We start from the raw sequence: 112,937 nt of genomic DNA, 5'->3' as shown, positions 1-112,937 counted from the left end.
AGTCAGCAGGCCTATAAAGTTGATGATGGCCGGGAAGCACTCGCCTTATATAATGAGGAAGTTAAGGTTCTTGATCGAGAATATGGGCCAGCGACAATCAAAGAAGAGTTCATTGCAGAAAAAGGGAAATTCTATCAAAGTCTTTCCGCCTGCATTGCAAAACAGCAGGAGTGGTATAATAAAAGATTAGATCTGAATAAAATAAAAAACTGTTCAACCTGGCAACGTACTTATAAAAAAGGTCGGGTAACCGTTTTGCTATACATCGAACCGAGACAAGTTTCCAAACATTATATTTATAAATAAATTAAAGGACTTAACGGTGAGAATATATAAGATTTTTTTTAGAAGTATTGCCATGGTCATTAAGGTTATGATCCTTTCTGATTGTCGTCAGTCGTATTATATTGCCAGAAATACGGGGCGCAATATAATGACCTTATCGGACCATCAGCGCGCTAAATCGGCGTTAAACGCTAACGATTTAAATGCAGCTCAGGGCTACCTGACGGGAGAAAAATACAATAATCGCTACAGGCCTGTTAGCGGTGAGGAATCCTGGGGAAGTTTACAATATCGGGCGGCGAAAATCGTCGCCAACGCCGCGGCGAACGGTCAAAAAGTGCGTGATGATGCGCTCTATCTCGCTTATATCTCTTTGTTTGAAGCAGAAGAGGGAGTGCCCGAACATCCCGATATTATGTTGGGTTACATGCATAAAGCCATGGCGCTACTGTTAGCGAATCCGCAATTACTCGATAAAATCGATTCTAAAAATGTCAATACTTTACCCAGCCAGTTTACCCTTGAACGCTATGCTGTATGGCAATATTTATACGATGGCGGCGAGATTGACTGGACCAAAAAAGCGCCTGAAGGTGAAGGTTATACAATTGCTGGTGAAAGCTATCAGACCTGGAATATCAAGTTAAAAAAAGCCATCTGGAATCGGGGAGACGCTTTTTTAACAAATATAGGTAAACAACAATTTATTCATGACGCTATAGATTATTCGCAATTTCCGGTTATTGCCTGTACCGCCAGGCGAAAAGGCTGGCACTTAACATTACCTGCTGACTACCGGGAACAAAATTTCCGCGGCGGTGGACGTTTTGATTGGGCTTCATGTCGCGCTGTTGAATAAGGCTGGCGGGTGAGATGACGCATATTAAGCGCCAGGTTTACGTATCGGGCGATAAGTAAACCTGGGCGCGGATTTTAGACTGCGACTTCCATTTCCATCATCACCGGGTGGAAACGGCGTTTAAAGTAAATCAGGCCGTGCCCTTGCGGGCTCAGGGTAATATTGCGGATCTCCACCAGATACACCAGGTGGGTACCAATGGTTTGCACCTGGCTAATCTCGCCTTCGAGACTGGCCAGCGAACCTTTCAGCACCGGCTGCCCGAGCGCGCCCTGCTGCCAGCCGCTGAGGGCAAACCGCTCTTCCATCGTCACCCCGGTCATCCCGGCGAAATGACGGGCCATGATTTCCTGTTCGTGGTTCAGCACGTTGATGCACAACTTGCCGTTACCCTGAAACACCGGGTTCATCGCGCTGTTGGCGTTGATACAAACCATCACCGATGGCGGCGTATCCGTCACCGAGCATACCGCCGTGGCGGTAATGCCGCAGCGGCCGGCTTCGCCTGCGGTGGTGACAACGTTAACCGCAGCCGACAGGCTGGCCATGGCATCGCGAAAACGCAGGCGTTGTTCATCTAATTGCATTATGACCTCCCGCTGCGAATTACTTCAGCAGCTTATCCAACATGTTGATATCAGCGTTATTGTGCAGATGCGGCACCGTCCAGCCGTTCTGGTCGTACTCGGACAGGCAGCGGTCGACCATCGCCATCATCTTGTCCATATTGCCGGAGCTCTGCGCCTGGCGCAGACACTGCAGGCGAATCTCATCCTGGCTACCGGAGTAGTTGATCTCATACAGTTCATGGCGGCCGCCGAATTCGCTGCCGATGGCGTCCCACATCAGTTTGAGGATCTTGATACGTTCAACGTGATCCATACCGTTGGAGCCGCGCACGTACTTCGCCAGATACTGGTCGATCTGCGGGTTGTTCAGATCGCGGGCGCTGGACGGCAGATAAATCAGGCCGCTGGTGACGTTACGCTCGATGATGTTCTTGATCTTGGCGTAGGCCATCGGCGCCATTACGCGATAGGTCTGCAGCGCGGCGTGATCCGGCAGCCATGCGCCGTTGACCCACGGCGTCGCTTCCGAGCACATGGAATCGCTCAGCGCCCAGAACATGTTGCGCCACGCCACCACTTCGCCAAGGTCGGCCTGCACGCCGCGGAATTCGAGGGTGCCGGTACATTCCAGAGAACGTTTCAGCAGGGCGGTGATAAAGTCCAGTTTTACCGCCAGGCGCACGCAGGCCTGCAGCGGGTACATGCGGGCGAAACCACCTTCCATGGTCCAGCGACGGCAGCGGTCAAAGTCGCGGTAAATCAGCACGTTCTCCCAGGGGATCAGCACCTTATCCATTACCAGAATCGCGTCGTTCTCGTCGAAACGGCTGGAAAGCGGATAGTCGTACGGCGATCCGGTCGCGCCGGCGACCATCTCATAGGAGGCGCGGGAGATAAGCTTGACGCCTTCGGCATCCATCGGCGCGACGAACATCAGCGCGAAGTCCGGGTTCTCGCCCATCACCTGTGCGGAGCCGAAGCCGATCATGTTGTAGTGGGTCAGCGCCGAGTTGGTGGCGACCACTTTCGCGCCGCTGACGATGATCCCGGCATCGGTCTCTTTTTCCAGCTTGATGTAGACATCCTTCACTTCATCAGCTGGCTTGTGGCGGTCAATCGGCGGGTTGACGATAGCGTGGTTAAAGTACAGGCCGGTTTCCTGAATGCGGGTGTACCAGTTGCGGGCGTTCTGCTCGAACTGGCCGTAAAACGCCGGGTTGGCGCCCAGCGCGCAGCCGAAGGCGGCTTTGTAGTCTGGGGTGCGGCCCATCCAGCCGTAGCTTAAGCGCGACCATTCGGCGATGGCGTCGCGCTGCTGGCGCAGATCGTCGGCGCTTTTCGCCACGCGGAAGAATTTATGGGTGTAGCCGCCGCTGCCGGTATCGGTGCCCCAGCACAGGGAATCCTGCATCTCCGGTTTGTGCAGCGCATCGTACAGCTGAGCGACGGAGGCCGCGGCATTACGGAAGGCCGGATGCGTGGTGACGTCTTTCACGCGCTCGCCGTAGATATAAATTTCGCGGCCATCCTGCAGGCTTTTTAAATACTCTTCGCCAGTTAACGGGCGTTTCGCGTCGGCGCGGAAATCTTCAGGTTTCATAGGTGACCTCTTCAGTATTAATCGGAATGCGATGTTAAATTTATGTTTTGTTTTTGTTGTTCAATTGAAGCGGTTATTGCGCTTGCCGTGAAGGGACGTTTGCGACAACGACGGGTACTTTTCAGGCGGGAGTGAATTTTGTGATCTCGGCAGCGTTTGGCGGGCAACGCGGCGCTGAGCCGCCCTGTGAACCGCAGCCCCGTAAGCGCCGCGCCAGCGGCGAATTACGACACCGGTACTTTTTGCGCCCGGTAGCTGCTGGGCGAGCAGCCGACCTGGCGGCTAAAAAAGCGCGCGAAATAGGCGGGATCTTTAAACCCCAGTTGCCAGGCTATCTCATTGACCGCGCTATCGGAAAACAGCAGTAGCCGCTTTGCCTCGCGCAGCTGGCGGTCGAATATCAGCCGCTTCGGCGAACGGTTGGCAAAGCGGCGACAGATATCGGTCAACCGCGATTCGGTCAGATGCAGCTCCCTGGCGTAATCCGGTACCGTCCAGTGCTGATGGTAGTGGCTGTCGATCATCTGGTTAAAGCGCTGGAATAGCTTCAGCTCGCCGCGCATCCCACTGGCGGCGTGATCGTCGAGCTTTGCGTTACGCAGCAGCAGGGTAAAGACCGCCTGCGCCAGTAGCGCCAGGGTATGCTCCCGCCCCGGCAACTGGGCGGTAGATTCCCGGCGAATCAGCTGCCAGTAGTGGGCCAGCGCCGCCAGCTCGTCGGGTTTATCCGCCAGCGACAGGCAGATCCCCGGCAGGCCGAAGGTCTCCCGCGTGCCGGGATAAAGCACCTCCAGCAGCGGCCAGATCAGCTCCTCATGGACCGTCAACACATGGCCATCGCTATCGGACTCGGTAATAAAGGCGTGCGGTACCGAGGGCGGCGTTATCACAAACAGCGGCGCCTGCACCGAATAGCGATGGTCATCAAGCTGCAGCTCAATCTGTCCGGTATCAAGGTAGTGCATCTGGAAATAGCGGTCGTGGCGATGCGCCTGCATGTCGCGGCCAAAAAAGGCCGCCATGCGGGAGAACGACTGGTAGTGCACCTCTTCGGTGCCCAGACTCTCGTCGTAATCTTTATTGATGTCGATGTTGGCGATTGAATGCTGGCACATACCCGCTCCTTAGTGGCCTTTTTGCGCCGCTAATCCCGGCGCGGCGGCGGCGTCCTCACGCTGGCTCATTGGAATGCGGGTAAGCACCAGCGCGCCGACGATCAGTAATCCGGCGACAAACCACAGCCCGGAGCTAAAGCTGCCGGTGGTATCGCGCAAAATGCCGATCAACAGCGGGCTGACGGCAGAGCCGACGTTGCCGATAGCGTTGATCACCGCCAACGCCACCGCGCGCGACTGCAGGCTGATCACCCGATCCGGGGTGGTCCAGAAAATGGCCATCGCGGTAAAGGATCCCACCGAAGCCATAATAATGCCGATCAGTTGGATCAGGCTGTGGTGCGTTGCCGAAGCCAGCAGCCAACCCGCCGCGGCGAACAGGTAGGGCAGGATGGTATGCATCTTGCGCTCTTTGCGGCGGTCGGATCGGCGGCTCCACCAGATCATGCCGAAAATAGTGCAGAACTGCGGGATCGCCGCCAGCAGGCCAATCATGATGTTGCTGCTACCGGTGTTGAAGCTCTGCAGGATCTGCGGCGTCCAGATATTAATGGCGCTGAGGGTATTGGTCAGGCAGAAGTAGGCGAGGGTATACATCAGCACCGCTGGCGTCAGTACTTCGCGCAGCGTGGAACGCGGCGAAGCCGGGACGATCGCCGCATGTTCCCGTTCGCGATCGATCATCGCCATCAGCGCCTGTTTCTCTTCGTTATCCAGCCAGTTGGCTTTATCCGGCGTGTCGTTGAGGAAGAACCAGGTGACGACGCCGAGCACCACCGACGGCAGGCCTTCCAGCAGAAATAGCCATTGCCAGCCTTTCAGGTTCCACAGGCCGTCGAGCGCCAGAATATAGCCGGAAAGTATCGAGCCGAGCATCATGGTCACCGGCATGGCGATCATAAACAGGGCGTTGGCGCGGGCGCGATGGTAGGCCGGGAACCACCAGGTCAGATAGACGAGGATCCCCGGCAGAAAACCAGCCTCGGCGATGCCGACCAGCATGCGCAGGATGTACAGCGTATGCGGGCTGGTGGCGAACATGGTGCAGGTCGAGGCGATCCCCCAGACCACCATGATCCCGGCGATCCAGCGGCGCGCGCCAACTTTCGCCAGCATGATATTGCTGGGGATCCCGCACAGCACGTAGGTGACGTAGAACAGCGTCGCCGCCAGGCCGAACATGGTGGAGGTCAGGCCGAGATCTTTACCCATCGTCAGACCGGCAAAGCCGATATTAATTCGATCCAAAAATGAGAAAACAAAGAGAACAAACAGGAAGGTAATCAGGCGGCGGAACAGCTTTTTGATCACTCGGTGTTCTACTTCAACGGCTTTATTATCATTGTGTTGCAGGGTAGAGGTAGTCATGTTGCGCTCCACATTATCCGTTCAATAGACGGATTTATTGTTATCGGTTGTGGTGGTTGCGTTGTGGGTAAACCGGGCCGCCAGCGCTTCTGCGCCGCGGGCCAGCAGGGTGGTATCGACGCCGACGGCGACGAACAGCGCGCCCAGTTCGAGATAGCGTTTCGCCAGCTGTTCATTAGCCATCAGGATCCCCGGCGCTTTACCGGCCTGACGGATTTGCTGGATGGCATCTTCAATGGCGGCCTGCACTTCCGGGTGCTGCGGATTGCCGCCGTGGCCCATATCAGCGCTGAGATCCGCCGGGCCGATAAACACACCATCTACCCCGTCGACATCGAGGATCTGCGGCAGATTTTTCAGCGCTTCGCGAGTCTCAATCTGTACCAGCACGCACATGGCGTCATTGGCCTGGTGGATATAATCCGGGACACGATTCCAGCGTGAGGCGCGGGCCAGCGCGCTGCCGACGCCGCGAATGCCGGCTGGCGGATAGCGGGTGGCTCTGACCGCCAGCCGCGCCTCTTCGGCATTCTGCACCATCGGCACCAGCAGGCTTTGCGCGCCGACATCCAGCAGCTGTTTGATCTGCACCGGATCGTTCCACGACGGACGCACCACCGGCTGGCTGGGGTAGGGCGCAATGGCCTGCAGCTGGGTCAGCACCGTTGGTACATTGTTGGGCGCGTGTTCGCCGTCGATCAGCAGCCAGTCGAAGCCCGCGCCGGCCAGCAGTTCGGCGCTGTAGCTGCTGCACAGTCCAAGCCACAGGCCGATTTGCGGACGCCCGGCCTTGAGCGCCTCTTTAAATGCGTTGTTCATGTTGCTCTCCTCAAACAAACCGGCAGCTGATGGCGCCCATGTTGCCGTAGTCGACGTGGAAGGTATCGCCCTTGCGCGCCGGGACCGGGCGGGTGAAGGAGCCGCCGAGGATAATCTGCCCGGCTTCGAGCTGGACATCGTACGGCGCCAGCTTGTTGGCCAGCCAGGCCACGCCGTTGGCCGGATGATTGAGTACGCCCGCGGCGACGCCGGTCTCTTCAATTACGCCGTTGCGATACAGCAGGGCGGAGATCCAGCGCAGGTCGAGCTCGTCCGGTTTAATCGGCCGGCCGCCGAGGATCACCCCGGCGTTGGCGGCGTTGTCGGAGATAGTGTCGAACACTTTGCGCGGACGCTGGGTTTCCGGGTCGATGTTGTGGCAGCGCGCGTCGATAAGCTCCAGCGCCGGGATAACGTAGTCGGTGGCGTTGTAGACATCAAACAGCGTGCAGTTCGGGCCGCGCAGCGGTTTGGCCAGCACGAAGGCCAGCTCGACTTCAATACGCGGCACGATAAAGCGGTCGGTGGGAATATCGCTGCCGTCGTGAAAGAACATATCGTCGAGCAGCGCGCCGTAGTCCGGCTCGCTGATCTGCGAGCTGGCCTGCATCGCTTTAGAGGTCAGGCCGATCTTGTGGCCTTTGAGCACGCGGCCTTCGGCGATCTTCATCTCGACCCACTCGCGCTGGACGGCGTAGGCGTCCTCAATGGTGATCGACGGATAATCCAGCGAGATCGCGCGGATCTGTTCACGCTGCTTTTCGGCCTGGTTCAGCCGCTGGGCAATCAGGGTACGGGTCTGTTTATCGAGCATAGAGATTCCTGTGGCATTGCATTGCCGGATGGCGCTTCGCTTATCCGGCCTACAAATTCATGGCCGTTGTAGGCCCGGTAAGCGCAGCGCCACCGGGCAATTTGCACATTATTTAAATAACGCGTGCACGTTGTTTTGTTTGTAGTTCAGCGTCGGGTCGAGCTCTTCCATGGCGAACGACAGCGCCAGATAGCGGCTCTCCATTAGCGTCGCGAAGTGGGATTTGATCAGCGCGAACAGCATATCTCCCACGTCCTGACGGCTCTCCAGGCTGCGCCCGGCGCCGATCTTCAGGGTCATATGCACGAAGGCGTAATCCTGCCTGCCGTCGGCCATCTGCCAGGTATCCAGCCAGTGGGCGCGGCTGCGGATCCCGCCGATCGGAAAGATGCCGGTGGCGGCCAGCGCCTCGTTGACTTTGGCGAACAGCCCAGGCAGATCGGCCTGCTCGCGGATGTTGTCGGTACATTCGGCGATAAAATGCGGCATGGGGCCCCCTTACGCCTGCGCTGGCAACGGGAACACGGCGTTAACCTGGCCGGTACCGGAGCTGGCGAATAGCTCGGTGATAAACTCCACTTTGCCGTCGTATTTATCCCAACCCAGCAGACCGAGCAGCATCACCGTGTCGTGCATGTTGCCTTCGCCGTAGCAGTAGTCGGCATACTCCGGCAGCATGGTGCAGAACTCTTTGAATTTGCCCTCGCGCCACAGCTTCACCACCCGCTCATCCATTTGATGGTCAAATTCGCGGGTGTAGCTGTTCATCCCCTCTTCGGCGCGCTGGTCGTCGATAAAGCGGTGCGACAGCGAACCGCTGGCCAGCACCGCCACGGTGCCGTCGTATTTCTCAATGGCTTTGAGGATCGCTTCGCCCAGCCTGCGGCTATCGGCAAAGTCGTGAACGGTACAGAAAGCAGAGATAGATACCACCTTGAAGTGCTTATCGCTGTTCATGTAGCGCATCGGCACCAGGGTGCCGTACTCCAGCTTCAGGCTGGGAATATTGTGCGCTTTGGCACGCACCCCGAGCTTCACCGCCTCGTCGGCGATAAGCTGGCCCAGCTCCGGGTTGCCGTCGTAGTCGTAGGTCATGTCGCGAATGAAATGCGGCAGTTCGTTACTGGTGTAGACGCCCTGAAAATGGTCGGCGCAGTTGATGTGGTAGGCGCTGTTGACCAGCCAGTGGGTATCGAACACGATGATGGTATCGACGCCCATTTCACGGCAGCGCTTGCCAATTTCTTTATGCCCGTCGATCGCGCCCTGACGGCAGCCGTGGTTTTTCCCCGGCAGCTCAGACAGATACATCGACGGCACGTGAGTGATTTTTGCTGCTAACGCTAACTTACCCATATCAGACTCCCCATTTCGGGATCGGATGGTCGCCCATCGAGATGCAGACGTTTTTCATTTCGGCGAACACTTCAAAGCTGTACTCGCCGCCTTCGCGGCCGGTGCCGGAGGCCTTCACGCCGCCGAACGGCTGACGCAGGTCGCGCACGTTCTGGGTGTTGACGAACACCATCCCGGCTTCAATACCGCGCGCCAGACGCAGCACTTTGCTGACGTCCTGGGTCCAGATATACGACGCCAGGCCGTATTCCACATCGTTCGCCAGGCGCAGCCCTTCCGCTTCGTCTTTGAACGGCAGCAGGCAGGCGACCGGGCCAAAAATCTCTTCCTGGGCGACGCGCATACGGTTGTCGACATCCGCCAGCACCGTCGGGCGCAGGAAGTTGCCGGCTTTCAGATGCGCCGGCAGGTCGGACGGTTTATCCGCGCCGCCGGCCAGCAGGGTGGCGCCCTCTTCAATGCCGAGGCGAATGTAGCCGGACACTTTCTCCCAGTGCTGCTTGCTAATCAGCGCGCCGACCTGGGTATTCGGATTGGTCGGATCGCCCACGCGCAGGCGGTTGGCGCGCTCGGCGAAGCGTTTGACGAACTCCGGATAAATACTCTGCTGAATGAAAATGCGCGAACCGGCGGTGCAGCGTTCGCCGTTGATCGAGAAAATGGTGAACAGCGCGGCGTCGAGCGCGCGCTCGATATCGGCGTCTTCAAAAATCAGCACCGGCGATTTTCCGCCAAGCTCCATGGAGTACTTTTTCAGGCCGGCGTTTTTCATAATGTTGCGGCCGGTGGCGGTGCCGCCGGTGAAGGAGACGGCGCGCACATCATGATGGCGTACCAGCGCGTCGCCAGCGGTGGCGCCATAGCCCTGCACCACGTTGAGCACGCCAGCCGGGATCCCGGCCTCCAGCGCCAGCTCGCCCAGACGATCGGCGGTCAGCGGCGACAGCTCGGACATTTTCAGCACCGCGGTATTGCCCAGCGCCAGGCACGGCGCCACCTTCCAGGTGGCGGTCATAAACGGCACGTTCCACGGCGACACCAGCGCGCAGACGCCAACCGGTTGCACGAGGGTGTAGTTGAGCATCTTGTCATCGACCGGATAGGTCTTGCCGTTCATCTGCTGGCACACTTCGGCGAAAAATTCGAAGTTATGCGACGCCCGCGGGATCAGCACGTTTTTGGTCTGGTGGATAGGCAGGCCGGTATCGGCGGTTTCCATCGCCGCGATCTCCGGGACGTTCTGATCGATAAGATCCCCCAGGCGGCGCATCAGCCGCGCGCGCTCTTTCATCGGCAGGTTAGCCCACTTCGGGAAGGCCTCTTTCGCCGCCGCTACCGCCTGGTTGATTTCGGCTTCGCCGCCGGAGGCGACTTCAGCCAGTACCTCGCCGGTGGCCGGGTTGGTGGTATGAAAATAGTCTGCGCCGGCAACGTTTTTACCGTTGATCCAATGGTTAATCTTTTTCATGACAGTGTCTCCTCATACGCTTGCTGGCTGATGATATGGTTGACCAGGCGGCCCACGCCCTCGACTTCAACGATTACCTCGTCGCCCGGCACCACATCGGATAGCCCTTTCGGCGTGCCGGTGGCGATCATGTCGCCCGGTTGCAGGGTCATAAATTCGCTTAAATAAGCGATGAGGAACGGGATGCTGAAGATCAGATCGGCGGTGGTGCCCTGCTGGCGCAGTTCGCCGTTGACCCAGGTGCGCAGGGCCAGATTATGCGGATCCGGGATCGCCTCTTTGGCGACGATCCACGGGCCAATCGGCGTCAGGGTATCGCGGCTTTTCACCCGCAGGTTCGGGCGGTAGTAGTTTTCCAGATAGTCGCGGATCGCGTAGTCGTTGCACACGGTATAGCCAGCGACATAATCCATGGCCTCGGCTTCGCTGACGCGGCGCGCGGTTTTCCCGATCACTACCACCAGTTCGGCTTCGTAGTGCATGTATTCGACGTTATCCGGGCGTACCGACTGCTGCTGGTGGCCAATAAAAGTGTTCGGCGCTTTGATGAATACCAAAGGCTCGGTTGGCGGTTTAAACTCCAGCTCGCTGGCGTGGTCGGCGTAATTCAGCCCCAGCGCGAACAGCGTGCCGTCGGCGGGCGGCAGCCAGCGGAATTCGCCTTCTTTCAATACCGTGCCATCGTGCAGGCGCACCTGATCGCGTTCATCGACCAGCACGTCGCGTACCTGTCCCTGCCATTCAATACGTGCCTGTTTCATGCCAGCTCTCCTTCTGCGACAACCGGGTTTTCGAGCGCCGGGAAACCGTCGGCGAGAATACGTACGCGGTCGCCGGGGCGCAGCGTGACGCGAGAGTGGGGCGTGCCGATAAGGATCGCGTCGCCGGGATTGAGGGTGGCGAACTCGCTTAAGGCGCTAAGCAGCTGCGCGGCATTTCGCTGCAGATCGCCGGTATTCCAGCTATCCGCCTCGCGGCCGTTAATTTCGGTGATGATGGTTAGATCGTCGACGTTGCGTACCGCCGATAGCGCGCCGATGGGGCAGAAGCCATCGCGGCATTTGGCTTTGATCGCCGGGCGATAAAAACTCTCTTCCGGCAGGCTAACGTCGTTAGCCAGCGCGTAGCCGGCGATATAGTGCGCTGCCTCTTCCGCCGCCACTTTACGCGCGGTTTTGCCGACAATCAGCGCCACCGTCGCGCCGCTTTGTACGGTCTCGCCCTGCGGATGGGGAATGGCTTCGCCATCGCCAATCACGGTATTGCGGGGTTTGATGAACCAGACCGCGGTTTTCGGCGGCGTCTTGTAGGGGGCCTGTTGAAACGCTTCGCGCCAGGCGTCGAGCTGGCTGCGATGATTGAGCGCAACGGCGAAGATGGTACCTTTCATTCACCACTCCTCTGGTACTGATTATCGATTCGAAGGAATTTCATTAATATGTTAATGATCATCTTTTATTCTTTGCGCGCCGGTTTGGCAAATAGAAGTGAATGTTTTGTGATCGGATTAACACAATATTTACATAACAATTACTTATTTGTTATAAATCAATAGATTGAATATTTTTCAGGAAAAGACTGGTACTTTTCAGGTGCAGAAACCGGTTGTACATGGCAGGATGAACGCTAATTATTAAGTTATTAATAAGTTTTTGGTGAGGCTGTTGAGGGGATACTATGCATGATTCATTAACCATTGCCTTGTTGCAGGCGCGTGAAGCGGCGATGGCCTACTTTCGACCGATCGTCAAACGGCACAATCTCACCGAACAGCAGTGGCGGATCGTGCGAATTCTCGCCGAACGTCCGTCGATGGACTTTCACGATCTGGCCTTTCGCGCCTGTATCCTGCGCCCCAGTCTGACCGGTATTTTGACGCGTATGGAGCGGGATGGGCTGGTGCTGCGCTTAAAGCCAGTTAACGATCAGCGCAAGCTGTACGTCTCGCTGACGCCTGCCGGAACTGCGCTGTACGAAAGCGCCCAGGCGGAGGTGGAAGAAACCTATCGCCTGCTGGAGGCCCAGTTCACCACGGAAAAGCTGCAGCAACTGACCTCCCTGCTGGAGGAGTTTATTGCGCTTGGCGTCCCTGCCGGGCGCGGCGATGAAGAAGAGTAGCGGTTACGGCTCGGCGCTCAGCCTGGCGAGGGCAATAAGCGTTTCCGCGCGGGCGGGGGACAGCGGCTCTCTCGGCTGCGGCAGCGGCCAGCCATACAGCCAGCGGGCGCTGGGTCAGTTTGGCCTGCAGCCAGTCGTCGGCGGCAGCCACGTCGCCGCAGCGCACATCTTCGCAACGGCACAGCAGGCTCTCCGGCGTCGCCGCGTTTTTCAACGACTCCGCCAGCCGGAAGGTGCGGTTGATGGCCGCGGCGAAGCGCTGCCAGCGCTGCAGCAGAGGATCAGTTTCTGCCAGTAAACCACGCCGCCGCCGTCGGCGGTTTCAAACAGCGCGTTGTGCACGGAGGGGCGGGCAATCAGCCGCGCGCCCTTCACCTTCCGGATGGCGGCGATGTCGTTGGGGATTTACTACTGGGGCGCGCGCAGCTGCCTGCCGCAGGCTAACTTTAGCGGAGACGAAGAAGAGTAAAGGAGAACAGTATGGAGTCGGTAACTCTATCGTTACCTGAAGCTTATGACCTGGCGCTGGAGGTACTCAGCGCCAATGGATTTAGCGCCGACCACGCGGCGGCGATTGCCCGCAATGTGACCGCCGGGGAGCGCGACGGCTGCGCTTCCCACGGCCTGTGGCGGCTGTTGGGCATTGTCGATACCCTGCGCAAAGGTAAGGTATCGCCCGATGCCGAGCCGCAGATCCATGACCATGCGCCGGGGATTGCGCGGGCGGACGCCGGGGGCGCTTTTTCACTGCTGGCCTACGAGCGCGCGCTGCCGCTGATGCTGGAGAAGGCGCGCCACAATGGCATTGCGGCGCTGGCAATTAATCGCTGCGTTCATTTTTCCGCGCTGTTTGCCGATATTGAGCCGTTGACCGAGGCAGGGCTGGTAGGGCTGGCCTGTACGCCAAGCCACGCCTGGGTCGCCCCGGCGGGCGGCACACGTCCGCTGTTCGGCACCAACCCCATCGCCTTCGGCTGGCCGCGGCAGGATAAGCCGCCGTTTATTGTTGATATGGCGACCAGCGCCGCGGCGCGCGGCGAGATCCAGCTGCATCAGCGCGCCGGCAAAGCGCTACCGGAAGGCTGGGGAATCGACAGTCAGGGACAGCCAACGACCGATGCCGCAGAGGTGCTGAACGGCGCGATGTTGACTTTCGGCGGCCATAAGGGCTCGGCGCTGGCGGCAATGGTTGAGCTGTTGGCCGGGCCGCTTATTGGCGATATGACCAGCGCCGAATCGCTGGCGTGGGATAACGGCGCGGGCGGTCTCCCCTACGGCGGCGAGCTGATTCTGGCGCTGGATCCGCAGCGCTTTCTCGGCGCGCAGGCACCAGAGCAGCTGGAGCGCGCCGAAACGCTGTTCATGGGTATGCAGGAACAAGGGGCGCGGCTGCCGGGCGAGCGGCGTTTTGCCTGCCGCCAGCAGAGTGAACGGCAGGGAGTCATTGTCAGTCGTTCATTGCATGATGAGATTTGCGCCTTGCGCCAGGGCGGGTAAGGCGCGAAGCGCCGCTACCCGATACATCCCCCGGCTCGTGCTACGCTTAGCCGGGCTACCGAACGTCGCGGGTTGTGTAGCCCGGGTAAGGCGCGAAGCGCCGCTATCCGGATGCCTGTCAAAACAGCGTGTCGAGCTCGTCCAGCACGTTGTAGTCGTCATCGACCAGCAGCAACGTCTTCCACTTATCAAAGGTCAGACACGGGTGCGAGGTGCCGAACAGCAGAATATCGCCGACCTGCACATCGCTGCCCGGCGCCAGGCGCAGCATACAATGCTGATCCATGATGCCGGTGCTGACGATCGACTCCGCGCGCAGCGCTAACTGCTGGCCATTACGATAATGGGCGATCGGCTGCGGCAGCCCGGCGTCGAAAGCGCAGTCGCGCTTGCCGAAATTCACTACCGCGCGATCCGCCTCCGGCACCGATTGCACCATCGCCATCAGCTCCAGCGCTGAAGTGAGATCGCCGGCGAGATCGCAGGCAATCGGATCGCGGGCGATCAGCGCTTGTTGGGCGAGATCGTAGATCCCGCGATCGTGGGTGATATAACAGCCAGGGCGGATGACGATACGGCAGCGGCGCGGTTTTGCCGCCGCCAGCCAGATGTTGCACACCACGTCATACCAGACGGTGCCCGCGCCGGTGAGAATAAATTCGCCGTCAACCAGCGGCTCCATGCGGCAGGCAAGCGCCGCGGCCTGCTGTAACAGCGCTTCCACCTGCGGCTGCGGATCGTCGCCGTGCAGCACCCCTTCATACAATTCCAGTCCGCGTAGCCGTAACCCCGGCAGGTCGCTTACCCGCTGCGCCAGCGCCAGCGCGTCATCAACGCTACGACAGCCGCAGCGCCCGCCAGGCACGCCAAGTTCAATCAGCACATCCAGCGTTTGTCCCTGGTCTGCGAAGAATGTGGAGAGGGCGCGCACGTTGACCTCGCTATCGACGCAGCAGATAAAATCCACCGCCCGATAGTGGGCTTTTAGCTGCGCGACCACCTGCATATTGGCTTTGCCGACCAGCTGATTAACCATCAGGACGCGTTGGATGCCGCTGGCCATTGCCGCGCTAGCCTGCCAGGCGCTGCCTACGCCGATCCCCCACGCCCCCGCTCGCTGCTGCGCCTGAAATATCCATGGCGTCATTGTCGTTTTACCATGCGGCGCCAGCGATACGCCGCGGGCGTCGGCGTAGCGCTGCATCCATGAAATATTATTTTCCAGCGCCGACTTTTTTAGCAGCGCGGCGGGTAGACAGACCTCTTCCGCCAGCAGATTAGCCGGCGCGGACATGAGGGCGGATTTGTGCGGGATGAGCGGTGCTGAATGGTATTTCATAACACTATCCTTTCAGGGTTTATAATCGGTTAGTCGCTGGGTATCATTTATAACTATTTGATAAATATATTTTTAATATAAAAATGTTATTCTTTTTGAATAAAAGTATCATAAAACGATCTGAGTTTTGCGTAGTTTTCCACTGTTTTTTGCGCTTGTAAATGGTTAACTTATCGGCATGTCGAAAGGGAGTAATTGCTATGAAAGTTGACTGGCTTTTCAAAAACGTCACGGTGATCGACGGGAGCGGCGGGCCGCAATACCGTGCTGATGTGGCGGTGAAGGGCGATCGAATTATGGCTATCGCCCCGGCGCTGGACGTTGCGGCGGAGCAGGTGATTGATGGCCAGGGGCGGGTACTGGCGCCGGGCTTTATTGATGTGCATACCCATGATGATATCAACGTGATCCGCATGCCGGAGTACTTGCCGAAGCTCAGCCAGGGGGTGACGACGGTGATCGTCGGCAACTGCGGGATCAGTGCGGCGACCGCCACCATGCGGGGGGAAGTGCCGGACCCGATGAATCTCCTCGGCGAGCAGCAACACTTTATCTATCCCACCGTGGAGGCTTATGCCCATGCGGTGGAGGCGGCGCGACCGTCGCTGAATGTCGGCACGTTAATCGGTCACACCGCGCTGCGTAATAACCATATGGACGATCTGTTTCGTCCGGCGAACGAGACGGAAATCGCCGGCATGCGCGTACAGCTACGCGATGCGCTGCGCCAGGGAGCATTAGGGCTCAGTACCGGGCTGGCCTACGCCAGCGCCTTCCAGTCGACCACCGAGGAGGTGATGGCGCTGGCGGAAGAGCTGGCGGCCGGGAAGGGCGTCTATACCACCCATTTACGTTCAGAGTTTGAGCCGATTCTCGAGGCGCTGGACGAAGCCTTCCGTATTGGTCGCCACGGCAACGTGCCGGTGGTGGTTTCGCACCACAAGTGCGCCGGGGCGAAAAACTGGGGGCGTACCAAAGAGACGCTGGCCTTTTTCGATGAGATGCGCCAGCAGCAGGATATCGCCTGCGACTGTTATCCCTACTCCGCCAGCTCGTCGACGCTGGATATGAAGCAGGTGACCGACGAGTTTGATATCGTGATCACCTGGTCCGAAGCGCAGCCGGAGCAGGCGGGGAAAACGCTGCAGCAGATCGCCGATGAGTGGCAGGTGAGCCTGCACGACGCCGCGGCGCGGCTGATGCCGGCGGGCGCTATTTATCACAACATGGATGAGCAGGACGTACGGCGGGTGATGCGCTATCCGGTCACCATGATTGGCTCTGACGGGCTGCCGAACGATCCGATGCCGCATCCGCGCCTGTGGGGCGCCTTCCCGCGGGTGCTCGGCCACTATAGCCGCGACGAGCAGCTATTCCCGCTGACTACCGCGGTACACAAGATGACCGGGCTGTCGGCGGCGCGCTTCCAGCTGGCGGATCGCGGGCTGGTGAAAATTGGCTACTTTGCCGACCTGGTGCTGTTTGACCCGCAGACGGTGCGCGATGTCGCCAGTTTCTCCGACCCGAAACGACCGGCGGACGGCATTGAGGCGGTGATGGTCAACGGCGTGATGAGCTACGGCAGTGATAAGAAAATTACCGGACGGGCAGGGCGTTTCCTGCGTCGTCGGATGGACTAAGGAGTTGAGTATGAGTATCAAGCGTTATGGCGTAGAAGGCGGTACCGGTACCGGCGGGCAGCACCTGCCGTTCGCGCGGGCGGTGGAAGCGGGAGGCTGGCTGTACGTTTCCGGCCAGACGCCGATGAAGGACGGGGAAGTGGTGGAAGGCGGGATTGTCGACCAGTCGCGTCTGGCGATTCAGAACTGCGTAGATATCATGACCGAAGCGGGCTACACCCTGGCCGACGTGGTGCATGTTAAAGTGATCCTCACCGATGCGCGCTATTTTCAGTCGTTCAATAAGGTATTTCGCGAGTTCTTTGGCGACAACCCGCCTGCCCGCATCTGCTGCGTAGCGGACCTGGTGGTGGATTGTAAAGTCGAAGTGGATGTGACCTGTTTTAACGCTGCGCGACAATAACGCTCGAAACCTAAAATAAATCCCTCCCTTTGCGGGAGGGAGCATCAAAAAAGTGTGATATCGGCACCAGAGTGAATAAATAAATCGGTGCCACTGGGTTCGCTATGCCTTTTTTCAGGCATGGTTCCTGTTAACTCATAATATTCAGCGGCACGAATATTATTTATTACGTCTGGATGTGAGCCATGAATAATATGTCATTTATGATTTGGTTTTCCGTTTATGCCTGCGCGATGATTACCTTAGGCTGGTACGTTTCGCGCAAACAGAAAACCGGCGAAGACTTTTTACTTGGCGGTCGTTCGCTGCCGATGATCCTCACTCTCGGTTCGACGGTCGGCACCATGGTGGGGACCGGCTCCAGCGTCGGCGCCGTCGGCTTTGGCTACAGCAACGGCTGGGCCGGGATGCTTTACGGCCTCGGCGGCGCGGTGGGGATCCTGCTGGTGGCATGGTTATTCGCACCGGTACGTAAACTTCGCTTCATGACCATGAGTGAAGAAATGTCGTATTACACCGGCGGCAGTAAAATTATTAAAAACCTCGTCGCGATACTTATTTTTATTGCCTCTATCGGCTGGCTGGGGGCGCATATATTAGGCGGCGGATTATATCTGGCGTGGGCCAGCGGCATTGATATTAATGTCGCGAAAATTATTATCGCGCTGGCTTTTGTGGTTTATGTCGGTATCGGCGGCTATTCCGCGGTGGTGTGGATCGATACCATTCAATCGATCGTGCTGTTCGTGGGCTTTATTTTAATGGCGATACTGGCGGTTCATCACGTTGGCGGCTGGAGCCATATTCAGCAGGCCGTCGATCCGGCGGCGCAAAGCCTGTTCGCGGTCGATAAATTAGGCGTGCTGCCGGCGCTATCATTGGCGATGGTGATCGGCGTCGGCGTGCTGGCGACGCCTTCTTATCGCCAGCGTATTTACTCAGCGAAGACCGTCTCTTCGGTACGCCACTCTTTCACGATTACCGGCCTGCTGTATCTGGGATTCTCCTTCCTGCCGGCGATCATCGGTATGGCGGTATGGACCATGAACCCGCAGTTGGAGAACAGCGGCTTCGCCTTCTTGTTTGCCACCCAGGTGCTGCCGCCGGTGCTGGCGATGGCGATCCTGATTGCCGGCATGTCGGCCAATATGTCTTCCGGCAGCTCTGATGCCATCGCCGCGGTGTCCATTATGCTGCGCGACCTCTACACCCTGGTGACCGGCCATATGCCCGCGCCGGAGAAAGCGATTCGCCTGTCGCGGATCTTCCTGGTTCTGGTGATTGCGCTGGCGCTGCTGTTTGCCCTGACCTCCAACGACATCATCAGCTACATCACCAAAATGATCTCGATGATTATGTCCGGGATGTTTATCTGCACCATGCTTGGCCGTTTCTGGACACGCTTTAACTGGCAGGGCGCGGTCGCCGCGCTGGCCGGCGGCGCCGGGGCATCGGTTGCGGTGCTGGTGGATAGCGACTGGCTGGCGTTCTGGGGCAACCCGTGTATTCCGGCGGTGCTGACGAGCCTGGTGGCCTCGGTTGTGGTGACGTTACTGACCCCGGCCAGCAGCATGAGCCGCGAGCAGGCGCTGGAGATGATTACCCGCGAGCGTGAAAGCCGCCCAACGCCGCCGCCGCTGCCGATTGGCAAACGTCATACCTCACGCGGGTAAGGGGCAATCATGAACGAGTATATTGCCGTCGATTGGGGCTCCACCCAGCTGCGGGCATGGCGGATGCGTGATGGCGAATGCATCGACAAGCTGAAACTGCCCTGCGGCGTCACGCGTCTGAACGGGCAGCGCGCCGAAGCGGTATTTCAGCAGCAGCTGGCGCCGTGGCGCGGCGACCCCGCGCTGCCGGTGGTGATGGCGGGCATGATCGGCAGCGATGCCGGTTGGCAACCGGTGCCTTATCTGGCCTGCCCGCTGGCGCTGGAGGCACTCAACGGTCAGTTATATGAGGTGGCGGAAAAAGTGTGGATCGTGCCGGGGCTGAAAGTGGCGCAGGCTGCAGATTACGACGTAATGCGCGGTGAAGAAACGCAGCTGCTGGGCGCCTGGCAACTGATGCCCGCGGAGTGTTACGTGATGCCCGGCACCCACTGCAAATGGGTGCAGGTGCAAAACGGCGTGGTGCGCCAGTTCGCCACGGCGATGACCGGCGAACTGCATCACCTGCTGCTTAACCATTCGCTGCTCGGCCAGCAACTGCCTGCGCAGTTGCCGGATGAAGCCTCTTTCGCCCTCGGTATAGAAAAAGGGTTAAATCAGCCGGCGTTATTGTCCGGGCTTTTTAGCGCCCGCGCCGCGCGGGTGTTAGGCGCGCTGGCGGCGACTTCGGTGAGCGATTATCTCTCCGGGCTGTTGATTGGCGCGGAGGTGGCGACATTCAGCGAACGCTATCGCGCCAGCCGCGTGGTGCTGGTTGGTGAGCACTCGCTCAACGCCCGTTATCAGCAGGCGATGGCGGCGCGTGGGTTAGCCGTTTCCTGTTGCTCCGGCGAGGCGGCGTTTCTTTCGGGTATAGCGAGGATGATTGATGGACAAGATTAAGCTGGTGGCGATTTTACGCGGCATTCAACCCGCTGAGGCGGCAGATCATATTGAGACGCTAATAAATGCAGGCTTTCGCTATATCGAAATCCCGCTCAACTCGCCGGACTGGCAGCAAAGTATTCCGGCGATGGTGCGTCAGTTTGGCGAGCGGGCGATGATTGGCGCGGGAACGGTGCTGAAGGTTGAACAGGTTGATTTTCTCGCTGAAGCCGGGGCGAAACTTATCGTGACGCCCAATACGGCCCCGGCGGTGATCCGCCGCGCGGTAGATAAGGGGATGCTGGTGTGCGCCGGCTGCGCGACGGCCTCCGAGGCGTTTAGCGCGCTGGATGCCGGGGCGCAATGGCTGAAAATCTTTCCGTCATCAGCATTCGGCGCGGACTATATTCGCGCGCTGAAAGCGGTGTTGCCGCCGGAGGTTCCGGTGCTGGCGGTCGGCGGCGTGACGCCGGAAAGTCTGGCGACCTGGATACAGGCGGGGTGCGCCGGTGCCGGTCTGGGCAGCGATCTTTATCGCGCCGGACAGGCCGTGGAACGTACCCGCGAGCAGGCGGAGAGGTTTATCTCCGCCAGTAAAAGTTAGTCCTCCAGCGGCTGCCGATCGACGCCGCCGCGGTGGCTGTCGAGCGCCAGCTTAATACGGCGTAATTTGCCTTTTGCCTGGGTTTTGTTGGCCATCGCCAGTTCGGTGGCCAGCACATCGACCATCGCCAGCATCGCGTAACGGGAAGTGCTGGGCTTAAAGATATAGTCGTTTTCCCGTACCAGCAGCGGTAGCACCAGATCCGCCTGTTCAGCCAGCGGCGTTCCGGCGGGGGTAATCGCAATAACCTTCGCGCCGTACTGGCTGGCAATCGCCGCGCTCTCGATGATTTCCCGGGTATAGCCGCCCAGAGACAGCACGATCACCACATCCTGCGGCGTCACCGCCGAGCTCATCATGCGTACCAGCAGACCATCGCTCTGGCTGACTACCGGCAGACCGAGGCGAAACAGGCGATACTGAATTTCCTGAGCGCAGATGGTCGAACCGCCGCCCATCCCCAGGGCGAGGATCTGCCGCGCATCGCTCAGCCAGCTCACCGCGCGCTTCAGCGCCTCGATATCCAGCGCCCGCCGGTTGGTCTCCAGTACGCTGATGATTGACTCATAGATCCCCTGGACGCCTTCGAGATCCGGAACATCGAGGATAAACCGCTGGCCGACCGCAAGAGATTGCGCAAGCTTCATCTTCAGCTCGCGGACGTCTTTACAGCCGAGCGCCCGGGCAAAACGGGTGACCGAAGCCTGGCTGGTTTGCGTCAGACGCGCTATCTCGGCGATGGGCAGCTCCGCCGCCGCCGCGACATCATCGAGAATAAACTGCGCGATGCGTTTTTCGGTCGCCGTGAGTTCCACAAAGCGATCGGTTATGCAGGAAATAATATCGATTGACCAGGACATACGGTAACAACGGGTAAGTTTTGAATGGTACTTTGTACCATATTGCGCCGCTGAAATCAGTGCTGAAGTCTACAACGCCAGGCGCATGGCGCAGCGCGACTCGGGCGGCAGGCCGTGCCGGGTCTCCTGTTCCCTTTTTGCCGCCAGCCCGGCGGGCAGGGTCAGCTCATCGAGCATGGCGAATCCCAGACGGGTATAAAACGGCGCATTCCACGGCACCTCGCGGAAGGTGGTGAGGGTTACCGCCGGGTAGCCCATCTGCCGTGCGCTCTCAATAACCCGCTCCAGCAGCATCCGGCCGATGCCCTGTTGCTGCCAGGCCTGGTGGACGGCGACTTCGACGATAAATAACGCATCGTCGAGCGGTTCGGTCAGAATAAAGCCAACGGGTTGCCCGGCGGCTACCGCCAGCAGGCTATGCTCCGTTTCCAGATAATCATGATGGCGCGCAACGCTAATCACCTCGCTGTCCGCCAGCCAGGCGAGAGAAGGGATCTGGCGAAATGCCTGGGCGGCAGAACGTTCAATGGCGGGCAGAAGGGCGATATCGCTCTCCTGAGTCAGGCGTAATACGGCACCGGCAGTTATAGTGTTAGTTTTCATCACCTCAGCATAGCAGCCTTCGGGAGAAAAGTATGGAGCTGACCGCCGTTCCCGCCACGCAGTTCAGCAGCGTGCAGTTAACGGATATTCTCAACGCCTGTTTTGAAGCCTACCTGGTGCCTGTTACCCAGTCGGTAGAGGGATTTGTTCAGCGTTTTAGCGCCGAGGGGATGAGCCTGGTCGATTCCCGCGTCTGGCTGGCCGGAGATGAACCGGCGGCGATCGCGATCGTCGCGCGCCGGGGGAGTGCCGCTCGCCTGGCGGCCTTTGCCCTGCGCCCGGCCTGGCGCGGCAAAGGCCTGGGCCGGAAACTGATGCAGGAGCTGCTGATGCTTTTGCAACAGCAGGGGATCGAGACGGTATTCCTGGAGGTGATCCGCGATAACCATGCGGCCGTCGCGCTGTATCAGTCGCTGGGCTTTACGCGACGCTATGGGCTCTGCGGCTACCTGAGTACAGAACTTCTGCCCCCGGTGCCGGGCGTATTGCAGCTTTATCCCACCCTGTCCCTGCTTCGGCGCGCCATTGAGGAGAGTAACAGCCAGCTTCCCTGGCTGCTGGATCCGCTTACCTTCGCCACTCTGCCATGTCAGGTCGTGACGCTGGAACATCGCGCCTTCGCGGTTCTAACGACGGCGGGCTCGCGCCCTGTACTGTCGTTTTTGTGGGTGGAGCCCGCCGCCCGCCGCCAGGGGCTGGCGCGTGAGCTGCTGATGGCGCTGGCGCAGCAGTTCCCGGGCATTGGTACTTCGGTGACGGTCCCGGAAACTTTTACGCCGCTGTTTGCCGCGGCCGGATATACGCCGCTCTCGCTGCAGCAGTATGAAATGACGATGGATCTGGCCGACGCGTAGTCGGCTTAGCCAGGAGTGTGCGCTGGACCGCAAAAAACAGCATGGGCCGTCGATAAGCCTCTCTTTTCCCGCATCATATCCCTTCGTAATGGCGAAGAGGGGGATGCGATGCGTAAAACGGAACTGTTGGCTTTTTTGCAAAATCAGACCGATTTTTTCGATCCGGATAACCTGAGCGAGGTCTTTACCGCCAGCTGGCTGGCCCGGCGTTTCGCGATGCAAAGAAATACCGCCAGCCATTATCTCAATCAGCTGGTCGCTCAGGACGTGCTGGTGAAAATCAACACCCGGCCGGTCTATTTTCTGCATAAAAAAGCCTTTTGCCAGCAGTTCTACCCGCTTTCCCGCAGTGAGTATGCCAGCATGGCGGAGTTACTCGCGGAGAGCGACCGCCAGCCGGAGCAGGCGGACCATTTTTCGTTGCTGACCGGGCATGACGGCAGCCTGCGTAAACCGATTGAGCAGATGAAAACCGCGCTGTTTTATCCTAACGGCGGGCTACCGCTGCTGATCACCGGCGACAGCGGGACCGGCAAAAGCTATATGGCTGAGCTGATGCATGAGTTTGCCATCGCCCAGGGGCTGCTGGCGCCCGATGCTCCCTTTGTGAGCTTTAACTGCGCGCAGTATGCGAGTAATCCGGAGCTGCTGGCCGCCAACCTGTTTGGCTACGTCAAAGGCGCGTTTACCGGTGCGCAGAGCGATAAAGCGGGGGCGTTTGAGGCGGCAAACGGCGGGATGCTGTTTCTCGATGAGGTCCATCGCCTGGATGCTCAGGGACAGGAGAAGCTGTTCACCTGGCTGGATCGTAAGGAGATCTACCGGGTGGGGGAGACCGCGCAAGGCTTGCCGATTTCGCTGCGGTTGGTGTTTGCCACCACCGAAGATATTCACAGCACTTTTCTCACCACCTTCCTGCGCCGAATTCCGATCCTGGTTAGCTTGCCCGATCTTCAACACCGTAGCCGCGAGGAGAAGGAGGCGCTAACGCTACAGTTTTTCTGGCAGGAGGCGCGCACGCTTGCCGCCCGGCTGCAACTAACGCCGCGATTGTTGCAGGTCCTGACGCAGTATGTTTATCGGGGCAACGTCGGCGAGCTGAAGAATGTGGTGAAGTACGCCGTGGCGTCAGCGTGGGCCAGGTCTCCGGGCCGCGAAATGTTGACCGTGACGCTGCACGATCTGCCGGAAAATGTCATGGCCGCGACGCCAGCGCTCAGCGAAGCGATGGGCCAGCAGGAGCCGCTGCTGATCGAGCCGCAGACCAGCCTGGTCTGGCTGCTGCGCGCGCGCGACCCGGTACAGGGGCTGATCTATGACGTTCAGTGTCGGGTTCTGGCGCAGTATGAAGCGGTGCTGAATAAAAAAACGGTCTGGGAAGAGGCGCAAAGGAGCATGGGGGAAGAGATTGAAACCCTCTTCGATCGGTTGATCTTTGATAATCATGACTCCAGTAGCTCGCAGATGCTGCTGCTGATCGCTCATCAGGTTCGGGAGGAGTATTATCGCCTGGAAAAGCGCTTCAATATCCAGTTTAACGGCAACTGCCTCTACGCGCTGAGCCACTACCTGATCCACCGATCCCGACAGGCGCAGTCCACGATAAACAATGAAAAAGCCCGCCAGCTGGAGGACTTCCTGGTACAGAAGTTTCCGCTGCTGTATCGCTTTTGCGAAGCGATCCTCGGTGCGTTGACGCTGAAGCTGGATATTGAACCCCAGCGTATCGACCTGCTGCTGTTAGTGCTGTGGTTCCACAAGAATGGCGCCATCAGCCAGCAGCAGGTGACCCGGGCGATAATTCTCGCTCACGGTTACGCTACCGCCAGCAGCATCGCCAACGTGGCGAACCGCTTGCTGAAAAGCCAGCTCTTTGAGTCATTCGATATGCCGCTGGACGTGACGCCGGAGGCTATCGCTAACCAGGTGATGGCCTACATAGAGAGCCATGCCCTGGCATCAGGATTGATAATCCTGGTCGACATGGGATCGCTGAACGCCATTCACCGCCATTTTAATCGTCGCCTGAGTACGCCGATGGCGATCATCAACAATGTCTCCACCGGTATGGCGATGTACGTCGGGGAGCGCATTTTGCAGGGCGTTATGCTGGAAGATATCGTCCGCGAGATCGGCGATGACCTTGCGGTTGAGCACCAGCTCTATTACCCGCAAACCGATAAGCCGCGGGCGATTTTAACCACCTGCGCGACCGGTCTGGGCGCGGCGGCGAATCTGTCGGCGCTGTTAAAAGCCAGCATTCCTGAAGCGCTTGGCATTGATATTGTGGCCTGCGATGTGGAGACCCTTGCCGATCCCGCGCGACGGGAGCCGATGCTAAGCCGCTATGAGGTGTTGGCGATCGTCGGCACCCTGGATCCGCATCTTGCCGATCTACCCTGGATCTCGCTGGATTCGCTGATCTCTGGCGAAGGGAGTCGTCCGCTGATGCGCATTTTTGGCGAACTGGCGACGGCGGAGCAGGTCAGCGAGATCAACAACCTGATCCTGAAAAACTTTTCGCTGCGCCGGGTGATCGAGTCGGTGACGATCCTCGATACGGCTAAGGTGATCAACCAGGTTGAGCAGTTTTTGCTGCGCTATGAGCATCTGGCCGGGCGCGATGTACCTAACGATCGTAAGGTCGCGCTGTATGTGCATATAAGCTGTTTGATAGAGCGATTAATTCGTCACGCTTCCCCAGCCCAATACACTGGAGGGCAGTGTCCGGATCGCGAGCTGGCTACGCTACGCGAGGCCTTTAGTGTCATAGAGAGCGGGTATAGTGTCAAAATTCCCGTTGTAGAGCTCTGCTACATTCACGATATCCTGACGCGGGAAACGGAATTTATTCAGGAAGATCAAGACTTTTAACACATCTCTTCTTTTTTATCCTTACGTTAGCCGACGCGCCACTGTTTCTGGCACGTCGGTTGCAATTAAGAAAGCAGTGGAATGCGCTTTCGAGGTAAGGATGAAACGACACTATATTTTTGCCAGCCATGGCAGCTTTGCTAACGGTTTGTTGAACTCCGTGGAACTGATCCTCGGTAAACAACCCGATATACATACCTTGTGTGCCTACGTGGAAGAAGAGGCCGATCTGACGCAGCAGGTGGAAGCGCTAATGGCGCGTTTCCCGGCGCAGGATGAGCTGATCGTAATTACGGATATTTTTGCCGGTAGCGTGAATAACGAGTTTGTTCGTTTTTTATCTCGCCCACATTTCCATTTATTATCCGGTTTAAATCTGCCGTTAATTATTGACTTGCTGATTTCCGCAGCGGAAGACAATACCGAAAAATTAATTACCGAGGCATTAACAAACGCCAAAGAGAGCATTCAGTACTGCAATCAAACGATTGCCAGCGCGATGACTATGGATAAAGACTTCTGAAATGAGGAAGCATGATGATTACATTATTAAGGGTAGACCATCGATTACTTCACGGCCAGGTGGCCTTTTCCTGGACCCAATATGTCGGCGCCGATTGTATTTTAATCGCCAACGATAGCGTCCCTGGCGATGAGCTGCGGAAAACCACCATTAAGCTTGCCAAACCGCCCTCGGTGAAGCTGGTGATTAAAAATATAAATGATTCTATTGAGGCAATAAAAAGCGGGGTTACCGATAAATATAATTTATTTATTGTTGTGGAGTCGGTTAATGACGCCTGGCGTATTGCCAGCGCCATCGACGAAATAAAAAGCATAAATCTTGGCGGAATAAAGGCTAAAGAGGGCAGTAAAAATATCTCTAAGGCGATTAATTTACTGCCGACAGAAATAGAACAGCTACAACAACTGGTGGGCAAGGGCGTCGAAGTGGAGATTCGCCAGGTCCCGAACGATCGCAAACAGCTTTTTGCGGAATGCGTGTAATTCCGGAGGACAGATTATGGTAGAGGCTCTCTTACTGGGTCTGGTGGCGTTTATCGCGCAATCGGAATATGCCTTAGGGACGTCGCTAATTTCACGGCCTATCGTCACCGGGCTGCTGACCGGGCTGGTGCTGGGGGATGTACAGACCGGCGTCATTATGGGCGCGACGCTGGAGCTGGCGTTTATCGGCTCTTTCTCCGTTGGCGCCTCGATCCCGCCCGACGTCGTGACCGGCGGTATTCTCGGCGTGGCGTTCGCCATTACCTCTGGCGCAGGCACAGAAACGGCGTTGCTGCTTGGCCTGCCTATCGCCACGCTGACTTTGATCCTGAAAAACATCTATCTGGGGATGTTCATTCCAATGCTTAGCCAGAAGGCGGACGGGTATGCGGAACGGGCGGATCTCCGCGGCATTGAGCGGATGCATTTGATTGCCGGATTCGGCCTGTCGCTGATGCTTGCCGCGGTGGTCACCGTCTCATTCCTGGTGGGCAGCAACGCGGTGAAATCCCTGCTCGATACGATCCCGGAATTTATCAAACATGGGCTCAGCGTCGCCACCGGCATCATCCCGGCCCTCGGCTTCGCGATGCTCGCCAGGCTGCTGATTAACAAGAAAGTGGCGCCGTATTTTTTCCTCGGTTTTGTGCTGATGGCCTATTTGAAAATCCCGGTGACCGGTATCGCCATTCTCGGCGCCATCGTGGCGGTGGTCATGGTTAACGTCACCGCATTGAATTCACCTCGTATCACGACAGAACAAGGAGTCAGCGATGACGACGAAGATGATTTCTGAAGAGACCCTGCAGCCGCAGGCGCAGGAAGAAACCCGGATTACGCCGCGCGATTTACGCCGGGTGTTCTGGCGCTCTTTCCAGATGGAGTTCTCGTGGAACTATGAGCGGCAGATGAATCTCGCCTTTGTTTACGCGTTGATCCCGGTGCTGAAGAAGCTCTATCCGCGCAGAGAGGAGCTGGCCGCAGCGCTGAAGCGGCATCTGGTTTTTTTCAATACCACGCCGCATATCGTCACCCTGCTGCTGGGGATCACCACGGCGATGGAAGAGAAAAACAGTCAGCAGAAAAACATGGATGCCACTGCGATTGATAACGTCAAAGCCTCACTGATGGGACCGTTAGCCGGGCTGGGTGACTCTTTCTTCTGGGGGACGCTGCGCCTCATCGCCACCGGGATCGGCACCAGCCTGGCGCTGAAGGGCAACATCCTCGGGCCGATCCTGTTTCTGCTGGTGTTTAACGTGCCGCACATTCTGGTGCGCTGGTGTTTTACCCGCTGGGGCTACGTACTGGGCACCGGGGTCCTGCAGCGGATCCAGAAGAGCGGAATGATGGAGAGCCTGACCTACGGGGCGTCGATTATCGGTCTGATGGTAGTCGGGGCGATGACCGCTTCAATGATCGATATCACCATTCCTCTCTCCTTCGGCGCCGGGGAGGCCAAAACCCAGGTACAGGACATTATCAACGACATTCTGCCCTGCATGCTGCCGTTGGTGAGTTTTGGCATCGTCTACTGGCTACTGGGACGGAAAGTTAAACCGCTCTCAATTATTGGCGGCATGGCGCTGGTGGGCATTCTGGGTTCGTGGATCGGATTGTTTTAACGGGAGTGAGCTATGCGACCAACAATGATGACATATATCAGTGAAGAGCCGGCCTGCCTGGCGCAGATCCTGCGCGACTACCGGCAAAAGCTGGCGCCGATTGAAACCTTCGTCCGCCAGCACCCGGTACGGCGGATATTATTGCTCGCGACCGGATCGTCGCTGAATGCCGCGCTGTGCGCGCGCTATTTCTTTGAGCAACGCTTCGGTGTGCTGCTTGACATTAAAGAGCCGTACAACTTCACCCATTACGACGCGATCGACCCGCATGCCGATCTGGTGGTGGCGATTTCACAGAGTGGAAAAAGCGCGTCGACGCTGGAGGCGATGCGTAAGGTACAGGCTTCCGGCAAGTCGGTTTTCGCCCTGACCTCAGATCCGCAAAGCCCGATAGGATGCGCCAGCGATGGCGTTCTGGATATTAATACCGGGATCGAGAGCGTAGGGTTTGTGACCCGCGGCTTTAGCGCGACGGTGCTCAACCTGTTGCTGATAGCGCTGATCATTGCTCGTAAGCAGGAGAAAGCCAGCGAGGTTGAGGAGCAGCACTATCTCGCTGAATTGCAGCGGCTGGTAGCGGCGATCCCGGAGGTTATCGTCCGTACCTCGCGCTTTATTGACCGCCATAGCGAAACGCTGCGCAGCGGCGAGCGCTTTGTCGCCACCGGCTACGGCGCGCTGGTTGGCGTGGCGAAGGAGTTCGAAACCAAATTTACCGAGACGGTGCGCGTGCCTTCCAGCGGCTTTGAGCTGGAAGCCTATATGCATGGCCCCTATCTGGAAGCCAATGCCCGCCATGTGATGCTGTTTATTGAAGATACGCCGGACGCGCGAACCCGGGCGCTGCGCGACTATCTGGCGCCGTCCATTGGCCGGGCCTTTACCCTGACGCTGGGTGACGATGAGGATGCTCAAACGCTGGCGCTAAACTGTCCGTGCGAGCATCACCTGGCGCCTCTGCTGCTGATTGTCCCAGTGCAGATGCTCGCCTGGCATACCGCAGGACTGAAAGGCATCGATCTGGCTAAACGTATTTTCGACGATTTTGACCGCGTCTTAAAAAGTAAAATCTGAATATTCAGGAGAAAACTATGTTGGGTTTTAATCAGGACGAGTACCTGACCAGTGCTCGCGAGATCATCGCTGCGCGTAAACAGGCTGAAACCGTAGCCGACGATATTTATGACAGCGGCTGTAGCGCATTATTTTTTGCTTCGGTAGGTGGTTCCCTGGCGCCGATGATGGCAATTAATGAATTTGCCAAAGAATTAACCAGCGTGCCGGTATATCTTGAACAGGCCGCGGAGTTAATCCATCGCGGACATAAAAAATTAAATAAAGATGCGGTTGTCGTTACGTTATCTAAATCCGGCGATACCAAAGAGTCGGTCGCCATTGCCGAATGGTGCAAGGCACAGGGGATCCGCGTGGTGGCTATTACTCGTCACGCCGACTCGCCATTGGCTGCCGCCGCCAGCTGGCATATTCCAATGTGCCACAAAAATGGCGTGGAATATGAATATATGCTGCTGTACTGTTTATTCTTCCGCGTCATTTTTCGTCACGGCGAGTTTGCTGATTATGCGCGATTTGCCAGCCAGCTCGAGTTACTGCCGGAAAATCTCCTGCAGGCGAAACGCCAGTTCGATCCCCGAGCGGATAGCATTGCCGCGCAATACCATGACTGCGACTATATGATGTGGATTGGTGGCGCGGAAATGTGGGGTGAGGTCTATCTGTTCTCAATGTGTATTCTCGAAGAGATGCAGTGGAAGCGGACGAAGTCGGTGAGCTCCGCTGAATTTTTCCACGGCACCCTGGAGCTGCTGGAAAAAGAGGTTCCGCTGTTTCTGGTGAAAGGCGAGGGGAGATGCCGGGCGCTGGACGAACGCGTCGAGCGTTTTGCCGAAAAAATAACTGACCATCTGGTGGTTATCGACCCGCGCGACTATCCGCTGAACGGCATTGATGACGCGTTCCGCTGGATTATGGCGCCGTGCGTGGTGTCCACCCTGCTGGTGGACCGGCTGGCGGCCCACTTTGAACACCATACCGGCCACGACCTCAATATCCGCCGTTACTACCGGCAGTTTGATTACTAAGCCGTGTTGATGGCGGCCAGCCGGGCTGGCCGCCATGCTATTCTCCGAGGCGCTTCCCAGAAAATTGTCGTCAAACCCAACCGGGTAAAAACCGGTGATAGAGTCCGGCTTACCTTCTCTTTCAGGCAAGCGGATGGCCATGAAAAAACGGATGACCTCGACGCCGCACGATGCGGTCTTTAAGCGATTTCTTCGTCACCCGGAGACAGCGACTGATTTCCTCACCCTCTACCTTCCCGAAGCGATCCGTCAGCGGTGCGATTTCTCTACCCTGAGGCTGCAATCGGCGAGCTTTATCGATGAGGATCTGCGCGCCTGGTATTCAGATGTCCTCTGGTCGGTGCAGACCACCTGCGGCACGGGGTATGTTTACGTGGTGATAGAGCACCAGAGCTCATCGGATAGCCATATGGCCTTTCGCCTGATGCGCTATGCGATTGCCGCAATGCAGCGCCACCTGGATGCCGGGTACAAAACGCTGCCGCTGGTGGTGCCGATGCTTTTTTATCACGGTGCAACCAGTCCGTATCCTTTTTCCCTCAACTGGCTGGATGAATTTGCCGACCCGCAGCTGGCGAAGACGCTGTATGGCTGTCCGTTTCCATTGATCGACGTGACGGTGATGCCGGACGATGACATCGTGCAACATCGGCGAGTCGCCTTGCTGGAGCTGATGCAAAAACATATTCGCCAGCGCGATCTCAGCGGCATAACGGAGTCGTTGGCGGCCGTTGTGATGCTGGGATACACTAACCGTCGGCAGTTGAGAATGCTGTTTCACTATATGCTGCAGTACGGTAATACGGCCGAGCCGGGCGTGTTTCTCCGCCGGCTGGCCCGCCGTCTGCCACAGTATGAGGAGACATTGATGTCTATCGCGCAAAAGCTTAAGCAGGAAGGTCGGCAACAAGGCCGACTGGAAGGCCGGGAAGAAGGGCACCTGGAGGGCTTGCAGGAAGGCAGCCGACGCGAGGCGCTGCGCATTGCCGGCAGTATGTTACAGAATGGCCTCGACAAAGAGATGGTACAGAAGATCACCGGACTGTCGGCTGATGAACTACAGCCGCTGTGTGGTTAACGTCCTGCCACGACAACCGCTGCCCGGCGCGAAAATTCGCCGGGCAGGATTGCGTTAGCCTTCGCTTTTCACCACTTTGATCTCCACCATGCCGATCCCCAACTGACGCGGGGAGTGGCCGAGGATATTGCCCTCGTTAGTGGTTTGCGGGTCCGGCGGGGTGATGATCAGCGTGTTGCTGCGCGTTGGGTTGTCAAAATGCAGCGTCGTGGTAGTCACGTCATTATCCAGAGTGAGCACTTGCTCACTTTCTCCAACTCGCACCGGAATCGGCTTATTGGCGTTTGGGCCATAAGCTTTGGCGGTAATCACCAGATCAAATTTCTCCGGCAGCGGCTCTTTATATTCAATCTTCACGTCGCTGCCCAACTGAGCATTGGACCACCGCCCCCACGACTCGGGACGCGAAATACCGCTGAACTGTTTAACCTCTTCCGGGGCGCCAGCGACGTTAAACACGAAGCTGTCGGCCTTATAGCGAATATCGTTGTCGACAATTTTCAGCGTATCGACGTTGCCCTTATAGCGCTCCATATCGATAAGGGTGTCCCTGAAGGCGGTCTTGCCGTGCCACTGCGGCTTATCAACGTGCTGGACCTTCTGCTCACCCCCCAGCTGTCCCTGCGAGACGCACCAGTCGGTGGAGAGCGCCAGCTCAGGCGACCACAGCTGGCCCATTTTATAACAGCGATCGACCCACACGAAATTATCCCGTGGCGCGAAATCGGCCAGCTGGAAGCGCAGCGGCGCAGAGTATTCACTCTCCGGCAGCGGTTCTACGCGCTGGTCAGATACCCGCAGCAGCAGCGGCAGACGGAAATGGCTGCCGGAGAAAGCGATCATATTTTTCTGCGAGTCGATGGTGAAATTCTTCATTTCTTTGGGGAAATTCCACAGGCGGATCACGTCAGGCTTCCATGCCAGTACTTTCTCTTTCATATTCATGAAAATACCGGAGAGCGACTGGCCGGAGAGGCTGCTACGCCCGAGGCCGATATAGTTATCGCCGCCGAGAATATCCAGCACCGTCGCGCCGTTATCCATGGTGTTGCGTTTCACCGCCAGGGTCTCCTGCTGCGGTTTATCGCCGCGCAGGACGAAGAACAGATTGCTGCGATCGTGCTTGTTGAGATAATCCCAGGCGCTGTTCTTCATGGCCAGGTGATCGGAAGAGACCACGATGACCGTGTTTTTGAAATAGGGTGAGGCTTTAATCTTTTCTATCAGCGCGGCGATATGTTCCTGACTGCAGCTAACGGCGCTGAAAGAGAGGTTTTTCTTGCCGTCCACATCATAGCGTTTACGCTCGCAGGTGCGTGAGATAAAACCGTCGGGATGGTGGGTATCCACCGTCAGGGCGAAGAGCGAGAAGCGTTTCCCGGACTGCGACAGCTCTTCGAATTTTTTCCAGGTCTCGTCGAGCACAGTGTCGTCATAGAAGCCCCAGTCGTTGCGGTAGGTAGGATCCGCCACCGTAGTTTTTAGCTCTTCCGCCCCGTACAGGTGATCGAAGCCGTGGGATTTAAGAAACACGTCTTTGCCGGCAAAGCGCAGGTTAGCCCCCTGCACAAAGTAATTCTCGTAACCGGAGTTCTTCAGAATATCGCCAAGGCAAATATTCTGTGGAAAGAAGCTGGAGACTGAGGCTGAGGCATTACCTTCGAACGGCGCGAACAGCGGAATGCCGCACTGTGAGGCGACCATGCCGGCGATAGTGTAATCGGTCCCCGGCAGCTGCATGGTATTGCTGAAATCAATGGCCTCATCTTTAATTCTGCCAAGCTCAGGGGTGAGGTTGGGGAAGGCGTCGTTATCAAAATAGGTGCGCTCGAGACTTTCGCCATAGATATAGACCAGGTTCAGCTGCGGATTGTCGATTTGCTTCGACGGCTCTTTATAGTACGCGGCAAAGTCTGGATCGCCCTCGCGTGACTGGGATTTCACCAGCTCGCTGATCTGATGGAAGGCCGGGCTGGCATCAACGGAGGCCAGCGCCAGCAGTAGCGCCGCCAGGCTGTAACCGACGTGATGAGGATGATGCCGACGGCGGCGCAGCACCCAGCCGAGGGCGCCAAAGACGGCGACCAGTGCGACGGCCACGCCGACCCCCGGCAGTATATATTTGCCGATCCCGGCGCCGGTCAGGCTGTTGGTCAGAGTGTAGAGTACCGCGTCGTTGATGCCGTCGCCGGTGAAGTAGTCACTGGCGTAGAGGGTGATATTCAGCACCACGAACAGGCCTAACACCGTGAGCGTGGCGGCAAACCACCAGGTGTTACGACCCGCTTTCCAGGCATACAGCACCACCGAAGCTAAAAATAAGGCGATGGATAACAACTCTGACACAGCTCATCCTCATTAATGCCAGTTATCGGCTGGCAGAACAGATTACTTTTCAAGCCCCACTGTAATTGCAGCGCCATCTTGCTGCAATTCTAGCGTCATGAAAGTGTGCAGTTATTCAGAATTGGTTTAGAAGTTGCCTTTTTTGATCGGCATCGCATCGGGCGAAATGGGAAAACGGAACAGGAAAACTGCAAAAAAAGCGTTTCAGGCCGCGGCGGCGCCGCGAAGGCAACAAATGCGGCCTTGTCAGTCAGGATCAGGAGAGGAAATTAACACCCTGTTTTAAGACCAGATCGCAGGCTTTGGTTTTTACCTGTTTCGCCAGCGAGCTATTGCCGAGCGTATTCAGGTCCAACTGCTGGCCGTTTTTGCTGTTGAGCAGCCCCTGCAGGCCATCCAGATAGCTGGTGTCCTGTTTTTGTTTTTCCGGCGTGCTAAGCCCCAGTTTATCCAGCACCTGATTTTTGACGTTATCGGCGCTGGTCACGGAGGCCAGCTTCTGTTTCGCGCAATATGACAGGATCCCGGCCGCATTATTCATGCTGCTGGCGGTCAGGGATTGGCTGCTGCCGTTGAGCAGGCTGGTTAGCGAGGAGACGGACATGCCGCCGCTGGCCTGGGCGTTACTGCCGCTGAGCTGGCTGGCAGCGCTGTTAAGGGAATCCTGCCAGGAGGCGGCGTGGGCGCCAGAGAGGGTAAACGCGCTAACGGCAAGCGCGGCAACAACGCTATTTTTAAACGATTTCATAGACGGACTCATAAGCGTGACTGAATAATCGCTTTAGTATAACGCCGTCGTCGCCCGGAAATCTCTTAATACTCCTTGCCTGTAACGCGGTGCCGGTAACTTTCCCAATTGAAGATAACCCACAGGCTGTTGCCGAGCCGCATACGGTCCATCACCCGCTCGCCGAGCAGTTTGTTCATCTCTTCCATATTGCTGTTGGTGAGCATCCCGGTAGGTCGTTTGGAGGATGAGCGCCGGTCAACTATCTGATTGATAATGACCTTTTCATAGCGAGACTCCGTCTGCATACCAATTTCATCGATCACCAGCAGGTCGACCATGCTGAGGTCGTTAAGCAACTGTTCTTCGCTCGTTTCCCGGTTGCCGAAGGTATCTTTCATCGCCGACATAATATCGGCCACGGTGATGATTAAGACCGACTTCCCGCGCAGCAGCAGCTCGTTGCAAATGGCTGCCGCCAGGTGGTTTTTGCCAGTGCCCGGTTTACCGGAGAAGATAAAGCTGGCGATATTGCCATCGAACTCTTCCACGTACTGGCGCGCCCGGGCGAGCGCATTCATCTGCCCCTCGCACTCGACGCGATAGTTATCAAAGGAGCAGTTCTGATGCAGCGGGCGGATCCCCGAGCGGTTGAAGGTGCGCTGCATTTTCATCGCGCGATTCTCTCGCTCCAGCGCTTCGGAACGCAGCCGGCCTTGCTCTTTTTGCCAGGCCAGCAGCTCTTCGCCGGTTTTAAACGCCGGTTCAATATGTGCCGGCATCATTTTCTGCAGGCGTTTCATCAGGTCGCCAACGTTTTTCATGCTCATCCTCGGAAACCTCGCGGAATATGGCTGTCGGGTTCGCTAACGCTGTTCACATCGCGCTTCGGCTGTCCGCCGTTGCTGGCGCGGCTGATTTGCACGCTACGCGCCAGCTTCTGCTGCCACTGCACGTGGTGAAAGACTTTACCTTCCGCCTGCCAGTAAGCGACGAAAGCGGCCAGCTCTTCAGGGGTAACCGGCTGGCTCAGGGCAATGCCCCACAGCGCGGCCAGGCGCTGAAAATCGGCGTCAGGCTGCCATCCGGCGTACATAGCAAATTTGCCCATCGGCACCGCAACCGGCGCCGCGGCGGGCTCCTCGAAAAACTGCGGGTCAAGCGCGATGTCGCTGCCGGGGCGCGCCAGCCTGGCTTCCAGCTCCAGCAGTTGCGCCAGCCGCGCTGGCGTCAGCGCATAGAATGCCGGCGCGTTATTGGCAAAAACGGCAACGGTGCCGTCAGTCGATTTTGCCAGCAGCGCCGCGTGCTGCTGGAGGAACTCTTCCAGGCCGCTAAAATGGGAGGTTAAAATTCGCGAAGACATAACTCTATCTCAACTCTGAACTGCAAAGAGTGGGGTGATCTGTACATAGTAGCACAGAGGCCATCGCGGAAGGAGCGTCGCGGATTAACCGCGACGTCGGGGTTAGACGCGAGGACGCTTACGATACAGCCACAGGCCGGGTATCGACAGGCCAATCGAAAGGGCGCCCACAATCGAAGAGGCCTTTAAAAAATTGCTCAGCAGCAAAATCATCATCTCTTCCGAATAGCCAAAATGACTGATTTTTACCGCGGAAATCATCGCCGTGTAGGCTGAGATGCCAGGAAACATCGGGATCACGGCGGCGACGGTAAAAATCTTCGGATGCGCCAGATACCAGCGCGACCATTGAATGCCAATGCTGCCCACCAGCAGAGCGGCGAGAAAGGTGGCCCATTCAATGTTAAAACCGGCGCTCATCATGATCATACGCGAGCCATGGCCAATCGCCCCCAGCAGCGCGCACCAGCGCAGAGCGCGCTGAGGGACATTAAAGACCATCGCAAACCCGACGGCGGGGATCGCCGCCAGCAGCATGTCTTCCGCCAGCGCAAAAATAAATGAGATTATGCCCATCCGCGCAGCCCCCATACGGTCATGGCCATCACCACGCCAATGCAGGTGGCGAGGGTTAGCAGGCTGGCGATCGCCCAGCGGGCGAGTCCGGTATTGATATGCCCTTTAAACATATCGGCGACGGCATTGATTAATGGAAAACCCGGGACCAGCAGCAGAACGCTGGCGGCCATGGCAATGGTCGGCGTGCTGGCAAACGCTGGGAGGCGCAGCAGCAGCCCGGAGATGGTGGTGGCGACAAAGGCGGTGATGCAGAAGTTGATCTGCGGATGCATGGAGCGATGGGTCAGCACCTGGCGAATGTACATGGCTACCGTGCTGGCGCAGAAGCTGACCAGCGCTCCATCCCAACCGCCGTTATTCAGTTTGCAGAAACAGGCGCAGGAAAGACCCACCATCAGCACCAGCAGCCAGCGCGGATAGCGCAGGGGAACGATCTGCGCAAAACGCTTCTCGACGTCGCGATAGTCCAGCAGCTTATGCTCGGCGAGGATCACAATGTGCTGCACTTCCGTCACCACATGCATATTAATGCCGCGATCGACATTTTTGCGCGTAGAGGTAAGACATTCGCCATTTTTAATGGTGGTCAGGACGATGGCATTCGAAGAGATGGCGCTTTCAACGCTGTCCATCCCCAACGCCAGCCCGAGACGTGTTGACAGTTCCTCCACCAGCGCACTCTCGGCGCCGTGCTGTAACAGAAAAAGACCACACTGGATGCATAAACGTGTGATTGCCCGCTGCTGTGTCCGATCAACCTGCATACTTCCTCTATTGTCCACGACGCCTGGTATCTGCCGATACTTTAACCTGAAGCGCAGTGGCGGCTGAGGGGGGTGGGATCAAATAATGTGCAAAAATTCCCGGTCTGCGGGGCGGCAGAATTTGAAGCATCCCACACTTTTGCCAGTTTGGTGAAAAGTGCAATTTTTGTCGCCATTCATCCCTTCTTTTTCCCCACTGACTTATCAAAAATGCAGAAAAGCACTTTTATTAAACAAAAATTATACAAATAATTAACCCTGCAAGAGTGAGACATCCCTATGAAGACACAGGTCGCGATTATTGGCGCGGGCCCCTCCGGGCTGCTGCTGGGGCAGTTGCTGCACAACGCCGGGATCCATACCGTGATCCTTGAGCGTCAAACGCCGCAGTATGTGCTGGGGCGCATCCGCGCGGGAATTCTGGAAAGCGGTACCGTTGATCTGCTGCGCGAAGCGGGCGTGGCGCAGCGGATGGATGCCGAAGGCCTGGTGCATCATGGGGTGGAGTTTCTGTTTGACGGCCAGCGGGTGCCCGTCGCACTGAGCGAGCTAACCGACGGTAAGAGCGTAATGGTTTATGGCCAGACCGAAGTCACCCGCGATCTGATGGCTGCCCGGGCCGCCAGCGGCGCGCCGATCGTCTATGGCGTGAGCGAGGTGGCTATCCATGACGCCAAAAGCGACCGGCCGACGATCACCTACCTCAGCGAAGGGGAAACCTGCCGTCTGGAGTGCGATTTTATTGCCGGTTGCGACGGTTTCCTCGGCGTATCGCGGCAAAGTATTCCAGCTGGCATTTTGCAGACCTACGAGAGCGTGTGGCCGTTTGGCTGGCTAGGCCTGCTGGCGGATACGCCGCCGGTCAATCCGGAGCTTATTTATGCGCACCATCAGCGGGGGTTTGTATTGTGCAGTCAACGCTCACTGACTCGCAGCCGCTATTATCTGCAGGTTCCGCTGAGCGATAAGGTTGAAGCATGGTCGGACGAGCGCTTCTGGCAGGAGCTGAAAAGCCGCTTGCCGGAGGAGCTGGCATCCAGGTTAGTGACTGGTCACTCACTTGAGAAGAGCATTGCCCCCCTGCGTAGCTTCGTCGTGGAGCCGATGCAATATGGGCGGTTGTTCCTGGTGGGGGATGCGGCGCATATCGTTCCGCCAACCGGGGCGAAAGGATTAAATCTGGCGGCATCGGACGTGAACTATCTGTGGCGGATTCTGCGCGAATACTACCATCGTGGCCGCAGCGATCTGCTGGCGGCCTACTCGCAACTGGCGCTGGATCGGGTCTGGAAAGGGGAACGCTTTAGCTGGTTTATGACCCGCCTGCTGCATGATTTTCCGGATCAGAACGCGTTCGACGCTAAAATGCAGGCCGCCGACCGCCGCTACTATCTGGGCTCGCGCGCCGGGCTGACCACCATCGCGGAAAACTACGTGGGCTTGCCCATGGAGCGTGTCGCCTGAATTAAGAGGAGTCATCATGCCGTTCGTTCAAAACGTGCCCGTATTTAAGCTGTATGGCGAAGAGTGCGGCTGGCCGACGCCGGACCTGCTGCACTGTGAGTCGATTTTACAGCGCAGCAGCCTGTATCAGTGGCATATTCGCGTCCATCAGCATGCGGAAATGGTCCAGCTTCTCTATCTGCATCAGGGGCGGGCGGAGATCGAAATTGAAGGCGCCACCGCGGTGATGACGGAGTCCTGCATCCAGGTGGTTCCCGCCCTCTGTATTCACGGGTTTAATTTTTCACCCGGGACGCAAGGGTTTGTGCTCTCTCTGGCGCTGCCGCTGCTGAGCCGGTTTGAAAATCAGTTCGGTCGCCCTCTGGATGTGCTTAGCGTGCCGCAGTGTGTGCCGGTGGGCCGTTCTCGCGGGCGCATGCATACGCTGTTTTCAGCGCTTCGCGAGGAGTACTGCGAAGAGCACGATGCGCGAGAAATGATGCTCTATTCGCTGCTGGGGACGCTGTTGGTCTGGCTGAACCGACAGTGCCATCCCGCGTCCCCCGCGGAAGATAAAGCGGAGCGGAAGCGCAGCATGATGCGCCACTTCGCCCGCCTTATCGAGAGCCACTACCGACAGCATCTCCCGTTGGCGGAGTATGCGAAGCTGATTGGACTGTCGGTTACGCACTTAAATTATTTATGTCGTGAGTTTTATGGCTGTAGCGCTCTTGGAGTATTGCACCAGCGGTTGATGCTTGAAGCGCGACGCAATCTGCAGTACACCCGCATGACGATTACACAACTGTCTGATTATTTAGGGTTTAGCGATGCAGCCTATTTTTCGCGTTTTTTCCGTCGCTATAGCGGTATGTCACCCAAAGCATTTAGAGAAACAATTAAAGATAATGCTTCATAATGTTCAGTACTGAAATTATTTTTGCTAAATAATGTTTTTATCTTTTCTAATTTATTAGCGCAGGAACGTCTGTGTTAATATTAATCGCAAGTATACACGGCAATAATATTTTACACGGTATGACCACGGTTCGGTCGTTACGTATATCGTGTGCGCAGGCCATGAATATGATTTTAATATTCATCCAGGAAATGATATGGCGATAAAGTCGCTCGCCGATCGTTTGCAGGCAAGCGAAGGAACTTCGACAGGAAGCGGAGGTGTTATGTTACCAGGACAAGGTAAGTTTGGCGTCGTTATTAGTAAAATTCCCGTCATGCAATCAGGGTTAAAGGTGATCTTCAATGAGAACCTCCCTGATTACGAACTGAGTTTTTGTCGTTCTCATGATGAGCTCACCCTTTTACAACTGCGGCGGGCGGTGCTGGTTGTCGCGGATATCTCCGGCGAGATTGCGCACCCCCGAGCCGTCTGCGAGCGTTATTACTCCCTCATGACCCAGTACCGTGATATTCACTGGGTTTTTATGGTCAGCGACAGCCTCTATCCGTTGGCCGTTGAGCTATTAATTCGTCCTGAAAGCTCGTTGATCTCCGAGAGCGAGCCGGTTAACCGGCTGATTGAGGTGATTTGCGCCGGTAGCCGTGCGGCTGAACAGATTAGCCGTACGCTGTTTGCCGGGGATGAGGACAGCGATTTCGCAAGCTACCACTCTGCGGCGATGCTCACTCTTTCAGAGCGTAAAGTTCTGCGCCTTCTGGCGAAGGGGTGGGGAATAAACCAGATCGCCGCGCTGTTGAAAAAGAGTAATAAGACGATCAGCGCGCAGAAAAACAGCGCAATGCGTCGCTTATCTCTACGCAGCAACGCTGAAATGTATGCCTGGATCAACAGCGCGCAGGGAATGCAAGAGCTGAATATCAATTCAGCTTACGGGGAGCAAATGGAATGGAAAAAAATAGTACAACCCGCCATGTCGCCATCGTAGAAAAATGCGTGATGACGGAAATGGCATGGCGCTATATCTTTAGTCGTGAAGATAATCGCCGTTATCATATTCATCTGTTTAAAAATGTCAGTATGCTCAGGGCGGCGGAAATACCGTTTCCCTGGTCAACCATTATTTTTTCTCTTTCGGGAAGTCGTTCTTCACGAGCTGAGAGTCTGCTCTTTGTTCATGAAATGGCGCGGTGCCGGCCGGAAGTCCAAACGATTATTCTGGCTAATAATGAAAGTGAAATGCACCTGATCGGCCATCTTATGCCGGCCTGTTTGCACGGCATACTGAATAAATCCGCGCCGCGACGCGGGCTACAGGAGCGTTTGCTGCAGCTACTGGACAATCATCATCTCAGCGGCAGCGAACAATTTTGCGACAGAGAGGCGTGCAACGATCCGCTAAGCCCGACGGAGCACGCCATCCTTCGGTATATGTCGTGGGGATATTCGCTTTCTGATATTGCGATACAGCTCAACCGGAATATTAAAACGATCCGCGCGCATAAGTTTAACGCCATGACCAAGCTCGGAGTTCGCTCAGACATTGGTTTATTAAACGCGGCGGATATCCTGTTGCATTTACCGCTCAATAGTACGACCAGCGCCGTTAAACAGGTAGCGTAATGCGGCTATAAACACACATCTACCCATGTTGCATCGGTGAGCTGCGCCATGCGTTCTGGTTCAATGCGAACCGCGCTATGGATGGCTCCCGCTGCGGGTAGTACTTCCTGATAATGTCTGAGAGAGACGTCGCAGTAGACTGCCAGCGGATTTTCCAGACCAAACGGGCAAACGCCGCCGACCGGATGACCGGTCCAGGTAACCACTTCATCGCTGCTTAGCATGCGTGCTTTCGCGCCAAAGGTCTCTTTCAGCTTTTTATTATCCAGGCGCGCATCGCCCCTGGCGACGATCAGTACAATCTTATCTTTGATCTTGAGCGACAGCGTTTTGGCAATTTGCCCCGGCTCAACGTTGTGTGCGGCAGCGGCAAGTGCGACGGTGGCGGTACTCTGATTTAACTCAATAATTTCGATATCGGGGGCGTGTTCGGCAAAAAACTGCCGTACAGACTGCAGACTCATTGGATTCTCCTGATTTAAGCCTGGTTAAATCTGTCACAAGCCTGGCGGAGTGTAAATATCAGCGCGGACAATCCAGATTCTTTCTATTTTGTCGATCTCCTTCACAATCGCCGTAACCGGTTACTGTAACCGGTTGCGGTTATCTGCATTGAGATGAATACTGGAACAGTCACTTCTCCTTTTATTTATAACAAAAGAGCCGTGTATGAATCGTTGCCTCATGAGCAGTATAGCCGGTTGCACATCCGCCAGCGGCCTGCTGCGTCAAAAAGCGGTCATCGTAACGGCAGGGTAATCGTTGTTGGGCCAGTATCAATAGCCTGTCAGGAGGGCTACTATGTCTGCTAACCATGCTGCGTTTAATTTGATATTTCGCTTTGTAGAAAATTACATAAGCCCCATAGCAGGGCGGATCTCGTCGCAGCGCCACGTCATGGCTATCCGTGACGGATTTATCTCAGCGATGCCGTTTATGATCGTCGGATCGTTCCTGTTAGTGTTTGCTTATCCACCGTTCTCACCGGATACCACCTGGGGTTTTGCCCGCGCCTGGCTGGATCTGGCGAAAGAGTTTGAGGGGCGTATTCTGACCCCCTTTGATATGACGATGGGGATCATGTCGATCTACATCTGCGCGGCAATCTCCTATAACCTCGGTAAGCATTACGAGAAATCCAATCAGCTCGATCCCTTTATGTGCGCAATGCTGTCGATCATGGCCTTTTTGCTGATTGCCGCGCCGAAGACCAATGGCACGCTGCCGGTGGATAGCCTCGGGGGGACCGGGATCTTTACCGCCATCCTGGTGGCGATCTACTGCGTGGAGATGATGCGTTTCTTGAAAGCGCACAACATTGGGATCCGCTTGCCGGACCAGGTTCCGCCGATGATCAAAAACTCGTTTGATCTGTTGATCCCGGTGCTGGTGGTCGTGCTGACGCTCTATCCGCTGAGCCTGTTTATCCAGCACCATTTTGACATGCTGATCCCGCAGGCCATTATGGCCATTTTCAAGCCGCTGGTTTCGGCAGCCGACTCTCTGCCGGCAATTCTGTTGGCGGTGCTGATCGGCCACCTGCTGTGGTTTGCTGGGATCCACGGTGCGGCGATCGTGTCCGGGATGCTGCAGATGTTCTGGCTGACTAACCTCGGTATGAACCAGCAGGCGCTGGCCCAGGGCGCGCCTCTGCCGCATATCTTTATGGAGGCGTTCTGGACCTTCTTTATCGTGGTCGGAGGTTCCGGGGCGACCATGGGACTGGTGTTCTGTTATCTGCGCAGCCGTTCAGCGCATTTGCGCTCCATTGGTCGTTTGAGCGTGGTGCCAAGCCTGTTCAATATCAACGAGCCGGTGATCTTTGGGACGCCTATCGTCATGAACCCAGTGTTCTTTATTCCGTTCCTGCTGGCGCCGATGGTGAACGCGGTGCTGGCCTGGGCGGCAATGAAGCTGGATCTGATTGGCCGCGTTATCTCCGTCGTACCATGGACGGCGCCAGCGCCAATTGGCGGCGCCTGGGCGCTGGGCTGGGATTTCCGGGCGGCGATTCTGGTCATTGTTCTGGCCTGCGTGTCGGCAATCATCTACTTCCCATTCTTTAAGGTATATGAGAAACAGCTGCTTGCTCAGGAAGCGGAAGAGGCCGAGCGGGCGGAGCATGAGAGTCAACAGACCGCATAAATAGCAACGGGCGGTAAAGGCCGCCCGTTACTTTTCAGGTAAGTGGTAATTATTTAAGCGTACAGTCGCCGCACTGTTGGACATCCGGCAGGCGATAGCGCTGACAGCAGGTGCGTCGGACTAACTGCCCTTCACGCAGCATCACCGTTCGCCACAGCGGGTTATCCTGGCCATCGGCGAGTTGTTTTTCAAAAAAACAGTGCTGACGTAGCGCGGCAAGCCGCTCATCACCCAGCAGCGCGCGCATTTCCCCAAGATACCAGTTAATCAGATAGCCGGTATTGCTCCAGATAAGTTTGCTATTGATTTCGCCCGTCGCTGCCAGCGCCTCAACAACCGGCTGCAGGGTGCGCGTTACCAGGGCATCCATTCGCGCCTGCGGTGAAAGCCTCTCGATGTCGGCATCGCTATGCACATCAATCCAGAAGCAGGCCGCCCGGCCGCTTTCATGAAATCCGACATGGAAATGTTCTGGCGCCAGGCTGAGGCCTTGCGGTTCATTGAGCAGCGCCAGCATCAGCGGCGGCACCAGCAGACCGATATACCATTGTGCCCAGAGCGAGAGCAGAGGCTTCTGTTCCCGAGGCAGCGTCGGCTGATGACGATAGATATGATCGGACCAGGTGGCCAGCAGGGAGTGCAAGGCGATGGGTTGCGACCATTCGGCAAGCGTTAACGCGTGCCGTGGGGCGGGTTCGTCAAGTCGCAGGAAATCAAGCAGGTGTGGGCGCAGGGTGGCGATTTTTTCCCGAATACTCTCCGCCAGGGCATGCTCAGCCGTCGGCAAAGGAGCCCGCCAGATAAGTTCATCGCTGAGAGGAAGGGAACGCCAGGCCATTCGATTTCCAGATACAAATCTAAATGATAATGATTACTGATATTAGTTGCTTGCAGGCGGCATGGCAAGGCTTTTATCGGCGCCGCGATGTCGCAGCGCGCGCAGGTCAACTGGCAAGAATAATGTTGCGGCCTTTATTTTTGGCCTCATAGAGTGCGCCGTCGGCGCGCGCCAGCGCTTGTTCAATGTTGTCATTAATGAGCGGCGTCAGGCCAATACTGATGGTGACGTTGGTGGCGACGCTTTCATTAAACATATGCGGGATCTTCAGGTCATAGACCCGCTGACGTATACGTTCGGCTGTCTTCCAGGCCGTTTCTTCGCTGCTATTGGTCAGCAGCACCATAAACTCCTCTCCACCAAAGCGGGCGACAATATCGCGTGAGCGTACAGCGTTGCGAATGGCAGCTGAGACGCGAATAAGCGCCTGGTCACCCATCATATGACCATAGTGATCGTTATAGGCCTTGAAGTGATCGATATCGAGGAGCAGCACGTAGTGGTTGTCGCCGTCCAGCGCCAGCAGGGTATCGAGGCGGTTCTGCAGTCCGCGGCGATTATACAAACCGGTCAGGGGATCGAGCATACTGAGATCGTTGAGCGTATTGCGTTCATGCATCAGTTTATCCATTAAACCCTGCGTAAAGGCATCGCTGCGCTTCTGGATAATATTTTGCAGGGTAATACCGGCTATAGGCAGCATAAAGCAGTAAGTCATACGCAACCATTGTTCCCCCTCCGCCATTATCAGGCAGGCAAGGAAAGTTGGTAAAGAGTGGAGGGTAAAGGCAGTGATATTATTGGAAAAAGCGATGGTGCCGATAAACAGAATGCTTAATAGGGCGATCACCAGATAGTTAAAATGCGGCGGTGTCAATAGCATCGCTTTTGTCACTACGTGCCATGCCCATAGCATGCCAAATAACAACGAGATAGTGGGAATATTTATTTTCGATTGCGGCCATTTCCAGTGCCAGAGCAGCAGCAGCCCGCTGCAGACGACGATCAGGGCGCAGGGCAGCGTAAAACGAACTACCGTAAATAGGGGGGAGACCAGCGACAGCGAGGAAGAAATGAAATTAAGCAGTAAAAAAAGCCGTAAGGAATATTGATATTTTTGTGCGTAGTGTGCTCGCCAGGTTTGTGCAGTCATATCGGAAGAATCATTATTAGTCGTTAAATTTCAAAATGATGAAAGCCAAAAATGAAGAGTCTGATAACAATGTGCAAAAAAAGGTTATTTGCAAAATAAGCAAAATATTTAATATATATCGATAATCCGCTTAATTTATCACCTTCATGAATGTATGTCATTACCGCGAACGTAAAGAAAAAGGGGCAGAGCACGTCGCAAATGACAAATGATAAAGATTATCATATGATATTGGTTATCATTATCGTTGTGAGAGGTGAAACCATGCTGCAGCGAGCATTAGGAAGCGGCTGGGGAGTGATGATTCCCGGCGCGCTAATTGTCGCTCTCGGGTATGCCGGAGTGTCGGCTGACGTATGGCGGGTACTGGTCGCGGTGGGCATGCTGATGTCCGCGGCGATGATCTGGCATCGTCAATTGCGCCATTTTATCCTGCTGCCATCGTGTGTCGCGTTGATCGGCGGAATAATGCTGATGATTGTGGATATTAAACTGAGAGGATAATGCCGGGAGAGGGAAGAATATTGGTGCGAGGGGGGGGACTTGAACCCCCACGTCCGTAAGGACACTAACACCTGAAGCTAGCGCGTCTACCAATTCCGCCACCTTCGCACAGTATTCTTTCTTTGAGATATTGCCTCGTTGGTGCGAGGGGGGGGACTTGAACCCCCACGTCCGTAAGGACACTAACACCTGAAGCTAGCGCGTCTACCAATTCCGCCACCTTCGCCCAGTGCGAGCAATATCTTCGTGGATTATGGTGCGAGGGGGGGGACTTGAACCCCCACGTCCGTAAGGACACTAACACCTGAAGCTAGCGCGTCTACCAATTCCGCCACCTTCGCATACCATCGATACTCTGAAAGTATCGTTACCACGGAGGCGCATTCTAGTGGTTTTCGGCGACACGTCAATAGTTAATTATGCAGGTTGTATCGATTGCTGCAAAAATGGGCGGATTTGCCCGCGGGAAGCGCCAGCGGTACCAGGAGCGGGCCGCCGGCGTGAAAAGACGATTATTTTTTCGCCTGACGGGTCATGATGGTGCGATAGACCTTAAAGCGCCCGGTCTGGGCGATCACCTCATGGAAGCCGAACGTCTCATCCAGCACCTGCGGATACGGCAGGAAGGCGTTGGCGACAATGCGCAGCTCGCCGCCGCTGTTCAGATGGCGAACCGCGCCGCGGATCAGCGCCTGGGCGGCTTCGAGACTGGTCTGCAGGCCGTCATGGAATGGCGGGTTGGAGATGATCATGTCGAAGCGACCATTGACCTCGGAGAAGACGTTGCTGGCAAACACATCGCCAGCCAGGCCGTTGGCGGCAAGCGTCGCGCGGCTGGCTTCGACCGCCGGGGCGCTGACGTCGCACAGGGTGAGGCGCACTTTCGGTGAATGGCTGGCCAGCGCGGCGGCCAGCACGCCCGCGCCGCAGCCGACGTCCAGCACTTTCCCTTTGGTATGCGGCTCGAGGGTGGAGAGCAGCAGCTGGCTGCCGACGTCCAGACCGTCGCGGCTGAAGACGCCCGGCAGGGTTTTTATCGTCAGATTATCCAGTGTGTATTCGCCCCAGAATGCGTCGGCGTCGAAGGTCGGCTGCTTTTCCAGACGTCCATGATAGAGGCCACAGCGGCGGGCGCTATCCACTTTGTTTAATGGCGCGTATTCAGCCAGCATCTGCTCCGCGCTGCGGACGCCGCTGCGGTTTTCACCGACGACGAAAATGTCGCTTCCCACCGGCAGCAGAGAGAGCAGGTTCATCAGCTGGAACTGCGCCTCTGGTTTGTTCTTTGGCCAGTAGTAGATCAGGGTGTCGCATTCGGCGACGTCAGCGGCCTCAGCCACTAAGCTAAAACGGACGGTGTCACCCATCTGGCGGTTGAGGACCTGCCAGTGGTGGAACTGTTGGGTGTGGGCGCGGCTGGCCGCGGTATCCAGACGCGCAGGCAGGTCATCCTGCAGGTCACCGGCAAACAGAACGCGGGCGGACTCGAAATCATCACTGTGGCGCAGCAAGACTTCACTTGCCGGGGTAAAAGCGGACATGAAACACTCCTTCATTAAGACTGGCGCCGATTATAGTAGTTTGTTGGCGCAGATACGACGGATTTGCTATATTGCGCGCTTGTTTAACAGGAGTGTTTCGCTATGACATCCCGACGAGACTGGCAATTACAGCAGCTGGGCATTACCCAGTGGTCGCTGCGCCGACCGGGGGCGTTGCAGGGCGAAATCGCTATCTCGCTTCCTGAACATATTCGTCTGGTGATGGTGGCGGAAACCCCGCCGTCGCTGACAGAGCCGCTGATTAGCGACATATTACGCGCGCTGGCCGTGACGCCAGATCAGGTCCTGCAGCTGACTCCGGAGCGGGTGGCGATGCTGCCGCAGGACAGCCGCTGCAACAGCTGGCGGTTGGGCACAGAGGCGTCGCTGCCGCTGGCGGGCGCCCAGGTGTCCACCCCCGCTTTTGATGAACTCCAGACCAGCGCGCCGGCTCGCAGGGCGCTCTGGCAACAAATCTGCGCACATGAACACGATTTCTACCCTCAGCACGGCTGATTTAACCAAAGCCTGGCACATCGAAAAACGCGCCCACGCTTTCCCGTGGAGCGAACAGACTCTGGCCAGTAACCAGGGGGAGCGCTATCGCAACTATCAGCTGTCGGTAGATGGCGAAATGGCGGCTTTCGCCATTACGCAAGTGGTACTGGATGAGGCGACGCTGTTCAATATCGCCGTCGATCCCGCCTACCAGCGCCGCGGCCTGGGGCGAGCGCTGCTGGAGCATGTCATTGATGAAGTCGAAAAACTCGGCGTCGTCACGCTGTGGCTGGAGGTGCGAGCATCCAACGTTGCCGCCATCGCGCTGTATGAGAGCGTAGGTTTCAATGAGGCAACCATCCGCCGCAACTACTATCCTACGGCCGACGGACGCGAAGACGCCATTATTATGGCTCTGCCAATCAGTATGTAACACAAGGTGATACGATGAAATGGGACTGGATTTTCTTTGATGCCGATGAAACGCTGTTTACGTTTGATTCTTTCAGCGGCTTGCAGCGGATGTTTCTCGACTACAGCGTGACCTTTACCGCCGAAGATTTTCAGGACTATCAGGCCGTGAACAAGCCGCTATGGGTGGATTACCAAAACGGCGCCATCACCTCGCTGCAGCTGCAGCACCAGCGTTTTGACAGCTGGGCGGAACGTTTGAATGTGCCGCCCGGGGAACTCAACGACGCGTTTATGAATGCGATGGCGGAAATCTGTGCCCCGTTGCCGGGCGCGGTCTCGCTGCTCAACGCGCTGCAGGGCAAGGTCAGAATGGGCATCATCACCAACGGCTTTACCTCGCTGCAGCAGACTCGTCTGGAGCGGACAGGTTTACGCGATCACTTTGATTTGCTGATTATTTCTGAACAGGTGGGTGTCGCCAAGCCGGACGCGCGTATTTTCGATTATGCGCTGGCGCAGGCGGGTAACCCACCGCGCTCGCGGGTGCTGATGGTCGGCGATACCGCCGAGTCGGATATTCGCGGCGGCGTGAACGCCGGACTGGCGACCTGCTGGCTCAATGCGCATCAGCGCGAGCTGCCGGCGGACCTCGAGCCGGACTGGACGGTGACCTCGTTAAGCGAACTGGAGCAGCTCCTGTGTAAACACTGATTGCCTCCCCCCCGTTGATGGGTAAAATAGCCGCAATTTTTCGTATTCCACATGCGTGGCCCATGGCCGCGTTTACTTAGAAGATTAATTATGACGTTGTCTCCTTATCTGCAAGAGGTGGCCAAACGCCGCACTTTTGCCATTATTTCTCACCCGGATGCCGGTAAGACCACCATCACCGAAAAGGTGCTGCTGTTCGGACAGGCGATTCAGACCGCCGGTACAGTAAAAGGTCGTGGTTCCAGCCAGCACGCGAAATCCGACTGGATGGAGATGGAAAAGCAGCGTGGTATCTCGATCACCACCTCGGTAATGCAGTTCCCGTATCATGACTGCCTGGTGAACCTGCTGGATACCCCGGGGCACGAAGACTTCTCCGAAGATACCTACCGTACCCTGACGGCGGTGGACTGCTGCCTGATGGTGATTGACGCGGCAAAAGGCGTCGAAGATCGGACCCGTAAGCTGATGGAAGTCACCCGTCTGCGCGATACGCCGATCCTCACCTTTATGAACAAACTCGACCGTGATATCCGCGATCCGATGGAGCTGCTGGATGAAGTCGAGAACGAGCTGAAAATCGGCTGCGCGCCGATTACCTGGCCTATCGGCTGCGGCAAGCTGTTCAAAGGCGTTTATCATCTCTACAAAGACGAAACCTACCTGTATCAGACCGGTAAAGGCCACACCATCCAGGAAGTGCGTATCGTGAAGGGGCTCAACAACCCGGATCTCGACGCGGCGGTGGGGGAAGACCTGGCGCAGCAGCTGCGTGACGAGCTGGAGCTGGTGCAGGGGGCGTCGAATGAGTTCGACAAAGATCTGTTCCTGGCCGGGGAAATCACCCCGGTCTTCTTCGGAACCGCGTTAGGTAACTTCGGCGTTGACCATATGCTGGATGGCCTGGTGGAGTGGGCCCCGGCGCCGATGCCGCGCAACACCGACACGCGTGAAGTCACCGCCACGGAAGAGAAATTCACCGGCTTCGTGTTTAAAATTCAGGCCAACATGGATCCGAAACACCGCGACCGCGTGGCTTTCATGCGGGTGGTGTCCGGCAAATATGAAAAAGGCATGAAGCTGCGTCAGGTGCGTATCGGCAAGGACGTAGTGATTTCCGACGCGCTGACCTTTATGGCGGGCGATCGCTCGCACGTTGAAGAAGCGTACCCAGGCGATATCATCGGCCTGCATAACCACGGCACCATTCAGATTGGCGATACCTTTACCCAGGGCGAGATGATGAAGTTCACCGGTATTCCGAACTTCGCGCCGGAACTGTTCCGTCGTATTCGCCTGAAGGATCCGCTGAAGCAGAAACAGCTGCTGAAAGGGCTGGTTCAGCTCTCTGAAGAGGGCGCGGTCCAGGTCTTCCGCCCGATCGCTAATAACGATCTGATCGTTGGCGCCGTCGGCGTGCTGCAGTTTGACGTGGTGGTAGCGCGTCTGAAAAGCGAATACAACGTGGAAGCGATTTACGAATCGGTCAACGTGGCCACCGCGCGCTGGGTTGAATCTACTGACGTGAAGAAGTTCGAAGAGTTCAAGCGGAAAAATGAAGTTCAGCTGGCGCTGGATGGCGGCGATAACCTGACCTACATCGCCCCGACAATGGTCAACCTGAACCTGACGCAGGAGCGTTACCCTGACGTGGTGTTCCGCAAAACGCGCGAGCACTAATCCCTGACGAAGCGCGGCGCAGGCCGCGCTTTTTTCTGGTTACGCTCCCGTTCCCTTCCTTCTGGAAAGTTCTTAAAACACCGCTAATTCGTCTGTTTTTTATCCATATCCTCCGCAACCCCTTCGTCTGTCTACTATATTTAATTCGTGTTTTTAAAAATGCTGGCGTAATTCACTGCGATAAGACGCCAGCGCTGGTGAAAAAACGAGGACATAACGATGACCAGACTAAAGAATGCCAATATGTTGCTGGCGCTCTTCTTAGGCTTAGCCGCGTTGAACGCCTCGGCAGAGACGGAAAAAACAACGGTAGACAGTGCGAAGTCGGCTGCCAGCAATGCGGGAGAGGCGGTAGATAATTCGATTAACAAAGTCGGCGATTTTATGGATGACAGTACCATTACCGCACGGGTAAAAGCGGCGCTGATCGACCATAAAGATATTAACTCCGGCGATATTTCGGTGAAAACGGAGAATAAAGTGGTCACCCTCAGCGGCGACGTCACCAGTGCTGAACAGAAAAGTCAGGCACTGAGCGTAGCGAAAGAGGTCAAAGGCGTCTCACACGTTAACGACAAGCTGACGGTCCATCATAAATCATCGAGCGAGACGGCGACGCTGAAAGGCTATGCCGGGGATACCGCCATTACCAGCGAAGTGAAAGCCAAGCTGCTGGCGGATGACATTGTCCCTTCGCGCAATGTGAAAGTCGAAACCAACGCCGGCGCGGTACATCTGACCGGTACGGTGGCTTCCGCGGCGCAGGCGGAGCGTGCCGCAGAGATTGCGAAAGCGGTCTCCGGTGTGAAAAGCGTGCGCAACGATCTTAGCGTTAAGTAAACCGAGTTATTAACAAAAGTGTTGTCTGGCCAAGGTTGCCGAACGAATAGCAGCATCCACTGAGCGATGAGCTATACAGAAAGGGTGCGCAAACCGCTGTTCACCGTCCATTATGGTAAGGAGAAAAGTATGTTTCGATGGGGAATTATTTTTCTGGTCATTGCATTAATTGCTGCGGCTCTGGGCTTTGGTGGTCTGGCGGGTACGGCCGCTGGCGCTGCGAAAATCGTCTTTGTCGTCGGGATTATCCTGTTCCTGGTGAGCCTGTTTACAGGACGCAGACGTCCTTAGGCGGCCCGCGATGCGGGCGATACTGAAGCCTAAGCATTTTTACTGACACGTCATCTTACACAAAGCCAGTCCTGAGGACTGGCTTTCGCGGTTTAAGCGGCGGGCAAATTGCGTTACCTTGTCAGGAGAAGATCAATCGAACAGGAAAGCAGGGTGGGGCAACGCATTCCCGTCACGCTGGGCAATATCGCCCCGCTGGCGGTTAAACCCTTCCGACCAGGCAAGCTGGCGCTGGTATGCGAAGGCGGAGGACAGCGAGGGATTTTTACTGCCGGGGTGCTGGACGAATTTATGCGCGCCGGATTTAACCCCTTTGACCTGATGCTGGGTACTTCCGCCGGCGCGCAAAACCTCTCCGCCTACATGTGTAATCAGCAAGGCTATGCCCGCAAAGTTATCACCCGCTACACCACTTCACGCCAGTTTTTCGATCCGATGCGCTTTGTGCGCGGCGGCAACCTTATCGATCTCGACTGGCTGGTTGAGGCCACTTCGCAGCAAATGCCGCTTGCCATGAACTATGCCGAAGCGCAGTTCGCGTTGGGGAAAGAGCTGTGGCTATGCGCTTGCCGCGGTGACGATTACTCCGCCAGCTATTTTTCGCCGACGCCGCAAACGTGGCTGGATCTGATCCGCGCCTCCAGCGCCATCCCCGGCTTTTATCGCAGCGGCGTGTTGCTCGACGGCGTTAGCTACCTGGACGGCGGCGTCAGCGATGCGATCCCGGTGCAGGAGGCGGCCCGCCGCGGCGCCCAGACCATCGTGGTGATCCGTACCGTCCCTTCGCAGATGTTTTATACCCCGCAGTGGTTCAAGCGGATGGAGCGCTGGCTGGGAGAGAGTAGTCTGCAACCGCTGGTCAATTTGGTGCATCATCACGAAACCACCTACCGCGCCATCCAGCAGTTCATCGAGAAACCGCCGGGTAAGTTGCGGATCTTCGAAATCTATCCGCAGCGGCCGCTGCGCAGCATGGCGCTTGGCAGCCGACTACCGGCGCTGCTGGAGGACTACAAAACCGGGCGCCAGTGCGGCCGTTATTTCCTGGCAACGGTGGGTAAACTACTGGCCGACCAGCCGCCGCTGCTGCGCCACGCGCCGCGTATTGCCCGGCCCGCGCCGGTGGTGGTGCCGCCGGTGCCGGTGGCCAATGAAGCGCCCCAGGCGACCATCATTCCTGCGCCCCAGGCGAATGACCCCAGTTTTGATCATGAGGATCTGGCGTGACGCACCGTTTTATCGATACCCACTGTCACTTTGATTTTCCCCCCTTCGCGGCAGATGAGGTCGCCAGCCTGGCGCGTGCGGCGCAGGCCGGCGTCGGGCGAATTATCGTTCCAGCCATCTCTGCTGAGCGTTTTAGCCGCGTGCTGGCGCTGGCAGCTCAGCACGAAGCGCTGTACGCCGCGCTGGGTATGCATCCGATCGTCATCGAAGAGCATACTGATGAGGGACTGGCGCAGCTGGAAGCCTTGATGGCGCAGCGGCCGCCTAAACTGGTGGCGGTGGGAGAGATTGGCCTCGATCTTTATCGCGACGATCCGCAGTTTGATCGTCAGCAGGCGCTGCTGGAAGCGCAGCTGAGGCTGGCGAAGCGTTACGATCTGCCGGTGATCCTCCACTCCAGACGCACCCACGATAAGCTGGCGATGCTGCTGAAAAAACATGCCCTGCCGCGTACCGGAGTCATCCATGGCTTTGCCGGCAGCCTGCAGCAGGCCGAGCGCTTCGTGCAGCTTGGCTATAAGATCGGCGTTGGCGGCACCATTACCTATCCCCGCGCCAGTAAAACCCGTGAAGTGATGGCGCGTCTGCCGCTTTCCGCTCTGCTGCTGGAGACCGATGCGCCGGATATGCCGCTAAATGGCTTTCAGGGACAGCCCAATCGACCGGAACAAGCTGCACGGGTATTTGAGGCGCTGTGTGAACTGCGTCCGGAGTCGCCGGCAGCCATAGAAGAAGGGATCATGCACAATACGCTCGCCTTGTTTTCCCTTCCCCCGGTCTCTGTATGGTGATCGATTTCTCATAATTGTCCATCCATATCATTGATTTGCTTAAAATGTGTGAAGCCAGACGGGCAGGATAGTTTCAGGCCGATATAATCACGCGGTTAGTACTGGACTATCAAAAACACAGGGAATCTGTATGCAAATCCTCATGGGACTTATCGGCATGGTGGCGCTATTGGCCATTGCTGTGCTGCTCTCCAATAACCGAAAAGCCATTAACCTGCGCACCGTGCTCGGCGCCTGGATAATCCAGGTGGGTATCGGCGCGTTAATATTGTATGTACCGGCCGGGCGCGCGGCGCTATTAGCGATGTCGAATGGCGTCGCCAGCGTTATTGCCTACGGCAATGAAGGGATTAGTTTCATCTTCGGCGGGCTGGTCTCCGATAAAATGTTCGAGGTGTTTGGCGGCGGCGGCTTCGTCTTTGCCCTGCGCGTGCTGCCGGTGATCGTCTTCTTCTCGTCGCTGATTGCCGTGCTTTACTACCTGGGCATTATGCAGCGGGTCATTCGCATTCTCGGCGGCGCGCTGCGGGCAGTGCTGAAGACCTCACGTACCGAATCGCTGTCGGCCACGGCAAACATCTTTGTTGGCCAGACCGAAGCGCCGCTGGTGGTGCGTCCTTATATCGCCACCATGACTCGCTCGGAGCTGTTTGCGGTCATGTGCGGCGGCCTGGCCTCGGTGGCGGGCTCGGTACTGGCGGGCTATGCGCAGATGGGCGTTCCGCTGGAGTACCTTATTGCCGCGTCGTTTATGGCGGCGCCGGGAGGCCTGCTGTTTGCCAAAATTATCGTACCGGAAACGGAAAAACCGGACGATAACCCGGCTCATGACAGCCAAAGCGCTGACGCGGATAAACCGGCCAACGTGCTGGATGCCGCCGCCTCCGGCGCCGCGTCTGGTATGCAACTGGCGCTCAACGTCGGCGCGATGCTGCTGGCGTTTATTGCGCTGATCGCCTTGCTGAACGGCATACTCTCCGGCGTCGGCGGCTGGTTTAACCATCCTGAGCTGTCGCTGCAGATGATCCTCGGCTGGATCTTCTCACCGCTGGCGTGGGTGATTGGCGTGCCGTGGCACGAAGCGACGGTGGCGGGGTCGTTTATCGGCCAGAAGCTGATCATTAACGAGTTCGTGGCCTACATGAACTTTGGCGAATATTTAAAGGCGGATGCCGAAGTGGCGGCGGCCGGGCTGCAGGTCATTTCAGATCACACCAAAGCCATTATCTCTTTCGCGCTGTGCGGCTTTGCCAACCTGTCATCGATCGCCATTCTGATTGGCGGACTCGGGGGAATGGCGCCCAACCGGCGGCAGGATATCGCTCAGCTTGGGCTACGTGCGGTAGCGGCGGGGACGCTGTCCAACCTGATGAGCGCCACCATCGCCGGGGTTTTTCTCGCCCTGTAAGCCTGTCTCCTGAACCAGCGGCCACCGTGCCGCTGGTGTTGCTGTAAATGTGATAATTGCATCACCACTCTCTTTTTTGAAAAAAGGTTTATATTTCAATTTGTAGCGTTTTTATTGCCCGTAAGTTGGGCAAAATGTGCGCCACGCTATCGAGTGTACCTGTTATTGTGTGTTAGAATTATCACATTCTCATCGGCGGTATAGTATCGATTATGCTTAAGAGGGGACTAACGATAATTGCTGCGGTATTGAGTGGTAATTTGTGATCTTAATCACGTTACAGTAATGCAAATTAGTAAGTAGTTTTCATTAACTGTGATGAATGTCGAAGTGTAACGACGAGCGAATGTTACAATAGTAACAGACTCGCAAGGTGAACAAACTATTGATCCGGCATGACGCCGGCGGAGTATGAAATGACTGATTTAAAAGCAAGCAGCCTGCGCGCGTTAAAACTGATGGACCTGACCACTCTGAATGACGACGACACCAATGAGAAAGTCATTGCCCTGTGTCATCAGGCGAAAACGCCGGTGGGTAACACCGCGGCGGTCTGCATCTACCCGCGCTTCATCCCGATCGCCCGTAAAACGCTGAATGAGCAGGGTACGCCGGATATTCGCATCGCCACGGTCACCAACTTCCCGCACGGGAATGACGATATCGACATTGCGCTGGCGGAAACCCGCGCGGCGATCGCTTACGGCGCTGACGAAGTGGACGTGGTCTTCCCGTACCGCGCGCTGATCGCCGGCAACGAGCAGGTCGGTTTCGAGCTGGTGAAAGCCTGTAAGGAAGCCTGTGCGGCGGCTAACGTGCTGCTGAAAGTGATCATCGAAACCGGTGAGCTGAAAGAAGAAGCGCTGATCCGTAAAGCGTCTGAAATCTCTATCAAAGCCGGGGCCGATTTCATCAAAACCTCGACCGGTAAAGTGCCGGTGAATGCCACGCCGGAAAGCGCGCGCATCATGATGGAAGTGATCCGCGATATGGGCGTTGAGAAAACCGTTGGCTTCAAACCGGCGGGCGGCGTGCGCAGCGCGGAAGACGCGCAGCAGTTCCTGGCGATCGCTGATGAACTGTTCGGCGCCGACTGGGCCGATTCTCGTCACTATCGTTTTGGCGCATCCAGCCTGCTGGCTAGCCTGTTGAAAGCCCTGGGTCACGGCGACGGCAAGAGCGCCAGCAGCTACTAATCCCTTGATTTGCCGGATGGCGCTGCGCTTATCCGGCCTACGAATTGATGCCTGTAGGCCGGATAAGGCGCTCGCGCCGTCATCCGGCAATTTATTCTCTTTGGGAGGTTACCGTGTTTCTCGCACAAGAAATTATTCGTAAAAAACGTGATGGTCAGGCATTAAGCGATGAAGAGATCCGCTTTTTCATCAACGGCATCCGCGACAATACTATCTCTGAAGGGCAGATCGCCGCGCTGGCGATGACCATCTTCTTCCACGATATGTCTATGCCGGAGCGCGTTTCGCTGACCATGGCGATGCGGGATTCCGGTACCGTTCTTGACTGGAAAAGCCTCAACCTTAACGGTCCGATCGTCGATAAACACTCTACCGGCGGCGTCGGGGATGTCACTTCGCTGATGCTGGGGCCGATGGTGGCCGCCTGCGGTGGTTACGTACCGATGATCTCCGGCCGCGGCCTCGGCCATACCGGCGGTACGCTGGACAAACTGGAAGCGATCCCGGGCTTCGATATCTTCCCGGACGACAACCGCTTCCGCGAGATTATTAAAGATGTTGGCGTGGCAATTATCGGGCAGACCAGCTCCCTTGCCCCGGCCGACAAACGTTTCTATGCCACCCGCGATATTACCGCGACGGTGGACTCCATCCCGCTGATTACCGCCTCGATTCTGGCGAAGAAGCTGGCGGAAGGGCTGGATGCGCTGGTGATGGACGTCAAAGTCGGCAGCGGCGCGTTTATGCCGACTTATGAACTCTCTGCCGCGCTGGCCGAAGCGATCGTGGGTGTCGCCAACGGCGCCGGCGTGCGCACCACCGCGCTGCTGACCGATATGAATCAGGTACTGGCCTCCAGCGCCGGCAACGCCGTTGAAGTTCGCGAAGCGGTGCAGTTCCTGACCGGCGAATACCGCAACCCGCGCCTGTTCGACGTGACAATGGCGCTGTGTGTGGAAATGCTGATCTCCGGCAAGCTGGCGGCGGACGATGCCGAGGCGCGCGCGAAGCTGCAGGCGGTGCTGGATAACGGTAAAGCGGCGGAAGTGTTTGGCCGTATGGTCGCGGCGCAGAAAGGGCCGAGCGACTTTGTCGAGAATTATGCTAATTATCTGCCGACGGCGATGCTGAGCAAAGCAGTCTATGCTGATACCGAAGGTTTTATCAGCGCGATGGATACTCGCGCGCTGGGCATGGCAGTGGTTTCTATGGGCGGCGGCCGCCGTCAGGCATCGGACACCATTGACTATAGCGTTGGCTTTACCGAGATGGCGCGTCTGGGTGACCGCGTCGACGGACAGCGTCCGCTGGCGGTGATCCATGCCAAAGACGAGAACAGCTGGCAGGAGGCCGCGAAAGCGGTCAAAGCGGCCATTAAACTGGACGATAAAGCCCCGGAAATTACACCGACAGTCTATCGCCGTATCACTGAATAGCGATATACTGATCTGATCGCTTTTTTGCAGCGCAAGATGTATGGAGAACAAGATGAAACGTGCATTTATCATGGTGCTGGACTCCTTTGGGATTGGCGCAACGGAAGACGCAGACCGCTTTGGCGACGTCGGCGCCGATACGCTGGGCCACATTGCAGAAGCCTGCGCCAAAGGCGAGGCTGACCACGGCCGCAAAGGCCCGCTGAATTTACCGAACCTGACCCGTCTGGGTCTGGTGAAAGCGCATGAAGGCTCCACCGGTAAAATTGCCGCGGGTATGGATGGCAATGCCGAAGTGATTGGCGCCTATGCCTGGGCGCATGAACTTTCTTCCGGTAAAGATACCCCGTCCGGCCACTGGGAAATCGCCGGCGTGCCGGTGCTGTTTGACTGGGGCTACTTCAGCGACCAGGAAAACAGTTTCCCGCAGGAGCTGCTGGATAAGCTGGTGAAACGCGCCAACCTGCCGGGCTATCTCGGCAACTGCCACTCCTCCGGGACGGTGATCCTCGATCAGCTCGGCGAAGAGCATATGAAAACCGGGAAACCGATCTTCTATACCTCCGCTGACTCGGTGTTCCAGATCGCCTGTCACGAAGAGACCTTTGGCCTCGACAAGCTGTATGAGCTGTGCGAAATCGCGCGTGAAGAGCTGACCGAAGGCGGCTATAACATTGGTCGCGTGATTGCTCGTCCTTTCGTGGGCGACAAAGCCGGTAACTTCCAGCGTACCGGTAACCGTCACGACCTGGCGGTAGAGCCGCCGGCGCCGACCGTGCTGCAGAAGCTGGTCGATGAGAAAAACGGCCACGTGGTGTCCGTGGGTAAAATCGCCGATATCTACGCCAACTGCGGTATCACTAAGAAAGTGAAAGCCACCGGGCTGGACGCGCTGTTCGACGCGACCATCAAAGAGATGAAGGAAGCGGGCGACGAGACTATCGTCTTCACTAACTTCGTCGATTTTGACTCCTCCTGGGGCCACCGTCGTGACGTCGCTGGCTACGCGGCGGGTCTGGAGCTGTTCGACCGCCGTCTGCCGGAGCTGATGGAGCTGGTTGGTGAGGACGACATCCTGATCCTCACCGCCGACCACGGCTGCGACCCGACCTGGACTGGTACTGACCACACCCGCGAGCATATCCCGGTGCTGGTGTACGGCCCGAAAGTGAAACCAGGTTCGCTCGGTCACCGTGAAACCTTCGCGGACATCGGCCAGACTATTGCGAAATACTTTGGTACGTCTGACATGGAATATGGCAAAGCCATGTTCTGAGGTCATTGCCCGGTGGCGCACAGCGATCCGGGCCTACGATTTGTAGGCCGGGTAAGGCGTAGCCGCCACCCGGCAAAAACAACAATGTAAAAGGAACTGAAGATGGCAACTCCTCACATTAACGCAGAAATGGGCGATTTCGCTGACGTCGTTTTGATGCCGGGCGACCCGCTGCGCGCGAAGCACATTGCAGAAACCTTCCTCGAAGACGTGCGTGAAGTGAACAACGTGCGCGGCATGCTGGGCTTCACCGGTACCTATAAAGGCCGCAAAATCTCCGTGATGGGCCACGGGATGGGTATCCCGTCCTGCTCTATCTACACCAAAGAGCTGATCACCGATTTCGGCGTGAAGAAAATCATCCGCGTGGGCTCCTGCGGCGCGGTGCGTGAAGATGTCAAACTGCGTGACGTGGTGATCGGCATGGGCGCGTGCACCGACTCTAAAGTGAACCGTCTGCGTTTCAAAGACCATGATTTTGCGGCGATTGCCGATTTCGGCATGGTGCGTAATGCGGTAGACGCGGCGAAAGCGCTGGGCGTTGACGCGCGCGTCGGCAACATCTTCTCCGCAGACCTGTTCTATACGCCGGACCCGTCCATGTTCGACGTGATGGAAAAATACGGCATTCTGGGCGTGGAAATGGAAGCGGCGGGTATCTACGGCGTGGCGGCGGAGTTCGGCGCGAAAGCGCTGACCATCTGCACCGTCTCCGACCACATCCGTACCCACGAGCAGACCACTGCCGCTGAACGTCAGACGACCTTCAACGACATGATCAAAATCGCGCTGGAATCCGTGCTGCTGGGCGATAAAGAGTAAGAGCTGTTGTGCCGGGTGGCGGCTTCGTCTGACCCGGCCTACGGTTTTCCAGGCCCGCTAAGCGCAGCGGGCTTTTTTTATCAGCGCACCGCGCCGGCAATCCACGCCGACAGTTCTTTCAGTTCCGCTTCCTGCTCCGGGAAATCGCCGACCAGCGCCTCGCACTGCTGCTGTAATACTTCCGCCCGATACTGACAGCCGACTAAGCGTGCCGCCAGGGCCTCCAGCGGCGCCGGGTTCAGGCTATCGGTAAAGGCCTGCGCGCGGGTGATATGCCCTTTTTCGACGTCAAAATGCAGCTCAACGCCGCCCCAGCGAAAGCGCTCGTCAAGAAGATGAGAGAAGGCCGGCGCCTGGCCGAAGTTCCACTCCCAGCTGCTCTGACGGGCGAAGGTCTCAGCAAAATTTGGTAGATCCGGCGTGTTGTCCGGGGAGATCACCTCGGCGTCCACCCGTTCGCCGTAATGGCTGAAGAATGCTTCCTGGATCGCCTCGCAAACTTGCTGATGGGTAATGCCCGGCAGCAGCTCAACCAGGTTCGCCACCCGTCCGCGCACCGAGGTAATGCCTTTAGCCTGCAGCTTTTTCTGGTCCGGGTTGAGGTAGTTGGCGAGACGGCTTAAATCGGCGTTGAGCAGCAGGGTGCCGTGATGAAAACCGCGGTCCATGGTTTCACGATAGGCGGAGCCGGAGACTTTGCGGTCGCCGCTGTCGGTTTTGACCACCAGATCGTTGCGCCCGGAGGCTTCGGCGGTTACGCCGAGTGAATTAAGCGCCGTCAGCACAATAGCGGTGGAGACGGTTTTGTCGTACTCCGGTTTGCCTGCCATAAAGGTAAAGCAGGTATTGCCGAGGTCGTGGAACACCGCGCCGCCGCCGCTGCTGCGACGGGCCAGCCGCACATGGTCTTCCTCCATGCGGCGGGTATTACACTCCTTCCACGGGTTCTGCGCGCGGCCGATGACCACGGTATCGGCATTGCGCCACAGGAACAGCACCCGCTGGGTGGCGGGCATCTGGCGGAAAATGCACTCCTCGACCGCCAGGTTGAACCACGGGTCGTAAGAGTCAGAGAGCAGGAGGCGCAATGTGGACATTATAGATTTCCTTTCTTTTCATCGTCTTCATCCTCAACCGGCTTGTTGGCGGTGAGCAGGAAGGGCGATTGCTGCCAGCGGGTGCGTTTGCCCTGCAGCAGCGTGCGGGTCAGCACCACGCCGATAGCCAGGGACAGCAACAGCATCAGGCGTAAGATATTGGTGGTATTATCCACCTGCTTCGCCTCGGTCGCCAGGGTATGAGTATCGAGGGTCAGACGCAGGTAGCCCAGCGGGCCGTTTTTTCCTGGCACCGGTTCGACAATCTGCTGGTTGAAGTAGCCGCCGGCTTTTTTACCATCCAGCGCCAGCCGGTCGCGAACCTCGACGCTTTCGCCAGAGCGCGCCACCAGGTCGCCCTGTTCGTCATATACCCCGGCGTCCAGGACGCGGCTGTTATGGGTTAGCTGGGTCAACAGCTGATTGATGCGCTTCTCGTCAGGCGTCTCGCTGCGCATCAGCGGCGCGAGATTCAGCACCACCTGCTGCGCCAGCGTGCGGGCCAGCTCTTCCAGCTGCGGATTGCGTTGTTTCTGACTGTTCTGACTGAACCACGAAGCGCCCTGCATCAGCGCGACGAGCAGGGCGAGACAGATAAGAACAATGACCGCACGATGCAGCCGGAATTTCAGTTTTGCGCGAACCATATTCCACCTTTGAAAATTTGCAGCTTAATGTTGCCAGAAGCGCTGGTTACAAGGTAGCCTCATGCGTTATTTTCCTCGCCTGAATGAAGAGATGTGGAGCCGTAATGCCTAACAGTTTGACCTGGTGCGACCTGCCTGAAGACGTTTCCCTGTGGCCTGGGTTGCCGCTTTCCCTGAGCGGCGACGAGGTCATGCCGCTGGATTATCACGCCGGGCGCAGCGGCTGGCTGCTGTATGGTCGCGGTCTGGATAAACGTCGGCTGACGGCGTGGCAGCGTGAGCTGGGCGCCGCGTTAGTGATCGTTGCCTCCTGGGTGGTCGAGGATTACCAGGTGATCCGCCTGGCCGGTTCGCTGACTCCCCGTGCGACGCGACTGGCGCATGAGGCGGGGCTGGACGTCGCGCCATTGGGTAAAATCCCCCATTTGCGCACCCCGGGCCTGCTGGTGATGGACATGGACTCCACGGCGATTCAGATCGAATGCATCGATGAGATTGCGAAACTGGCCGGCACCGGCGAGCTGGTCTCGGAAGTGACCGAGCGGGCGATGCGTGGCGAGCTGGACTTCACCGCCAGCCTGCGCCAGCGCGTGGCGACGCTGAAAGACGCCGATGCCAGTATTTTGCTGCAGGTTCGCGACGCGCTGCCGCTGATGCCGGGCCTGGCGCAGCTGGTGCTCAAGCTGGAAACGCTGGGCTGGAAAGTGGCGATCGCCTCCGGCGGTTTCACCTTCTTTGCCGAGTATCTGCGCGACAAACTGCATCTCGACGCGGTATTCGCCAATGAGCTGGAGATCCGCGACGGCAAGCTCACCGGCAACGTGCTCGGCGATATCGTCGATGCGAAATATAAAGCCAATACGTTGCGCAAGCTGGCGGAAAAGTATGAGATCCCAACGGCGCAAACCGTGGCTATCGGCGATGGCGCCAACGACCTGCCGATGATTAAGGCAGCAGGGCTTGGCATCGCCTATCACGCGAAGCCCAAAGTGAATGAACAGGCGGAAGTGACTATCCGCCACGCTGACCTGATGGGGGTATTCTGTATCCTCTCGGGCAGCATGAACCAAAAGTAAGAGGTAAACGTGGCGAAAGCTCCAAAACGCGCATTTGTCTGTAATGAATGTGGTGCGGATTATCCGCGCTGGCAGGGGCAGTGCAGCGCCTGCCATGCCTGGAACACCATCACCGAGATGCGCATCGCCGCGTCGCCGCAGGTGGCGAGAAACGAGCGTCTTTCAGGCTATGCCGGTAACGCCGGCGTGTCGAAGGTGCAGAAGCTGTCAGATATCAGCCTGGAGGCGCTGCCGCGTTTCTCCACCGGCTTTAAAGAATTTGACCGCGTGCTGGGCGGCGGCGTGGTGCCGGGCAGCGCGATCCTGATTGGCGGCAACCCCGGCGCGGGCAAATCGACGCTGCTGCTGCAAACCCTCTGCAAACTGGCGGAAGGGATGAAAACTCTGTACGTCACCGGGGAGGAGTCCCTGCAGCAGGTGGCGATGCGCGCCCATCGTCTCGGGTTGCCAACGGCCAACCTGAACATGCTCTCGGAAACCAGCATTGAGCAGATCTGTCAGATCGCCGATGAAGAAAAGCCGCAGCTGATGGTGATCGACTCCATCCAGGTGATGCATATGGCCGACGTACAGTCGTCGCCGGGCAGCGTCGCCCAGGTACGGGAAACCGCGGCCTATTTGACGCGCTTTGCTAAAACTCGCGGCGTGGCGATTGTGATGGTCGGCCACGTCACCAAAGACGGCTCGCTGGCCGGTCCGAAGGTGCTGGAGCACTGTATCGACTGCTCGGTGCTGCTGGACGGGGATGCCGACTCCCGCTTCCGCACGTTGCGCAGCCATAAAAACCGCTTTGGCGCGGTGAACGAGCTGGGCGTCTTCGCCATGACCGAGCAGGGCCTGCGCGAAGTGAGCAACCCGTCCGCTATCTTCCTCAGCCGGGGAGATGAAATCACCTCCGGTAGCTCGGTGATGGTGGTCTGGGAAGGGACCCGCCCGCTGCTGGTGGAGATCCAGGCGCTGGTCGATCACTCAATGATGTCCAACCCGCGCCGCGTGGCGGTGGGGCTGGAACAGAACCGTCTGGCGATCCTGCTGGCGGTGCTGCACCGTCACGGCGGCCTACAGATGGCCGATCAGGACGTCTTCGTCAATGTGGTCGGCGGGGTGAAGGTCACGGAAACCAGCGCCGACCTGGCGCTGCTGCTGGCGATGGTCTCCAGCCTGCGCGACCGTCCTCTGCCGCAGGATCTGGTGGTCTTTGGCGAAGTGGGGCTGGCCGGGGAAATTCGCCCGGTACCGAGCGGTCAGGAGCGTATCTCCGAAGCGGCGAAGCACGGCTTCCGCCGCGCCATCGTCCCGGCGGCCAATGTGCCGAAAAAAGTGCCGGAAGGCATGCAAATCTTTGGCGTGAAAAAGCTTTCAGACGCGCTAAGCGTTTTTGACGACTTATAATAAGTTAAAAGGAGATTAGCGATGTCGTCATTTGACTATTTAAAAAGCGCCATTAAGCAGAAAGGCTGTACCCTGCAGCAGGTGGCGGAAGCCAGCGGAATGACCAAGGGGTATCTTAGCCAGCTGCTGAATGCCAAAATCAAAAGCCCGAGCGCGCAGAAGCTTGAAGCGCTGCATCGTTTCCTCGGGCTGGAGTTTCCCCGCCGACAGAAAAGCGTCGGCGTGGTGTTTGGTAAGTTTTACCCGCTGCATACCGGGCATATCTACCTGATACAGCGCGCCTGTAGCCAGGTCGATGAGCTGCATATCATTATGGGCTATGACGATACCCGCGACCGCGAGCTGTTTGAAGAGAGCGCCATGTCGCAACAGCCGACGGTGCCTGACCGCCTGCGCTGGCTGCTGCAAACCTTTAAATATCAGAAGAATATTCGCATCCACGCCTTCAATGAAGAGGGGATGGAGCCCTATCCGCACGGCTGGGACGTGTGGAGCCATGGGATCCGCGCTTTTATGAGCGAAAAAGGGATCGAGCCGAACCGGATCTATACCTCGGAAGAGGCCGATGCGCCGCAGTACCTTGAGCATCTGGGGATCGAGACGGTGCTTATCGATCCTAAGCGGACCTTTATGAATATTAGCGGCGGGCAGATCCGCGAGAACCCGTTCCGCTACTGGGAATATATTCCGACGGAAGTGAAACCGTTCTTTGTGCGGACGGTGGCGATCCTCGGCGGCGAGTCGAGCGGTAAATCGACGCTGGTCAATAAACTCGCCAATATCTTCAATACCACCAGCGCCTGGGAATATGGCCGGGATTATGTTTTTTCGCATCTCGGCGGCGATGAGATGGCGCTCCAGTATTCGGATTACGATAAAATTGCCCTTGGGCATGCGCAGTATATTGATTTTGCGGTGAAATATGCCAACAAGGTGGCGTTCATCGATACCGACTTCGTCAGCACTCAGGCCTTCTGTATGAAGTACGAGGGACGTGAGCACCCGTTTGTGCAGGCGCTGATTGATGAATACCGCTTCGACCTGGTGATCCTGCTGGAGAACAATACCCCGTGGGTGGCCGATGGACTGCGCAGTCTTGGGAGCTCGGTGGATCGTAAAGAGTTTCAGTCGTTGCTGGTATCGCTGCTGAAAGAGAACGAGATCGAATTCGTTCATGTGAAGGAGTCGGACTACGATGCCCGGTTCCTGCGCTGCGTCGAGCTGGTGAAACAGCTGATGGGCGAGCAGGGGTAGGTGCTCTGCGGGCTGTAGCCCTCACCCCAACCCTCTCCCAATGGGAGAGGGAGCAAACATTAAAAAAGGCAACTTGCGTTGCCTTTTTGCGTTTTATTTCGCGATACGTTTGTACTTGATTCGCTTCGGCTCCAGCGCGTCGGCGCCGAGAGTGCGTTTCTTGTACTCTTCGTACTCGGTAAAGTTACCTTCGAAGAACTCAACCTTACCTTCATCCTGGTAATCCAGAATGTGGGTGGCAATACGGTCAAGGAACCAGCGGTCGTGCGAGATAACCATCGCGCAGCCCGGGAACTCCAGCAGGGCGTTTTCCAGCGCGCGCAGGGTTTCGATATCCAGGTCGTTGGTTGGTTCATCGAGCAGCAGGACGTTACCGCCGACCTGCAGCAGTTTCGCCAGGTGCAGACGACCACGTTCACCGCCGGACAGCTCGCCAACGCGTTTACCCTGGTCGACGCCTTTGAAGTTAAAGCGGCCCACGTAGGCGCGGCTCGGCATCTCGGTGTTGCCGATCTTCATGATATCCAGGCCGCCAGACACTTCTTCCCACACGGTCTTACTGTTGTCCATCGCGTCGCGGAACTGATCGACGGAAGCCAGCTTAACGGTTTCACCCAGGGTGATGGTGCCGGAATCAGGCTGTTCCTGGCCGGACATCATGCGGAAGAGGGTGGATTTACCCGCGCCGTTCGGACCGATGATGCCGACGATAGCGCCTTTCGGTACCGAGAAGCTCAGATCGTCAATCAGAACGCGGTCGCCGTAGGATTTGCGCAGATGGCTGACTTCCAGAACTTTATCGCCCAGACGCGGGCCTGGCGGAATGAACAGTTCGTTAGTCTCGTTACGTTTCTGATATTCAACGTTGTTAAGCTCTTCAAAGCGCGCCAGGCGGGCTTTGCCCTTAGACTGACGGCCTTTCGCGCCCTGGCGAACCCACTCGAGTTCTTTCTCGATAGATTTGCGGCGTGCGGCTTCCTGAGAAGCTTCCTGCGCCAGACGCTGGTCTTTCTGCTCCAGCCAGGAGGAGTAGTTGCCTTCCCACGGAATACCTTCGCCGCGGTCAAGCTCGAGGATCCAGCCGGCGACGTTATCAAGGAAGTAACGGTCGTGGGTAATCGCCACCACGGTGCCTTCGAAGTCGTGCAGGAAGCGTTCCAGCCAGGCGACGGACTCGGCGTCGAGGTGGTTGGTCGGTTCGTCGAGCAGCAGCATATCCGGTTTTTCCAGCAGCAGACGGCACAGCGCGACGCGGCGGCGTTCACCACCGGAAAGATTAGCGATTTTCGCATCCCAGTCCGGCAGGCGCAGGGCGTCGGCCGCGCGCTCCAGCTGGACGTTCAGGTTGTGGCCGTCGTGCGCCTGGATAATCTCTTCGAACTTGCCTTGCTGTGCGGCAAGCTTATCGAAGTCCGCATCCGGCTCGGCGTATTTGGCATAGACTTCGTCCAGACCCTTCAGCGCGTTAACCACTTCGGCGACCGCTTCTTCCACGGACTCGCGCACGGTGTGCTCCGGGTTGAGCTGCGGCTCCTGCGGCAGGTAGCCGATTTTGATGCCGGGCTGCGGACGCGCTTCACCTTCGATCTCGGTGTCGATACCGGCCATGATGCGCAGCAGGGTAGATTTACCGGCGCCGTTCAGACCGAGCACACCGATTTTCGCGCCAGGGAAAAAGCTGAGGGAGATATTTTTCAAAATATGACGTTTCGGCGGTACCACTTTGCCGACACGATGCATGGTATAAACGAATTGAGCCACGTTGGACTTCGCCTCTTTCTATTTTGATAGATAGTTCAAAGCCGAAGTGTAGCCTTTTTCGCGCGCTAATCCCAGCGAGGCGACAGGATTCACAGAAGCGTAAAAAAATGTCCAGGACATGGCGCGTTTAGCGTTGTCTGATTAGCATAAGTAAAGCCGCCTGCCGAACCGGCAGGGGTTTTTAAGCGGCACGATGCTGCGAAAATGCACCGGAAAGAGGAAGAGCTTGTGGAAAAAGCCAAAAAAATGGCGTGGCATCTTTTGGCTGCTAGCGTTGGTTTGTTGACGTTGAGTCAGCTGGCGCATGCGGATTCACTGGATGAACAGCGCAGCCGCTACGCACAAATTAAGCAGGCGTGGGATAACCGGCAGATGGATGTAGTCGACCAGCTGATGCCCACGTTAAGCACCTATCCCCTGTATCCCTATTTGCAGTACCGACAGATCACCGACGATCTGATGAACCAGCCGGCGCTGGTGGTGAAAAACTTTATTGACGCCAATCCGACGCTGCCCCCTGCGCGTTCATTACGTTCGCGCTTCGTGAATGAACTGGCCCGGCGCAGCGACTGGCGCGGCTTGCTGGCGTTTAGCCCGGATAAGCCGACCAGCACCGAGGCGCAGTGCAACTATTACTACGCCAAGCTGAGCGTGGGGCAGTCGCAGGAGGCCTGGAGCGGGGCGAAAGAGCTGTGGCTGACGGGCAAGAATCAGCCCGGCGCCTGTGAACCGCTGTTCAGCGCCTGGCGCGACTCCGGTCAGCAGGATCCGCTGGCCTATCTCGAACGGATCCGCCTGGCGATGAAGGCCGGCAATATCGGGCTGGTGAAATCGCTGGCCCAGCAAATGCCCGCCAACTACCAGAGCATCGCCAGCGCCGTGGTCGCCCTGGCTAACGATCCAAACAGCGTCCTCACCTTCGCCCGCACCACCGGGGCGACGGACTTTACCCGTCAGATGGCCGCCGTCGCCTTCGCCAGCGTCGCCCGCCAGGACGTGGAAAATGCCCGCCTGATGATCCCTTCGCTGGTACAGGCTCAGCAGCTCAATGAGGATCAGACCCAGGAACTGCGCGATATTGTCGCCTGGCGCCTGATGGGTAGTGATGTAACCGAAGAGCAAGCCATCTGGCGCGATGACGCAATCATGCGTTCGCAGTCCACGCCGCTGGTGGAGCGGCGGGTACGGATGGCGTTGGGGACGGGCGATCGCCATGGCCTCAACACCTGGCTGGCGCGCCTGCCGATGGAGGCGAAAGAGAAAGACGAATGGCGCTACTGGCAGGCGGATCTGCTGCTGGAGCGCGGCAGGGATGAGGAGGCGCAGGCGATCCTTCGCTCGTTGATGCAACAGCGAGGCTTCTACCCGATGGTCGCCGCTCAGCGTCTTGGCGAGGAGTATACCTTCCGCATCGATAAAGCCTCGGGCACCATCGATCCGGCGCTGGCCTCCGGGCCGGAGATGGCGCGGGTACGTGAGCTGATGTACTGGAATATGGATAACACCGCGCGCACCGAATGGGCCAACCTGGTCACTAGTCGCACCAAATCCCAGCAGGCGCAGCTGGCGCGCTATGCCTTCGATCAGCACTGGTGGGATCTGAGCGTGCAGGCGACGATCGCCGGTAAGCTGTGGGATCAGCTGGAAGAACGTTTCCCGCTGGCCTATAACGACCTGTTTGCCCGCTATGTTAGCGGCAAAGATATTCCGCAGAGCTACGCGATGGCGATTGCCCGTCAGGAGAGCGCCTGGAACCCGAAAGTGCGCTCGCCGGTCGGCGCCAGCGGACTGATGCAGATTATGCCGGGCACCGCGACGCATACCGTCAGTATGTTCAGCATTCCCGGCTACAGCGGCCCGTCGCAGCTGTTGGATCCGGAAACCAACATCAACATCGGCACCAGCTATCTGCAGTACGTTTATCAGCAGTTCGGCAATAACCGTATCTACGCCTCAGCGGCCTATAACGCCGGGCCGGGCCGGGTACGCAGCTGGCAGGGGAACAGCGCCGGACGGATCGACGCCGTGGCGTTTGTCGAGAGTATTCCGTTTTCGGAAACCCGCGGCTACGTGAAGAATGTCCTCTCCTATGACGCCTACTACCGCTACTTTATGGGGCAGCAGGATAAGATCCTCAGCGATGCGGAGTGGCGCCAGCGTTACTGATCGCCGGGAAGTATGTTATGCTTTGTACTCGTTGAAGAGTACATTCGACGGGCAGCGTAAGCTGCCCGTCTCAATATGGTGGCGCGATATGACCCAACAATCTCCCTATTCCGCGGCCGTTGCCGAACAACGTCATCAGGAGTGGCTGCGCTTTGTTGCCCTGCTTCAGCAGGCCTATGCTGAGGATCTGCATCTGCCGTTGCTGCAGCTGATGCTGACGCCCGACGAGCGCGAAGCCCTGGGTACCCGGGTGCGCATTATCGAAGAGTTGCTGCGCGGCGAGATGAGCCAGCGTGAGCTGAAAAATGAGCTCGGCGCCGGAATTGCGACCATTACCCGCGGGTCGAACAGCCTGAAATCGGCGCCGGTAGAGCTGCGCCAGTGGCTGGAGCAGACGCTGCTGGCTAGCGATAAATAGCGTTATGGAACGGGCTTAGCGCCAGCACGACCGCCTGGTGGTAAACGCTGCTGCGGGTTAATCTGCCGCCGGTGAAAACCCCAATCGCCCCCTCTTTACGACCGATCTGATCGATGCCGGTATACTGCGACATGACCGGGCCGAGGGCTTCGCCAGCGCGAACCTGCTCAAGAATAACGTCAGGCAACGGCAGCGTGGCTGAGCGCGCTTCTCCGCGCTGGCTGGCGCTTTCGATGACCACCCAGCTAAAGGTGCTGTCATCGTCGATACCGGCTTCGATAGCTACCCAGAAATCGGCATTTGGCCGGGCAAGGCGCGCATTGGCGACGCGATTTCGTGCGCCAGCGCGCGTTTCCTCGCTGCCGAAGGGCTGTTCCGGCACGCCGCTCTCGACGGCGACGGACTCAATGTGGCAGGATCCTTCGCCGAAAATCTCGTCAAAAGCCTGCAGAATTGCCTGAATTTTGGCGGGATTAGTGGTCGCTGAGACAACATGGTGCATAATCAAAACAACTCAGAATAAACTAACGTCATCGCAGTATACTCTAAATCACCCCGAGGGCAGGCGGTAATGCCCGAAAGCGGTTGATAACGAGTCCAGAACGGAAAAAAAGCATGTTACAAGTATACCTTGTTCGCCACGGTGAAACGCAGTGGAACGCCGAGCGACGTATTCAGGGTCAGTCCGACAGCCCGCTGACCGCCCATGGTGAGCGCCAGGCCTGGCAGGTGGGCGAGCGCGCCAGAACGCTGGGGATCACCCATATCATTACCAGCGATCTGGGGCGAACCCGCCGCACAGCAGAAATTATCGCCGAAGCCTGCGGCTGCAGCGTGATCGCCGATGCGCGCCTGCGCGAACTGGATATGGGGGTGCTGGAGAAGCGCCATATCGACTCGCTCAGTGAAGAAGAAGAAGGCTGGCGTCGCCAGCTGGTCAACGGCACACCGGACGGTCGTATTCCGCAGGGCGAATCGATGCAGGAGCTCAGCGAGCGTATGCATGCGGCGCTGGCATCCTGTCTGGAATTACCCGCCGGTAGCCGGCCGCTGCTGGTGAGTCATGGGATCGCGCTGGGCTGCCTGGTGAGCACGATATTAGGGCTGCCGGCGTACGCTGAGCGTCGTCTGCGGCTGCGCAACTGCTCTATTTCGCGCGTCGACTATCAGCAAAGCCCGTGGCTGGCTTCCGGCTGGGTGGTGGAAACGGCGGGCGACGTCTCGCATCTTGACGCCCCCGCAATGGACGAGCTGCAGCGTTAACGGCGGATCGGGATCAGATACTCGCAGCGCAACTGAATCGGCGTGGCCTGATCCCGGCTTTCATCTTCAGGGTAGAAGCGTTCAATATCCAGCCCCTTGCGACGCGTCAGGTTCAGCATCGGCATGCAGGTGCCGTAGACGGTCAGGATGAATTCCTGCAGACCGGTACCCAGCCCTTCATACGTAAACATGACATACTCGCCGCCCTCCAGGGTCACTGGATGGGCATGCTGCAGGTGGCCGTTAGCCATCTCCGGCGTCAGCGCGGTGGTATAGAATACTTCCTGCTCATCGTCTTTTTCCAGGCTCGGACGCGGCTCATGCAGCCCGTAGAGCACCGGGGGGATTGACGGTGAGTTGCCGAGGAAGTCTCGCCAGAACTGGACCCGCATCTGGTTACGAAAATCGGAGATTTCCTCGAGCTTACAGGTATAGCTCTGGGTCACGCCAAGCAGCTGAGTAGGGGGCAGAGTGATAAACTCATGTTTCGGCAGGGTAAATTCGCCAAGACGCAGCGGCGGGCGCATACCGAACGAGCTCCAGTCCGGCGAGCGGCGGTAGAGCGCCGGCGTCAGCGAGAATTGTTTCTTAAACGCTCGGGTGAAGGTCTGCTGGGAGTCGAAACGGTACTGCAGCGCAATATCAAGGATTGGACGGGCGGTCAGGCGTAATGCGACAGCAGATTTCGACAAGCGGCGCGCGCGAATATAGGCACCGATGGCATGGCCGGTGACATCCTTAAACATTCGCTGCAAATGCCACTTGGAATAACCTGCCTTCGCCGCCACATTATCCAGAGAAAGCGGCTGATCCAGGTGACCTTCCAGCCAGCTAAGGAGATCGCGAATAATCCCTGCTTGATCCATAAAATGTCCCCATCCTTAAACACAGGTGCCTGATATTAAAGTAGCGGATAATAGCATTTTTTGATGTTTTAGCATTCAGTGTTTTTTTTGCTTTTAAATGCGGTAGGTCAGGGGATTTGAACGATAATTTTGTAAAGCTGTGATCTATAAACCTTTTCTGCTAAGTGCGTGATAATCACTCAGCTATATTTTTTAATAATGGTAACAATATGAAATACAAGAAGTTTGCGATGGGGCTGCTCCTGCTGGCCGGTAGCCAGCTGGCTCAGGCGGAGCAGATTGGTTCCGTGGATACGGTCTTCAAATGGTTAGGGCCGGATCACAAAATCGTCGTCGAAGCCTTTGACGATCCGGATGTACAGAACGTGACCTGCTATATCAGCCGGGCGAAAACCGGTGGCATCAAAGGCGGGCTGGGGCTGGCGGAAGATACCTCTGACGCGGCGATTTCCTGCCAGCAGGTCGGGCCGATTGAGCTAACGGACAAAATCAAAAACGGTAAAAGCCAGGGCGACGTGGTGTTCCAGAAGCGCACCTCGCTGGTGTTTAAAAAGCTACAGGTCGTTCGCTTCTATGATGCGAAACGCAATGCGCTGGTCTACCTGACCTATTCGGATAAAGTAGTTGATGGTTCGCCGAAGAACGCCATCAGCGCCGTGCCGATTATGCCCTGGAATAAATAAACGGGAGCGCGCATGCAGCAGCCATGGATTTGGTTAGTTGAGGATGAACAGAGTATCGCCGATACCCTGGTTTATATGCTCCAGCAGGAGGGCTTCCAGGTCACCGTCTTTGGCCGCGGTTTGCCCGCGCTGGAGGCGGCGGCGCATCAGGCGCCAGATGTCGCCATCCTCGACGTCGGCTTGCCGGATATCAGCGGCTTCGAGCTCTGTCGGCGTCTGCTGACGCGTTATCCGGCGCTGCCGGTGCTGTTTTTGACGGCGCGTAGCGACGAGGTCGATAAGCTGCTGGGGCTGGAAATCGGCGCTGACGATTATATCGCCAAGCCGTTTTCACCACGCGAAGTCTGCGCGCGGGTGCGAACCGTGCTGCGGCGGCTGCAGAAGTTTGCCGCGCCATCGCCGGTGGTACGCGTCGGCGAGTTTGTGCTCGATGAGCAGGCGGCGGCGATCAGCTGGTTCGGCCAGCCGCTGAATCTGACGCGCTACGAATTTCTGCTGCTGAAAACCCTGCTTCACGCGCCCGGTCGCGTCTTCTCCCGTCAGCAGCTGATGGAGCTGGTGTGGAGCGATGCCTGGGAAAGCCTCGACCGTACCGTCGATACCCATATCAAAACCCTGCGCGCTAAGCTGCGGGCTGTGAATCCTGAAAAGGCGCCAATCAATACCCATCGCGGTATGGGCTACAGCCTGGGGCGCGGCTGATGCGCATCGGCATGCGCCTGCTGCTGGGCTATTTTCTTATCGTCGCGATCGCCGCGTGGTTTGTGCTGTCGATCTTTGTCCAGGAAGTGAAGCCGGGCGTGCGCCGGGCGACAGAGGGGACCCTCAATGATACCGCTACCCTGTTGGCGGCGCTGGCGCGTGAGGATCTGCTGGCGGCAAACCCGCAGCAGGGCAGGCTGGCGCAGGCCTTTCACCAGCTCAACCAGCAGCCGCTCAACGCCAATATTGGCGGAATTAAAAAGGTACGTAATGAGTACCGCGTCTATCTGACCGATGCCCGGGGCAAGGTGGTGTTTGACTCCAGCGGGCAGGCGACAGGGCAGGACTATTCGCGCTGGAACGATGTCTGGCTCACCCTGCGCGGCCAGTACGGCGCGCGCAGTACGCGCAGCGATCCGCATGATGAAGCCAGCTCGGTGATGTATATCGCCGCGCCGGTGATGGATAAGGGGCGGATTATCGGCGTGCTGAGCGTCGGTAAACCCAACCTGGCGATGACGCCGGTCATTAAGCGCAGCGAGCGGCGGATCCTCTGGGCCGGCGGCGCCCTGCTGGGCATTGCGCTGTTGATTGGCGGCGGCGTCGTCTGGTGGATCAATTTCTCTATCGGCAAGCTGGTGCGCTATGCGGACTCGGTGACCGCTGAGCGCCCGCTGCCGCTGCCGGAGGTTGGCAGCAGCGAATTGCGCAAGCTGGCCCAGGCTCTGGAGAGCATGCGGGTAAAGCTCGAAGGTAAGAATGCCATCGAAAACTATGTCTATGACCTGACCCATGAACTGAAAAGCCCGCTGGCGGCCATCCGCGGCGCGGCGGAGATCCTGCGCGAAGGGCCGCCGCCTGAGGTGGCGGCGCGGTTTACTGATAATATCCTCGCGCAAAACACCCGGATGCAACTGCTGGTGGAGCGGCTGCTCCAGCAGGCGCGACTGGAAAGCCGGCTGGAGATAAAGCAGCAGCCGGTGTCGATAGATGCGCTATACCAACGGCTGACGGAGGAGCGCAACATCGCTCTGGCGGCGAAAGCTATCACCCTGCGCTGGCGGGAGAGTGGGATGCTGGTCAATGGCGATGGCGAGCTGCTGGCCCAGGCGCTGGGTAATCTGCTCGACAACGCGATTGACTTTACCCCCCAGGGCGGTGAGATCGCCCTGGCTGCGGAGAAGCGAAATGAAGAGGTGCAATTGAGCGTTATCGACAACGGGTGCGGTATTCCGGACTATGCCCTGGAACGAATCTTTGAGCGATTCTATTCGCTGCCGCGCGAAGACGGCCATAAGAGCAGCGGCCTTGGGCTGGCGTTCGTTCGTGAAGTCGCGCGCCTGCATCACGGCGATATCAATCTGCACAATCGGCCCGAAGGCGGCGTGGTCGCCACGCTGCGACTTCACCGTCCCTTCACATAGCTTCAAATTCTCCCCACACAGCCGTCCTATTGTGAGGCCATCACGATAGGGAGAAAGGCTATGTTGAAATCACCGTTATTCTGGAAAATCACCACGTTAATAGGCTGTATTGTGCTGCTATCTTTGCCGTTAATGATGGTCAGGGAGCTTATTAATGAGCGAGCGGATTATCGTAGCGAAGTGGTGGACGCCATTGAGCAAAGCACCAGCGGCTCGCAAAAACTCGCCGGACCGCTGATCGCTATTCCGATAACCGAGACCCTGACCCGCATGGAGAACCAAAAAGAGGTCAACTATCAGCGGAGCTGGGTGTATTACTGGCTGCCGGAGTCGCTGGCGGTCGCCGGCAAACAGACCGTGGAGTCGAGGAGGGTGGGCATCTACAGCGGCCAGGTCTGGCATAACACCTTGCAGATTAAGGCCTCGTTTGATCCGCTGCGTCTGGCGGCGCTGAGAAAAACGAATATCGTCTTAGGCCAGCCGCGGCTGGTGGTGAGCGTCGGCGATGCCCGCGGCATTGGCGCCATCCATGCCCCGGAGGTCAACGGTAACGTATTAAGCGTGGAGCCGGGGCTGGGGATAAGCGGCGATGGCGCAGGTATTCATATGCCAATGCCTGCGCTGGCGGAGGACAACAAGCCGCTTGAGATTGCCTTTTCACTCGATCTGAACGGGACGGGAGAGTTTTCACTGGTGCCGCTCGGGCGTAACAGCGAGCTGCAGCTGACCAGTAACTGGCCGCATCCCGGTTTTCTCGGCAGCTTCCTGCCAACGCAACGGGAAGTGAGTGCTGCCGGCTATCGCGCCCACTGGCAAAGCAGCTGGTTCGCCAACGATATGGGGAGCTATTTCAAGGATGATATGGAGATCCCGTGGTCGCGACTGCCGGCGTTCAGTGCCGATGTGATGTCCCTTGCCGACCAGTACCAGCTAACCGATCGGGCGACAAAATATGCCATCCTGTTAATCGGGCTGACCTTTATGGCTTTTTTCGTGTTCGAGAGCCTGACCCGTCGTCCCCTGCATCCGATGCAATATCTGCTGGTGGGCTTATCGCTGGTGCTGTTTTACCTGGTGCTGCTGGCGCTCTCAGAGCACGTTGGTTTTACCGCCGCCTGGCTGGCTGCCAGCCTGTCTGGCGCGGTGATGAATGGGATCTACCTTCAGGCGGTGCTCAGAGGATGGCGTAACAGCCTGCTGTTTGTCGCCGCGCTACTGCTGCTGGATGGCGTGATGTGGTTTCTGTTGCATTCTGAGGATAGCGCGCTGCTGCTGGGTACCGGGGTGCTGGCGCTGGCGCTGAGCGTCCTGATGTTTTTGACCCGTCGCGTGGACTGGTATGCGTTATCGCTGCCGAAAGGCACAGTGCCTCCGACACCGGCTGCCGATGACGATAAGCTGCGTCTCTGGAAAGAGTGACGGTATAAAAAACGGCGCCCCAGGGGCGCCGTTTTCGCATCATGGCTGCGGAATAAATCGTATTATTCCTGCAGATCGCCACAGAAACGGTAGCCTTCACCGTGAATGGTAGCGATGATTTCCGGGGTATCCGGAGTGGATTCGAAGTGTTTACGAATCCGACGAATGGTCACGTCAACGGTACGGTCATGCGGCTTCAGCTCGCGACCGGTCATTTTCTTCAGCAGCTCGGCACGAGACTGAATTTTGCCCGGGTTTTCGCAGAAGTGCAGCATCGCGCGGAATTCACTGCGCGGCAGCTTGTACTGTTCGCCGTTCGGGCTAACCAGGGAACGGCTGTTGATATCGAGTTCCCAGCCGTTGAACTTGTAGCTTTCCACGCTGCGACGCTCTTCGCTCACGGTACCGAGGTTCATGGTACGGGAGAGCAGGTTGCGCGCGCGAATAGTCAGTTCACGCGGGTTAAACGGTTTAGTGATATAGTCGTCAGCGCCGATTTCGAGGCCAAGGATCTTATCCACTTCGTTGTCGCGGCCGGTTAAGAACATCAGCGCGACGTCAGCCTGCTCGCGCAGCTCGCGCGCCAGCAGAAGACCATTTTTACCCGGCAGGTTGATATCCATGATCACCAGGTTGATATCATTTTCAGACAGGATCTGATGCATTTCCGCGCCATCGGTCGCTTCGAATACATCGTAACCTTCTGCTTCGAAAATACTTTTTAACGTGTTGCGTGTTACCAACTCGTCTTCAACGATAAGAATGTGCGGGGTCTGCATGTTTGCTACCTAAATTGCCAACTAAATCGAAACAGGAAGTACCAAAGTCCCTGACCTGCCTGCTGCATGTCGCAAATTAACATGCGCGGCGTAACATGACTAAAGTACGTAATTGCGTTCTTGATGCACTTTCCATCAACGTCAACAACATCATTAGCTTGGTCGTGGGTACTTTCCCTCTGGACCCGACGGTGTCAAAAACGGCTGACATCCTAACCATTTTAACAGCAACATAACAGGCTAAGAGAGGCCGAACACCCAATAAAACTACGCTTCGTTGACATATATCAAGTTCAATTGTAGCACGTTAACAGTCTTGTGAAATCATTGCATCGCCATGCTCTTTATAGTCACAATCTTTACCCGGCTCAACTAGTTGCGTGGATAAATTAATAAATACAGTGAATCCAAAGCCTGAAACGATGCAGCAGATGAAATTGCATTGCCCATCATATGGATAAATGGGTTTTGTTAACATACTCCTTGTCACGGCCTCCTGAGAACAGTTTAGATTTTTTTATGGGTAAGAAAACGCAATTTTAGTGATTTTTGTTGCAAATTTGTAAATTTTCACCGCGTAAAATGGGGGGCGCTGCGCCTCGATAACGCCTGAGAGAGAGAAAGAAACCGCAATGCGTTTAACGATTATTTTAGTCGGCCCTGCCCGGGCCGAGAACGTCGGCGCTGCCGCCAGGGCGATGAAAACCATGGGATTTCGCGAACTACGGATCGTCGATAGCGAAGCCCACCTGGCGCCGCCGGCACGCTGGGTGGCGCATGGCTCAGGCGACATCCTCGATGGTATCACCACCTATCCCACCCTTGCCGAGGCGCTGCATGACGTTGATTTTACCGTCGCCACCACCGCCCGCAGCCGCGCGCGTTTTCACTATTACGCCACGCCGCAGCAGCTGTTGCCGCTGCTGGAGGAGAAGGCGCAGTGGATGAACCATACTGCCCTGGTATTTGGTCGTGAGGACGCCGGATTGACCAATGAAGAGCTGGCGCTGGCTGATGTGTTGACCGGTGTGCCGATGGCTGCGGATTATCCGTCGCTGAATCTCGGCCAGTCGGTGATGGTCTACTGTTATCAATTAGCATCGCTAATGCAACAAACGGCGCCCGCCGCCGCTGCGGCAGACCATCATCAGCTGCAGGCCTTACGTACTCGTACCCTGGCGTTACTTTCGCGTTTGGGCGTGGAGGATGATGCCAAACTGGCCGACTGGTTGTCGCAACGGCTGGGCCTGCTGCAGCAGCGCGACACGGCAATGTTGCATCGTTTGCTGCATGATATTGAAAAAAACCTTCCAGAATAAAACTCTGTCATATTTTTTATTTATGGATGTGTATGCTGTTCTATGGGCTGGTTTTCCGCCGATCTGGATGTTTTTTCTCACGGCAGCGGGAAAATACGTAAGCCTGCTGAAATGGGACAAATTGAGAAATTCATTGACTTAAGACGGCAGATACTTTAACCAATATAGGCAGGACATACAGACAGATAAAAATACAGAGTACACAACATCCATGAATCGCATCGGCATGATTACCACCATTATCACCACCACCATTACCACAGGTAACGGTGCGGGCTGACGCGTACAGGAAACACAGAAAAAAGCCCGCACCTGAACAGTGCGGGCTTTTTTTTTGACAAGAGATCAAGGGGTAAGAACCATGCGAGTGTTGAAGTTCGGCGGTACATCAGTGGCAAATGCGGAACGGTTTCTGCGGGTTGCCGATATTCTGGAGAGTAATGCCAGGCAGGGGCAGGTAGCGACGGTCCTGTCTGCCCCGGCGAAGATCACTAACCACCTGGTAGCGATGATTGAAAAGACCATTGGCGGCCAGGATGCCCTCCCCAATATTGCCGACGCCGAACGCATTTTTGCCGAACTTCTTCAGGGCCTTGCCGACGCCCAGCCCGCTTTCCCGCTTGCCCAGTTAAAAGCCTTCGTGGAGCAGGAATTTGCTCAGATTAAGCATGTTCTGCACGGCATCAGCCTGCTGGGTCAGTGCCCGGACAGCGTCAATGCCGCGCTGATCTGCCGCGGCGAAAAGCTCTCCATCGCCATCATGGCGGGTCTGCTGGAAGCCCGTGGACATAAAGTCAGTGTCATTAACCCGGTCGAAAAACTGCTCGCCGTGGGTCACTATCTGGAATCCACCGTCGATATCGCCGAATCCACCCGCCGCATTGCCGCCAGCCAGATCCCGGCAGACCATATGATCCTGATGGCCGGGTTTACCGCCGGCAATGAGAAAGGCGAGCTGGTGGTGCTGGGGCGTAACGGCTCCGACTACTCGGCTGCGGTACTGGCCGCCTGCCTGCGCGCTGACTGCTGCGAAATCTGGACCGATGTCGACGGAGTGTACACCTGCGATCCGCGTCAGGTGCCAGATGCGCGCCTGCTGAAATCGATGTCTTATCAGGAGGCGATGGAGCTCTCCTACTTTGGCGCGAAAGTGCTGCACCCGCGCACTATCGCCCCTATCGCCCAGTTCCAAATCCCATGCCTGATTAAAAATACCGGCAACCCACAGGCGCCGGGAACGCTTATCGGCGCCAGCCGCGACGAAGACGATTTGCCGGTGAAAGGCATCTCTAACCTCAACAACATGGCGATGTTCAACGTCTCCGGGCCGGGGATGAAAGGGATGGTCGGCATGGCGGCCCGCGTCTTCGCCACCATGTCCCGCGCCGGCATCTCGGTGGTGTTGATCACTCAATCTTCTTCGGAGTACAGCATCAGTTTCTGCGTGCCGCAGAGCGACTGCGCACGTGCCAAACGGGCGATGGAAGATGAGTTTTATCTGGAGCTGAAAGAGGGGCTGCTGGAGCCGCTGGCGATTATGGAGCGTCTGGCGATCATCTCCGTGGTGGGCGACGGAATGCGTACCCTGCGCGGTATCTCGGCGAAATTCTTTGCGGCACTGGCCCGCGCCAATATCAATATCGTGGCGATTGCCCAGGGCTCTTCCGAGCGCTCAATTTCGGTAGTGGTCAGCAATGACGACGCCACCACCGGCGTGCGCGTAACCCATCAGATGCTGTTCAACACCGACCAGGTGATTGAAGTGTTTGTCATCGGCGTCGGCGGCGTCGGCGGCGCGCTGCTAGAGCAGATCAAGCGCCAGCAGGGGTGGCTGAAGAACAAACATATCGATCTGCGCGTCTGCGGTGTAGCCAATTCTCAGGCGCTGCTGACCAGCGTGCATGGCCTGAATCTGGAAAACTGGAGTGCGGAACTGGCGGAGGCGAAAGAGCCGTTTAATCTTGGCCGCCTGATCCGCCTGGTGAAAGAGTACCACCTGCTCAATCCGGTGATCGTCGACTGTACCTCCAGCCAGGCGGTCGCCGATCAGTATGCCGACTTCCTGCGCGAAGGTTTCCATGTGGTGACGCCGAACAAAAAGGCCAATACCTCTTCGCTGGATTACTATCACCAGCTGCGCCATGCGGCCAGCAGCTCGCGGCGTAAGTTCCTCTATGACACTAACGTTGGCGCGGGCCTGCCGGTGATTGAGAACCTGCAGAACCTGCTCAACGCCGGCGATGAGCTGCGCCATTTCTCCGGGATCCTGTCCGGCTCCCTGTCGTTTATCTTCGGCAAGCTGGACGAGGGGGTGAGTTTCTCCGCGGCGACGGCGATGGCCCGTGAGATGGGGTATACCGAGCCGGATCCGCGCGACGATTTATCCGGGGTGGATGTGGCGCGTAAACTGCTGATTCTGGCCCGTGAGACCGGGCGTGAACTGGAGTTGGCGGACATTATCGTCGAGTCGGCGCTGCCGCCGGACTTCGACGCCAGCGGCGATGTCGAGACCTTTATGGCCCGCCTGCCGTCGCTGGACGATGGTTTTGCCTCGCGGGTTGCTAAGGCGCGCGATGAAGGTAAAGTCTTGCGCTACGTCGGTAACATCGAAGAGGATGGTACCTGCCGGGTAAAAATAGCCGCGGTTGACGGCAACGATCCGCTGTTCAAAGTTAAGAATGGTGAGAACGCGCTGGCTTTTTATAGCCATTATTATCAGCCATTGCCGCTGGTGCTGCGCGGCTATGGCGCCGGGAACGACGTCACGGCGGCCGGCGTATTCGCCGACCTGCTGCGCACCCTGTCCTGGAAGTTAGGAGTTTAAGATGGTCAAAGTATATGCCCCGGCTTCCAGTGCCAATATGAGCGTCGGGTTTGATGTGTTGGGCGCGGCGGTCACGCCGGTCGATGGCACGCTGCTTGGCGACAACGTCACTGTCGAAGCGGCGGAGCAATTTAGCCTGCAGAATCTTGGACGCTTCGCCAGCAAACTGCCGACGGCGCCGCAGGAGAACATTGTTTACCAGTGCTGGGAAAGCTTTTGCCGGGAGATCGGCAAGACGGTGCCGGTGGCGATGACGCTGGAAAAAAACATGCCGATTGGCTCAGGGCTGGGTTCCAGCGCCTGCTCGGTGGTCGCTGCGCTGGTGGCCATGAACGAGTTCTGCGGCAAGCCGCTGAACGAGACGCGCATGCTGGCGCTGATGGGAGAGATGGAAGGGCGTATCTCCGGCAGCATTCACTACGACAACGTGGCGCCGTGCTATCTTGGCGGCATGCAGTTGATGATCGAAGAGAATGGGATTATCAGTCAGCAGGTGCCCGGGTTTGATGAGTGGCTGTGGGTGCTGGCCTATCCGGGGATTAAAGTCTCTACTGCTGAAGCGCGGGCGATTCTGCCGGCGCAGTATCGCCGCCAGGATTGTATCGCCCATGGTCGCCACCTCGCGGGCTTTATTCACGCCTGCTACACCCGCCAGCCGCAGCTGGCGGCAAAATTGATGAAAGATGTGATTGCCGAACCGTACCGAACCAAACTGCTGCCGGGCTTTAGCGAAGCGCGTCAGGCGGCCATGGAAATGGGCGCCCAGGCTTGCGGCATCTCCGGCTCTGGCCCAACGCTGTTCGCGTTGTGTGATAAACCGGATACCGCACAGCGCGTCGCCGACTGGCTTGGCGCGCACTATCTGCAGAATCAGGAAGGCTTTGTTCATATTTGCCGGCTGGACACGGCGGGCGCACGCGTAGTGGGATAACCAATGAAACTGTATAACTTAAAAGATCATAACGAGCAGGTCAGCTTTGCGCAGGCCGTCACCCAGGGACTTGGCAAGCATCAGGGCCTGTTCTTTCCGCACGATCTGCCGGAATTCAGCCTGACTGAAATCGACGACATGCTGGCGCAGGACTTTGTCACCCGTAGCGCCAAAATTTTATCCGCCTTTATCGGCGATGAGATCCCGCAGGATGTCCTGCAGCAGCGGGTGCGCGCGGCGTTTGCGTTTCCGGCGCCGGTAAGCAAGGTTCAGGAAGATGTCGGCTGTCTGGAGCTGTTCCATGGCCCTACGCTGGCGTTCAAGGATTTCGGCGGCCGCTTTATGGCGCAGATGCTGACCCACATCGCAGGCGATAAGCCGGTCACCATCCTCACCGCGACCTCTGGCGACACCGGGGCGGCGGTAGCGCATGCTTTCTACGGCCTGCCGAACGTCAAGGTAGTGATCCTCTATCCGCGCGGCAAGATCAGTCCGCTGCAGGAGAAGCTGTTCTGTACCCTCGGCGGCAATATTGAAACCGTGGCGATTGATGGCGACTTTGATGCCTGCCAGGCGCTGGTGAAGCAGGCGTTTGACGATGAAGAGCTGAAGGCGACGCTGGGTCTCAACTCGGCTAACTCCATCAACATCAGCCGCCTGCTGGCGCAGATCTGTTACTACTTCGAAGCGGCGGCGCAGCTGCCGCAGGAAGCCCGCAATCAGCTGGTGATTTCCGTGCCGAGCGGCAACTTCGGCGATCTGACCGCCGGTCTGCTGGCCAAGTCGCTGGGGCTGCCGATCAAGCGCTTTATCGCCGCCACCAACGCCAACGACACCGTTCCGCGCTATCTGCAGGGCGGCGAGTGGGCGCCAAAAGCCACCCAGGCGACGCTGTCCAACGCCATGGACGTCAGCCAGCCGAACAACTGGCCGCGCGTTGAAGAGCTGTTCCGCCGTAAAATCTGGCGCCTCAGCGAGCTGGGCTATGCCGCGGTCGATGATGAGACCACCAAAGCAGCGATGCGCGAGCTGAAGGCCATCGGCTACATCTCTGAACCGCATGCGGCGATTGCCTGGCGCGCGCTGCGCGATCAGCTGCAGCCGGGAGAGTACGGCCTGTTCCTCGGCACCGCCCATCCGGCGAAGTTCAAAGAGAGCGTGGAGGAGATCCTGCAGGAGACTCTGCCGCTGCCGAAGGAGCTGGCCGACCGCGCCGACCTGCCGCTGCTGTCTCACAACCTGCCGGCGGATTTCGCCGCGCTGCGTAAGCTGATGATGGGCTAAGCCAGGCAATAATATCGGCAACATGATCGACCAAACCGGGCAGCTATTGCCCGGTTTTTATATTTAACGCACTTTTCCATATCAGTAAAATTTCTCTCCATAAAATTCCCCACACTATTTTATTGTCAGCGCACTGCTTTTATTGCAAACTCTTTTACGGATTGTCATCTTTGCCGGATAATTCCACTGGATTATCTTTTTTATTTATTATTTCATGCTGCTTATATTTATGCTGCTGATTTTATTATGAAGCAGCTATAGATATCATTTGATATAGATGCATTGTTAATGCACAAGGTTTTCAAGGAGGAAATATGCGTATTTTATCTCTTTTTTTGGTGGTGTTCGCTTTAACAGGCTGCTCCGGGACAACGATTGGCGGTAATGAAGATAAATTAACGCCAGCCTATCTGAAACAACATCTCATTGTCGGAAAAACCACCAAGGCCGAGGTTCGTCAGTATTTTGGTGCCCCGGATTCTGGTCATACGACGGTGACGGCGTCGGGTAAAGAGAGCTGGTATTATTCAGTAGATAAAGGGATCAACCTGGTCAGCCTCGCGGGTTCCATGATCCCGGTAACCGGGGCATCGCAAGCTGCCGATGCGGTCGATAAGTCCAGCCAAAAAGATTCGAACTCGCTGATGATTTTCTTCGATGAAAAAGGCGTGGTGGAAAACTGGGTGCGTTAAAATAAGTAATAATCTGCTTAATTATATTGAAAAGGGGAATAACTCCCCTTTTTTATTACCGTAACGTGTTACTGCTCGTGGCGTTTAAACACCAGTTCGCCTTTCTCTGAGGCATCCGCATCAAAGAAATAGCCTTCGCTATTAAAGGCTTTGAGCTGCTCCGGCTGGGTTAAGCGGTTTTCAATAATGTAGCGACTCATCAGGCCGCGGGCTTTCTTCGCATAAAAACTGATCACTTTGAATTTGCCGTTCTTCTCATCGAGGAATACCGGCTTGATCAGCTGACCCTGCAATTTTGGCGTTTTCACCGATTTAAAATATTCATCGGAAGCCAGGTTGATGACGATATCGTCGCCCTGGTCGCGCAGCGCCTGATTCAGCTTCTCGGTAATGGTATCCCCCCAGAACTGGTACAGATCTTTGCCGCGCGGATTTTCCAGACGGATCCCCATCTCCAGGCGGTAGGGCTGCATCAGGTCTAACGGGCGCAGCACGCCATACAGCCCGGAGAGCATGCGCAGGTGTTGCTGGGCGAAGTCAAAGTCGTCCTCGGTGAGTGTCTCTGCCTGGAGGCCAGTGTAGACATCGCCTTTAAAGGCGAGGATCGCCTGGCGGGCATTTTGCGGCGTAAAGTCAGGGTGCCAGTCGTGGAAGCGGGTGGCGTTTAGATCCGCTAGCTTGTCGCTAATGCTCATCAGCTTGCCGATTTGCGGCGCGGTCAGCTTACGGGCGATGCCGATAAGCTGCTGAGAATACTCGAGGAGTTCGGGCTGGGTATAGCGAGTCGTTGCCAGCGGGCTTTGATAATCGAGCGTTTTAGCAGGTGAAATCAGAATCAGCATATCCAGTCCTTGCAGGTAATTTCGACGAATTTTAACAAAAAAAGTGCATGGTGGGATCGATAGCTGCAATTGCCGCGCTATTCGCGCGGCAATTCATTCCAGGCGCCCGGGGCCAGCTGTTGGTCAATATCCGGGTAACGAGTGGCATCGAAAGTCGGCTGGATACCCAGCCGCCGCTGACGCAGATAATCGCTGGCGATAATCCGCACCGTCGGGGAGAGCAACAGAATGGCCGTCAGGTTGGTCATCGCCATCAGCGCCATGATGATATCCGCGCTCTGCCAGACGACAGGCAGGCTAACCATGGTCCCCAACAGCACCATCAGGACGGTGAGTATTCGCAGCCCCCAGATATAGCGTGGCTTATCCAGGCGCAGGAAGACCAGATTATTTTCCGCGTACACGTAGTTGGCTACGATAGAGCTAAAGGCGAACAGCAGCACGATGAGGGCGATAAAACCCGCTCCCCAGCCGCCGACCAGCACGCTCATCGCGTGTTGCAAGTCCTGAATACCGTTGAGCGTATATTCATTGTCGGGCCGCGGCGCCAGCATGACGATAATCGCGCTGGCGGTACAGATCACGATAGTATCGATAAACACGCCAATCATCTGCACGATCCCCTGCGCCGCCGGGTGCGGCGGCCAGGAGGCGGCGGCCGCGGCGGCGTTAGGCGAAGAGCCCATCCCTGCTTCATTGGAGAACATGCCGCGCTGGAAGCCGCTGGTCAGCGCCTGGCTGATGGTGTAGCCCACCGCGCCGGCGGCGGCCTCCTGCCAGCCGAAGGCGCAGCGAAAGATGGTGGCGAAAATCGTCGGCAGGGCGGTGATGTGCCACAGGCCGATGAGCAGGCTGGTGGCGATCCACAACAGCGCCATAAAGGGAACGATCCATTGCATCAGACGCGCCACGCCGCGTAAACCACGGAGGATCGCCAGCAAAACGACAACGGCCAGCACGCCGCCGCTGACCGCCGCCGGCAGATCGAACGCATAGCGCAAGGCATGGGCCACGGAGTTAGCCTGCACGGTATTGAAGATAAAACCATAGGCCAGCAGGAGGAGGATCGAAAACAGGACGCCCATCCAACGCATGCCGAGCCCGCGCGCCATGTACCAGGCCGGGCCGCCGCGAAACTGTCCGCGGCTATCGCGTTCTTTATACAGCTGAGCAAGGGAACATTCAGCAAAGCTGCTGGCCATGCCGAGCAGGGCGGAAACCCACATCCAGAATACGGCGCCGGGCCCACCGGCGGCGATCGCCAGCGTCACCCCGGCAAGATTGCCGCTGCCGACCCGGGCGGCAAGGCTGGTACAGAGCGCCTGAAAGGACGTTAAACCACCCGGCTGCGGGTGCAGGCTTTTTTTTAGACTGCGGCCGAATTTGCGCACATAACGAAACTGAATACCCCGGGTTTGCCAGCTAAACCAGATACCGGCGCCCAGTAGCAGATAAATCATTACTGAGCCCCAGAGTATTTCATTGATAAATGAGAGAAAATCAGGCATTAAACATCCTCTTGTCCATGCCGGTACGCCAGTGTAAGCGTTACCAATTAAGTGACAATCCTTTCGCTTTCAGCAAATTAATCTGCATAGTTTATCACACTCTGCGCTCTTCTCTCGTCGGCGGTTGCGCTGACCCGGCAGCGTGTTATCATCTGGGCAGACCGGTTACATCCCCTTAACTGCTGTTTAAGAGAAATATATCATGACGGATAAATTAACTTCTCTGCGTCAGTACACCACTGTCGTCGCTGACACCGGAGATATTGCGGCAATGAAGCTGTATCAGCCTCAGGATGCCACCACTAACCCTTCCCTGATTCTCGGCGCGGCTCAGATCCCTGAGTACCGTAAGCTGATTGACGACGCTGTCGCCTGGGCTCGTAGCCAGAGCAGCGATCGCGCGCAGCAGATCCTCGATGCTTCCGATAAGCTGGCGGTGAACATCGGTCTCGAAATTCTGAAACTGATCCCGGGCCGTATCTCCACCGAAGTGGACGCACGTCTCTCCTATGACACCGAAGCGTCTATCGCGAAAGCCAAGCGCATCATCAAGCTGTACAACGACGCGGGCATCAGCAACGATCGCATTCTGATCAAACTGGCCTCCACCTGGCAGGGCATTCGCGCCGCTGAACAGCTGGAAAAAGAAGGCATTAACTGTAACCTGACGCTGCTGTTCTCCTTCGCTCAGGCTCGCGCTTGCGCCGAAGCGGGCGTCTTCCTGATTTCGCCGTTCGTTGGCCGTATCCTCGACTGGTACAAAGCCAACACCGACAAGAAAGAGTACGCACCGGCAGAAGATCCGGGCGTGGTTTCCGTCAGCGAAATCTACGAGTATTACAAGCAGCACGGCTATGAAACCGTCGTGATGGGCGCAAGCTTCCGTAACGTTGGCGAAATTCTGGAACTGGCTGGCTGTGACCGCCTGACCATCGCCCCGGCGCTGCTGAAAGAGCTGTCCGAAAGCGAAGGCGCCGTTGAGCGTAAGCTGGTATATACCGGTGAAGTGAAAGCGCGTCCGGAGCGTATTACCGAATCTGAGTTCCTGTGGCAGCATAACCAGGATCCGATGGCGGTAGACAAACTGGCGGAAGGTATCCGTAAGTTTGCGATCGACCAGGAAAAACTGGAAAAAATGATCGACGAACTGCTGTAATCGCGCAGGTGGCCGACGCCCGTCGGCCACATTACACTGTCTGTCCCGCCTCCGGCAGTGTATCATTTCGTTTAACGCCACAGTTTGAACGGAATAACCATGAATACCTTACGAATCGGCTTAGTTTCCATTTCCGATCGCGCCTCCAGCGGCGTCTATCAGGACAAAGGCATCCCGGCACTGGAAGAGTGGCTGGCACGTGCCCTGACCACCCCTTTCGAGCTGCAAACCCGTCTGATTCCGGATGAGCAGGCCATCATTGAGCAAACGCTGTGCGAACTGGTTGACGAAATGGGGTGCCATCTGGTGCTGACCACCGGCGGAACCGGCCCTGCGCGTCGCGATGTGACGCCCGACGCAACGCTGGCGATCGCCGATCGCGAGATGCCGGGCTTCGGCGAGCAAATGCGCCAGGTTAGCCTACACTTTGTGCCGACGGCTATCCTTTCCCGGCAGGTCGGTGTGATCCGCAAGCAGGCGCTGATCCTCAACCTTCCCGGGCAACCGAAAGCAATTCAGGAGACTCTGGAAGGGGTGAAAGATGCTGACGGCAACGTGCTGGTGCACGGTATTTTCGCAAGTGTACCTTATTGTGTACAGTTGCTTGAAGGGCCTTATGTGGAAACCGATGGCCGTGTAGTAGAAGCTTTTCGTCCCAAGAGCGCCAGACGCGAAACTTTATCCTGAATTTGATGCATTTTTGATATAACCTGCATCGCTAATGGTGTGCCGTTTTATTTACGATATAGTGATTTTTACTTTACACACTATAAAACACGCTGCACACCTCAGGATGAAATTGCGTTATGTCATATGCAAACCGACCGCTCAACCGCCAGGATTATAAAACGCTGACGCTGGCCGCCCTGGGCGGCGCGCTGGAGTTTTATGACTTTATCATTTTCGTTTTCTTCGCCGCCGTCGTCGGCGAGCTCTTCTTCCCTGCGGATATTCCCGAATGGCTGCGCCAGGTGCAAACTTTTGGCATTTTCGCCGCCGGTTACCTGGCGCGTCCGCTGGGGGGCATCATCATGGCCCACTTTGGCGATCTGGTGGGGCGCAAGAAAATGTTCACCCTCAGCATCCTGCTGATGGCGCTGCCAACCCTGGCGATCGGTCTGCTACCGACCTATAGCTCGGTAGGTATCATCGCCCCGCTGCTATTGCTGCTGATGCGTATTCTGCAGGGAGCGGCGATCGGCGGTGAAGTTCCAGGCGCCTGGGTGTTTGTCGCTGAGCATGTCCCGGAAAAACGCATTGGTATCGCCTGCGGCACGCTGACGGCCGGCCTGACGGTTGGCATTCTGCTGGGGTCGGTGGTGGCCACGCTTATCAATACCAGTCTTACGCCGCAGGGGATCCACGACGGCGGCTGGCGGATCCCCTTCCTGCTGGGCGGCGTATTTGGTCTGATAGCGATGTATCTGCGCCGCTGGCTGCAGGAGACGCCGATTTTTCTTGAGATGCAGCAGCGCAAAGCGCTGGCGCAGGAGCTGCCGGTAAAAGCGGTGGCGCTCAAGCACCAGAAGGCGGTGGTGATCTCTATGCTGCTGACCTGGCTGCTGTCGGCTGGCGTGGTGGTGGTGATCCTGATGTCGCCGGTCTGGCTGCAGAAGCACTATGGTTTTGCGCCGGCCATTACCCTGCAGGCCAACAGCATCGCCACCATTATGTTGTGCATCGGCTGTCTGCTCGCCGGGCTGGCAGCGGACCGCTTCGGCGCCAGCCGCACTTTTATCGTCGGCAGCCTGCTGCTGGCGGTTGCCAGCTGGGCATTTTACCATCTTGCCGGCGCCAGCCCGCAGCGGCTGTTTCTGCTCTACGGTACGGTGGGGCTTTGCGTCGGCGTGGTGGGGGCGGTGCCCTATGTGATGGTGCGGGCCTTCCCGGCGGAAGTACGCTTCACCGGCATCTCTTTCTCCTACAACCTGTCGTACGCGATCTTTGGCGGCCTGACGCCGATTGCGGTCACCATGCTGATGGGGGTGTCGCCGATGGCGCCGGCCTGGTATGTGCTGGCCCTGTCGCTGATGGGGCTAGGATTAGGTATCTGGCTGCGTCAGGAGCTGACGGCGCCGACGGGGATGCTGGAAGGGGAGCTGCAGCGTTAACGATGACTAGCTGATGCTGATAATGACCTGCCGCCGCCCTGTGACCGGACGGCGGCGGAAGATTAGCGCGGTTCGCCGATCGGCAGCACGGTGCGGCCGAACTGTTCGTTCAGCACTTCACCCATCGCCAGGTAAATAGCGCTGGCGCCACAAATCAGGCCGACCCAGCCGGCTACCTTCACAATGCCTTCGTTATCGACCAAATGGCCAATCGCCAGCAGCGCGAACAATACGGTCAGGCTCAGGAAGACAAACTGCAGCATGCGGGCTGCCTTCAGGGTGCCAAAGAACATAAACAGAGTAAAGACGCCCCACAGGCCGAGGTACATACCGAGGAAGTGCGCGTTTGGCGCGTCTGCCAGGCCCATTTTCGGCATCAGAAGAATCGCCACCAGCGTCAGCCAGAAGCTGCCGTAGGAGGTAAAAGCGGTTAAGCCAAAAGTGTTGCCTTTTTTGTATTCCAGCAGGCCGGCAAAAATTTGCGCAATGCCGCCGTAAAAAATGCCCATCGCCAGGATAGCTACATCGAATGCGAACAGGCCGCTATTCGCCAGGTTAAGCAGAATAGTGGTCATGCCGAAGCCCATAAGGCCCAGCGGTGCCGGATTAGCCAACTTAGTGTTGCCCATAATTCCTCAAAATTATCATTAAAAGGGAAGCATTACCCCGCGACTTGGCGGCGGGGCGCGGCATAATAATGAGGCGCTGATGGGCTGTCTATGATCTGGCGGGGTATTTTTCACCAATTTCCGCGGTGTCTGACGGCGGCTGGAGCATTTGCCGTAAACAGGCAATATGCAGGACCGCGGGGATGGTGACCCGGTATGCGCTGCCGCTCACCGCTTTTACGCTGTTCAGCGCGGCGCCGAGCGGTCCGCCCAGCCCGGCGCCGCGCACCAGGCCATGACCGATGACGCTCACCGCGGCATGCGTGCGCAGGATGGCGGTTAAGCGTTCGTCCAGCAACAAAGTGACGCCTTCGCTTAGCTTGCGATGCCTCAGCAGATGAGCCATCAGGCTGTCCAGCTCATGGCTCCGGCACTCCACCGCGGCGAGAAACTGCGCTTTTTGCTCCGCGTTCAGTTTATTCCAGCTGTGCTGCAGAAAATGCGCCAGCAACTGCTGCTCGATCTGCGGCGTCGACAGCTGTTTGTCGACCTTCGCTTTCAGTCGTTTACATACATCCAGCAGGATCGCGCGATAAAATTTGCCATGGCGGCGCAGCGTGTTGGCGATGCTATCGCCACCAAAATGCTGTAGCTCACCGGCGATTAGCTGCCAGTTGCGGCGATAACGCTCCGGGTGCCCCTCCATCGCTAAAAATGTCTCGTTGCGCAGGAGCGTGCTGGAGAGACGGGGTTTGCCATTTTCCCCGTGGGTCAGAATGCGGGTAAAGGCTTCCAGATGCGCCTCGCTGCACTCAGGCAGAAAGGCGAGATCGTCATCCTCCAGGTAATTAATATGCATAACGTTTTCTCTCGGGCAGGGGCGACGTTAGTCATCGCCGATAATTTTCAGTGATGCCATATCTGAGGAGTGCACCGTGTGGCCGGAGAAGGCGATTTTCTTCACGCAACGTTTGTTGTCGTTATCGCTATTGATGTTGATCCAGCCGGTGGTGCTGCCCTCTTTGATCCCGGCGGGGACGTTCAGCGTGTGGCTGGCGCCGCGGCTGGCCTTAAAGTAGACCGTCGCCCCGGAGAGTTGTACATCGCCGCGGTCGGCGCTGAGCTGAATGCGTTTGACCACCCGGCAGACGGGAAGCGTCAGCGTCAGGTCGTTGGTTTCATTGCGCGGCATAGCTATCACGCCGAGAATTTTATGGTCGTTAGCGGCCGCCGAGGTGATAAATGACACGCCGAGGATAAGCCCTACGGAAAGCCGGTATAGCGATTTCATTAATTTGTCCCCTGAATAAGCGAAGTGCGATGGCGGGGGAGTTTATCACTGCGAAAACGGGGCTTTTAGCGCGCAAGTATTGCGGGTTATGTCAATGATATTATGAATGTATTTCCTATTTTAATCCGTTTTTTGTATGTATATTTCGCCGTCGTTTTTGCCATCCAACAACCTTGTTCGGCAAGTCATCCGTAACCCTGTGCGAATCCGAGGCAAAAAATTTTTATGCTTGCCCCTTGATGCCGGAGTGGGCGACCCCATCTTGTAGTCAACCGCAGTGAAGAACCTGAAAAAAAATGATGTCTGGGCAGTTGAAACCGCACGTTTCGCCCTTATTACAGGTTCACAACCACATGTTGATCGAATTTTTAGTGGAGACGTTTAGATGGGTAAAATTATTGGTATCGACCTGGGTACTACCAACTCTTGTGTAGCGATTATGGATGGCACTACTGCACGCGTGCTGGAGAACGCCGAAGGCGATCGCACCACGCCTTCTATCATTGCCTATACCCAGGATGGTGAAACTCTGGTTGGTCAGCCGGCTAAACGTCAGGCAGTGACAAACCCGCAAAACACCCTGTTTGCGATTAAACGCCTGATTGGCCGCCGCTTCCAGGACGAAGAAGTTCAGCGTGACGTTTCTATCATGCCATACAAAATTGTTGCCGCAGACAATGGCGACGCATGGCTGGATGTGAAAGGCACCAAAACTGCACCGCCGCAGATCTCTGCTGAAGTGCTGAAGAAAATGAAGAAAACGGCTGAAGATTACCTGGGTGAACCGGTAACTGAAGCGGTTATCACCGTACCGGCTTACTTCAACGATGCGCAGCGTCAGGCAACCAAAGATGCCGGCCGTATCGCCGGTCTGGAAGTCAAACGTATCATCAACGAACCAACCGCGGCCGCGCTGGCTTACGGTCTGGATAAAGAAGTGGGCAACCGTACTATCGCGGTTTACGACCTCGGTGGTGGTACTTTCGATATCTCGATTATCGAAATCGACGAAGTTGATGGCGAAAAAACCTTTGAAGTTCTGGCGACCAACGGTGATACCCACCTGGGCGGCGAAGACTTCGATACTCGTCTGATCAACTACCTCGTTGATGAGTTCAAGAAAGATCAGGGCATTGACCTGCGCAACGACCCGCTGGCCATGCAGCGCCTGAAAGAAGCCGCTGAGAAAGCGAAGATTGAACTGTCTTCTGCTCAGCAGACCGACGTTAACCTGCCGTACATCACTGCAGATGCGACCGGTCCGAAACACATGAACATCAAAGTGACTCGCGCGAAACTGGAAAGCCTGGTAGAAGACCTGGTTAACCGTTCCATCGAGCCGCTGAAAGTCGCTCTGCAGGATGCCGGTCTGTCCGTTTCCGATATCAACGACGTGATCCTCGTTGGTGGTCAGACTCGTATGCCGATGGTGCAGAAGAAAGTGGCCGAGTTCTTTGGTAAAGAACCGCGTAAAGACGTTAACCCGGATGAAGCCGTGGCGATCGGTGCTGCCGTTCAGGGCGGTGTACTGACTGGCGATGTGAAAGACGTTCTGCTGCTCGACGTAACCCCGCTGTCGCTGGGTATCGAAACCATGGGCGGCGTGATGACTGCGCTTATCAGCAAAAACACCACCATCCCGACCAAGCACAGCCAGGTGTTCTCTACCGCTGAAGACAACCAGTCTGCGGTAACCATCCATGTGCTGCAGGGTGAGCGTAAACGCGCGTCTGATAACAAATCTCTGGGTCAGTTCAACCTGGATGGTATTAACCCGGCGCCGCGCGGCATGCCGCAGATCGAAGTGACCTTCGACATCGATGCTGACGGTATCCTGCACGTCTCCGCGAAAGACAAAAACAGCGGTAAAGAGCAGAAGATCACCATCAAAGCGTCTTCCGGTCTGAATGAAGAAGAAATTCAGAAAATGGTTCGCGAAGCAGAAGCTAACGCCGAATCTGACCGTAAGTTCGAAGAGCTGGTACAGACCCGCAACCAGGGCGACCATCTGCTGCACAGCACTCGTAAGCAGGTTGAAGAAGCAGGCGATAAACTGCCGGCTGACGACAAAACTGCCATTGAGTCTGCGCTGACCGCGCTGGAATCTTCTCTGAAAGGCGAAGACAAAGCGGATATCGAAGCGAAAATGCAGGCGCTGGCGCAGGCTTCTCAGAAGCTGATGGAAATTGCTCAGCAGCAGCACGCTCAGCAGCAGGCGGGTTCCGCTGACGCTCAGGCGAGCAACGCGAAAGACGACGATGTTGTCGACGCTGAGTTCGAAGAAGTGAAAGATAAAAAATAATCGCCCTTTGAACGGGTAAAACACTGGCACGGGCGAAGAGGTTTCCTCTCCGCCCGTGCACGCATGTTAAGGGGCTGAAAAACACCGATGGCAAAGCAAGATTACTACGAGATTTTAGGCGTTTCCAAAACAGCGGAAGAGCGTGAAATCAAAAAGGCTTATAAGCGCCTGGCCATGAAATATCACCCGGACCGCAACCAGGGTGATAAAGAGGCTGAAGCCAAATTTAAAGAAATCAAAGAAGCGTATGAAATCCTGACTGATGCCCAGAAGCGTGCGGCCTACGATCAGTACGGCCACGCGGCCTTCGAACAGGGCGGCATGGGCGGCGGCGGCGGTTTTGGCGGCGGTGCCGACTTCAGCGATATCTTTGGCGATGTTTTCGGCGATATCTTTGGCGGCGGGCGTGGTCGTCAGCGCGCGGCACGCGGCGCCGATCTCCGTTACAACATGGAGCTGACGCTGGAAGAAGCGGTGCGCGGCGTCACTAAAGAGATCCGTATTCCGACGCTGGAAGAGTGCGACGTCTGCCACGGCAGCGGCGCCAAGGCCGGCAGCAAACCGCAGACCTGTCCGACCTGTCATGGCGCGGGCCAGGTGCAGATGCGCCAGGGCTTTTTTGCTGTACAGCAGACCTGTCCGCACTGCCAGGGACGCGGTACGCTAATTAAAGATCCGTGCAATAAATGTCATGGCCATGGCCGCGTAGAAAAAACCAAAACCCTGTCGGTTAAAATTCCGGCGGGCGTGGATACCGGTGACCGGATCCGTCTGGCGGGCGAAGGCGAGGCCGGCGAACATGGCGCGCCGGCAGGCGATCTGTACGTTCAGGTTCAGGTGAAGCAGCACGCTATCTTTGAGCGTGAAGGCAATAACCTGTACTGCGAAGTTCCGATCAACTTCACCATGGCGGCGCTGGGCGGTGAGATCGAGGTCCCAACGCTCGACGGCCGCGTGAACCTGAAAATTCCAGGTGAAACCCAGACCGGCAAGCTGTTCCGCATGCGTGGAAAAGGCGTGAAATCCGTTCGCGGCGGCGCGCAGGGCGATCTGCTGTGCCGCGTAGTGGTGGAGACGCCGGTGGGGCTGAATGAGAAGCAGAAGCAGCTGCTGAAAGAGCTGCAGGAGAGCTTCGGCGGTCCGACCGGGGAAAACAACAGCCCGCGTTCGAAAAGCTTCTTTGACGGCGTGAAGAAGTTCTTCGACGACCTGACCCGCTAATTCCGCCTTTGTTGATATCCGGCCCGGGCCTTTGCTGCCCGGGCTTTTTTTCGCCTTAGAACCCCCCTTTAACTCGTAAAAAGCGAATATTAGCGCAACTTAAATCTGATTTTTTCGAGTTATCAGTGTGTGTATTATGCTTTTATCGAGTTATTCACCAACAGGATGAAAGTAAAAGTGAAACATCTGCAACGATTCTTTAGTAGCGATGCTTCCGGCGGCATTGTCTTAATTATCGCCGCCGCGCTGGCGATGGTGATGGCCAATACCAGCGTGACCAGCGGTCTGTATCACTCCTTCCTTGAGACGCCAGTACAGCTGCGTGTGGGCGCGCTGGAGATCAACAAGAACATGCTGTTATGGATCAATGATGCCCTGATGGCGGTGTTCTTTTTGCTGATTGGCCTGGAGGTCAAGCGTGAGCTGATTCAGGGGTCGCTGGCGAGCCGCCGTCAGGCGGTCTTCCCGGTGATAGCCGCGCTGGGCGGCATGATCGTCCCGGCCCTGGTCTACCTGGCCTTTAACGCCCAGGATCCTGTCGCCAGAGAAGGGTGGGCGATCCCGGCGGCGACGGATATTGCCTTTGCCCTCGGCGTGCTGGCGCTGTTAGGTAGCCGGGTCCCGACGGCGCTGAAGATTTTCCTGATGGCGCTGGCGATTATTGATGACCTCGGGGCTATCGTGATTATCGCGCTGTTTTATACCCACGACCTGTCCATGCTCTCGCTGGGCGTGGCGGCGGCGGCGATCGCGGTGCTGGTGGCCCTGAATCTGAGCGGCGTGCGGCGTACCGGGATCTATATTCTGGTTGGCGCGGTGCTGTGGACGGCGGTGCTGAAGTCTGGCGTTCACGCGACCCTTGCCGGGGTGATTGTCGGCTTTATGATCCCGCTCGAGGAAAAGCATGGCAAGTCGCCGGCCAAAGCGCTTGAGCATGTCCTGCACCCGTGGGTGGCGTTTATGATCCTGCCGCTGTTTGCCTTCGCGAACGCGGGGGTGTCACTGCAGGGGGTCACCCTTGCCGGGCTGACGTCGCTCCTGCCGCTGGGCATTATGGCTGGCCTGTTTATCGGTAAGCCGCTGGGGATTAGCCTGTTCTGCTGGCTGGCCCTGAAGCTGAAGTGGGCTTCGCTGCCGGAGGGAACCACCTGCAAGCAAATTATGGCGGTGGGGATCCTGTGCGGGATTGGCTTTACGATGTCGATTTTCATCGCCACCCTGGCCTTTGGCAGCGTGGAACCCGCGTTGATCAACTGGGCCAAGCTTGGCATTCTGATCGGCTCAGTGCTATCAGCGGTCGTCGGCTACCTCATACTGCGTCAGCGCGTGACGGATACTCGCCTCGCGGTATAACCTTTCTGCAGGAGAGCCCGTCAGGCTCTCCTGGACATTATCAGGGAGAGAAGCATGTCACATATTAACTACAATCATCTGTACTACTTCTGGCACGTGTATAAAGAAGGGTCCGTCGTGGGCGCGGCGGAGGCGCTGTTTCTGACGCCGCAGACCATTACCGGGCAGATCAAAGCCCTGGAGGAGCGCCTGCAGGGGAAATTATTTAAGCGAAAGGGAAGGGGGCTTGAGCCGAGCGAGCTGGGGGAGCTGGTTTTTCGCTATGCCGACCGGATGTTTACCCTCAGCCAGGAGATGCTCGACATCGTCAACTATCGCAAAGAGTCGAACCTGCTGTTTGACGTCGGCGTGGCCGATGCGCTCTCGAAACGGCTGGTCAGCGGCGTGCTGGATGCCGCCGTCGTAGAGAGCGAGCAGATTCATCTGCGCTGTTTTGAATCCACTCATGAGCTGCTGCTGGAGCAGCTGAGCCAGCATAAGCTCGACATGATTATCTCTGACTGCCCGATCGACTCGACGCAGCAGGAAGGGCTATTTTCGGTGAAGATTGGCGAGTGCAGCGTCAGCTTCTGGTGCATGAATCCGGCGCCGACGAAGCCGTTCCCGGCCTGCCTCGAAGAGCGGCGGCTGCTGATCCCCGGCCGGCGATCGATGCTGGGACGTAAGCTGCTGAACTGGATTAACGTGCAGGGCCTGAAGGTGGAGATCCTCGGCGAGTTTGACGACGCGGCGCTCATGAAAGCCTTCGGCGCCGCACATAATGCGATATTTGTCGCGCCGACGCTCTACGCGCATGATTTCTACCATGATGAATCGATTGTCGAAATTGGCCGTATGGATAGCATGATGGAGGAGTATCACGCTATTTTCGCTGAACGAATGATTCAGCACCCGGCGGTACAGCGTATCTGTAATCGCGATTATTCGTCGCTGTTCACCGAACCCCGATAGCCGGAAGGCGTGGGCTGGCGTGGCTCAGATCGCGCCAGCGTGCGCTACCGGGGGAAGATGATAGGCATAAAAAAACCCGCTTTCGCGGGTTTCTTTAACAAAGTTCAGCAAGCAGGCGATTAAGCCAGTTTGTTGATCTGTGCAGTCAGGTTTGCTTTATGACGCGCAGCTTTGTTTTTGTGGATCAGACCTTTAGCAGCCTGACGGTCCACGATCGGTTGCATTTCGTTAAATGCTTTCTGTGCAGCAGCTTTGTCGCCAGCTTCGATAGCTGCGTATACTTTCTTGATGAAAGTACGCATCATAGAGCGACGGCTTGCGTTGTGCTTGCGAGCCTTTTCAGACTGAACGGCGCGCTTCTTAGCTGATTTGATATTAGCCAAGGTCCAACTCCCAAATGTGTTCTATATGGACAATTCAAAGGCCGAGGAATATGCCCGTTTAGCCTTCTTTTGTCAATGGATTTGTGCAAATAAGCGCCGTTTAACACCACAGCGCTTCATTACGTAGTGATGGCGCAAGATTCTACCAGCTTGTTGCAGGCGAATACAGCTTTTCCACCATAAAAATCGCCGGGCGCGGCCAGTTTTCCCGCTTTCTCGCGCTGAGTGAATGAATTCCTGAGAACTTTCGTTGCCGAGGTGCAATCGCTGGTTAACGTTGACAGTTGTACAAGGTATACTCGGACGATTTTCACTGTTTTGAGCCAGACATGAAGCTGATACGCGGCATACATAATCTCAGTCAGGCCCCGCACGGGTGCGTGCTGACCATTGGTAATTTCGACGGCGTGCATCGTGGGCATCAGGCGCTGCTGCAGCGGTTGCGCGAAGAGGGCCGCCAGCGCGGTTTACCGGTCGTGGTGATGATTTTTGAACCCCAGCCGCTGGAGCTCTTTGCCGCTGATAAAGCCCCGGCGCGATTGACCCGCCTGCGTGAAAAGCTGGGCTATCTGGCTGAAAGCGGGGTTGACTATGTATTGTGCGTTCGCTTTGACCGCCGGTTCGCCGCGCTAACCGCGCAGGATTTTATCAGTGAACTGCTGGTGCGTCGCCTGGGCGTGCAGTTCCTCGCCGTTGGTGACGATTTCCGCTTTGGCGCTGGTCGCCAGGGGGATTTCTTGTTATTACAAAAGGCGGGGGCGGAATATGGCTTCGACGTCACCAGCACCCAGACCTTCTGCGAAGGCGGGGTGCGAATCAGCAGCACGGCGGTACGCCAGGCGTTGGCCGATGACGATCTCCTGCTGGCGGAGACGCTGCTCGGCCATCCGTTTAGCATCTCCGGACGCGTCGTGCATGGTGATGAACTAGGCCGAACCATAGGTTTTCCGACGGCGAACTTACCGCTGCGTCGTCAGGTTTCCCCGGTTAAAGGGGTCTATGCGGTAGAAGTGACAGGGCTGGGCGACAAACCGATAGCGGGCGTCGCCAATATTGGCACCCGTCCAACGGTTGCGGGCGTGCGTCAGCAGCTCGAAGTACATCTGTTGGACGTTGTAATGGACCTCTACGGTCGCCATATCAATGTAATACTGCGTAAAAAGATACGTAACGAGCAGCGGTTTGCGTCGCTGGACGAGCTGAAGGCGCAAATCGCACGTGATGAGTTAACGGCCCGCGAATTATTTGGGCTGACCAGCCAGGCCTGAGCCACTGGTGTTTATCAAACCGAAATACGGAACCGAGAATCTGATGAGTGACTATAAATCGACCCTGAATTTGCCGGAAACAGGGTTCCCTATGCGTGGCGACCTCGCCAAACGCGAACCGGGAATGCTGGCGCGTTGGACCGATGATGACCTGTACGGCATCATTCGTGCAGCCAAAAAAGGCAAAAAAACCTTCATTCTGCATGATGGCCCTCCTTATGCGAATGGCAGCATTCATATTGGTCACTCGGTAAACAAGATTCTGAAAGACATTATCGTTAAGTCCAAAGGACTGACGGGCTATGACTCGCCTTACGTTCCGGGCTGGGACTGCCACGGTCTGCCGATCGAGCTGAAAGTGGAGCAGGAATACGGCAAGCCGGGTGAGAAATTTACCGCTGCCGAATTCCGCGCTAAGTGCCGCGAATATGCCGCCGAGCAGATCGATGGCCAGCGTAAAGACTTTATCCGTCTCGGCGTGCTGGGCGACTGGTCGCATCCGTACCTGACCATGGACTTCAAAACCGAAGCCAACATCATCCGCGCGCTGGGCAAAATCATCGGTAATGGCCACCTGCATAAAGGCGCCAAACCGGTGCACTGGTGCGTAGACTGCCGTTCCGCGCTGGCGGAAGCGGAAGTGGAGTATTACGACAAAACCTCTCCGTCTATCGATGTCGCGTTCCACGCGGTAGACAAAGCCGCGGTACTGGCGAAATTCGGCGTAGCCGACGTCAACGGTCCGGTGTCGCTGGTTATCTGGACCACCACGCCGTGGACCCTGCCGGCCAACCGCGCTATCTCTCTGTCTCCTGAGTTCGACTATGCGCTGGTGCAGGTTGACGGCCAGGCGCTGATCCTGGCGAAAGACCTGGTTGAGAGCGTAATGAAGCGCGTTGGCGCGACGGACTACACTATTCTGGCGGCGGTACAAGGTTCTGAGCTTGAGCTGATGCGCTTTAAGCATCCGTTCCTCGATTTCGACGTGCCGGCGATCCTTGGCGACCACGTGACGCTGGATGCCGGTACCGGTGCGGTGCATACCGCTGGCGGCCACGGTCCGGACGATTACACCATCAGCCAGAAATACGGTCTGGAAATCGCCAACCCGGTTGGCCCGGACGGCGCTTACCTGCCTGGCACCTGGCCGTCCCTGGACGGCATTAATGTTTTCAAAGCCAATGACATCATCGTTGAGATGCTGCGTGAGCGTGGCGCGCTGTTACACGTTGAGAAACTGCAGCACAGCTATCCATGCTGCTGGCGCCACAAGTCGCCGATCATCTTCCGTGCCACTCCGCAGTGGTTCGTGAGCATGGATCAGAAAGGCCTGCGCGCGCAGTCGCTGAAAGAGATCAAAGGCGTGCAGTGGATCCCGGACTGGGGCCAGGCGCGTATCGAATCGATGGTCGCTAACCGCCCTGACTGGTGTATCTCCCGTCAGCGCACCTGGGGCGTGCCGATGTCGCTGTTCGTGCATAAAGAAACCCACGAACTGCACCCGCGTACCCTTGAGCTGATGGAAGAAGTGGCAAAACGCGTTGAAGTTGACGGCATCCAGGCGTGGTGGGATCTCGATTCCCGCGACATTCTTGGCGATGACGCCGACAGCTACGAGAAAGTGCCGGATACCCTCGACGTCTGGTTTGACTCCGGGTCGACCCACTCTTCCGTGGTTGACGTGCGTCCGGAATTCGCCGGTCACGCCGCCGATATGTATCTGGAAGGTTCTGACCAGCATCGCGGCTGGTTCATGTCCTCGCTGATGATTTCCACGGCGATGAAAGGCAAAGCGCCATATCGTCAGGTACTGACCCACGGCTTCACCGTCGACGGTCAGGGCCGCAAAATGTCCAAGTCTATCGGCAACACCGTTAGCCCGCAGGACGTGATGAACAAGCTCGGCGCCGATATCCTGCGCCTGTGGGTGGCTTCCACCGACTACACCGGCGAAATGGCGGTCTCTGACGAGATCCTCAAACGCGCTGCGGACAGCTATCGTCGTATCCGTAATACCGCGCGCTTCCTGCTGGCGAACCTTAACGGTTTCGATCCGGCGAAAGACATGGTTAAACCGGAAGAGATGGTGGTGCTGGACCGCTGGGCGGTCGGCTGCGCGCAGGCGGCACAGGAAGATATCCTGAAAGCCTACGAATCCTACGACTTCCATGAAGTGGTGCAGCGCCTGATGCGCTTCTGCTCCATCGAGATGGGCTCGTTCTACCTCGACATCATCAAAGACCGCCAGTACACCGCCAAGGCGGACAGCGTGGCGCGTCGCAGCTGCCAGACCGCGCTGTTCCATATCGTGGAAGCGCTGGTGCGCTGGATGGCGCCGATCATGTCCTTCACCGCAGATGAAATCTGGGGCTATCTGCCGGGCGAGCGTGAGAAATATGTCTTCACCGGCGAGTGGTATGAAGGTCTGTTCGGCCTGGCCGACGACGAAGCGATGAACGATGATTTCTGGGACGAGCTGCTGAAGGTGCGTGGCGAAGTCAACAAGGTGATCGAGCAGGCGCGTGCGGATAAGAAAGTCGGCGGCTCGCTGGAAGCGGCAGTCACGCTGTATGCTGATGCCGATCTGGCGGCTAAGCTCAATGCGCTGGGCGATGAGTTGCGATTTGTCCTGTTGACCTCCGGGGCGAACGTCGCAGACTATGCGAGCGCGTCCGCTGATGCGCAGCAAAGCGAAATGCTCAAAGGGTTGAAAGTCGCATTGAGTAAAGCTGAAGGTGAGAAATGCCCGCGCTGCTGGCATTACACCACCGATATCGGCAAGGTGGCGGAACACGCGGAAATCTGCGGACGCTGTGTGAGCAACGTCGCCGGTGACGGCGAGCAACGTAAATTCGCCTGATGAGTAAATCGATCTGTTCAACGGGGCTACGCTGGCTGTGGGTGGTCGTAGCCGTGCTGATTATCGATCTGGGCAGCAAATTCCTGATCCTCCAGAACTTCGCTCTGGGGGAGACGGTTCCGCTGTTCCCGTCGCTTAATCTGCATTATGCCCGCAACTATGGCGCGGCCTTTAGCTTTCTCGCCGACAGCGGCGGCTGGCAGCGCTGGTTCTTTTCCGGGATCGCGATCGGCATTTGCGTAGTGCTGACGGTGCTGATGTACCGTTCGAAGGCGACGCAAAAGCTGAACAATATTGCCTACGCGCTGATTATCGGCGGCGCGCTGGGCAACTTGTTCGATCGCCTGTGGCATGGCTTTGTGGTCGATATGATCGACTTCTACGTCGGCGACTGGCATTTTGCCACCTTCAACCTCGCCGATAGCGCGATCTGCATCGGCGCAGCGCTGATTGTGCTGGAAGGCTTCCTGCCGAAACCGACTGTGAAAGAGCAGGCGTAAATCTCAATGCCGGGTGACGTGACGCTTACCCGGCCTACAGAATTTTTGGCCCCCGTAGGCCCGGTAAGCGTAATGCCGCCGGGCACCGGGTGACCTAAACAAGCGAGCAATTTGCATGTCTAAATCCGTACAGAGCAACAGCGCGGTACTGGTGCACTTCACTCTGAAACTGGACGACGGCTCCACTGCCGAGTCCACCCGCAGCAACGGCAAACCGGCGCTGTTTCGCCTCGGCGACACCTCTTTGTCTGAAGGGCTGGAGCAACAGCTTCTCGGTTTGAAAGAGGGGGAGAAAAAGGCCTTTTCGCTGGAGCCTGACGCCGCCTTTGGCGTACCCAGCCCGGACCTGATTCAGTATTTCTCTCGCCGCGAGTTTATCGACGCTGGCGAGCCGGAGATCGGCGCGATTATGCTCTTTACCGCAATGGATGGCAGCGAAATGCCTGGCGTGATCCGCGAAGTGAACGGCGATTCCATCACCGTTGACTTCAACCATCCGCTGGCCGGGCGCACTGTTCATTTTGATATTGAAGTGCTGGAGATCGATCCGGCGCTGGAGGAGTAACATGCAGATCCTGTTGGCTAACCCGCGCGGTTTTTGCGCTGGCGTTGACCGCGCTATCAGCATTGTAGAAAACGCGCTGACGCTGTATGGCGCACCGATCTATGTTCGTCATGAAGTGGTGCACAACCGCTATGTGGTGGATAGCCTGCGCAAGCGTGGCGCCATTTTTATCGAACAGATCAGCGAAGTGCCGGACGGCGCGATCCTGATTTTCTCCGCCCACGGCGTGTCGCAGGCGGTACGCAACGAAGCGAAGAGCCGCGACCTGACGGTATTCGATGCCACCTGTCCGCTGGTGACCAAAGTCCATATGGAAGTCGCCCGCGCCAGCCGCCGCGGCGAAGAGTCGATTCTGATTGGCCATGCCGGCCATCCGGAAGTCGAAGGCACCATGGGACAGTACAACAACCCGCAAGGGGGGATGTACCTGGTCGAGTCGCCGGAAGACGTGCTGAAGCTGGAAGTGAAAAATGACGCCCGGCTGTCGTTTATGACCCAGACCACGCTCTCCGTCGACGATACCTCGGATGTGATTGACGCCCTGCGCGCGCGTTTTCCGAAAATCGTCGGCCCGCGCAAAGACGACATTTGCTATGCTACCACTAACCGTCAGGAAGCCGTGCGCGCGCTGGCGGAGCAGGCTGACGTAGTGCTGGTGGTCGGGTCGAAAAACTCCTCCAACTCTAACCGCCTCGCCGAGCTGGCGCAGCGGATGGGTAAGGCGGCTTACCTGATTGACGACGCCTCCGATATCCAGGAAGCGTGGGTCAAGGATGCGGCCTGCGTCGGCGTGACGGCGGGCGCGTCGGCGCCGGATATTCTGGTGCAGAACGTCATTACCCGCCTGCAGGAGCTGGGCGGCGGCGAAGCCGTGCCGCTGGAAGGCCGGGAAGAGAATATCGTCTTTGAAGTGCCGAAAGAGCTGCGTGTGGATGTCCGTGAAGTAGAGTAAGTTCTTTCCTCCAGCAGTATGAGAAGATGCCAGACTTAACGTCTGGCATTTTTTTAGGGAGAAACCATGCGCTTACCAATCATTCTTGATACCGATCCGGGCATCGACGATGCCGCCGCCATTGCCGCGGCGCTGTTCGCGCCTGAGCTGGATCTGCAGTTGATGACCACCGTAGCGGGCAATGTCTCGGTGGAGAAGACGACCCGTAACGCGCTGCAATTGCTGCATTTCTGGAATGCCGATGTACCGCTGGCGCAGGGGGCGTCGATGCCGCTGGTGCGTCCGTTGCGCGACGCCGCCTCGGTGCATGGCGAATCCGGCATGGAGGGGTATGACTTTGTTGAGCATCAACGTCAACCGCTGGCGAAGCCGGCCTTCCAGGCGATCCGTGATGCGCTTATGCATGCTGCCGAGCCGATCACCCTGGTGGCGATTGGCCCGCTGACCAATATAGCGCTGCTGCTGACCCAGTACCCGGAATGCGTGTTTAATATTCGCCGGCTGGTGATCATGGGCGGCTCGGCGGGCCGCGGCAACTTCACGCCGAATGCGGAATTCAATATCGCTATCGACCCGGAAGCCGCCGCGAAAGTGTTCCACAGCGGGCTGGAGATTGTGATGTGCGGGCTGGACGTCACCAACCGGCGCTGCTGGCGGCGGATTATCTGGCGACGCTGCCGACGCTGAACCAGACCGGTAAAATGCTCCATGCGCTGTTTAGCCACTATCGCAGCGGCAGCATGAGCAGTGGTCTGCGCATGCACGACTTGTGCGCTATTGCGTGGCTGGCCCGCCCGGAACTGTTCACTCTCCAGCCGTGCTTTGTGGCGGTGGAGACGCAGGGGACCTGGACCGCCGGCACCACGGTGGTGGATATCGAAGGGCGACTGGGTCAGCCGGCGAACGCCCAGGTGGCGCTGGATATCGACGTCGAAGGGTTTCAGCGCTGGGCGGCGGAGGTGATTGCCCTGGCGCCGTGATATATCACTCGATTTTCAAGGAGAGAAGCAATGACCTATGGACAGGCGTATTTGAGCGGCTGGAAAGAGACCTTTAATTTTAGCGGACGCGCCAGCCGGCAGCAGTTCTGGACGTTTTTTCTTATCAATGTGCTGATCGCCGCCGCGCCAGTGGCCGCCTGGAGTCTGGCCACCCTTGTTGACCCTCACTACGGGATCCTCAGTTTTGTTGTCATACCCTTTGCGGCGCTGTGGCTGCTGTTGATGGCGCTCCCCCTGCTGGCTGTAGGCTGCCGGCGGATGCATGATATCGGCCGCTCCGGGATCTGGTTTGTGTTGGGAGTTATCATTCCGTGGTTTGCAATTATTTCGCTGGCTCTGTGCTGCCTGCGTTCAGCGCCGGCACCGTCTCGCTGAGATAATCGATCATCGCCCGCATCCTGGCGGGCATATGCTTATCTCCCGCCCACAGTAGCCACAGGTCGCCTGAGTAGCTGCTGATAAATTCCCACTCGGGCAGCACCTGCACGATGTCGCCGTTCGCCAGCGCCTCACGGGCGGTGAACAGCGGCAGGCTGCCGATCCCTAAATGCTGTCTGACCGCGTCGAGGCGTACGGCGGTATGGTTGGCGGCGTACCGCCCGTAGGTTTGCACCGTTTCTGTTTTGCCTTCCCGACGGAATTTCCAGCGCGCATCGGCGGGCGTTTCGCCAAGGCTAATGCAGCTATGCGAGCGCAGATCCTGCGGCGTGTACGGCGTACCGTGCTGCTGTAAATAGGCCTCAGTGGCGCAGATAACGTGCCTGATTGGCATCAGCGGTTTGCCATGCAGGCCGGGGGAGGGGGTATCGGTGATGCGTAGCGCCAGATCAATACCGTCATCGATAAAATCGAGAGGGCGATCTTCCAGCCGCAGGCAGACGTCCACCTGCGGGTAGCGGTGGAAAAACGCCATCATCAGCGGGTGGATCACAAAGCGGCCGACGGCTTTCGGGACGCTGAGCGTCAGCTTTCCCTGGGCGACCGTTTGGCGACTGCCTGCGGAATCCATTGCCTGTCGCGCCGCTTCCAGCATCTGCTGGGCATGCTGATATATCGTTTCCCCGGCATCGCTAAGACGCAGCTTGCGGGTGGTACGCTGCAGCAGTTTGCAGCCCATCTCTCGCTCCAGCCGTGACACGCTGCGGCTAACGGCTGAAGGGGTAATGCCGTTCTGGCGGGCGACGGCGGAGAAGCTGCCCTGGTCGACTATCTGAACGAAAAGAGCGAGGTCGGGCAGGAGGTTCAGATTCATTTGTGCTCCCGGAGCAAGAGTGCATTGGCTGGTGGTGGGATTATCGCTGTCGGCATTAATAATATACTGGCCGGACAGAGAGGAGAATCACTATGACTGAACGGGTTTATTACACCAGCGATGCTACCGACGGGCGCGCCCAGATCATTGCCTGCACTGCAGAAGCGGATGGCCGTTACGCCATCGAACTGGATCGGACGCTGTTTCACCCGCAAGGGGGCGGTCAACCGGCGGACCGCGGATGGATTGCCGGGCAGGTGGTTGAGACGGTGGCTGTGCGCGGCGAAAGGGTGCTGCATATTCTGTCGCAACCCCTTCCCCTCGGTGAAGTGGAGATGAAAATTGATGCCTCCGCGAGACAGCTGCATGCTCGTCTGCATTCTGCCGGCCACCTGCTTGGCCTGGCGGGCGAACAGCTTGGCTGGCAACCGGTGAAAGCGCACCACTGGCCCGGCGAAGGGCGGATAACCTTTGCCAGCAGGAATAGCGCCGCGCTGCCGGACGCCAGTGCGCTACTGGCGCTAGTAAAGGCATGGCAGGCGCAGGACTTACCGCGTCAGGTGACGTTCGCTGATGGCATGCGCAAGGTGGGATTCGGCGAGCTGCCAGCCTATCCCTGCGGAGGCACCCACGTCGCCCGTCTGGCGGAGCTGGGCGACATTGTCATTAGTCAGATTAAGATGAAGAAGGGGCAGCTGGTGGTCAGCTACACCCTGGCGTAAGCGTTTTATCTCTGCTCAGGATAGGTCTGCTTGCCGTGATAGATCCGCTCAGGTCGGCCAACCTTGCCGTAGCTGATTTCCGCTTCCAGAAAGTCGTTCTTTACTCCTTGTTCCAGATAACGGCGAGCGGTGGTTTTGCTGCTGCCGAGGATACGGGCCAGCGAGTCGGCGGTATGCACCACCGTCGGGTCGGCAAACAGCTGGAGCACGCGCTGAAAGGTGCTTTCATCGATCCCGCGCAGTGGTGCGCTGGCGGGTTCCGTTTGTTCCCGGGCCTGAATATTAAACAGCGCGTCGACATGGAGCTGGCTGGCCTGTTCACTGGAGCGCAGCGAGCTACGATAGCGGGCAAAGCGCTCCAGCGTGTGCTGCAGGCGCTGATAGTGCACCGGCTTAATCAGGTAATCAAACACCCCAAGACGCAGCGCTTCGCTGATGGTTTCCATGTGATTATCCGCGGTAATAAAGATAATCCGTCCCTTGTAATGTGTACTGACTGCATGGCGGATCAGATCGATACCTTTGCCGTCGGGTAAAAAATTATCCAGCAGGATCAGCTGCGGTTGATACAGTCTGAGCTGTTTCCTGGCGCTCTCAAGCTTATCCGCAATACCAATGACGTCGAACTGGGGAAACTGTTTAATGTTATCCACCAGGATCTCCGCCAGCATAGGTTCGTCTTCAACAATAAGAGTAGTGATGCTATCCATGATGTTCATCTCGGGTCAGGGGGATATAAAGCGTAAAAATGGTGCCAAAAGGAATATTATTTTCGACGACGATACTGCCGCCTGCTTGTTCCACGTAGCTGCGTACCAGCCAGAGTCCGATACCATGATCTTTGCTGGCGCTGCTGGTGACGCCGCGCTCGAAGATCCGATCGCGCAGCGCCTCGTCAATGCCGCATCCCTGGTCGGCGATCTCAATGATCACCTCCTGGCCATCACTGTTGATCAGGCATTCGATCTGTTTTGAACCCTGCGGTTGACGCAGGCTGGCATTGTAGGCGTTATCAAGTAGATTCCCCACGATCGAGATCCATTCGTTGTGCGAAAGGGCGGTAGGTAATCTATCAACGAAGCAGGCCGGATCGAAAATCAGCTCAAGTCCAAGCTCTTTGGCCCGGTAATATTTGCCGATCAACAGCCCGGCCAGGTGGTTGTCCTGGAAATTGCGTGCAATAAAATCGATCACCTTCTGGTGACTTTCCGACTGCTGTTGGATCAGTTCCAGCGCTTGGTTATAGCGTTTAAGAAACAGCAGACCGGCGATAGTGGAGATCAGATTGCGATGCTCATGCTGCACGGCGCGCAGGTTATCGGCGTACTGTTGCACCTGGCTGAGCTGCAGGCTAAGGGTATTGATATCGTCTTTGCTGCGAAAGCTGATCACCCAACCCTGTGGCTCATTGTTTAAGATCACCGCCATCCGGCTGGCGATCACTTTGATCTGATTGAAGGTAACGATCTCGTCTTTTTTATTGGTCTGTGGCGCATCGTAGAAGAAGACCTCCTGAGAGATAACGCTGCTGATCCGTTTGCCGATAAGCGTCGGTTCCGGCTGACTCAAATTGAGCAGGCGACGCGCAGTCTGATTAATCGCAGTGATTTTATAATCGGAGTCGATGGCGATAAGCCCTTCGAACACCGATTCAAACAGCACGCTTTGCTGGATCAACAGCTGTGACAGCTGCTGGGGTTCCATATTGAGCATCTGTTTTTTGATATGCAGTGAGAAGCGGCGGGCGCAAAAGAGCAGAAGCAGTAACATGATGGCCATCGGGATCAGCAGCGAACTTATCTGCAGGCTGAGCCAGTTTTCCAGTTGCTCAATGGTATAGCCTACCGACACAATGCCGATCACCTTGCCGGTTGCGTCCTGAATCGGCGATTTACCGCGCAGCGACGATCCCAGCGAGCCTTTGCGCACTGACACGTAGCTTTTAGCGTTTATCAACGCCTCATCGCTATCGCCGCCTTCCATCGATTTGCCGATTTCATCAGGATTGACGTGATAGAGGCGCTGGCCGCTGGCATCACCGACGGTGATGTAGGTGGCGTCGGAGAACGAACGCATGGGGTCGATAAGGGCTTTGATTCTGGCGAGATCGCGTTTCTGCACTGCCTCCACCAGCTCCGGCATCGCCGAAATCTGCATCGCCTGAATCAGCGCCCGTTGCCCGACCTGATAATGCAGACGCTCCTCGGTAATGTCTGTCAGATACCATGACATCGCCAGCATGACGATCGTCGAGGTGAATAAGATCAGCAGGAAGATGCGATTCTGAAACGATCGCCTGGCAAACCAGTGGGTGATTTTTCGGGTATACATTGGGTAGATAGACATTAAATTGTTATTCTCCCCGTTTTGCGCCCCCGGCGCCGACAGGTGGAGCACAGAACAGAAAATTTCAGACATGTGCCCGGCCCCGTCATGCCAGGAGTGGGTATCAAATCAGCCCGGAGGTGGGGCGACAGCCACACCTCCGGGAAGGATGTCGGCCTACATCGCCAGCACGTACTTGAGCATCACCCCGGCGGCGATCGCCGAGCCGATCACCCCCGCCACGTTCGGGCCCATGGCGTGCATCAGCAGGAAGTTCTGCCCGTCCGCTTCCAGACCCACCTTGTTCGACACCCGCGCCGCCATCGGCACCGCCGACACCCCCGCCGAGCCGATCAGCGGGTTGATTTTGTGCCGGCTGAACACGTTCATCAGCTTCGCCATCAGCACCCCGGCTGCGGTCCCCACGCAGAAGGCGATCACCCCCAGCACCAGGATCCCCAGCGTCTGCGGCTGCAGGAACTTGTCCGCCACCAGCTTGGCCCCCACCGACAGCCCGAGGAAGATGGTCACGATGTTGATCAGCGCGTTCTGCACCGTATCGCTCAGCCGCTCCACCACCCCGCTCTCGCGCATCAGGTTGCCGAAGCAGAACATCCCCAGCAGCGGCGCGGCGTCCGGCAGCAGGAGCGCCACCAGCAGCAACAGCACCGCCGGGAAGAGGATCTTCTCCCGCTTACTTACCGTGCGCAGCTGCACCATGCGAATTTTCCGCTCCTTATCCGTGGTCAGCGCCTTCATGATCGGCGGCTGGATCAGCGGCACCAGCGCCATATAGGAGTACGCCGCCACCGCAATGGCCCCCAGCAGCTCCGGCGCCAGCTTGCCCGACAGGTAAATCGCCGTCGGGCCGTCGGCGCCGCCGATGATGCCGATGGCCGCCGCCTGCGGCAGGGTGAAGCTGATGATGCCGAAGTAGTTCAGCGTCAGCGCCCCGAGCACGGTGGCGAAGATCCCGAACTGCGCCGCCGCCCCCAGCAGCAGGGTGCGCGGGTTAGCCAGCAGCGGGCCGAAATCGGTCATTGCCCCGACGCCCATGAAAATCACCAGCGGCGCGATGCCCGAGCCAATCGCCACCTTATAGAAGATGGCCAGCACCCCGGCGGAGTAGCCCATGTCCACCGCGAGGCTCTCCATCTGCCCCTGCACCGACGGCAGGGCCAGCGCCAGTGCCTCTTTGATGGCGTGGACGTCCGGCGCGCAGTGGAGCTTCGCGGCAATCACCGCCAGCTGCGCCGGGTCGTGGTGGGCCAGCAGGCTCTCCAGGGCGGTGAGCGCCAGCCCGGCCTCCGGGATATTGGAGAGCAGGCCGCCGAAGCCAATCGGCAGCAGCAGTAACGGCTCGAACTTCTTCGCAATCGCCAGCCACAGCAGCAGCAGGCTGACCAGCAGCATCACCGCCTGGCCGGCGCCGAGGTGCATCAGCCCCATGCCCTGAATCAGGGCGTTCAGACTTTCCATTTCCGCTCCTCGTCCTTACGCCAGAGTCATCAGGGTGTCGCCGACCGCCACCGCGTCGCCGGCTTTCACCGCGATACCGCGCACGGTCCCGGCCTGCGCGGCGCGGATTTCGGTTTCCATCTTCATGGCTTCCAGAATCAGCAGCACCTCGCCTGCGGCCACCGTCTGGCCTTCGCTGGCCAGCACCTTCCAGATAGTGCCCGCCAGCGGGGCGGTCACCGGGGTGCCGGCGCCGGCCGGGGCGGCAGCGGCGGCAGCGGCGGGTGCAGGAGCAGGAGCAGGAGCAGCCGCCGTCAGCTGGCTGACGTCGCCGCCGTCGCTGACTTTGACCACAAAGGCTTTGCCTTCCACCTCCACGGTGTAGACGCCGGAGGCGGCAGGTTTTTCTGCTTTTGCCACTGGCTGCGCGGCTTCCGCCTGCGGTACCGGCTCAAAGGCCGCCGGGTTGTGGCGGTTTTCGAGGAACTTCAGGCCGATTTGCGGGAACAGCGCCACGGTGAGCACGTCGTCGATGGCGTTTTCGGCAAGCGTGATGCCCTTCTCCTGCGCCTGGCGTCTGACGTCGGCTTCCAGCGCGGCCAGCTCCGGCTTCAGCAGGTCGGCCGGGCGGCAGGTCACCGGGTCGGCGCCGTCGAGCACCCGCGCCTGCAGGGCGGCGTTCACCGGGGCCGGGGTGCGGCCGTACTCGCCCTTCAGGATACCGGCGGTCTCCTTCGCGATGGTTTTGTAGCGCTCGCCGCCCAGCACGTTGAGCACCGCCTGGGTGCCGACAATCTGCGAGGTCGGGGTCACCAGCGGGATGAAGCCGAGGTCCTCGCGCACGCGGGGGATTTCCGCCAGTACTTCATCCAGACGGTGGGCGGCGCTCTGCTGCTTCAGCTGGCCTTCAAGGTTGGTGAGCATCCCGCCCGGCACCTGGGCGACGAGGATACGGCTGTCGGTGCCTTTCAGCTGGCCTTCGAAGGCGTGGTATTTTTTGCGCACCTCGCGAAAGTACGCGGCGATGCTCTCCAGCCTGTGGATATTGAGGCCGGTGTCGTACGGCGTGCCGGCGAGGGTGGCGACCAGCGCCTCGGTGGCCGGGTGGCCATAGGTGCCGCTCATCGAGGAGATGGCGGTATCGACGCCGTCGACCCCGGCTTCAATGGCCTTCAGCAGGGCCATCTCCGCCATCCCGGTGGTGGCATGGCAGTGCAGGTGCAGGGTGACGTCGTAGCGCTTCTTGATTTCGCTGACCAGCTCAAAGGCGGCATGCGGCGTCAGAATGCCGGACATGTCCTTGATGGCGACGGAGTCAACGCCGGTCTCCAGCAGCTGTTCGGTGAGGTCGAGCCAGGTCTGCAGGGTGTGGGCCGGGCTGGTGGTGTACGAAAGCGTACCCTGGGCGTGGGCGCCGTGGCGGCGGACCGCCTGCAGGGCGGCCTGCATGTTGCGCGGGTCGTTCATGGCATCGAAGACGCGGAAGACGTCCATGCCGTTTTTGACGGCGCGCTCCACGAAGCGCTCCACCACGTCGTCGGCGTAGTGGCGGTAGCCGAGCAGGTTCTGGCCGCGGAGCAGCATCTGCAGCGGGGTCTTGGGCATCGCCTTTTTCAGCTCGCGCAGGCGGACCCACGGGTCCTCGCCGAGAAAGCGGATGCAGGCGTCAAAGGTGGCGCCGCCCCAGCACTCCAGCGAGCGGTAGCCGACGTCGTCCAGCTGAGCGGCAACGGGCAGCATATCGTCGAGACGCAGACGGGTGGCGAACAGGGACTGGTGGGCGTCGCGCAGGACGACATCGGTAATGGCAACGGTCATGAATTCCTCCGTGAATTAAGGGTGAAGACGGCGATGGTGGTGAATGGCGGCGACAATCGCCGGCTTCAGGCGGGCGAAATCGTCGGCGGGCGCGACGGCGGCCGGCGCCGCTGCGGGGGCGGCGGGCGGCTCGGGAAACAGGCGGTTGACGGCGAGGGACATTCCCCGGATGGCGAAAATGAGCAGCAGCAGGAACACCAGTACAAAACCCATGCCGAGAAACATCAGGGTGAAGCCTTCGCCTAACAGGATGGCATTGTCAGTCATTTATACATCTCAAATAGGGGCACGATGACGCGCTGTCTGACAAGGTTTCTGGCTAAGGAGCAGGGTGGATTTCCCTCTGCCGCTCCCGGCATGGGACCCTGATTCGTTCTTCACCTGTCAGTTCAACGTGCCATCGTGCGTATGGGTTAAATCATCATGCCGAACACGATGCTGGCGATGACCAGCACAATACCGCCGCCCAAACGGGAGGAGATTTGCGCATAAGAGATAAGGTTCATACGGTTACAGGCAGAGAGAACTTCCAGGTCGCCGGAGCCGCCGCGGTTGGCCAT

General features: G+C 57.4%; 113 protein-coding genes, 3 tRNA genes, 4 pseudogenes and 1 other annotated feature (2 of these 121 only partly in view). Of the genes and pseudogenes, 70 read left to right on the top strand and 50 right to left on the bottom strand.

Going from position 1 to position 112,937, the window contains the following annotated elements; genetic code table 11:
- Both ACR809_RS22015 and ACR809_RS22010 read left to right on the top strand, forming a co-directional pair.
- Positions 1–306: the final stretch of a hypothetical protein gene (locus ACR809_RS22015; protein ID WP_004177539.1), read on the top strand. Its footprint begins 318 nt before the window's first position; only the last 306 of its 624 coding nucleotides appear in the window; the start codon falls outside the window, past its left edge; its stop codon occupies positions 304–306.
- 127 nt (positions 307–433) lie between these two features.
- The gene (locus ACR809_RS22010; protein ID WP_162897756.1) at positions 434–1,144 is read left to right on the top strand and encodes a transcriptional regulator; all 711 of its coding nucleotides are present in this window, start codon (positions 434–436) and stop codon (positions 1,142–1,144) included.
- A 74-nt stretch (positions 1,145–1,218) separates the two neighbouring features.
- Here ACR809_RS22010 and ACR809_RS22005 read toward each other — a convergent pair whose 3' ends face one another.
- The 12 genes and pseudogenes from ACR809_RS22005 to ACR809_RS21950 all read right to left on the bottom strand — a co-directional run bounded on the left by ACR809_RS22005 (position 1,219) and on the right by ACR809_RS21950 (position 11,866).
- Positions 1,219–1,731 carry a 4-hydroxyphenylacetate 3-monooxygenase reductase subunit gene (locus ACR809_RS22005; RefSeq protein ID WP_002887467.1) on the bottom strand — a complete coding sequence of 171 codons (513 nt, stop codon included), beginning with the start codon at positions 1,729–1,731 and terminating at the stop codon, positions 1,219–1,221.
- 19 nt (positions 1,732–1,750) lie between these two features.
- Entirely contained in the window at positions 1,751–3,313 is a 1,563-nt protein-coding gene (gene hpaB / locus ACR809_RS22000; protein ID WP_002887473.1) for a 4-hydroxyphenylacetate 3-monooxygenase, oxygenase component, read from the bottom strand.
- A gap of 224 nt (positions 3,314–3,537) precedes the next feature.
- On the bottom strand, positions 3,538–4,428 hold the full coding sequence (gene hpaA / locus ACR809_RS21995) for a 4-hydroxyphenylacetate catabolism regulatory protein HpaA (RefSeq protein ID WP_004177537.1): 891 nt from the start codon (positions 4,426–4,428) through the stop codon (positions 3,538–3,540).
- 9 nt (positions 4,429–4,437) lie between these two features.
- The gene (gene hpaX / locus ACR809_RS21990; protein ID WP_122051570.1) at positions 4,438–5,796 is read right to left on the bottom strand and encodes a 4-hydroxyphenylacetate permease; all 1,359 of its coding nucleotides are present in this window, start codon (positions 5,794–5,796) and stop codon (positions 4,438–4,440) included.
- A 21-nt stretch (positions 5,797–5,817) separates the two neighbouring features.
- A complete protein-coding gene (gene hpaI / locus ACR809_RS21985) occupies positions 5,818–6,615 on the bottom strand; it encodes a 4-hydroxy-2-oxoheptanedioate aldolase (protein ID WP_122051569.1) in 798 nt (265 codons plus the stop codon).
- A gap of 10 nt (positions 6,616–6,625) precedes the next feature.
- Entirely contained in the window at positions 6,626–7,429 is an 804-nt protein-coding gene (hpaH, locus tag ACR809_RS21980; RefSeq protein ID WP_002887487.1) for a 2-oxo-hept-4-ene-1,7-dioate hydratase, read from the bottom strand.
- Between the two features lie 108 nt (positions 7,430–7,537).
- The gene (locus ACR809_RS21975) at positions 7,538–7,918 is read right to left on the bottom strand and encodes a 5-carboxymethyl-2-hydroxymuconate Delta-isomerase (protein ID WP_004151392.1); all 381 of its coding nucleotides are present in this window, start codon (positions 7,916–7,918) and stop codon (positions 7,538–7,540) included.
- Positions 7,919–7,927: 9 nt separating this feature from the next.
- Positions 7,928–8,785 carry a 3,4-dihydroxyphenylacetate 2,3-dioxygenase gene (gene hpaD / locus ACR809_RS21970; protein WP_002887492.1) on the bottom strand — a complete coding sequence of 286 codons (858 nt, stop codon included), beginning with the start codon at positions 8,783–8,785 and terminating at the stop codon, positions 7,928–7,930.
- A 1-nt stretch (position 8,786) separates the two neighbouring features.
- Complete coding sequence (hpaE, locus tag ACR809_RS21965) at positions 8,787–10,253, bottom strand: 5-carboxymethyl-2-hydroxymuconate semialdehyde dehydrogenase (protein WP_023280836.1); 1,467 nt, start codon at positions 10,251–10,253, stop codon at positions 8,787–8,789.
- Positions 10,250–11,014 carry a fumarylacetoacetate hydrolase family protein gene (locus tag ACR809_RS21960; protein WP_020079698.1) on the bottom strand — a complete coding sequence of 255 codons (765 nt, stop codon included), beginning with the start codon at positions 11,012–11,014 and terminating at the stop codon, positions 10,250–10,252. The genes hpaE and ACR809_RS21960 overlap by 4 nt, the downstream gene beginning before the upstream one ends.
- The gene (locus ACR809_RS21955) at positions 11,011–11,643 is read right to left on the bottom strand and encodes a fumarylacetoacetate hydrolase family protein (protein WP_023280837.1); all 633 of its coding nucleotides are present in this window, start codon (positions 11,641–11,643) and stop codon (positions 11,011–11,013) included. Before ACR809_RS21955 ends, ACR809_RS21960 begins: the two co-directional genes overlap by 4 nt.
- 58 nt (positions 11,644–11,701) lie before the next feature.
- A pseudogene (locus tag ACR809_RS21950) lies at positions 11,702–11,866 on the bottom strand (hypothetical protein).
- 64 nt (positions 11,867–11,930) lie between these two features.
- On the opposite strand from ACR809_RS21950, the gene hpaR reads away from it, so the two are divergent.
- Positions 11,931–12,371: a homoprotocatechuate degradation operon regulator HpaR gene (hpaR, locus tag ACR809_RS21945; RefSeq protein ID WP_002887503.1), complete on the top strand. Its 441-nt coding sequence runs from the start codon at positions 11,931–11,933 to the stop codon at positions 12,369–12,371.
- Positions 12,372–12,374: 3 nt separating this feature from the next.
- Here hpaR and ACR809_RS21940 read toward each other — a convergent pair.
- Positions 12,375–12,639, bottom strand: a pseudogene (locus tag ACR809_RS21940) (FAD/NAD(P)-binding oxidoreductase); the annotation flags it as partial.
- Positions 12,640–12,851: 212 nt separating this feature from the next.
- Here ACR809_RS21940 and ACR809_RS21935 point away from each other — a divergent pair.
- Positions 12,852–13,868 carry an Ldh family oxidoreductase gene (locus ACR809_RS21935; RefSeq protein ID WP_122051568.1) on the top strand — a complete coding sequence of 339 codons (1,017 nt, stop codon included), beginning with the start codon at positions 12,852–12,854 and terminating at the stop codon, positions 13,866–13,868.
- Between the two features lie 118 nt (positions 13,869–13,986).
- Here the strand turns inward: ACR809_RS21935 and ACR809_RS21930 are convergent, their stop codons facing one another.
- Together ACR809_RS21930 and ACR809_RS21925 are read right to left on the bottom strand one after the other, a co-directional pair.
- Entirely contained in the window at positions 13,987–15,207 is a 1,221-nt protein-coding gene (locus tag ACR809_RS21930; protein ID WP_004177531.1) for an amino acid deaminase, read from the bottom strand.
- Positions 15,208–15,250: 43 nt separating this feature from the next.
- A complete protein-coding gene (locus ACR809_RS21925) occupies positions 15,251–15,430 on the bottom strand; it encodes a hypothetical protein (RefSeq protein WP_122051567.1) in 180 nt (59 codons plus the stop codon).
- Between ACR809_RS21925 and ACR809_RS21920 the strand changes: the two genes are divergently transcribed.
- The 5 genes from ACR809_RS21920 (at position 15,408) to ACR809_RS21900 (ending at position 20,391) form a co-directional block, all read left to right on the top strand.
- A complete protein-coding gene (locus tag ACR809_RS21920; protein ID WP_002887553.1) occupies positions 15,408–16,847 on the top strand; it encodes an N-acyl-D-amino-acid deacylase family protein in 1,440 nt (479 codons plus the stop codon). The genes ACR809_RS21925 and ACR809_RS21920 overlap by 23 nt on opposite strands.
- A gap of 10 nt (positions 16,848–16,857) precedes the next feature.
- A complete protein-coding gene (locus ACR809_RS21915) occupies positions 16,858–17,250 on the top strand; it encodes a RidA family protein (protein ID WP_004177530.1) in 393 nt (130 codons plus the stop codon).
- A 185-nt stretch (positions 17,251–17,435) separates the two neighbouring features.
- Positions 17,436–18,923 carry a sodium:solute symporter family protein gene (locus ACR809_RS21910; protein WP_004182852.1) on the top strand — a complete coding sequence of 496 codons (1,488 nt, stop codon included), beginning with the start codon at positions 17,436–17,438 and terminating at the stop codon, positions 18,921–18,923.
- Positions 18,924–18,932: 9 nt separating this feature from the next.
- Positions 18,933–19,805 (top strand): 2-dehydro-3-deoxygalactonokinase, encoded by an 873-nt coding sequence (locus tag ACR809_RS21905; RefSeq protein ID WP_020805197.1) that lies wholly within the window; start codon positions 18,933–18,935, stop codon positions 19,803–19,805.
- Positions 19,792–20,391: a 2-dehydro-3-deoxy-6-phosphogalactonate aldolase gene (locus ACR809_RS21900; protein ID WP_004178521.1), complete on the top strand. Its 600-nt coding sequence runs from the start codon at positions 19,792–19,794 to the stop codon at positions 20,389–20,391. Before ACR809_RS21905 ends, ACR809_RS21900 begins: the two co-directional genes overlap by 14 nt.
- On the opposite strand, the gene ACR809_RS21895 is transcribed toward ACR809_RS21900, so the two are convergent.
- Both ACR809_RS21895 and ACR809_RS21890 read right to left on the bottom strand, forming a co-directional pair.
- Positions 20,388–21,251, bottom strand: a complete 864-nt coding sequence (locus tag ACR809_RS21895; RefSeq protein WP_122051566.1) for a MurR/RpiR family transcriptional regulator — start codon at positions 21,249–21,251, stop codon at positions 20,388–20,390. The two genes, ACR809_RS21900 and ACR809_RS21895, sit on opposite strands and share 4 nt — an antisense overlap.
- 69 nt (positions 21,252–21,320) lie before the next feature.
- Complete coding sequence (locus ACR809_RS21890; RefSeq protein WP_002887560.1) at positions 21,321–21,854, bottom strand: GNAT family N-acetyltransferase; 534 nt, start codon at positions 21,852–21,854, stop codon at positions 21,321–21,323.
- Positions 21,855–21,886: 32 nt separating this feature from the next.
- On the opposite strand from ACR809_RS21890, the gene ACR809_RS21885 reads away from it, so the two are divergent.
- The 9 genes from ACR809_RS21885 to ACR809_RS21845 all read left to right on the top strand — a co-directional run bounded on the left by ACR809_RS21885 (position 21,887) and on the right by ACR809_RS21845 (position 31,395).
- A complete protein-coding gene (locus tag ACR809_RS21885; protein ID WP_020805211.1) occupies positions 21,887–22,708 on the top strand; it encodes a GNAT family N-acetyltransferase in 822 nt (273 codons plus the stop codon).
- Positions 22,709–22,816: 108 nt separating this feature from the next.
- A complete protein-coding gene (locus ACR809_RS21880; protein WP_020323858.1) occupies positions 22,817–25,582 on the top strand; it encodes a sigma 54-interacting transcriptional regulator in 2,766 nt (921 codons plus the stop codon).
- 100 nt (positions 25,583–25,682) lie between these two features.
- The gene (locus tag ACR809_RS21875; protein ID WP_004178528.1) at positions 25,683–26,105 is read left to right on the top strand and encodes a PTS sugar transporter subunit IIA; all 423 of its coding nucleotides are present in this window, start codon (positions 25,683–25,685) and stop codon (positions 26,103–26,105) included.
- A gap of 14 nt (positions 26,106–26,119) precedes the next feature.
- A complete protein-coding gene (locus ACR809_RS21870; protein WP_002887607.1) occupies positions 26,120–26,590 on the top strand; it encodes a PTS sugar transporter subunit IIB in 471 nt (156 codons plus the stop codon).
- 16 nt (positions 26,591–26,606) lie between these two features.
- Entirely contained in the window at positions 26,607–27,386 is a 780-nt protein-coding gene (locus ACR809_RS21865; RefSeq protein WP_002887608.1) for a PTS mannose/fructose/sorbose/N-acetylgalactosamine transporter subunit IIC, read from the top strand.
- The gene (locus ACR809_RS21860; protein WP_004146068.1) at positions 27,364–28,215 is read left to right on the top strand and encodes a PTS system mannose/fructose/sorbose family transporter subunit IID; all 852 of its coding nucleotides are present in this window, start codon (positions 27,364–27,366) and stop codon (positions 28,213–28,215) included. The genes ACR809_RS21865 and ACR809_RS21860 overlap by 23 nt, the downstream gene beginning before the upstream one ends.
- 12 nt (positions 28,216–28,227) lie before the next feature.
- Positions 28,228–29,289, top strand: coding sequence for an SIS domain-containing protein (locus ACR809_RS21855; protein WP_023313925.1), 1,062 nt, complete (start codon positions 28,228–28,230; stop codon positions 29,287–29,289).
- Between the two features lie 17 nt (positions 29,290–29,306).
- Positions 29,307–30,317: an SIS domain-containing protein gene (locus tag ACR809_RS21850; RefSeq protein ID WP_162992560.1), complete on the top strand. Its 1,011-nt coding sequence runs from the start codon at positions 29,307–29,309 to the stop codon at positions 30,315–30,317.
- Between the two features lie 133 nt (positions 30,318–30,450).
- Complete coding sequence (locus tag ACR809_RS21845) at positions 30,451–31,395, top strand: Rpn family recombination-promoting nuclease/putative transposase (RefSeq protein WP_072277568.1); 945 nt, start codon at positions 30,451–30,453, stop codon at positions 31,393–31,395.
- Between the two features lie 54 nt (positions 31,396–31,449).
- Here ACR809_RS21845 and opgB read toward each other — a convergent pair whose 3' ends face one another.
- From opgB to ACR809_RS21815, 6 genes are all read right to left on the bottom strand, one after another.
- Positions 31,450–33,741, bottom strand: coding sequence for a phosphatidylglycerol--membrane-oligosaccharide glycerophosphotransferase (gene opgB / locus ACR809_RS21840; protein WP_002887618.1), 2,292 nt, complete (start codon positions 33,739–33,741; stop codon positions 31,450–31,452).
- A 256-nt stretch (positions 33,742–33,997) separates the two neighbouring features.
- The gene (locus tag ACR809_RS21835; protein ID WP_004177504.1) at positions 33,998–34,489 is read right to left on the bottom strand and encodes a DUF2501 domain-containing protein; all 492 of its coding nucleotides are present in this window, start codon (positions 34,487–34,489) and stop codon (positions 33,998–34,000) included.
- 65 nt (positions 34,490–34,554) lie between these two features.
- Entirely contained in the window at positions 34,555–35,292 is a 738-nt protein-coding gene (gene dnaC / locus ACR809_RS21830) for a DNA replication protein DnaC (protein ID WP_002887623.1), read from the bottom strand.
- A gap of 2 nt (positions 35,293–35,294) precedes the next feature.
- Positions 35,295–35,834 carry a primosomal protein DnaT gene (dnaT, locus tag ACR809_RS21825; protein ID WP_002887624.1) on the bottom strand — a complete coding sequence of 180 codons (540 nt, stop codon included), beginning with the start codon at positions 35,832–35,834 and terminating at the stop codon, positions 35,295–35,297.
- 102 nt (positions 35,835–35,936) lie between these two features.
- Complete coding sequence (locus tag ACR809_RS21820; RefSeq protein WP_002887631.1) at positions 35,937–36,410, bottom strand: threonine/serine exporter; 474 nt, start codon at positions 36,408–36,410, stop codon at positions 35,937–35,939.
- Positions 36,401–37,177: a threonine/serine ThrE exporter family protein gene (locus ACR809_RS21815; protein ID WP_004146059.1), complete on the bottom strand. Its 777-nt coding sequence runs from the start codon at positions 37,175–37,177 to the stop codon at positions 36,401–36,403. Before ACR809_RS21815 ends, ACR809_RS21820 begins: the two co-directional genes overlap by 10 nt.
- A gap of 279 nt (positions 37,178–37,456) precedes the next feature.
- Between ACR809_RS21815 and pobA the strand changes: the two genes are divergently transcribed.
- From pobA to bglJ, 4 genes are all read left to right on the top strand, one after another.
- Complete coding sequence (gene pobA, locus ACR809_RS21810; protein WP_122051564.1) at positions 37,457–38,641, top strand: 4-hydroxybenzoate 3-monooxygenase; 1,185 nt, start codon at positions 37,457–37,459, stop codon at positions 38,639–38,641.
- 16 nt (positions 38,642–38,657) lie between these two features.
- Positions 38,658–39,539 carry a helix-turn-helix domain-containing protein gene (locus tag ACR809_RS21805; protein WP_020805204.1) on the top strand — a complete coding sequence of 294 codons (882 nt, stop codon included), beginning with the start codon at positions 38,658–38,660 and terminating at the stop codon, positions 39,537–39,539.
- 265 nt (positions 39,540–39,804) lie between these two features.
- The gene (locus ACR809_RS21800) at positions 39,805–40,527 is read left to right on the top strand and encodes a helix-turn-helix transcriptional regulator (RefSeq protein WP_002887645.1); all 723 of its coding nucleotides are present in this window, start codon (positions 39,805–39,807) and stop codon (positions 40,525–40,527) included.
- Entirely contained in the window at positions 40,488–41,162 is a 675-nt protein-coding gene (gene bglJ / locus ACR809_RS21795) for a DNA-binding transcriptional activator BglJ (RefSeq protein ID WP_002887647.1), read from the top strand. Before ACR809_RS21800 ends, bglJ begins: the two co-directional genes overlap by 40 nt.
- Positions 41,163–41,167: 5 nt before the next feature.
- On the opposite strand, the gene ACR809_RS21790 is transcribed toward bglJ, so the two are convergent.
- The gene (locus tag ACR809_RS21790) at positions 41,168–41,626 is read right to left on the bottom strand and encodes a YbaK/EbsC family protein (protein WP_004151383.1); all 459 of its coding nucleotides are present in this window, start codon (positions 41,624–41,626) and stop codon (positions 41,168–41,170) included.
- Positions 41,627–41,963: 337 nt separating this feature from the next.
- Between ACR809_RS21790 and ACR809_RS21785 the strand changes: the two genes are divergently transcribed.
- A complete protein-coding gene (locus ACR809_RS21785) occupies positions 41,964–43,307 on the top strand; it encodes a PTS cellobiose transporter subunit IIC (protein ID WP_004146052.1) in 1,344 nt (447 codons plus the stop codon).
- A 49-nt stretch (positions 43,308–43,356) separates the two neighbouring features.
- On the opposite strand, the gene fhuF is transcribed toward ACR809_RS21785, so the two are convergent.
- The 3 genes from fhuF to ACR809_RS21770 form a co-directional block, all read right to left on the bottom strand.
- Positions 43,357–44,145 carry a siderophore-iron reductase FhuF gene (fhuF, locus tag ACR809_RS21780; RefSeq protein ID WP_122051563.1) on the bottom strand — a complete coding sequence of 263 codons (789 nt, stop codon included), beginning with the start codon at positions 44,143–44,145 and terminating at the stop codon, positions 43,357–43,359.
- A gap of 106 nt (positions 44,146–44,251) precedes the next feature.
- Positions 44,252–45,298: a GGDEF domain-containing protein gene (locus tag ACR809_RS21775; RefSeq protein WP_117250448.1), complete on the bottom strand. Its 1,047-nt coding sequence runs from the start codon at positions 45,296–45,298 to the stop codon at positions 44,252–44,254.
- A 23-nt stretch (positions 45,299–45,321) separates the two neighbouring features.
- A complete protein-coding gene (locus tag ACR809_RS21770; protein ID WP_004221147.1) occupies positions 45,322–45,492 on the bottom strand; it encodes a hypothetical protein in 171 nt (56 codons plus the stop codon).
- A gap of 70 nt (positions 45,493–45,562) precedes the next feature.
- On the opposite strand from ACR809_RS21770, the gene ACR809_RS21765 reads away from it, so the two are divergent.
- The gene (locus tag ACR809_RS21765; RefSeq protein ID WP_002887654.1) at positions 45,563–45,802 is read left to right on the top strand and encodes a DUF1435 domain-containing protein; all 240 of its coding nucleotides are present in this window, start codon (positions 45,563–45,565) and stop codon (positions 45,800–45,802) included.
- Positions 45,803–45,823: 21 nt separating this feature from the next.
- Here ACR809_RS21765 and ACR809_RS21760 read toward each other — a convergent pair.
- The 4 genes from ACR809_RS21760 to rsmC form a co-directional block, all read right to left on the bottom strand.
- Positions 45,824–45,910, bottom strand: a tRNA-Leu gene (locus ACR809_RS21760).
- Between the two features lie 31 nt (positions 45,911–45,941).
- Positions 45,942–46,028 (bottom strand) — tRNA-Leu (locus ACR809_RS21755).
- A gap of 28 nt (positions 46,029–46,056) precedes the next feature.
- A tRNA-Leu gene (locus ACR809_RS21750) sits at positions 46,057–46,143 on the bottom strand.
- Between the two features lie 171 nt (positions 46,144–46,314).
- A complete protein-coding gene (gene rsmC, locus ACR809_RS21745) occupies positions 46,315–47,343 on the bottom strand; it encodes a 16S rRNA (guanine(1207)-N(2))-methyltransferase RsmC (RefSeq protein ID WP_004177499.1) in 1,029 nt (342 codons plus the stop codon).
- Between the two features lie 102 nt (positions 47,344–47,445).
- Between rsmC and ACR809_RS21740 the strand changes: the two genes are divergently transcribed.
- From ACR809_RS21740 to deoD, 13 genes are all read left to right on the top strand, one after another.
- Complete coding sequence (locus ACR809_RS21740; protein ID WP_012542926.1) at positions 47,446–47,859, top strand: DNA polymerase III subunit psi; 414 nt, start codon at positions 47,446–47,448, stop codon at positions 47,857–47,859.
- Positions 47,828–48,274, top strand: a complete 447-nt coding sequence (gene rimI / locus ACR809_RS21735; protein WP_002887706.1) for a ribosomal protein S18-alanine N-acetyltransferase — start codon at positions 47,828–47,830, stop codon at positions 48,272–48,274. Before ACR809_RS21740 ends, rimI begins: the two co-directional genes overlap by 32 nt.
- Positions 48,275–48,288: 14 nt before the next feature.
- Positions 48,289–48,966, top strand: a complete 678-nt coding sequence (yjjG, locus tag ACR809_RS21730; protein WP_004146044.1) for a pyrimidine 5'-nucleotidase — start codon at positions 48,289–48,291, stop codon at positions 48,964–48,966.
- Between the two features lie 90 nt (positions 48,967–49,056).
- On the top strand, positions 49,057–50,646 hold the full coding sequence (gene prfC / locus ACR809_RS21725) for a peptide chain release factor 3 (protein ID WP_002887711.1): 1,590 nt from the start codon (positions 49,057–49,059) through the stop codon (positions 50,644–50,646).
- Between the two features lie 219 nt (positions 50,647–50,865).
- On the top strand, positions 50,866–51,486 hold the full coding sequence (gene osmY, locus ACR809_RS21720) for a molecular chaperone OsmY (RefSeq protein WP_004146042.1): 621 nt from the start codon (positions 50,866–50,868) through the stop codon (positions 51,484–51,486).
- A 129-nt stretch (positions 51,487–51,615) separates the two neighbouring features.
- Positions 51,616–51,777, top strand: a complete 162-nt coding sequence (locus tag ACR809_RS21715; protein WP_002887716.1) for a DUF1328 domain-containing protein — start codon at positions 51,616–51,618, stop codon at positions 51,775–51,777.
- A gap of 153 nt (positions 51,778–51,930) precedes the next feature.
- Complete coding sequence (locus tag ACR809_RS21710) at positions 51,931–53,004, top strand: patatin-like phospholipase family protein (protein WP_004146038.1); 1,074 nt, start codon at positions 51,931–51,933, stop codon at positions 53,002–53,004.
- A complete protein-coding gene (locus ACR809_RS21705; protein ID WP_004192101.1) occupies positions 53,001–53,795 on the top strand; it encodes a metal-dependent hydrolase in 795 nt (264 codons plus the stop codon). The genes ACR809_RS21710 and ACR809_RS21705 overlap by 4 nt, the downstream gene beginning before the upstream one ends.
- 130 nt (positions 53,796–53,925) lie before the next feature.
- Positions 53,926–55,203, top strand: coding sequence for a NupC/NupG family nucleoside CNT transporter (locus ACR809_RS21700; protein WP_122051562.1), 1,278 nt, complete (start codon positions 53,926–53,928; stop codon positions 55,201–55,203).
- Between the two features lie 416 nt (positions 55,204–55,619).
- Positions 55,620–56,399, top strand: a complete 780-nt coding sequence (gene deoC, locus ACR809_RS21695) for a deoxyribose-phosphate aldolase (protein WP_002887784.1) — start codon at positions 55,620–55,622, stop codon at positions 56,397–56,399.
- 113 nt (positions 56,400–56,512) lie between these two features.
- Positions 56,513–57,835, top strand: a complete 1,323-nt coding sequence (deoA, locus tag ACR809_RS21690) for a thymidine phosphorylase (protein ID WP_002887787.1) — start codon at positions 56,513–56,515, stop codon at positions 57,833–57,835.
- A 52-nt stretch (positions 57,836–57,887) separates the two neighbouring features.
- The gene (gene deoB / locus ACR809_RS21685; protein WP_004151380.1) at positions 57,888–59,111 is read left to right on the top strand and encodes a phosphopentomutase; all 1,224 of its coding nucleotides are present in this window, start codon (positions 57,888–57,890) and stop codon (positions 59,109–59,111) included.
- Between the two features lie 102 nt (positions 59,112–59,213).
- Positions 59,214–59,933: a purine-nucleoside phosphorylase gene (gene deoD, locus ACR809_RS21680; protein WP_002887789.1), complete on the top strand. Its 720-nt coding sequence runs from the start codon at positions 59,214–59,216 to the stop codon at positions 59,931–59,933.
- An 80-nt stretch (positions 59,934–60,013) separates the two neighbouring features.
- Here deoD and lplA read toward each other — a convergent pair whose 3' ends face one another.
- Together lplA and ACR809_RS21670 are read right to left on the bottom strand one after the other, a co-directional pair.
- Positions 60,014–61,030 carry a lipoate--protein ligase LplA gene (lplA, locus tag ACR809_RS21675; RefSeq protein WP_004146971.1) on the bottom strand — a complete coding sequence of 339 codons (1,017 nt, stop codon included), beginning with the start codon at positions 61,028–61,030 and terminating at the stop codon, positions 60,014–60,016.
- The gene (locus ACR809_RS21670) at positions 61,030–61,677 is read right to left on the bottom strand and encodes a YtjB family periplasmic protein (RefSeq protein ID WP_002887794.1); all 648 of its coding nucleotides are present in this window, start codon (positions 61,675–61,677) and stop codon (positions 61,030–61,032) included. The genes lplA and ACR809_RS21670 overlap by 1 nt, the downstream gene beginning before the upstream one ends.
- Before the next feature lie 104 nt (positions 61,678–61,781).
- Between ACR809_RS21670 and serB the strand changes: the two genes are divergently transcribed.
- From serB to nadR, 3 genes are read left to right on the top strand one after another with little or no spacing between them, the layout of a single operon-like run.
- The gene (gene serB, locus ACR809_RS21665; protein WP_004177487.1) at positions 61,782–62,753 is read left to right on the top strand and encodes a phosphoserine phosphatase; all 972 of its coding nucleotides are present in this window, start codon (positions 61,782–61,784) and stop codon (positions 62,751–62,753) included.
- A 9-nt stretch (positions 62,754–62,762) separates the two neighbouring features.
- Positions 62,763–64,145 (top strand): DNA repair protein RadA, encoded by a 1,383-nt coding sequence (radA, locus tag ACR809_RS21660; RefSeq protein ID WP_002887800.1) that lies wholly within the window; start codon positions 62,763–62,765, stop codon positions 64,143–64,145.
- Between the two features lie 21 nt (positions 64,146–64,166).
- Positions 64,167–65,399, top strand: a complete 1,233-nt coding sequence (gene nadR / locus ACR809_RS21655) for a multifunctional transcriptional regulator/nicotinamide-nucleotide adenylyltransferase/ribosylnicotinamide kinase NadR (RefSeq protein WP_122051561.1) — start codon at positions 64,167–64,169, stop codon at positions 65,397–65,399.
- Positions 65,400–65,492: 93 nt separating this feature from the next.
- Here nadR and ettA read toward each other — a convergent pair whose 3' ends face one another.
- Positions 65,493–67,160, bottom strand: coding sequence for an energy-dependent translational throttle protein EttA (gene ettA / locus ACR809_RS21650; RefSeq protein WP_002887805.1), 1,668 nt, complete (start codon positions 67,158–67,160; stop codon positions 65,493–65,495).
- A 228-nt stretch (positions 67,161–67,388) separates the two neighbouring features.
- On the opposite strand from ettA, the gene sltY reads away from it, so the two are divergent.
- Together sltY and trpR are read left to right on the top strand one after the other, a co-directional pair.
- Positions 67,389–69,326: a murein transglycosylase gene (sltY, locus tag ACR809_RS21645; protein WP_004182874.1), complete on the top strand. Its 1,938-nt coding sequence runs from the start codon at positions 67,389–67,391 to the stop codon at positions 69,324–69,326.
- 88 nt (positions 69,327–69,414) lie between these two features.
- Positions 69,415–69,744 (top strand): trp operon repressor, encoded by a 330-nt coding sequence (gene trpR / locus ACR809_RS21640; protein ID WP_002887809.1) that lies wholly within the window; start codon positions 69,415–69,417, stop codon positions 69,742–69,744.
- Here the strand turns inward: trpR and yjjX are convergent.
- A complete protein-coding gene (gene yjjX / locus ACR809_RS21635; RefSeq protein WP_004178555.1) occupies positions 69,731–70,246 on the bottom strand; it encodes an inosine/xanthosine triphosphatase in 516 nt (171 codons plus the stop codon). The genes trpR and yjjX overlap by 14 nt on opposite strands.
- 113 nt (positions 70,247–70,359) lie before the next feature.
- Here yjjX and gpmB point away from each other — a divergent pair, with 113 nt between their 5' ends.
- Positions 70,360–71,007 (top strand): 2,3-diphosphoglycerate-dependent phosphoglycerate mutase GpmB, encoded by a 648-nt coding sequence (gpmB, locus tag ACR809_RS21630; protein ID WP_002887811.1) that lies wholly within the window; start codon positions 70,360–70,362, stop codon positions 71,005–71,007.
- Here gpmB and robA read toward each other — a convergent pair.
- Positions 71,004–71,873 (bottom strand): MDR efflux pump AcrAB transcriptional activator RobA, encoded by an 870-nt coding sequence (gene robA / locus ACR809_RS21625; RefSeq protein WP_002887812.1) that lies wholly within the window; start codon positions 71,871–71,873, stop codon positions 71,004–71,006. The two genes, gpmB and robA, sit on opposite strands and share 4 nt — an antisense overlap.
- Before the next feature lie 209 nt (positions 71,874–72,082).
- Between robA and creA the strand changes: the two genes are divergently transcribed.
- From creA to creD, 4 genes are read left to right on the top strand one after another with little or no spacing between them, the layout of a single operon-like run.
- The gene (creA, locus tag ACR809_RS21620; RefSeq protein WP_002887814.1) at positions 72,083–72,556 is read left to right on the top strand and encodes a protein CreA; all 474 of its coding nucleotides are present in this window, start codon (positions 72,083–72,085) and stop codon (positions 72,554–72,556) included.
- A gap of 12 nt (positions 72,557–72,568) precedes the next feature.
- Positions 72,569–73,258 (top strand): two-component system response regulator CreB, encoded by a 690-nt coding sequence (gene creB, locus ACR809_RS21615; RefSeq protein WP_023287101.1) that lies wholly within the window; start codon positions 72,569–72,571, stop codon positions 73,256–73,258.
- Positions 73,258–74,682 (top strand): two-component system sensor histidine kinase CreC, encoded by a 1,425-nt coding sequence (gene creC, locus ACR809_RS21610; RefSeq protein ID WP_004146022.1) that lies wholly within the window; start codon positions 73,258–73,260, stop codon positions 74,680–74,682. Before creB ends, creC begins: the two co-directional genes overlap by 1 nt.
- Before the next feature lie 60 nt (positions 74,683–74,742).
- Complete coding sequence (gene creD / locus ACR809_RS21605) at positions 74,743–76,101, top strand: cell envelope integrity protein CreD (RefSeq protein WP_023287103.1); 1,359 nt, start codon at positions 74,743–74,745, stop codon at positions 76,099–76,101.
- 62 nt (positions 76,102–76,163) lie between these two features.
- On the opposite strand, the gene arcA is transcribed toward creD, so the two are convergent.
- On the bottom strand, positions 76,164–76,880 hold the full coding sequence (arcA, locus tag ACR809_RS21600; protein WP_002887843.1) for a two-component system response regulator ArcA: 717 nt from the start codon (positions 76,878–76,880) through the stop codon (positions 76,164–76,166).
- 95 nt (positions 76,881–76,975) lie between these two features.
- On the opposite strand from arcA, the gene yjjY reads away from it, so the two are divergent.
- From yjjY to ACR809_RS21565, 7 genes are all read left to right on the top strand, one after another.
- A complete protein-coding gene (gene yjjY / locus ACR809_RS21595; protein WP_004146984.1) occupies positions 76,976–77,116 on the top strand; it encodes a protein YjjY in 141 nt (46 codons plus the stop codon).
- 396 nt (positions 77,117–77,512) lie between these two features.
- On the top strand, positions 77,513–78,199 hold the full coding sequence (locus ACR809_RS21590) for a tRNA/rRNA methyltransferase (protein ID WP_002887846.1): 687 nt from the start codon (positions 77,513–77,515) through the stop codon (positions 78,197–78,199).
- A 211-nt stretch (positions 78,200–78,410) separates the two neighbouring features.
- Positions 78,411–78,479, top strand: coding sequence for a thr operon leader peptide (gene thrL / locus ACR809_RS21585; protein ID WP_004222578.1), 69 nt, complete (start codon positions 78,411–78,413; stop codon positions 78,477–78,479).
- Positions 78,418–78,535: a sequence feature (Thr leader region), on the top strand. (Overlaps the previous gene by 62 nt.)
- 25 nt (positions 78,536–78,560) lie before the next feature.
- Positions 78,561–81,023: a bifunctional aspartate kinase/homoserine dehydrogenase I gene (gene thrA, locus ACR809_RS21580; protein WP_002887848.1), complete on the top strand. Its 2,463-nt coding sequence runs from the start codon at positions 78,561–78,563 to the stop codon at positions 81,021–81,023.
- Between the two features lies 1 nt (position 81,024).
- Entirely contained in the window at positions 81,025–81,954 is a 930-nt protein-coding gene (gene thrB, locus ACR809_RS21575; protein ID WP_002887853.1) for a homoserine kinase, read from the top strand.
- Positions 81,955–81,957: 3 nt separating this feature from the next.
- Positions 81,958–83,238 (top strand): threonine synthase, encoded by a 1,281-nt coding sequence (gene thrC / locus ACR809_RS21570; RefSeq protein ID WP_002887863.1) that lies wholly within the window; start codon positions 81,958–81,960, stop codon positions 83,236–83,238.
- Between the two features lie 314 nt (positions 83,239–83,552).
- Positions 83,553–83,930, top strand: a complete 378-nt coding sequence (locus ACR809_RS21565) for a hypothetical protein (RefSeq protein ID WP_002887866.1) — start codon at positions 83,553–83,555, stop codon at positions 83,928–83,930.
- 68 nt (positions 83,931–83,998) lie between these two features.
- On the opposite strand, the gene yaaA is transcribed toward ACR809_RS21565, so the two are convergent.
- Both yaaA and ACR809_RS21555 read right to left on the bottom strand, forming a co-directional pair.
- A complete protein-coding gene (gene yaaA, locus ACR809_RS21560; protein ID WP_004178561.1) occupies positions 83,999–84,772 on the bottom strand; it encodes a peroxide stress protein YaaA in 774 nt (257 codons plus the stop codon).
- 77 nt (positions 84,773–84,849) lie between these two features.
- Positions 84,850–86,280 (bottom strand): alanine/glycine:cation symporter family protein, encoded by a 1,431-nt coding sequence (locus ACR809_RS21555; RefSeq protein WP_002887871.1) that lies wholly within the window; start codon positions 86,278–86,280, stop codon positions 84,850–84,852.
- 202 nt (positions 86,281–86,482) lie between these two features.
- Here ACR809_RS21555 and tal point away from each other — a divergent pair, with 202 nt between their 5' ends.
- The 3 genes from tal to ACR809_RS21540 all read left to right on the top strand — a co-directional run bounded on the left by tal (position 86,483) and on the right by ACR809_RS21540 (position 89,547).
- The gene (gene tal / locus ACR809_RS21550; RefSeq protein ID WP_002887897.1) at positions 86,483–87,436 is read left to right on the top strand and encodes a transaldolase; all 954 of its coding nucleotides are present in this window, start codon (positions 86,483–86,485) and stop codon (positions 87,434–87,436) included.
- A 99-nt stretch (positions 87,437–87,535) separates the two neighbouring features.
- Positions 87,536–88,123 carry a molybdopterin adenylyltransferase gene (mog, locus tag ACR809_RS21545; protein WP_002887898.1) on the top strand — a complete coding sequence of 196 codons (588 nt, stop codon included), beginning with the start codon at positions 87,536–87,538 and terminating at the stop codon, positions 88,121–88,123.
- Between the two features lie 119 nt (positions 88,124–88,242).
- Positions 88,243–89,547: an MFS transporter gene (locus tag ACR809_RS21540; protein WP_021441173.1), complete on the top strand. Its 1,305-nt coding sequence runs from the start codon at positions 88,243–88,245 to the stop codon at positions 89,545–89,547.
- 62 nt (positions 89,548–89,609) lie between these two features.
- Here the strand turns inward: ACR809_RS21540 and satP are convergent, their stop codons facing one another.
- From satP to ACR809_RS21525, 3 genes are all read right to left on the bottom strand, one after another.
- On the bottom strand, positions 89,610–90,176 hold the full coding sequence (gene satP, locus ACR809_RS21535) for an acetate uptake transporter (RefSeq protein ID WP_004177461.1): 567 nt from the start codon (positions 90,174–90,176) through the stop codon (positions 89,610–89,612).
- Positions 90,177–90,264: 88 nt separating this feature from the next.
- Complete coding sequence (msyB, locus tag ACR809_RS21530; protein WP_004146011.1) at positions 90,265–91,014, bottom strand: acidic protein MsyB; 750 nt, start codon at positions 91,012–91,014, stop codon at positions 90,265–90,267.
- A 27-nt stretch (positions 91,015–91,041) separates the two neighbouring features.
- A complete protein-coding gene (locus ACR809_RS21525) occupies positions 91,042–91,446 on the bottom strand; it encodes a DUF2541 family protein (RefSeq protein WP_002887909.1) in 405 nt (134 codons plus the stop codon).
- 385 nt (positions 91,447–91,831) lie between these two features.
- Between ACR809_RS21525 and dnaK the strand changes: the two genes are divergently transcribed.
- The 4 genes from dnaK (at position 91,832) to nhaR (ending at position 97,273) form a co-directional block, all read left to right on the top strand.
- Positions 91,832–93,748 (top strand): molecular chaperone DnaK, encoded by a 1,917-nt coding sequence (gene dnaK / locus ACR809_RS21520; protein ID WP_004146997.1) that lies wholly within the window; start codon positions 91,832–91,834, stop codon positions 93,746–93,748.
- 87 nt (positions 93,749–93,835) lie between these two features.
- Entirely contained in the window at positions 93,836–94,969 is a 1,134-nt protein-coding gene (gene dnaJ, locus ACR809_RS21515; RefSeq protein WP_002887955.1) for a molecular chaperone DnaJ, read from the top strand.
- Positions 94,970–95,146: 177 nt separating this feature from the next.
- Positions 95,147–96,322 (top strand): Na+/H+ antiporter NhaA, encoded by a 1,176-nt coding sequence (gene nhaA, locus ACR809_RS21510; RefSeq protein ID WP_032433829.1) that lies wholly within the window; start codon positions 95,147–95,149, stop codon positions 96,320–96,322.
- Between the two features lie 54 nt (positions 96,323–96,376).
- On the top strand, positions 96,377–97,273 hold the full coding sequence (nhaR, locus tag ACR809_RS21505; RefSeq protein ID WP_122051560.1) for a transcriptional activator NhaR: 897 nt from the start codon (positions 96,377–96,379) through the stop codon (positions 97,271–97,273).
- A 119-nt stretch (positions 97,274–97,392) separates the two neighbouring features.
- On the opposite strand, the gene rpsT is transcribed toward nhaR, so the two are convergent.
- Entirely contained in the window at positions 97,393–97,656 is a 264-nt protein-coding gene (gene rpsT / locus ACR809_RS21500; RefSeq protein ID WP_002887965.1) for a 30S ribosomal protein S20, read from the bottom strand.
- 116 nt (positions 97,657–97,772) lie between these two features.
- On the opposite strand from rpsT, the pseudogene ACR809_RS21495 reads away from it, so the two are divergent.
- The 8 genes and pseudogenes from ACR809_RS21495 to ACR809_RS21460 all read left to right on the top strand — a co-directional run.
- Positions 97,773–97,978, top strand: a pseudogene (locus tag ACR809_RS21495) (DUF2575 domain-containing protein); the annotation flags it as partial.
- Positions 97,979–97,985: 7 nt separating this feature from the next.
- Positions 97,986–98,924 (top strand): bifunctional riboflavin kinase/FAD synthetase, encoded by a 939-nt coding sequence (gene ribF / locus ACR809_RS21490; protein WP_002887969.1) that lies wholly within the window; start codon positions 97,986–97,988, stop codon positions 98,922–98,924.
- Positions 98,925–98,967: 43 nt separating this feature from the next.
- The gene (gene ileS / locus ACR809_RS21485) at positions 98,968–101,784 is read left to right on the top strand and encodes an isoleucine--tRNA ligase (RefSeq protein ID WP_032424365.1); all 2,817 of its coding nucleotides are present in this window, start codon (positions 98,968–98,970) and stop codon (positions 101,782–101,784) included.
- Complete coding sequence (lspA, locus tag ACR809_RS21480; RefSeq protein WP_002887973.1) at positions 101,784–102,284, top strand: signal peptidase II; 501 nt, start codon at positions 101,784–101,786, stop codon at positions 102,282–102,284. The genes ileS and lspA overlap by 1 nt, the downstream gene beginning before the upstream one ends.
- 115 nt (positions 102,285–102,399) lie before the next feature.
- Positions 102,400–102,849, top strand: coding sequence for an FKBP-type peptidyl-prolyl cis-trans isomerase (gene fkpB, locus ACR809_RS21475; RefSeq protein ID WP_002887976.1), 450 nt, complete (start codon positions 102,400–102,402; stop codon positions 102,847–102,849).
- Position 102,850: 1 nt separating this feature from the next.
- A complete protein-coding gene (gene ispH, locus ACR809_RS21470) occupies positions 102,851–103,801 on the top strand; it encodes a 4-hydroxy-3-methylbut-2-enyl diphosphate reductase (RefSeq protein WP_002887979.1) in 951 nt (316 codons plus the stop codon).
- A gap of 66 nt (positions 103,802–103,867) precedes the next feature.
- A pseudogene (gene rihC / locus ACR809_RS21465) lies at positions 103,868–104,781 on the top strand (ribonucleoside hydrolase RihC).
- 30 nt (positions 104,782–104,811) lie between these two features.
- Positions 104,812–105,177 (top strand): DUF805 domain-containing protein, encoded by a 366-nt coding sequence (locus ACR809_RS21460; protein WP_009309187.1) that lies wholly within the window; start codon positions 104,812–104,814, stop codon positions 105,175–105,177.
- On the opposite strand, the gene ACR809_RS21455 is transcribed toward ACR809_RS21460, so the two are convergent.
- Positions 105,125–106,054, bottom strand: a complete 930-nt coding sequence (locus tag ACR809_RS21455; protein ID WP_009309189.1) for a LysR family transcriptional regulator — start codon at positions 106,052–106,054, stop codon at positions 105,125–105,127. The two genes, ACR809_RS21460 and ACR809_RS21455, sit on opposite strands and share 53 nt — an antisense overlap.
- Before the next feature lie 92 nt (positions 106,055–106,146).
- On the opposite strand from ACR809_RS21455, the gene ACR809_RS21450 reads away from it, so the two are divergent.
- A complete protein-coding gene (locus ACR809_RS21450) occupies positions 106,147–106,776 on the top strand; it encodes a hypothetical protein (RefSeq protein WP_004192057.1) in 630 nt (209 codons plus the stop codon).
- 5 nt (positions 106,777–106,781) lie between these two features.
- Here ACR809_RS21450 and citB read toward each other — a convergent pair whose 3' ends face one another.
- The 6 genes from citB to citS form a co-directional block, all read right to left on the bottom strand.
- Positions 106,782–107,486: a citrate response regulator transcription factor CitB gene (citB, locus tag ACR809_RS21445; RefSeq protein ID WP_004222618.1), complete on the bottom strand. Its 705-nt coding sequence runs from the start codon at positions 107,484–107,486 to the stop codon at positions 106,782–106,784.
- A complete protein-coding gene (citA, locus tag ACR809_RS21440) occupies positions 107,479–109,107 on the bottom strand; it encodes a citrate sensor histidine kinase CitA (RefSeq protein WP_004151379.1) in 1,629 nt (542 codons plus the stop codon). Before citA ends, citB begins: the two co-directional genes overlap by 8 nt.
- A gap of 171 nt (positions 109,108–109,278) precedes the next feature.
- A complete protein-coding gene (locus tag ACR809_RS21435; RefSeq protein ID WP_004147009.1) occupies positions 109,279–110,580 on the bottom strand; it encodes an oxalacetate decarboxylase subunit beta in 1,302 nt (433 codons plus the stop codon).
- A 15-nt stretch (positions 110,581–110,595) separates the two neighbouring features.
- The gene (gene oadA, locus ACR809_RS21430) at positions 110,596–112,377 is read right to left on the bottom strand and encodes a sodium-extruding oxaloacetate decarboxylase subunit alpha (protein ID WP_122051559.1); all 1,782 of its coding nucleotides are present in this window, start codon (positions 112,375–112,377) and stop codon (positions 110,596–110,598) included.
- Positions 112,378–112,392: 15 nt separating this feature from the next.
- Positions 112,393–112,644 (bottom strand): oxaloacetate decarboxylase subunit gamma, encoded by a 252-nt coding sequence (locus tag ACR809_RS21425; RefSeq protein WP_009309204.1) that lies wholly within the window; start codon positions 112,642–112,644, stop codon positions 112,393–112,395.
- A 146-nt stretch (positions 112,645–112,790) separates the two neighbouring features.
- Positions 112,791–112,937: the final stretch of a citrate/sodium symporter CitS gene (gene citS / locus ACR809_RS21420; protein WP_122051558.1), read on the bottom strand. It continues 1,194 nt past the right edge of the window; only the last 147 of its 1,341 coding nucleotides appear in the window; its start codon lies beyond the right edge, outside the window — the gene reads right to left on this strand; the stop codon is at positions 112,791–112,793.

This window comes from Klebsiella sp. CD33, from assembly GCF_051992865.1.
GTDB lineage: Bacteria > Pseudomonadota > Gammaproteobacteria > Enterobacterales > Enterobacteriaceae > Klebsiella > Klebsiella pneumoniae.
The sequence above is the reverse complement of the archived record's forward strand: the minus strand, read 5'-3'. Positions and strand labels throughout refer to the sequence as shown.

Bases quoted from the DNA above. Each gene is read 5' to 3' on its own strand.
- dnaT (WP_002887624.1), bottom strand. From the start codon at position 35,834: ATGTCTTCGCGAATTTTAACCTCCCATTTTAGCGGCCTGGAAGAGTTC.
- bglJ (WP_002887647.1), top strand. From the start codon at position 40,488: ATGGAAAAAAATAGTACAACCCGCCATGTCGCCATCGTAGAAAAATGC.
- ACR809_RS21700 (WP_122051562.1), top strand. From the start codon at position 53,926: ATGCAAATCCTCATGGGACTTATCGGCATGGTGGCGCTATTGGCCATT.
- ACR809_RS21455 (WP_009309189.1), bottom strand. From the start codon at position 106,054: ATGAATCTGAACCTCCTGCCCGACCTCGCTCTTTTCGTTCAGATAGTC.
- hpaR (WP_002887503.1), top strand. From the start codon at position 11,931: ATGCATGATTCATTAACCATTGCCTTGTTGCAGGCGCGTGAAGCGGCG.
- pobA (WP_122051564.1), top strand. From the start codon at position 37,457: ATGAAGACACAGGTCGCGATTATTGGCGCGGGCCCCTCCGGGCTGCTG.
- ACR809_RS22010 (WP_162897756.1), top strand. From the start codon at position 434: ATGACCTTATCGGACCATCAGCGCGCTAAATCGGCGTTAAACGCTAAC.
- hpaH (WP_002887487.1), bottom strand. From the start codon at position 7,429: ATGCTCGATAAACAGACCCGTACCCTGATTGCCCAGCGGCTGAACCAG.
- ACR809_RS21880 (WP_020323858.1), top strand. From the start codon at position 22,817: ATGCGTAAAACGGAACTGTTGGCTTTTTTGCAAAATCAGACCGATTTT.
- ACR809_RS21525 (WP_002887909.1), bottom strand. From the start codon at position 91,446: ATGAAATCGCTATACCGGCTTTCCGTAGGGCTTATCCTCGGCGTGTCA.
- thrC (WP_002887863.1), top strand. From the start codon at position 81,958: ATGAAACTGTATAACTTAAAAGATCATAACGAGCAGGTCAGCTTTGCG.
- ACR809_RS21920 (WP_002887553.1), top strand. From the start codon at position 15,408: ATGAAAGTTGACTGGCTTTTCAAAAACGTCACGGTGATCGACGGGAGC.
- ACR809_RS21740 (WP_012542926.1), top strand. From the start codon at position 47,446: ATGACATCCCGACGAGACTGGCAATTACAGCAGCTGGGCATTACCCAG.
- thrB (WP_002887853.1), top strand. From the start codon at position 81,025: ATGGTCAAAGTATATGCCCCGGCTTCCAGTGCCAATATGAGCGTCGGG.
- ACR809_RS21900 (WP_004178521.1), top strand. From the start codon at position 19,792: ATGGACAAGATTAAGCTGGTGGCGATTTTACGCGGCATTCAACCCGCT.
- creC (WP_004146022.1), top strand. From the start codon at position 73,258: ATGCGCATCGGCATGCGCCTGCTGCTGGGCTATTTTCTTATCGTCGCG.
- thrA (WP_002887848.1), top strand. From the start codon at position 78,561: ATGCGAGTGTTGAAGTTCGGCGGTACATCAGTGGCAAATGCGGAACGG.
- ACR809_RS22005 (WP_002887467.1), bottom strand. From the start codon at position 1,731: ATGCAATTAGATGAACAACGCCTGCGTTTTCGCGATGCCATGGCCAGC.
- ACR809_RS21790 (WP_004151383.1), bottom strand. From the start codon at position 41,626: ATGAGTCTGCAGTCTGTACGGCAGTTTTTTGCCGAACACGCCCCCGAT.
- creB (WP_023287101.1), top strand. From the start codon at position 72,569: ATGCAGCAGCCATGGATTTGGTTAGTTGAGGATGAACAGAGTATCGCC.
- ACR809_RS21835 (WP_004177504.1), bottom strand. From the start codon at position 34,489: ATGAAATCGTTTAAAAATAGCGTTGTTGCCGCGCTTGCCGTTAGCGCG.
- tal (WP_002887897.1), top strand. From the start codon at position 86,483: ATGACGGATAAATTAACTTCTCTGCGTCAGTACACCACTGTCGTCGCT.
- ACR809_RS21915 (WP_004177530.1), top strand. From the start codon at position 16,858: ATGAGTATCAAGCGTTATGGCGTAGAAGGCGGTACCGGTACCGGCGGG.
- ACR809_RS21670 (WP_002887794.1), bottom strand. From the start codon at position 61,677: ATGGTTCGCGCAAAACTGAAATTCCGGCTGCATCGTGCGGTCATTGTT.
- ACR809_RS21765 (WP_002887654.1), top strand. From the start codon at position 45,563: ATGCTGCAGCGAGCATTAGGAAGCGGCTGGGGAGTGATGATTCCCGGC.
- serB (WP_004177487.1), top strand. From the start codon at position 61,782: ATGCCTAACAGTTTGACCTGGTGCGACCTGCCTGAAGACGTTTCCCTG.
- dnaC (WP_002887623.1), bottom strand. From the start codon at position 35,292: ATGAAAAACGTTGGCGACCTGATGAAACGCCTGCAGAAAATGATGCCG.
- ACR809_RS21960 (WP_020079698.1), bottom strand. From the start codon at position 11,014: ATGAAACAGGCACGTATTGAATGGCAGGGACAGGTACGCGACGTGCTG.
- mog (WP_002887898.1), top strand. From the start codon at position 87,536: ATGAATACCTTACGAATCGGCTTAGTTTCCATTTCCGATCGCGCCTCC.
- fhuF (WP_122051563.1), bottom strand. From the start codon at position 44,145: ATGGCCTGGCGTTCCCTTCCTCTCAGCGATGAACTTATCTGGCGGGCT.
- ACR809_RS21775 (WP_117250448.1), bottom strand. From the start codon at position 45,298: ATGACTGCACAAACCTGGCGAGCACACTACGCACAAAAATATCAATAT.
- creA (WP_002887814.1), top strand. From the start codon at position 72,083: ATGAAATACAAGAAGTTTGCGATGGGGCTGCTCCTGCTGGCCGGTAGC.
- ACR809_RS21815 (WP_004146059.1), bottom strand. From the start codon at position 37,177: ATGCAGGTTGATCGGACACAGCAGCGGGCAATCACACGTTTATGCATC.
- ACR809_RS21715 (WP_002887716.1), top strand. From the start codon at position 51,616: ATGTTTCGATGGGGAATTATTTTTCTGGTCATTGCATTAATTGCTGCG.
- ACR809_RS21905 (WP_020805197.1), top strand. From the start codon at position 18,933: ATGAACGAGTATATTGCCGTCGATTGGGGCTCCACCCAGCTGCGGGCA.
- satP (WP_004177461.1), bottom strand. From the start codon at position 90,176: ATGGGCAACACTAAGTTGGCTAATCCGGCACCGCTGGGCCTTATGGGC.
- ACR809_RS21435 (WP_004147009.1), bottom strand. From the start codon at position 110,580: ATGGAAAGTCTGAACGCCCTGATTCAGGGCATGGGGCTGATGCACCTC.
- ACR809_RS21450 (WP_004192057.1), top strand. From the start codon at position 106,147: ATGACTGAACGGGTTTATTACACCAGCGATGCTACCGACGGGCGCGCC.
- deoC (WP_002887784.1), top strand. From the start codon at position 55,620: ATGACTGATTTAAAAGCAAGCAGCCTGCGCGCGTTAAAACTGATGGAC.
- ACR809_RS21865 (WP_002887608.1), top strand. From the start codon at position 26,607: ATGGTAGAGGCTCTCTTACTGGGTCTGGTGGCGTTTATCGCGCAATCG.
- deoD (WP_002887789.1), top strand. From the start codon at position 59,214: ATGGCAACTCCTCACATTAACGCAGAAATGGGCGATTTCGCTGACGTC.
- dnaK (WP_004146997.1), top strand. From the start codon at position 91,832: ATGGGTAAAATTATTGGTATCGACCTGGGTACTACCAACTCTTGTGTA.
- osmY (WP_004146042.1), top strand. From the start codon at position 50,866: ATGACCAGACTAAAGAATGCCAATATGTTGCTGGCGCTCTTCTTAGGC.
- ACR809_RS21935 (WP_122051568.1), top strand. From the start codon at position 12,852: ATGGAGTCGGTAACTCTATCGTTACCTGAAGCTTATGACCTGGCGCTG.
- ACR809_RS21805 (WP_020805204.1), top strand. From the start codon at position 38,658: ATGCCGTTCGTTCAAAACGTGCCCGTATTTAAGCTGTATGGCGAAGAG.
- lspA (WP_002887973.1), top strand. From the start codon at position 101,784: ATGAGTAAATCGATCTGTTCAACGGGGCTACGCTGGCTGTGGGTGGTC.
- ribF (WP_002887969.1), top strand. From the start codon at position 97,986: ATGAAGCTGATACGCGGCATACATAATCTCAGTCAGGCCCCGCACGGG.
- dnaJ (WP_002887955.1), top strand. From the start codon at position 93,836: ATGGCAAAGCAAGATTACTACGAGATTTTAGGCGTTTCCAAAACAGCG.
- robA (WP_002887812.1), bottom strand. From the start codon at position 71,873: ATGGATCAAGCAGGGATTATTCGCGATCTCCTTAGCTGGCTGGAAGGT.
- ACR809_RS21910 (WP_004182852.1), top strand. From the start codon at position 17,436: ATGAATAATATGTCATTTATGATTTGGTTTTCCGTTTATGCCTGCGCG.
- fkpB (WP_002887976.1), top strand. From the start codon at position 102,400: ATGTCTAAATCCGTACAGAGCAACAGCGCGGTACTGGTGCACTTCACT.
- ACR809_RS21895 (WP_122051566.1), bottom strand. From the start codon at position 21,251: ATGTCCTGGTCAATCGATATTATTTCCTGCATAACCGATCGCTTTGTG.
- ileS (WP_032424365.1), top strand. From the start codon at position 98,968: ATGAGTGACTATAAATCGACCCTGAATTTGCCGGAAACAGGGTTCCCT.
- ispH (WP_002887979.1), top strand. From the start codon at position 102,851: ATGCAGATCCTGTTGGCTAACCCGCGCGGTTTTTGCGCTGGCGTTGAC.
- hpaE (WP_023280836.1), bottom strand. From the start codon at position 10,253: ATGAAAAAGATTAACCATTGGATCAACGGTAAAAACGTTGCCGGCGCA.
- ACR809_RS21845 (WP_072277568.1), top strand. From the start codon at position 30,451: ATGGCCATGAAAAAACGGATGACCTCGACGCCGCACGATGCGGTCTTT.
- hpaD (WP_002887492.1), bottom strand. From the start codon at position 8,785: ATGGGTAAGTTAGCGTTAGCAGCAAAAATCACTCACGTGCCGTCGATG.
- trpR (WP_002887809.1), top strand. From the start codon at position 69,415: ATGACCCAACAATCTCCCTATTCCGCGGCCGTTGCCGAACAACGTCAT.
- arcA (WP_002887843.1), bottom strand. From the start codon at position 76,880: ATGCAGACCCCGCACATTCTTATCGTTGAAGACGAGTTGGTAACACGC.
- hpaA (WP_004177537.1), bottom strand. From the start codon at position 4,428: ATGTGCCAGCATTCAATCGCCAACATCGACATCAATAAAGATTACGAC.
- ACR809_RS21875 (WP_004178528.1), top strand. From the start codon at position 25,683: ATGAAACGACACTATATTTTTGCCAGCCATGGCAGCTTTGCTAACGGT.
- citB (WP_004222618.1), bottom strand. From the start codon at position 107,486: ATGGATAGCATCACTACTCTTATTGTTGAAGACGAACCTATGCTGGCG.
- ACR809_RS21425 (WP_009309204.1), bottom strand. From the start codon at position 112,644: ATGACTGACAATGCCATCCTGTTAGGCGAAGGCTTCACCCTGATGTTT.
- ACR809_RS21975 (WP_004151392.1), bottom strand. From the start codon at position 7,918: ATGCCGCATTTTATCGCCGAATGTACCGACAACATCCGCGAGCAGGCC.
- hpaI (WP_122051569.1), bottom strand. From the start codon at position 6,615: ATGAACAACGCATTTAAAGAGGCGCTCAAGGCCGGGCGTCCGCAAATC.
- ACR809_RS21540 (WP_021441173.1), top strand. From the start codon at position 88,243: ATGTCATATGCAAACCGACCGCTCAACCGCCAGGATTATAAAACGCTG.
- ACR809_RS21850 (WP_162992560.1), top strand. From the start codon at position 29,307: ATGTTGGGTTTTAATCAGGACGAGTACCTGACCAGTGCTCGCGAGATC.
- msyB (WP_004146011.1), bottom strand. From the start codon at position 91,014: ATGCATATTAATTACCTGGAGGATGACGATCTCGCCTTTCTGCCTGAG.
- ACR809_RS21555 (WP_002887871.1), bottom strand. From the start codon at position 86,280: ATGCCTGATTTTCTCTCATTTATCAATGAAATACTCTGGGGCTCAGTA.
- ACR809_RS21820 (WP_002887631.1), bottom strand. From the start codon at position 36,410: ATGGGCATAATCTCATTTATTTTTGCGCTGGCGGAAGACATGCTGCTG.
- ACR809_RS21955 (WP_023280837.1), bottom strand. From the start codon at position 11,643: ATGAAAGGTACCATCTTCGCCGTTGCGCTCAATCATCGCAGCCAGCTC.
- oadA (WP_122051559.1), bottom strand. From the start codon at position 112,377: ATGACCGTTGCCATTACCGATGTCGTCCTGCGCGACGCCCACCAGTCC.
- ACR809_RS21785 (WP_004146052.1), top strand. From the start codon at position 41,964: ATGTCTGCTAACCATGCTGCGTTTAATTTGATATTTCGCTTTGTAGAA.
- citA (WP_004151379.1), bottom strand. From the start codon at position 109,107: ATGTATACCCGAAAAATCACCCACTGGTTTGCCAGGCGATCGTTTCAG.
- nadR (WP_122051561.1), top strand. From the start codon at position 64,167: ATGTCGTCATTTGACTATTTAAAAAGCGCCATTAAGCAGAAAGGCTGT.
- ACR809_RS21460 (WP_009309187.1), top strand. From the start codon at position 104,812: ATGACCTATGGACAGGCGTATTTGAGCGGCTGGAAAGAGACCTTTAAT.
- ACR809_RS21930 (WP_004177531.1), bottom strand. From the start codon at position 15,207: ATGAAATACCATTCAGCACCGCTCATCCCGCACAAATCCGCCCTCATG.
- ACR809_RS21860 (WP_004146068.1), top strand. From the start codon at position 27,364: ATGACGACGAAGATGATTTCTGAAGAGACCCTGCAGCCGCAGGCGCAG.
- ACR809_RS21870 (WP_002887607.1), top strand. From the start codon at position 26,120: ATGATTACATTATTAAGGGTAGACCATCGATTACTTCACGGCCAGGTG.
- lplA (WP_004146971.1), bottom strand. From the start codon at position 61,030: ATGTCCACATTGCGCCTCCTGCTCTCTGACTCTTACGACCCGTGGTTC.
- ACR809_RS21565 (WP_002887866.1), top strand. From the start codon at position 83,553: ATGCGTATTTTATCTCTTTTTTTGGTGGTGTTCGCTTTAACAGGCTGC.
- hpaX (WP_122051570.1), bottom strand. From the start codon at position 5,796: ATGACTACCTCTACCCTGCAACACAATGATAATAAAGCCGTTGAAGTA.
- deoB (WP_004151380.1), top strand. From the start codon at position 57,888: ATGAAACGTGCATTTATCATGGTGCTGGACTCCTTTGGGATTGGCGCA.
- ACR809_RS21890 (WP_002887560.1), bottom strand. From the start codon at position 21,854: ATGAAAACTAACACTATAACTGCCGGTGCCGTATTACGCCTGACTCAG.
- hpaB (WP_002887473.1), bottom strand. From the start codon at position 3,313: ATGAAACCTGAAGATTTCCGCGCCGACGCGAAACGCCCGTTAACTGGC.
- nhaR (WP_122051560.1), top strand. From the start codon at position 96,377: ATGTCACATATTAACTACAATCATCTGTACTACTTCTGGCACGTGTAT.
- ACR809_RS21855 (WP_023313925.1), top strand. From the start codon at position 28,228: ATGCGACCAACAATGATGACATATATCAGTGAAGAGCCGGCCTGCCTG.
- ACR809_RS21590 (WP_002887846.1), top strand. From the start codon at position 77,513: ATGCGTTTAACGATTATTTTAGTCGGCCCTGCCCGGGCCGAGAACGTC.
- prfC (WP_002887711.1), top strand. From the start codon at position 49,057: ATGACGTTGTCTCCTTATCTGCAAGAGGTGGCCAAACGCCGCACTTTT.
- ACR809_RS21800 (WP_002887645.1), top strand. From the start codon at position 39,805: ATGTTACCAGGACAAGGTAAGTTTGGCGTCGTTATTAGTAAAATTCCC.
- yaaA (WP_004178561.1), bottom strand. From the start codon at position 84,772: ATGCTGATTCTGATTTCACCTGCTAAAACGCTCGATTATCAAAGCCCG.
- yjjX (WP_004178555.1), bottom strand. From the start codon at position 70,246: ATGCACCATGTTGTCTCAGCGACCACTAATCCCGCCAAAATTCAGGCA.
- ACR809_RS21885 (WP_020805211.1), top strand. From the start codon at position 21,887: ATGGAGCTGACCGCCGTTCCCGCCACGCAGTTCAGCAGCGTGCAGTTA.
- yjjG (WP_004146044.1), top strand. From the start codon at position 48,289: ATGAAATGGGACTGGATTTTCTTTGATGCCGATGAAACGCTGTTTACG.
- rsmC (WP_004177499.1), bottom strand. From the start codon at position 47,343: ATGTCCGCTTTTACCCCGGCAAGTGAAGTCTTGCTGCGCCACAGTGAT.
- yjjY (WP_004146984.1), top strand. From the start codon at position 76,976: ATGACTAAAGTACGTAATTGCGTTCTTGATGCACTTTCCATCAACGTC.
- rimI (WP_002887706.1), top strand. From the start codon at position 47,828: ATGAACACGATTTCTACCCTCAGCACGGCTGATTTAACCAAAGCCTGG.
- gpmB (WP_002887811.1), top strand. From the start codon at position 70,360: ATGTTACAAGTATACCTTGTTCGCCACGGTGAAACGCAGTGGAACGCC.
- creD (WP_023287103.1), top strand. From the start codon at position 74,743: ATGTTGAAATCACCGTTATTCTGGAAAATCACCACGTTAATAGGCTGT.